Origin of the sequence: Streptomyces sp. SID12501 (genome assembly GCF_010550245.1) — a bacterium.
Classification (GTDB): domain Bacteria; phylum Actinomycetota; class Actinomycetes; order Streptomycetales; family Streptomycetaceae; genus Streptomyces.
The window spans coordinates 284,965-378,918 of record NZ_JAAGLU010000001.1 but is presented as its reverse complement, the minus strand read 5'-3'; the positions used below and the strand labels follow the sequence as shown (position 1 = coordinate 378,918).

The window sequence follows — 93,954 nt, the reverse complement described above, 5'->3', positions numbered from 1 at the left end:
TTGCCACCGACGCACCCGAAACTGGGGACCGACCATCAGTCACGGGTCGGGGTTCATCTGTTCCTCTCTTCTAGTAGAACCACTGCTCGATAGCGACTTCGTGTCGCACTCCTTGCGGGACTTGAAACGGGGCGAACTCATCTTCGGGCCCTTGCGCTCACCCTTGAGGGAGCCGAAGAAGTTGCGGTACGCGGTCTCGGCATCGCACAGGGACTGCTGGAGCACCACCGCGGAGACCTCGCCCAGCCAGGACCGTTCCGCTGTCCGCTTGGCCTCGGTGATCAGGCGCGTGGACAGCTCCCCGGCTCTGGGGAACGGCTCCCCGGCCCGGCGGGCGTCTTCACGGGCGCGGACCGCGTCGTTGAACACGACACGGGCGCACCCGAACGCCTTCGCCAGTGCGGTGCGCTGGCCGGTGTCCGGGTACACGCGGAAGCTGTACCGAAGCTGCATGACCAGCACGGTACATACTTGGGTTATGGGCGAGACACAGAAGATCAGAACTGGCAGGCACTGCACTTTCGTCATGCACGTTCACTTGGTCTTCGTGACCAAGTTCCGGCACAAGGTGTTCACCGATGCCCACTTGAAACGCATGGAGGAGATCATGCGGTCGGTGTGCGCGGACTTCGAATGCGAGCTGGTGGAGTTCAACGGCGAGGACCACCACGTCCACCTGCTGGTGAACTTCCCGCCCAAGGTCGCCGTCACCAAACTCGTCAACTCCCTCAAGGGCGTCTCCTCCCGCCGCCTGCGCCAGGAATTCCCCGACCTGGTACGCCACTACTGGCGCGCCAACAAACTCTGGTCCGGTTCCTACTTCGCCGGAACCGTCGGCGGCGCCCCGCTCTCCATGGTCAAGCAGTACATCGAACAGCAGAACCAGCCGGTGTGAGCACCCCCGGCTCCGCCGGACCTGAATCCGCGACGCTCCGCGTCGCCCCCACCAGATTCGCCTCACCACCGGCCTGAAGGCCGATGCACTGCGAATGAATTCCGGTAGCGGGAGAAGAGCCCGCGTACGGACGCGCGGAGCGACTCGTCGCCCTGTGCGTAGAGGGCGATCAAGTCCCGCAGCGCCGACTCGGCCTCCGCCCGGACACCTGCCTCGTCCAGCGGGGCCGGTCCCTGCCGCATCCTCGTCACCCAGTCGGGATCGGTGACGTCCACCGGGTGCTCCGCGATGGACCGGACGGCCGCGTCGACCAGAGCGACCCGTTGCTCGATCTCCTCGATCCCGGTCGGCTGCTCCATGTCCCGATCCTCCAACAGGCGCTCAGCGTTCGGTCTTCTGCAGCGCGGGCTCGGGTGTCCGGTCCGCGACCGGCGTGACCGTGTCTCCGCTCTGGTGTTTTGCCCGCTGGATCTGTTCGTAGACATGGGCCCGCAGTTCGGCGAAACGGGGGCTGGAGCGGGTGTGCAGCTGGTCGCGTTCGTCGGGGAGGTCGATGGTGAGGTCCTCCTGCACGACGGTCGGCGACTTGGACAGGATGACGGTGCGCTGGCCGAGGTAGACGGCCTCGTCGATGTCGTGGGTGACGAACAGGACGGTGACCCCCAACTCCTGCCACAAGTGCCTGATGAGGTCCTCCAGTTCGGCACGGGTCTGGGCGTCGACGGCCGCGAAGGGTTCGTCCATCAGCAGCACCTTCGGTTCGAAGGCGACGGCGCGGGCGATGGCGACGCGCTGCTGCATACCGCCCGACAACTGCCAGGGATAGGCCTGGTGGGCGTCGGCCAGGCCCACGACTTCAAGTGCGTGGTCCACCAGTTCCCGTGTCCGGGCCTTGCCGAGCTTCTTGCGGCGCAGGGGCAGGGCGACGTTGTCGCGGACGTTCATCCAGGCGAACAGGGAGCGGCCGTACTCCTGGAAGACGACCGCCATCCCGGGCGGGGGCCCGGCGACCGGGCTTCCGTCCAGGAGTACTTCGCCGTCGGTGGGGGCGAGCAGTCCCGCCATGCACTTCAGCAGCGTCGTCTTGCCGCAGCCCGACGGCCCGACCAGGCAGACGAGTTCACCGGCGCCGATATGGAACGTCAGGTTCCGCAGGGCTTCGACGTTGCGGTTCCGTCCGGTGTAGATCTTCTGCAGGTTGCGTACGTCGAGCATCGACGGCTCCGTTTCAGGGGTTGCGCTGGGCGCGGCGCAGGCCGTGGTACCAGGCCAGGACCCGGTTCTCGGCGAACCGGAAGAGCAGGGAGAGGAGGAAGCCGAGGATGCCGAGGAGCAGGACGCCGCTCCACATCTCAGGGATGGCGAACGAGCGCTGGAACTGCACGATCGTGAAGCCGAGGCCGTTGCTGGCGGCGAACATCTCGCTGATGACCATGAGGATGATGCCGATCGACAGGGCCTGGCGCATGCCCGTGACGATCTGCGGGCTCGCCGCGCGCAGCACCAGATGCCGCAGGCGTGCGGTACCGGTGATGCCGTAGGACCGGCAGGTGTCGCTGAGCACCTCGTCCACGGCGCGGACGCCTTCCACGGTGTTGAGCAGGATCGGCCACACGCAGCCGCTCACGATGACGATCACCTTCATGGTGTCGCCGATGCCCGCGAACAGCATGATCACCGGTACGAGCACGGGCGGCGGGATGGCCCGGAAGAGTTCCAGGACCGGCTCCAGGACGTCCCGTACGACCCGCCGCATCCCGACCAGAAGGCCGAGCCCCACTCCGACCACCACGGCGAGGAGATATCCGGTCGCCAGGCGCAGGAGACTCGGGACGACGTCGGACAGCAGCCGGTCCCCCGTCCAGACCTTCCCGAAGGCCTCCAGGATGGCGGACAGCGGCGGGACGTAGAAGTCGGTGCTGTCGGCGGTGGCGTACCACCACACGGCGAAGAGGACGGCGGGCAGGCCCAGGAGGATCAGGGCGCGTCGCAGGACGGTGAGGACGGTCATACGGCCACCTCTGTGCGTACGGACTGGTGCCAGTGCAGTGCCCGTCGCTCGACCGCTCGCGCCACCAGGTTGACGGCGACGCCGAGCAGTCCCGTGACCAGGACCAGGGCGTAGACCTGCGGCACGGCTCCGGACGTCTGGGCGACGGCGATCTCCTGGCCGAGTCCGGGTGCGCCGATGACGAGTTCGGCGGTGACGGCGAGGATGAGCGCGACGGTGGCGGCCAGCCGTATGCCAGTCATCACGTACGGCAGGGCGGTGGGCCACATGACGTGGCGCAGCCGTCCCCAGGTGCCGAGCTGATAGCTGCGGGCGGTGTCGTCCGCGACCGGGTCGACGTCCTGGATGCCGGCCAGGACCTGGACGAGGACCTGCCAGAAGGAGGCGTACACCACGAGCAGGAGCTTCGATCTGAGGTCGGCGCCGTAGAGCAGGACAGCTATGGGGATCAGGGCGACGGACGGGATGGGGCGCAGGAACTCGATGGTGGAGGCGGTGACCGCGCGCAGTACGGGTATCGAGCCGATGACCAGTCCGGCGGCCACGCCCGCCACTACGGAGATGGCCAGGCCCAGGCCCCAGCCGGTGAGGGTGTCGCCGAGCGCGGTCCAGAACGCCTGTTCGGCGAGCAGGTGCCACAGGGCGCGGACGGTCTCCGAGGCCGGGGGCAGATAGTCGGCCGACACCAGGCCGGTGTGCGGCAGTACTTCGAGCACCGCGACGAGCCCGGCGATTCCGGCCAGGCCGCGCAGCGGTGCGACGGCCCGCTCCGGCAGCCGCCGGGCGGGGGCTCCGCCGGGACCGGTGCCGGTCCCGGCGGAGCCCGCCACGTCGGTGGTGGCGGTGCGGGTCATGAGAACAGGGCGTTCAGGTCGGGCTTCTTGCCGTCGAAGAGGCCGTCCTGTTCGCCGAGGGAGGCGAGCTTCTCCAGCGAGGCCATGTCGACCTCCGCCGGCCAGTTGGGCAGCGTGACCTTGTTCAGGACATCGCCGCTGAGCTTGGTGTAGGCGGTGAGGATCTGGCGGGCCTCGTCCGGGTGGTCGGTGGCGTACTGGAGGGACTCGCTCATGGCGGCGGCGAACTTCTTGACCAGGTCCGGCTTCTGTTTCACGAGCTGGGTGGAGGTGAAGTAGGTCGCCACGGTGAGCTTCGGGTCCGTCTCGGCGAACGGCGAGGCAACGACGCGGGCGCCCTGCGCCTTGGCGATCGTCATCGCGGGATCGCCCATCCAGGCGGCGTCCACCCGCCCGCCGTCCAGCGCGGCCGGCATCTGATCGAACGGCATTTCGACGAACTTGACCTTCGACGGATCGCCGCCTGCCAGCCGGACCGACTCGCGCACCGTGGTGGACCCGATGTTCTGCAGGGTGTTGACGGCGACCGTGTGCCCGGCGAGGTCCTTGGCCGACTTGATCGCGCTGTCCTTCTTGACGGCCACACCGGTGACATCGCCACCGACCTTGCCGTTGGAGGCCGCGCCGTTGACCACGGACTTGATCGGTACGCCCTTGACCTGGGCGATCATCAGCGAGGTGGTGTTGCTGAACCCGAACTGGAACTGATCACTCACCACACCGGGGATGATCGCCGCGCCGCCCTGGGCGCTCACCATCTCCAGTTCGATACCCCGGCTGCTGAAGAACCCCTTCTTCTGGCCCAGATAGAGCGGGGCCACATCGATGATGGGGATGATGCCGACCTTGACCTGCGTGGTCTTGTCGCCGCCCGAGGACGACGACCCACTGTCTGCCGGGTCCGACGACCCGCATCCGGCCGCGCCGACGACCGTGAGCACTACTACGGCAAGCCCGAAAATGCGCCTTTGCATGGGCCTCTCCTGACGGAAGCAACGCTGGATGGGTGAACGCCCCGAGATGACGGAGCGAGTCGCGCGGACCTGCGTGACCCCAATGTTGTGCACTTTCTTGACGGCCGCAATGTACACACCTATGTTCGCGATGTCAGTACTCAGGACAAGAGAGGCCCCGACAACTTCGACGAGCACGGCCACCGCCGGCGAGGCCCAGGCAAAAAGGAGTTCCGTTCGTGCAGCCCCGTATGCGAATCCGCGGCCCCGTCGGCCAGATGTCCCCGTGACCTCGCCCATACCCCCTGACGTCGGGGATCCGCAGGGCGGCCGTACCCTTTCCGACGTGCACGACGAGAACACCAAGGCCGCGGAGGAAACCCCCGCCGGACCGCAGCCGCGCCCCCAGTCGCTCATGTTCGCCCTGTTCGGCAGCTACGTCCTGGAGGAGGGACTCGGACACGTGTACTCGGGCAGCATCATCGATGTGCTCGCCCGCGCCGGAGTCGGGGAACACGCCGTCAGGTCCACCCTCACCCGCATGGTGAACCGAGATCTGCTGCAGCGCCAGCGCCAGGGACGCAGGATGTACTTCGGCCTGACCGCCCAGACGGAACAGATCCTCTGGGACGGCAGGAGACGCCTCTGGCAGACCAGTGCCGTCAACGAGGACTGGGACGGCACCTGGACGCTCCTCGGCTTCTCACTGCCCGAGTCCTGGCAGCGCCAGCGGCACGATCTGCGCTCCCGGCTCACCTGGTCGGGCTTCGGCGCCCTGTACAGCGGACTGTGGATCGCGCCCGGCGACATCGACGCCTCCCCGCTCGTCTCCGAGCTCGGCCTCGCCGCCCACGTCAAGATCTTCCATGCCTCGGCCGACGACGCCACCGACATCGGCCTGATGATCCGCGACACCTGGGACCTGGCCGGTATCGGCGCCCGGTACGCCGACTTCGACAGGCGCTGGTCCACCTGGCCCGGCACCGTTTCCGACGACCCGCTCGGTGTCCGGCTGCGCGTGATCAGCGAATGGCTGGACACCATCCGCACGGACCCACGGCTCCCCGCCGGCCATCTGCCCCCCGACTGGCCGGCCCTCTCGGCCCAGGAGACCTTCCACCGCATCGTGGAACAGACCGAGGCCCCCGCCCGCCGGATGGCCACCGAACTCCTGGAGACCACACCGGTGCGGGTGCCCTGAGGCGAGCCCTGACGTGAGCGCCGACGTACCGGTGCCGACCCGGGAGGGGATCAGGTGCCGACGGTCCGGCCGTCAGAGTCGATCCGCGTCCAGGGGCCGTCGTAGGTGCTGCCTTCGACGTTGCGGATCACCACAGTGGTTCCGAGGCCTTCCGGTCACGTCTGCCGCAACGGCTCGTACACCTCCGCGCCGATACCGAACGTCCAGGCCACTCCCTCGCGGGCCGTGCGGGTCGTCGGCGGCACCCTCAGCCAGTAGGTGCGGCTCGTACCGTCCGGCTCCGGTGTGGAGTTGACGACCTCGACCATGACCACGTCCTCGTCGCCGACGAGTTCGACCCGCCACAGCACCCCCGTCTCGTCACGGTGGACGGGTGTCGCGCCGGACTCGTCCAGGTACCGGTCGTAGCCGTAGTACTCCAGCATCACCCGGCGGAGTTCGGCGTTCTCCTCGGCGCGGATCCGCTCCGGGGTCAGCTCGGCCAGCTCGTCCAGGAAGTCCCGTGGCACGGGCATGCCGCGCCAGGCGTACAGCTCGAACCCGTCCGCGTAGCCGAGCGCCGGGCCGTCGCCGCGGTCCAGGCGGCCCGCTTCGTCGCGGTGCAGGGCCAGAGGGCGTTCGCTGACGATCGCCGTCCTCTCGTAGGGCCACCACCAGCCCGCGTCGCGCGCCACCGCGGCGAGGCCCGCCAGGGGGCTGTCGTCGCCGGACTCGAACGCGCACAGCCAGGCCGCGTCGTGCTGTCCCAGCGCGGCGTCCAGAAGCAGCAGCCGGACCTGTGTCTCCTCCTTGCGGTCGGCGGCCAGTTCCTCGACGATTCCCGCCCGCACCCGGTCGACCAGGGTGCGGGTCGACTCCCACAGGCCCGCTCCCGTGGCCCGCCAGTGCCCGCTCCACAGCTCCGGCCCCAACCGCGCGTGCAGCCGCTCACGCTCGGCGGCCCAGGGCGCGCCCAGCACGGCGTTGCGGGCACCTGCGCCGAGGGGGCCGAGCGCCGAACCGTCCGGGTGAGTGGCCGCCATGAGCATCCGCACCGCCTCACGGGGCGAGCGCGCCCACAGAATGCGCTCGGGTTCCGGCAGTCCCGCGCGCCGGTAGGCGAGTCGGACGCCTTCCTCTGCCGCCGCCCGGTCCCCCGGTCCCGTCGCTGCCGCCGCCGCCCGCCAACTGCCCTGATCCTTCAACGCCGTTCCTCTCCCCAGTGCTGTGCCCGGCCGCATCCCCGTGCCGCCCGGTCCTTCGCTTCCCCCGCTTGCCCCGTGCTGTCAGTCGGCGACGACGCGCACCGAACCCGGGATGTACTCCCGCTGCCGGATCACCCTGTACCAGCCCTTCGGGAGCGAGATCGCCGCATGCTCCTCGTGCACGACACGCGCACCCTCGGGCACGTGCAGCAGCATCGGCCCGAACACCCCCGCCTCCCGGATCAGGCGTCCCGGACCCGCCACCGCATGGGCGTGTCCGGTGACTTCACCGAGGGCCAGGACGAGTCTGCCGCGGCCGTCACGCGGTTCGGACGCCGCGTCGACCGCGTACTCCGGCACCGCGCCCTCGGCCAGCGCCACGATCAGAACGTCTCCTTGCCGGTACATGGGTCTCCCTCCCGATGCGGCACGCCGTGTGCCATGGAACGACCGTAGAGGCGGGCACTGACAATCGGTCCTGGCTGCCGGGCCGGGCCGTCGTGGCCCATGTGTGGCGTCCGGTCAGCTGCCGCTCACCCAAGGGCCGTTGGGCCGTGCGGGAGGCCCCAGTTCGCGGCGTTGTCAGTGGGGCTTGGTAGAACTCCACTACCTGGATGCGATCGGCGCGCGCCAGGACCAGCACCACGACAGCCGACCCAGCGGTCTCAGCATCAGGGAGCAGGCACGCATGACCATCGGTAGCCACCTCGGGGAATTCCACGGCCTTCCGGCCTTCACCTTCCCCGACGCCGGTGACGCGTCGACGGACGTGTCCGCCCTTCCGTCGCCCGAGTCCGTCGCCTGGCGCATCGCCGTGGACCCCTACGACTCCAAGGAGCAGTGGGAGCAGGCCTTCGCCCGCTTCCTGGAGACCGTCGACACCCAGCGCGTCCGCGCGCTGATCGTCGGCACGTGGAGCGACGTCAACGAGAGCGGCCCCGACGCCGTGATCGGCGCTCTGGTGGCGGCTCGCGACCAACTGCCCGCCCTGTGCGGCCTGTTCCTGGCCGACATCGTGATGGAGGAGAGCGAGATCTCCTGGATCAACCAGGGCGACGTCACTCCTCTCCTGGAAGCCTTTCCCGACCTGGAGGAGTTCGGAGTCCGCGGGGGCAACGACCTGGTCCTCACCGCCGTCCGTCACGAGCGGCTGCGCAAACTGACGGTGGAGACCGGCGGCATGCCCGTCGAGGTGGTGCGCGGTGTCGCGGGCAGCGATCTGTCCGCCCTGGTCGAACTCGACCTGTGGCTCGGCACGTCCGAGTACGGCGGCGATGCCGACGTGGCCGACCTGGAGCCCTTCTTCGCGGGCACCAGGCTGCCGAACCTCACGCGTCTCGCCCTGCGCAACAGCGAGATCCAGGACGCCATCTGTACGGCGCTCGCGTCCGCCCCGGTGGTGGCGCGTCTGGAGGTGCTCGACGTGTCGATGGGCGTGCTCACCGACGACGGTGCGACGGCGCTGCTGACCGGTCAGCCGTTGACGCATCTGAAGAAGCTCGACCTGCACCACAACTACCTCAGTGAGGCGCTGCGCACCCGGCTGCTGGAGACCCTGGAGCCCGCCGGTGTGGAGGTCGACGCCGATCCCGAGGACGCCGACTCCGACGAGGACGACGACGGCGAGGTCTGGCGCTTCGTCTCGGTGGGCGAGTAGCACACCGGCGTCCGGACGAAGCAGCCAAGGCACACAGGGGGATGGGGAGCGGCATGCGGTACACGGAGACGGGGAGCGCCTCGCCGAGGTGGGTGGTGGTCGCCAACGGGGACAACCGTCGGGTGAGCCTGTTCGCCGCGGCCACCGAGGCCGCCGGGCACGGCACGCCTCGCGTGGTCGAGTGGCGCGACATGCTGCGCGAGGGCGGACACGACTTCGCCGACGACGAACTCGTCCGCCTCGACTCTCCCGGGGAGAACGCCGAGGTGGACGCCCTGTTGCGCGATGTGGACGATCCGACGCGGGTTGAGGGGTCCGCGCGCTGGTACGGGCGGTTCGTGGAGTGCGTGGCCTCGTTGCGGGGCGGGCGACGGCTCGACGACACGGTGGATCTGGCCGTGATGTTCGACAAACGGCTGTGTCACGACCGGCTCGTCCGGGCGGGCGTGCCGGTGCCACCGTCCCCGACTTCCGGGGGAGTGGCGCCGGTGCGGGACTGGGTGGACGTACGGGGCCTCATGGAGGAGGCGGGCCTGCGGCGTGTCTTCGTCAAGCTCGCGCACGGTTCCTCCGCCTCCGGTGTCCTGGCGATCGAGACGACCGCGTCGGGCCGTATCCGCGCGACCACGTCCGTGGAGCGGACCGAGGAGGGCCGGCTCCACAACTCCCTGCGCGTGCGCCGCTACACCGAGGAGCGGGAGATCGCCGCGATCGTCGACACGCTCGCTCCGGACGGGCTGCACATCGAGCGGTGGCTTCCGAAGGCGTCGCTCGGCGGCCGGTCGGCGGATCTGCGCATCGTGGTCGTGGGCGGCCGGGCCACCCACGCCGTGGTCCGCACCAGCCGGTCCCCGCTGACGAATCTGCATCTGGGCGGGACACGCGGCGACCTGGCGGCCGTTCGGGCGCTGGCCGGTGACCGGTGGGCCGCGGCCCTCGAAGCGAGTGAGCAGGCCGCGGCCTGCTTCCCCGGAACCCTGTGTGTCGGTGTCGATCTGCTGCCGGCCGTCGGCTGGCGCCGCTTCGCCGTCGGCGAGGTCAACGCGTTCGGCGACCTGCTCCCCCGCCTCACCGGCCTCCCCGGCAGCGGGGCGGAGGGCCTGGACACGTACGCCGCCCAGGTCGCCGCCGCCGTCGCCTTCTCCCCCGGCCGCCCGTCCGGGACACCAGGGCCGGCCGCGTCACCCGTACCGCCCGCATCACCCGTACGACCGCACGAGCTGCCGAGGAACACACATGCCACCGTCTGAGCCCCATCCCGCCCCGGCCGACGGGCCGGACATGAACCAGGTGGTGGGCCGCGACGACCTGCTGCTGCTCACCCTGGACACCCTCCGCCACGACGTGGCCGTCGAACTCGCCGCCGCCGGGCGGCTGCCCAACCTGACCGCGCACCTGCCGGGCGGCACCTGGGAGAAGCGCCACGCTCCCGGGAGCTTCACCTACGCCTCCCACCAGGCGATGTTCGCGGGCTTCCTGCCCACACCGGCCATGCCCGGACCACATCGGCGCCTGTTCGCGGCCCGGTTCGCGGGCAGCGAGACGACAGCGGAGGGCACGTACGTCTTCGACACCCCGGACCTCGTGTCCGGCCTGGCCGCGCACGGCTACCGCACGGTGTGCGTCGGAGGCGTCGGCTTCTTCAACAAGCAGGGCGCCCTGGGCGACGTACTGCCCGGGTTCTTCCAGGAGAGCCACTGGGAGCCGGAGTTCTCGGTGGCCTCCCCTACCTCCTTCGAGGCGCAGGTGGCACGCGCCGAGAAGACGGTCTCCGAACTGCCGCCGGAGCAGCGGCTGTTCCTCTTCCTGAACGCCTCCGCGCTGCACCAGCCGAACTGGTTCCACCTCCCCGGCGCGACCCGCGAGGCGGGCGACAGCCGGCTCACGCATGCCGCCGCGCTGGAGTACGTCGACCGTCATGTCGGGCGGCTGTTCGCGGCGATGAGTTCGCGCCGACGCTGCTTCGCCATCGTCTGCTCCGACCACGGCACCGCCTACGGGGACGACGGTTACACCGGTCACCGCCTCGCCCACGAATCCGTGTGGACCGTGCCCTACGGCCACTTCTTCCTGGAGCCGTCCGCATGAGCACGACCATCATGTCAGCGGACGACTCGGCGGGCACCGCCGCCCGCCCGCCACGGCCGTACCAGAGCTATACGTACGCGTACCCGCACAAGACCGCCTACCGGCCGCTCACGCCGGGGCCCCGGCTCGCGGACCTGTGGGCCGGCGAGTCTCGCCAAGCGCTGTCCCTGTACCTGCACATCCCGTTCTGCGAGGTCCGCTGCGGCTTCTGCAACCTGTTCACCCGTATCGGCGCGCCGGACGGTCTGACGGGCCGCTACCTGGACGCCCTGCGGCGCCAGGCCGCCGCCGTCCGTGAGGCCCTGGGCGACGCACAGCCCCCGCGGTTCGCCAACGCCGCGTTCGGCGGCGGCACTCCGACCTTCCTGGAGGCCGCCGAGCTGGAGCGCCTGTGCGACATCGCCGAGCTGGAGATGGGCGTGGACCTGCGGGCCGTCCCGCTGTCCGTGGAGGCGTCGCCGTCCACGGCCACGGCCGACCGGCTCGCCGTGCTGGTCGAGCGGGGCGCCACCCGCGTCAGCCTCGGCGTGCAGAGCTTCGTCGAGGAGGAGGCGCGGGCCGCCGTACGCCCGCAGCACAGGTCCGACGTCGAGGCGGCGCTGACCCGGATCCGCGAGGCCGGCGTGCCCGTCCTCAACATCGACCTGATCTACGGAATCGACGGTCAGACGGCGGCCAGTTGGCGCTACTCGCTCGACGCGGCCCTCGCCTGGCGCCCCGAGGAGATCTATCTGTACCCCCTCTACATCCGCCCGCTCACCGGCCTCGGCCGCCACACCGACCCGCCGGCAGCCGACCGGGAGTGGGACGAGCAACGCCTGCGCCGCTACCGGGAGGGCCGCGACCATCTCCTCTCCCAGGGCTACGAGCAGGTGTCGATGCGCATGTTCCGGCGCTCGGACGCGCCGCCGCAGGGCCCGGACGACTACGCCTGCCAGACCGACGGCATGATCGGTCTGGGCTGCGGTGCCCGTTCGTACACCTCGCGGCTGCACTACTCCTTCGACTACGCGGTGTCGATGCGGGAGATACGCGGCATCATCGACGACTACACCGCCACCGAGGACTTCTCCCGCGCGCTGCACGGGCGCCCGGTCGACGAGGACGAGGCACGGCGCAGGCATCTGCTGCAGTCGCTGCTCCAGGCCGAGGGCATGCCCGTCGCGGAATACCGGCTGCGGTTCGGTTCGGACCCGTTCGACGACTTCCCCGCCGAGCTGGACACACTCGCCGCCCGTGGCTGGCTCGACGGCGACCGGGCGGAGCGGCTGCGACTGTCCGCCGAGGGACTGGCCCACTCGGACGCCATCGGCCCCGACTTCTTCTCACCGGACGTGCGCGACGCCATGGCCGCCTACGAGACGAAGTGAGAGGCGTCCGGTGGATCTGACACTGCTGTACCGAGGGCCGCTCTCCTCCTGCGACTACGACTGCCCCTACTGCCCGTTCGCGAAGCGCCGCGACACCACAGCGCAGTTGCGCGCCGACCGTGCGGCACTGGAGCGGTTCACGGCGTGGGCGTGCGAGCAGCGGGAGGACGGCCTGTCGGTGCTCTTCACCCCGTGGGGCGAGGGGCTGGTCCGCTCCTGGTACCGGCGCGCTCTCGTGGAACTCTCGCACCAGCCGCACATACGCCGGGTCGCGATCCAGACCAACCTGAGCTGCCGCACCGACTGGCTGGCGGACGCGGACCGCGACACCGTCGCCCTGTGGTGCACCTACCATCCGGGGCAGACGCCCTACGAACGGTTCCTGGCCAAGACGTACGAGCTGTCCGCCCTCGGGGTCCGCTTCAGCGTCGGCATAGTCGGCGTACCGGACCATCTGGAGCACGCGCGACGGCTGCGCGCCGAGCTGCCGGAGCATGTCTACCTGTGGGTGAACGCGGCCGAAGGGCATACCTACACGGACGAGCAGGCCGACCGGTGGGCAGAACTCGACCCACTCTTCCCGTTCAGCCGCCACCCGCACCGATCGGCGGGCCTGCCGTGCCGCACCGGTGAGTCGGTGCTCTCGGTGGACGGTGAGGGCGCGGTGCGCCGCTGTCATTTCGTCCGCGCGGAGCTGGGAAATCTGTACGACGGCTCCTACCGTGCCGCGCTTCGCCCGCGGGCCTGTCCCTCGGAGATGTGCGACTGCCACATCGGATACGTGCACCTGGAGACGCTGCCGCTGTACGACGTGTTCGCCGGCGGCGTCCTGGAGCGGATTCCGCGGGCCGTCCCGCACCGGCCGCTCCTGCCGCTGGTCCCGTACGCGCGAAGTGGCATCGGCGCGGCTGCCATGACAGGGTCGCCTGAGTCGTGAACGTGCTGTTGGTGAGAGGAAGTTCGTGGACACGCAGACCTGGGACGCACTGGCCGTATCGATGAAGAACGCGTACGTCGCGGGCCCGGGCGAGGGGGCGGTACCCCGCCCGGTCATCATGCCGCTGGTCCGCGGTGAACTCGTCGGCCTGATCTGGCTGCGTCCCGTCGAGACCGGCAAGGACGCGCTCACGGGCATCGCCCAGTTGTCGAACATCGCCGCGGCGGCCGGTGCCGACGAGGTCGTCCTCGCCTGGGAGACGCAGGACGTCGCCGCGTCCTGCGAGTTGCCGGTCGCCGACCCCGCGCCGTGCCTGAACCTGGTGCACGCCACGAAGGACGGCCACACCCTGCACCGCTTCCCCTACGCCGAGCGGGCCGTCGCCGACTCCCCCGTGGGCCGAGCCACGGTCGAACCGCAGTGGCTCCCCGCGCCGGAACCCCAGCGGGACGGCGAACTGATCCCGCCGGTCCGGGCCGCGGTCGACTACTCCTTCATCCCGCTCGAGATCGACCATCCCTCCCCCTTCGGCGTCACCGTCGTCCTCATGGAGGAGGACGGCTACAGCGTGCGCCTGACCGAAGCGTTCGCCCTCTGACGACCGGTCAACGGCCCGATCCGACGATCCGCGCCGAACACGACGGGCTCGCCCCCGAACCGTGACCCGCGCCGGACTGAGCCGCCCTCGGGCGGCGACCTTCGCGACGTGCGCGGGAATCCACAAGAGGAGACCGCGGTCTGTCAGTACTCTGGCGCGGTGATGACCAACACGCTCTTGTCGAGAGCCGTGAGCGGCACCGCCGACCCGCCCCTGCTTCCTCTGCCGGATCGTGTCTCAAACCTTCTGTCGGAGCTGGGAAGTCCGCCCCGGCTGGCGGCTCATCTACGGGCTGTCCACGACGTCGCGCACCAGTTGGTCGACTGGATGGAACAGCACTGCCCCGCTGTGCTGTTCGACCGCGAGGCGGTGCTCTTCGGGGCAGCCACTCATGACGTGGGAAAAACGGTGCACCACGGCGAGCTCTCGGGGCCCGGATCGGCTCACGAGGAGGCCGGGCAGACCCTTCTGCTCGACCACGGCGTCAGCCCGGACCTGGCGCGCTTCGCCGCGACTCACGCGTCATGGGTGGACACGCGTGTCGGCCTGGAGGACTTGCTCGTCAGCCTTGCCGACAAGATCTGGAAGAACAAGCGGGTCCCTGACCTGGAAGATCTTGTCGTGGCCCGGCTGGCCGAAGCCAGTGGCCGAGCGGCATGGGAAGAGTTCATCGCGCTCGACGAGGTCCTCACCCACATCGGCGACGAGGCCGACCAGCGCTTGGCGTTCCAGGCATCCTTTCCGATCTACGGCTGAGGATCGAGGGTCCCCCTCTCTCACCTCCGCGTCAGCGCCCCTTGCGGACCCGGGCCGCCGCCCGGGCGTCCGCGATCTTGCGGGCCTCGGTGGCTTTACGGGACTCCTTGGCAACGGGGCGGCCCGGGCGGGTGCCGATGCCGCGGAAGGGGGCGTTGCCGGTGTTGGTCTTCGTCTCGGTCGGCGGGCGCTTCGCGCCGGTGATGGCGGTCAGCTTCTCCTCGCCGGAGTGCACTTGTGCGACCGTCGGGCGAATCCCGGCGTCGGTCATCATCCGGTTGACGTCGCGCCGCTGGTTGGGGGTGACCAGGGTGACCACCTTCCCCGACTCCCCCGCGCGCGCCGTGCGCCCGCCGCGGTGCAGGTAGTCCTTGGCGTCGGCCGGCGGGTCGACGTTGACGACCAGGTCCAGGTCGTCGATGTGAATTCCCCGCGCGGCGACGTTGGTGGCCACCAGCACGGTGATCGCACCGTCCTTGAACTGGCCGAGCGTGTGCATGCGCTGCGGCTGCGACTTCCCGCTGTGCAGGGCGCCGGCCCGTACCCCGCTGGCCCGCAGATGACGGGTGAACTGGTCCACGCCCGTCTTGGTGTCCAGGAACATCAGTACCCGGCCGTCCCGCGCGGCGATCTCCGTCGCGGTCGCGTACTTGTCGGCGGCGTGGATGTTCAGGACGTGGTGTTCCATCGTGGTGACCGAGCCCGCCACCCGGTCGACAGTGGCGACCACCGGGTCGTGCAGGTGGTCGCGTACCAGCTGGTCCACGTTGCGGTCGAGCGTCGCCGAGAACAGCAGCCGCTGTCCGTCGGAGGGGAGCTGGTCCATGATGTCCGACACCTGGGGCAGGAACCCCAGGTCGCACATCTGGTCCGCCTCGTCCAGCACCGTGATCCGCACGTGGTTCAGGACGCAGTCCCGGCGCGACACCAGGTCGGTCAGCCGTCCGGGGGTCGCGATGAGCACCTCGGCGCCGGTCCGCAGCTCCGCCTGCTGCCGGTTGATCGACAGCCCGCCGACCACCGTCGCCAGTCGTACGTTCAGTGTCCGCGCGTACGGTGCCAGCGCGTCGCCCACCTGCTGCGCGAGTTCCCGGGTCGGCACCAGCACCAGGGCGAGCGGCCGCTTGGACTCCGCACGCCGGCCGGCCGTACGGACGAGCAGCGCGAGCCCGAAGGCGAGTGTCTTGCCGGAGCCGGTTCGCGCGCGGCCCAGGACGTCACGGCCGGCCAGCGCGTTGGGCAGCGTCGCCGCCTGGATCGGGAAGGGCTCCGTGACCCCGAGGCCCGTCATCGTCTCCACGAGCTCCGGCGGCAGCCCGAGCGCGTCGAAGGAGGCGGCCGGCGGCAGACCCGGGGACACCGTCTTCGGGGTGGAGAGCTCGCCCTGCGACAGAGCAGCCTGCTGGGGCTTGCCTGCACGGGAGTGTCCGGGGCCCGACGGTCTGGCGTTCATGAGGAACCTTCCTGGTCTGACGCCTGGAACGCCCCGGGGCCCGTACCCCTTGGTACGGGCCCCGGCGGTGTCGAAGCGTGACCCCATTTTATCAGCGGTGGCCTTCCGGCCCGTGCCGTCGCCAGGACCCGTCGGCGCTCGCGGTCGAGGCGCTGGAGAAGACAGTGCGCAGGGCGCCCCCGGGAGGCGGGCCGTCGGTCTCGGACAGATCGACGAGTGGACGAGCAGCGGCGGCAACCCGATTCAGCTGCGCGGGTGCTGAATGCGTTCGTATTCCTCTATTGGACCTCAGCACAGCGGCGAGCAAGGCTGGAGCGCGCACCCTTACTTCGCGACATCCGGAAGAGGTCACGAGCACATGCACACTCGACGCATCGGTGACGTGGAGGTCAGCGCGATCGGTCTGGGCGGGATGCCCATGTCGATCGAGGGACGGCCGGACCAGGCCCGTTCCCTCGCCACCATCCACGCCGCGCTCGACTCGGGCCTGACACTGATCGACACGGCGGACGCCTATCATCTGGGCGCCGACGAGGTCGGTCACAACGAAAGCCTCATCGCCAAGGCGCTCGCCTCCCACGAGCGCGGCCCGGACGTCCTGGTCGCCACCAAGGGCGGACACCTGCGTCCCGGTGACGGCAGTTGGACCCTGGACGGCTCCCCCGCACACATCAAGGAGGCGTGCGAGGCCTCGCTGCGCCGCCTGGGCGTGGAGGCCATCGGGCTGTACCAGTTCCACCGCCCCGACCCCAAGGTCCCGTACGAGGATTCGATCGGCGCGGTCCGGGACCTGCTGGACGAGGGCAAGATCCGTATGGCCGGAATCTCCAACGCCGACCCGGACCGGATCCGGCAGGCGAACGAGATTCTCGGCGGACGTCTCGTCGCCGTGCAGAACCAGTTCTCCCCGGCCTTCCGCTCCAGCGAGCCGGAACTGCGGCTCTGCGACGAGCTGGGCATCGCGTTCCTGCCCTGGAGTCCGCTCGGCGGCATCTCCCGGGCCGGCGGCCTCGGTTCGGCGTACGCCCCCTTCGCCCGCATCGCCGAGGCCCACGGAGTCAGCCCGCAGCGCGTGTGCCTGGCCTGGATGCTCGCAAAGTCACCGGTGGTCGTGCCGATCCCCGGCGCCAGCCGCCCGGAGACGATCCGCGACTCCGCCGCCGCCGTGGACCTGGTGCTCTCCGCCGAGGAGTCGGCCGAGCTGGACGGCGTGTGACACCTCCTGGGCTCCCCGCCACCTGGGCCGAGCGCCCTCCGCCGTTTCCTGCTCCTTCCTGTCTCTTTCCTGCCGGATCCTCCATCGACGACGGACGCCTTGACGCTGCCTTGAACAACCGGACGCCCGCACATGCCCAACCGCACCCTGGAGTCGCCTCCGGCCTCCATGTGAGCGCCCAGTACTCGGCTCACCACAGCATGGGGGATCGGCGTGAGACGTCGATGGGTGAAGGTTCTGCTGATCACGGTCGTGGTGCTCGCCGCGCTGTTCACGGCCGCCGACCGCACCGCGGTGCACTACGCCGACAAGGAAGCGACACAGCTCGCCGAGGAGAAGTACGGCTACGCCAACACCACCGACGGCCACGTGGACGTGACGATCGAGGGCTTTCCCTTCCTGACCCAGGCGGCCGGTGAGAACTTCGGCCATGTGAAGCTGACCGCGAGCCGGTTCACCATCGACACCACGTCCAACCTCCAGGGCGGCTATCTGCACGTCGACCGTCTCCACCTGGACCTGCGTGGTGTGCGGGTGACATCACTGACCGCGCGCAGCGCCGAAGCGAACCTCGTCACCGGCACCCTGACCCTCTCGTACGAGGAACTGTCCGGCGTGTTGTCGCGGCTCACGCGCGACGGCGGCCCGTTGCAGGTCTCCCGGGCGCCGGGATCGAACGGCCAGGCGGCACGCGTCAAGGTCTCGGGAACGGTCGGCGGGACGGCCCTGAACGCCACGGGAACACTCCTGGCGCAGGGCACAGAACTCTCCCTGACGGTCCCCGGTGTCGAAAGCGCCGGAAACGTCTGGCGGGTAGGCCTGCCGGAGGGCGTCAACTTCGAAGCGGCGCGCGCCACCGCGGACGGCGTCGAGATCAGCCTCGTCGGTCACCAGGTGACGCTCGGCTCGTCGCGCTTCGGAGGTTGAGGCGAACAGCGCGGGAGGGAACCCGCGGAGCGCGGCTCTACGGAAGCAGGCCCGCCCGGCGGGCCGCGGTGACGGCTTCGAGCCGGGTGCCGGTGCCGAGCTTGCGCATCACCGAACGCAGATAGCCCTTCACGGTCTCCAGCCCGATGTCGAGCCGGCTGGAGATCTCCAGGTTGGTGCAGCCCGCGGCGACCGCGGCCAGGACGTCCAGTTCCCGTGGTGACAGACGCGCCGCAGGCCCGTGTGATGCCCGCTCGGAGCAGCAGCCCGATTCCAGCAGGGAACACACCTCGTGGAAGCGCTCCTTGAGGTGGCCCTCGCCGATCGTCGCCGTCAGGTCCTGCAGCTCGGTGTGCACCTCGTGCACCTGTTCCAAGGCCACCGTGTCACGGGGCGAGGCAGGGCTCCGCACGGCCCGGACCTCCGAGAGGAGCCGGTGCGCGTGATCGTGGGTCGCGAGGAACTGCTCCAGGTCGCGTGCCGCCGCCGTCACCGCGGTCAGTACCCGGTCACCCAGCCGTACGGCGTCACGCGACCCCACGAAGAGCACGGCTCGTACCGTGGTACCCACGATCACGGGAGCCGCGGCCATTGCCCGCACCTCCTCCGCCGCGACGAAGGAGTCGTACTCATGGCTGATCTGCTGGGCCGACCGATAGTCGCTCACCGCTGCCAGCCGACGTGTCGTCAACACCTGCCCGATCAGTCCGGCGCCCGCCGGCACAGGGAACCCCCGGCGGCACGGCGACTTCACGCCGCTGGCCTCACCGATCTGCAGCGACTGCGGGCCGACGACCCAGGCCGCACCCGCGACAGGCATCCCGCTGTCCCTGCGCAGCGCCAGAACCGCGGCACGGGCAGCGGCGGCCTCCGCGCTGTCTTCCGCCGGTAACACGACCGGGTCGACTCCTTGTCTCACGGCAGCTCCATGCCCCTCCTTGTACGCCGAGAGGCTGCTCACCCGCCATCAGGAGAACAGTTCTGCAAGCGCCCTTCGACGTCAAGAGTCGCGTGACAAAACACAGTTGACTGATCGTCAGCTTTGACCGAAGTGGCGAGCCCACACGCGGGACCCCCTCATCCGGGGGTAGCTGGGTGACACGGTTTGCCTCATGGTGGTGCCAGTAGAAAGCCGCTTCCCGGTCCACAGAACGGGATGTACAACTGTATGACCCGCCTCCAGGGCCGCGCGCCACCCCCTGCGCACCCGGCGGCCAAGAGCCCGTTCGCAGAGCACCGGCAGCTGATATCGGCGCCGCGGAAAAACCCCCCCACATTCGTCTGGCGGTACATGTGGCACCTACCGAACTGAGCAACTCACCCGAGACGAAAGCCGGTTGGCAGGACGGGGCGCGGGACCGGCAGGATCTGCGCCGGCTCGTCGACACCTACGCGTCCGCCCTGGACCGGCAGAACCCGAAGCTGTTCGCCTCGCTGTTCGACGAGGACGGCGAACTGGTTCTGAACCCCCCGGCAGGCACCAGCTGTCCGCCCCTCGTCCTCGACGGGCGGGACGGCTGGGCGAGCGTGCTGTCCGTGCTGGCGCCGTGCGTCGTCACCACGCACTTCGTCGGCAGCCACACCGTCCGGCTGGCCGGGGACAGCGCCTCGGGAGAGACCGACTGCCTCGCGCACGAGATGTACGCCGCCCATGCCGACGCCGCCAGAATGCGCGTGCGCTCCATCCGCTACCGCGACTCCTACCGGCGTACGACGGGAGCCTGGCGCTTCATCCGCCGGGAACTGACCGTCGACTGGACCGAGGACCGCGTCCTCACGCCCCCAACCGGCCGCTGACCCCACGCAGCACGGCACGTCGGGAGCAGACTGGGCTCCCGCGCAGACCGAGGAAACCGTATGACAGTGAAACCACCCCCCGTTTCGGACGACGACCGTCAACTCAAGCGGGCCATCGACTCGTTACGTCACACCACCGGCGTGGACCTCACCTTCGGCGGCGTCGTGACCAGAGGGCGGCACGCCCAGCTCACCGAGTTCGCCGGGAACTCGACCAGAGCCCTGATGGGGTTGACCCTCGGGTTCGGCATGGGGCTGGGCGGCAAGGCGGTGGCTCTGCACCGCCCCATCGCGGTCAACGACTACGCGAACTCCAGGCGGATCAGCCATCACTACGACCTGATGGTCGCCGCCGAGGGCATTCGTGCCGTCGTGGCGGCCCCCGTCGTGGTGAACCGGACGGTACGGGCGGTGATGTACGGCGCGGTCCGCCAGTCCGTCGGGCTGGGCGACCGGACGGTCGACGCCGTCATGGACACCGCCCGCGCGCTGGAACAGAACCTGGCGGTGCGCGACGAGGTGACCCGCCGCCTCGGCCGTCTCGACGAGCCCGGGGTGGCCGCCGACCGTGCAGCGGAGTCGGCGTCCCCTCGATGGGAGACGATTCGCGAGGCGTACGCCGAGCTGCGGGTTCTCGCCCAGCACCTCACGGACAGCGACCTGCGGGACCGGGTCGCCGCGCTGAGCGACAAACTGGCCGACGCCGGAGCCCCCGTCTCCCGGCGCTCCGCCGGCCCGGTCCTCTCCTCGCGAGAACTCGACGTCCTGTCATGCGTCGCCCTGGGGCGGACCAACACCGACGTGGCGAATGAACTCGGCCTTCGGGCCGAAACCGTGAAGAGCTATCTGCGCAGCGCGATGCGCAGGCTGGGATGCCATTCGCGCCTGGAGGCGGTCATGACCGCCCGCCGACTGGGTCTACTGCCCTGAGAACAGAAAAGGCCCGTGCGAACAAAAAGCCAGGGACGGGAAAGCGCGGTTTCCGAGTCCCGGCGCATTCTGGAGCCGTCCAGCCACCCGGGGGCCGCCCGGCGGCGGCTGGACGGCTTCAGAATGCGCCGGAGCCATTGGCACGCGGCACGCGCGGTTCAAGAGTTGAGAGTTTCCTTGCGGAGCCGCTCCAGGACGGCGAGCCGGTCCTCCCGCTCGATGCGCGCGGTGGTCGAGCGGTCGGGGTAGCAGCGCATGAACATGTTGGTGAAGTGCGTGCCGTAGTGGATGAGGTCGTCCGCCTCGGGCGCGCCCAGGGGGCGGGCGACGGCCTGGAACGACGGCTCGTGGAAGTACGCCATGGCGAATCGCTCACGGTCGGCCAGGCGCACCTTGTGCGGGGTCGAGAGGAGGCTTCCGCCGGTGATGAACTGCATGATGTCGCCGGGGAAGACGGTGAAGACCGAGGGTGTCGGGGGGACGAAGGTCCAGGGATCCTCGTTCTCGTGGCGCCCGGCCATGGACTCCTCGGGCAGCCAGTTGCGCCCCCGGGTCTCGCCGGGGACGGGCGGCCGTATGTGGAGGCCGCCGACCTCGTCCTGGACCGCTATGACGAGGAGACCGTAGTCGGTGTGGGAGCCGATACCGCGCTCGGAGGTGGTGTCGGCCGACGGGAAGCGCAGCACCCTCATGTGGTGCCAGCCGTCGTCGGTGAGCCGCGTGAAGTGGTCCATGTCGTCCAGGCCGAGGCCCAGCGCGGTCAGCTGGAGCAGACGGCGGCCGATATCTCCGACGACGATCATGTAGTCCTTCATGGCCGCGGCGTACTCGACGGACGGCCAGGGGACCGGGCCGTGACACGGCCACCTGTCGAGGACGCGGGGGTCGTCCTCGGGGATGTCAGGACAGACGGTGAAGATCTCCGAACCGTCCTTCTCCCCGGCCGTCTCCTCCTCACCGGATGCGACATATCCGCTGTAGGTGAGGTCGGAGACGTACTGGGCCTTCTCCTTGAGCGGGAGGCCGGCGAAGGCCCTGGACGCGTCCAGGGCCCGTCCGGTGGCCGCATCCTGGTCGGGAGTGGCCTGGATCTGGAAGATACCGTCGACCTGCCAGGCGGCGACGAGCGCCTGACCGAGTAACCGGTCGGCGTCACTGCCTTCGACGGTCGGAGGCAGAGGGAAAGTCCGCAGTTCGGTCATGCCCCCACCATGAACCGGACGTACATAATCCACTACCCCCTTCTGAGGGGGCCGGGACGACAACAGACGCACCGACGACAGGACTTACGACATGATCATTTTTGGCACCAAGGGATACCTCTACCAGCTCGCGATACTCACGCTGGTGTGCGGCCAGTGCGGGAATCCCTCCGCGCACGCGCTCCGGAAGCGCGTCACCAAGTTCACTCTGTTCTTCGTGCCCCTGTTCCCTTTCTCGACGAAGTACACGACCCAGTGCACCTTCTGCGGTGCGGAGCAGAAGGTGACCAAGGAACAGGCGGAGCAGCTGCAGGGTGCCGGCGCCGGTGGCCGGACCGACACGCCGCCGCAGCAGTCCTACCGGCCCTGAGCAGAGGCTCCCGGGGCCGTCATCGTGATTCCTGCCGGATACGGCGCAGCATCAGGAAGCCGGCGATCAGGAGAAGCGCTCCGAGCGCGGCCGGCCACAGCTGGGCTCCCGTGTCGGCGAGATCACCGGTGACGGCCTGTGGTTCGGTCTGTGGGACGGAGACGTCACCGTTGCTGTTGCCGTTTCCTTCGCCTGCGGTCGCCGCGCCACCTGCCTGGCCGTCGGCGTCGTCCGTCGACGACGCGGCCGGCTCGGCTCGCTGGGTGGCCGGCGGCGATGTGTAGGCCCTGGGCTCGGCTTCGACGGGCTTTTTGGTGGGAGTCGCGCTCGCCGGGTCCGGCTCCTGCGTACTCGGGAGGGACGAGGGGGAGTCCGAGGGCTCCGGGGTCTCGTCGTCGCTCGGGGTGACCGTGGGGTCGGCGGTCGGCTCGTCGGTCCCACCGGACGGCGGGTCGGGAGTCGGCGCCGGGCTGTCTCCCGGGTCCTCGCCGTTCGAGGAGCCTGCGCCGCACTGCCGGCCGGTGTTGATGCAGTCGACCATCTCCCGCATCAGGTCCTCGTCGAAGACGTTGATGAAGTCCCCGTGGTCCGTGACCGGCTTGTGCAGCTGCTCGGGGAAGGAGTCGACCGCGAACAGTGGCACCGTACGGCCGCCGTCCTGAAGGCTCGGCGCGTCGACGTCGTAGACGATGCGCTGCACCAGCTGCGGAATCGCCTGGAAGTCGTTGGCGCAGTTTCCGGCGGCGTCGGCGAACGCCACGTGGGTGCGGTGGTTGGCGCTGTCGATGTTCCTGCCGTCCCAGCAGCTCTGGAACCTGAACGTGCGCACCACGTCGCTGCCCTGGGGGCACAGCGGGTACTTGTCCTTGAGCTGCCGGTCCTCGAACCCGGTGCAGCTCCAGGAGGCGTTGACGTTGGCGTTGCCGTTGACGAACGCCTTGGCGTCGCCGGTGATGATGCGCAGCAGCTTGGGCATGGCCACGACCTGGCCGCGCGGGTTGCCCACGAACGTCATCGTGACCTGCGCGGGCGTGACGATCTCACCGGCGTTGCCCTCGATGCCACCGCCGGGAGACTGGGCGTCCTGTTCCTGCGCACCGTTCTGCAGGCGCAGGACGGGCCAGAAGTAGGAGGACCTGTCGCCCTGGTCCACGCAACTGGTCTGCGCCTCGGCCAGGTCGTCGTTGCTCGCGAACGCGTCGTTGGACTGGTTGCCGACGTAGTCGTGGAAGTGGTGTGCGCCGTTGGAGACTCCGGGAGCCACGATGACGTTGTCCGAGTTGAACAGGCCGTTCGCGTTCACACCGCAGCTGGTGGCGAAGGTGCCCCGGGAGGCGTTGTTCTCCGGGGACGGGAACTGCGCGTCGGGCTGGACCGAGGTGATGTCCGCGAAGTCGCCGGCGACCGGCCCGTTCCCGGCCTGGCCACCGTTGCCGCTCTGCTGGTCCTCCTGGCCGCCCTGGTCATCACCCTGGCCGTCGCCCTGACCATCACCCTGGTCCTGACCGTCCTGGTTGCCCTGACCGTCCTGACTGTCGCCGTTCTGGTCCTGCCACTCCCCGGACTGATTGCCGGAGGCACGGAACTCGCAGGCCGCCAGATCCTCGATTCCCTGTGGGCGGTCGCCCACCCGGTCGATGGCGATGGCGATGCGCTCGATGGTCGCGGCCCGCTTCTCCTTCAGCGGGCTCATGATCGCCGAGTCGGCGAAGCCGCTGTCCTGCTGCATCGCCTGCGTCGACTCCTGCAGCCGCTGATAGGCCTCGGCGATCTGCTGGTCCAGGGCGGCGAGTTCGCCGTCGACCTCAGACCGGGCCTCGTCCGGCACGAACGCCAACTGGTCGCCGACATCGGGGCAGTCGATCGTGGCGGCTCCCGAGGACAGCGTCCGGTCGGTTCCGCTCCGCTGGGCCGAGTCGCCGCCCTGACCTCCTTCGGTGGCCGAGGCGTACACGTTCCCCACGACCAGTCCACCTCCGCCGAGCATCAGGGCGACCGCCGCAAAGGTGGCGCGGCGGGGGCCTGTTGGGCGTCTGCGCGTGTTTCGTCCCACGGAAGTACTCCGCTTCCTGGCCGATTCGACATGGAAATGTCCCCAGTCCCATACGCAGACGGACTCACGCGCGTTCAAGCGCCACGCGGATTCATAGGAACCTCTAAGGAAACACGGCGACCAGGAGGGTCTCCCAGACCCATAAGTCCAGTTTATGAGCTCATAACCCCGACCCCCGTACTAGCTTAGGCTTGCCTTAGTTTAGGCTTCCTTCGAAGATCTCTTGTCATCACTCGAAGGGAACCTGATCATGCCTCGCCCTCTGCGGGTGGCCATTGTCGGAGCCGGCCCAGCCGGGATCTACGCCGCCGACGCGTTGCTGAAGTCCGCAGTGGCCGCGGAGCCCGGCGTGTCCATCGACCTCTTCGAGCGGATGCCGGCCCCGTTCGGGCTGATCCGCTACGGCGTCGCCCCCGACCACCCCCGCATCAAGGGCATCATCACGGCCCTGCACCAGGTGCTCGACAAGCCGCAGATCCGTCTCTTCGGCAATGTCGACTACCCGGGCGACATCAATCTGGACGATCTGCGCGCCTTCTACGACGCGGTGATCTTCTCCACCGGGGCCACTGCCGACCGGGCCCTCGACATACCCGGCGTCGAGCTGAACGGCTCGTACGGGGCCGCGGACTTCGTCTCCTGGTACGACGGACACCCGGATGTGCCACGCACGTGGCCCCTCGACGCGGAGAAGGTCGCGGTCCTCGGAGTCGGCAACGTCGCGCTCGACGTGGCGCGGATTCTCGCCAAGACGGCGGACGAACTGCTGCCGACCGAGATCCCGCCGAACGTCCACGAGGGACTCAAGGCCAACAAGGCGCTCGAGGTGCACGTCTTCGGCCGCCGTGGCCCGGCGCAGGCCAAGTTCAGCCCGATGGAGCTGCGCGAGCTGGACCACTCCCCCAACATCGAGGTCATCGTCGACCCCGAGGACATCGACTACGACGACGGCTCGATCGCGGCCCGGCGCGGCAACAAGCAGGCCGACATGGTCGCCAAGACGCTGGAGAACTGGGCCATCCGCGACATCGGCGACCGGCCGCACAAACTGTTCCTGCACTTCTTCGAGTCGCCCACCGAGATCCTCGGCGAGGACGGCCGGGTCGTCGGTCTGCGTACGGAACGGACCGCTCTCGACGGCACCGGCAACGTCAAGGGCACCGGCGCCTTCAAGGACTGGGACGTGAGCGCGGTCTACCGTGCCGTGGGCTACCTGTCCGACAAGCTGCCCAAGCTGCCCTGGGACGTCGGGTCGGGCACCGTCCCCGATCAGGGCGGCCGGGTGATCGAGGAGACCGGCGAGCACCTCGCGTCGATGTACGTCACCGGCTGGATCCGGCGCGGCCCCGTCGGGCTGATCGGGCACACGAAGGGCGACGCCAACGAGACCGTCGCCAACCTGCTGGACGACTACGCGAACGGCCGGCTGCCCGAGCCGGCTTCGCCCGCCCCCGAGGCCGTGGACGCGTTTCTCGGAGAGCGGGACGTCCGCTTCACCACGTGGGAGGGCTGGCACCGGCTGGACGCCGCGGAGAAGGCCCTGGGCGAGCCCCAGGGACGCGAGCGCGTGAAGCTCGTCGAGCGCGAGGACATGCTCCGGGCCAGCGAGGCGTAAGCAGCGCCGCAACAGCAGAAGGGCTCGGCTCGCGGGGTGCCGCGAGCCGAGCCTTCGTCGTTCCTCAGCTGGATTTGTCCAGGCGGCCGACTGGATCCTGGCCGCCGATCGCAACGGATTCGGACTGCCCTCCGATGCCGAACTCCCGCGCCTGGTTGCGCATGCTGCGCAGTGCCAGCAGAAGTACGCCGATGTCGTCGAGGTAGACGGGATCGGGCACGAGGTCGGTCGGGAGCACCAGGTAGGCGACCGCACCCCAGAAGACCCAGCGTGAGCCCGTCGGCAGTCCCGCGCGGCGCAGGTCCCGGCGGGTGCGGACCAGCCGGACCAGCAGGGTGCCCGCCACGGCCAGTGCGGCCGCCGCCAGGACCCCGACGATCAGGATGACTGTCGTGGTGGAATCCATCGCCCCTCCGCTGTTCCGTGTGTGCCTCTGCTCTGACCTTCCTACCCCTCGACTTCCCCTTCACCACGTCTCCACACCGCGGCCTACGCACCTCTCCGGCACGGCGTATTTGAGACAGTCCGGGATGGGGATAGTACGGACCTTATCCAGCCGCGGCGGATTTCCGCAGGTTGTGCCGGACGGCAAAGCGCCCAGGAGAAGCGCGAATGAGCCAGTATTCAATAGTAATTCACAGCGCGTTGATTGTTCCTGAGCGCCGCTGCCATAATCCGCTCCCTAACCCGTCGCCACCCCTGGGTGAGCTGGATGACCGACGGCTCGGAAGAGTTGGATGCGCGACATAATGCAGCGAAGAGGGTGCGTTTATGTCCAATTATTTCACGCGGCCGGGCGAGCCGTCCGCATACAGCACCGAATACACCGAACCCACTCCGGGACGGGTGATACACAGCCATCCTGAATTTCAGTCGTTACGGAACGGGTACCGGCGCTTCGCAGCGAGGTCGACGGCGCTCGCCGTAGGCGGGTTCCTGCTGTACGTCCTGTTGTCGAACTTCGCACCCGGCATCATGAATCAGCCACTCGCCGGTCATTTCACCCTCGGACTGGCGCTCGGGCTGGGGCAGTTCCTGGTGATGGTGGTGACCGTCTGGCGCTACGTAGTGCGCATGCGCACCAGCTTCGATCCGGTCGCCCGGGGGCTGCGAGCCCGGTTGGAGCAGCCCCCGACCGGGCAGCACCGTCCCGCCGAGCGGACCGGTGCCCGTCCGCAGAGCGCGAGGGAGTACCGCAGGTGGTGACCATCGGTGCCGGAGTCGTCGACCCGTTCAGCCGGCAGCTGACCTTCGTACTGTTCCTGTCGGTCGTCGTGGTCACGCTGTTCGCCGCGCTGCTGATCGCCCCGCAGCGCGACGAGGTCGCCGAGTTCTATCTCGGCAACAGGGAGATGTCGCCGCTTCGCAACGGGCTGGCGATGTGCGGGGACTACCTCTCGGCCGCGACCTTGCTCGGCAGTACCGGGCTGGTCGCCCTCACCGGCTACGACGGGCTGTTGTACCTGTGCGGCACCACGGTCGCCTGGATGATGGTGATCCTGGTGATCGCCGAACCGCTGCGCAACTCCGGCCGGTTCACCCTCGGGGACACCCTGGCGCTACGGCTGCCCCAGGGTGGACGGGCGGTCCGGCTCGCGCTGTCCATCTGCACCCTGACCATCTGCTGCCTCTACCTGGTGGCCCAACTCGTGGGCAGCGTCGCCCTGTTGACCCAGTTCACCGGTGTGCCGAGCACCACCACCCGCACCTTGTGCGTCGTCGTCATCGGCACCATCGTGATCGTGTACGCCTCCCTCGGCGGTATGCCCGGCGCGACGTTCATCCAGATCGTCAAGGCCGTGATGCTCATATCCGGCGTCGCCGTCACGGCCGTCATGGTGCTGCACCGCTTCGACTGGAACCTCGACGCGCTGCTGGCGGCCGCCACCGAGAACAGCGGCCTCGGCCAGCGGTTCCTGGAGCCCGGTCTGCGCTACGGCGCGAGCACCACCAGCAAACTCGGCTTCCTCAGCCTCCAGTTGGCCATCGTGCTCGGTCTCGCCGCGCTCCCCCACGTGATGATGCGACTGCTCGCCCCGCGCTCCACCGACGTCCTGCGCTCCTCGGTCGTGTGGGCAGCGGGTCTGGTCGGCTTCGTCTGTCTGGCGGCCTGCGTCCTCGGCCTGGGCGCCACCGCCCTCGTGGGCCGCGATTCCATCATCGACACCGACCCGAAGGGCGACGCGGCCGTGCTGCTGCTCGCGCAGTCCATCGGCGGCGGGATACTCACCGCGCTCCTGTCCTGCCTCGCCTTCGTCACGCTGCTCGCGGTCGCGGCCGGCCTCACCCTCGCGGCGGCCTCGTCCCTCGCCCACGACCTGTACGGCGAGGTCATCCGCAAGGGGCGCGCCACCCAGGCCGAGGAACTGGGCGCGGCCCGGCTGGCTGCGGTGCTCATCGGCATGCTGGGGATGGCACTGGCCCTGCTGTCGTGGGAGACCAACGTCTCGACGCTCGCCTTCCTCGCCTTCGCCATCGCCGCGTCCGCTCTGCTGCCCACCCTCCTCTACAGCCTGTTCTGGCGCCGCTTCAACTCCCGGGGCGCGCTGCTCAGCCTGTGCGGCGGGCTGGCCTGCTCGGTGCTTCTGGTCGTGTTCTCACCGGTGGTCTCGTCGACCTCCTCCTCCATCTATCCGTCGGCGGACTTCGCCTGGTTCCCGCTGCAGAACCCCGGCATCGTCTCCATCCCGGCGGGCTTCTTCCTCGGCTGGCTCGGCACGGTCCTGACGCATCGTCAGGAGGCCTCCTCGTACGAGGAGTTCGAGGTCCGCGCGCTCGTCGGAGCCGGGGCCGACACCGAGTAGGGCGTACGGCTCTCTGGGCGCGGTCAGGCTCCCCTCGGGCCGGCCGCGTCAGCGCCGCGGCAGCGGGCGTCCGCGTGCCCAACCCAGCAGGACCAGGGAGCAGAGCGCGGCGAGGGCGCACCAGGTCGACATGAACTCCAGTCGCCACAGCGCCCAGCACACGGGCGCGCCCACCCCGGCCAGGAATCCGAACAGCACCAGACGGCGGTCACCGGAGAGCAGCAGGGACCCGACCGTGGCGAGCAGATAACCCGCGATCAGCGGTCCGGAGTGGGACAACTGGATGCCGTACCCGACCGTGTGGCCGCGGATGTCCGCCGTCACCCGGTGGGTCGCCAGGTTGTAGGCGAATGCCGTGCTGGTCACGATGCCCACGGCCAGCGGCAGCAGGAGGCGGTGTCCCACTCTCCTGGGTGCCGCGCACAGGACGGCCGCCGGCACCCACAGGGCGAGCAGCGGGAGGGCGATGGTGGCCCAGACCATGGTTCCAGGGCCGGTTCCGCCGTCCGCGCGCCAGACCAGGGACTCGACGACCTGGTGCCGCCCCCAGGAGCAACGGCAGCGCGGCCAGCGGCAGATCGCGGCCTCGGCCCGCCCGGGCCACCGCTGTCACGCTCGCCACGCCCACGGCGGCGATACCCGCGCCCGCCACCAGATCAGCCGTCGCACTCCAGCACATCACGCCGCCACAGGGTCCGTCGTCAGAGGCCTCGGCCTCACAGCGGACCACGACACGACTCCGGCCGCATGCCGGGCGCCGACGACACCCCGGTGCAGGTCAGGCGGGGCGGTGCGCCACCACGGCGAACATCGTCACCGACATGTGCAGCGCGCCCCGCTCCGCGGCCTCGGTCAGCGCCGCGTACAGACGGTCACGCTGTTCCTCGGTCATCAGTCCGCGCCGCACGGTCGACTCGCCCATCATGCGGACCAGGGGCCAGGGCACCGTCGTGTTGTCCTGGAGCAGCGCCTGCGAGCCCTGGTCGTCGATCACGAGCCCCGCGGCGGACAGCTGGTCCGGGAGCCGGCGTCCGGAGTGCGGGTTGGCCGCCGCGGCCAGGGTGCCCGCCATGAGGGCGGCCACCGCGTCGGGATCACCGGGGTGCAGGAGGGCGGTCGCCCAGTCCGAGTCGATGAGCACCACGCGTCCGCCGGGGCGCAGGACCCGCGCGATCTCGCCGACGGCCTTGTCCGGTTCGGACAGGTGCTGCAGGACCCGCTCGCACCAGACCGCGTCCACCGTGGCGTCGGGCAGCGGGAGGGCGAGCGCGTCACCGCCCAGGAATCGGGCCGTACCGCCGGCCGCCGCCGCCCGCTGTTCGGCGACCTCGCGCAGCGCGGGGTTCGCCTCGATGCCCACGGCGTCGCCGGACGGGCCGACAGCCGCCGCCAGAGCCAGGGTCTGCGAGCCCGTGCCACTGCCTACGTCGATCACGTGTTCGCCCGGGAGCGGGTTCAGTGCGCTCTGCGCCCAGGCACGCAACCGTCGCACGCCGTCGGCCCCGTCCTGCGCGTCAAGGCCCGCCACGAGCCGTCCGACGTCCGCCGTGGAGAAGTTGCGCGCGTGGAACTCGGAGGTGGGCCGTGTGTGTGGTGTTTCCCCCATGCGGCCCACTCTATGAGCCGGTTCACGCGGGGACCACCAGAAAGGTCACTTCCGACCGGAGCCGCCGCTGCCGGACGACCAACGCGGGCGGGTCTGGTCCTCGCCGCGTTTCGAGCCGGAGGGATCGAGGTTGTGCGGATCGATCCGCACCCCCTCTTCCGAGGTGTGCGGCACCTCGTTGGGCTCGCGCATCTCCCGCTCCTCGTGCACCGGCCCGGTCTCCGGCAACCGGGGCTGCTCCTCCGGCCTGGGCGGGGGCGACTCCGCCTCCTTGACCTTCACTCCCAGCCGGACGGCCCAGATCAGCAGGGCCACCACGATCAGGCCACCGGCGAAGGCGGCGATCACATTGAGTACGTTGCTCGATGCGGCGAGTACCTGTCCCGCCTCTGCTGCTGCTTCTGCCGTGTTCATGGCCGCCGAGTGCCCCGGAACCGGCCGACTACTCACACGGCCCGTCCCCGGCAGCCACAACCCGGCTGCCGGAAGGACACGGGCACGGGGGTGCGGCCGGAGCCCCGCTGTCCGGGCGCCGGGAAGGGGCTGCGCGGGTTCGGTGACGCGACGGCATAAGCTCGACGGATGGCAAGGTACTTCGACGTCCATCCCGACAACCCACAGCCCCGCACGATCAGTCAGGTCGCCGACAGCATCCGCTCCGGCGCGCTGATCGCGTATCCGACGGACTCCTGCTTCGCGCTGGGGTGCCAGCTCGGCAGCCGTGACGGCATCGACCGTATCCGGTCGATCCGGCAGCTCGACGACCGTCACCACTTCACTCTCGTGTGCCAGAACTTCGCGCAGCTCGGCCAGTTCGTACAGGTCGACAACGACGTGTTCCGGGCCGTGAAGGCGTCCACTCCGGGCAGCTACACGTTCATCCTCCCGGCGACGCGCGAGGTGCCGCGCAAGCTGCTGCACCCGAAGAAGAAGACCGTCGGCGTGCGCATCCCCGACCACGCGGTCGTGCAGGCCCTGCTGGCCGAGCTGGGCGAACCGCTGCTGTCCAGCACGCTGCTGCTCCCCGACGAGAAGGAGCCGCTGACTCAGGGCTGGGAGATCAAGGAACGGCTCGACCATGTCGTGGACGCGGTCGTCGACTCCGGGGACTGCGGCACGGAGCCGACGACCGTCATCGACTTCTCCAGCGGCGAGGCCGAGATCGTCCGCCGGGGCGCGGGAGACACGTCACGGTTCGAGTGACGGGCTCCCGGGCGCGGTGCGGGGTGCGATCAGGGCGCGGGCTGTGCATGGTGGTAGGAGGTCCGGCCGAGCAAGGAGACGTCATGCCGATCCAGCACTCCGATTCGCCCTCTCCCTCCGACGACACCACGACCCCCGACGTCCTGCTGCACACCGGCGCGGAGCATGGGGCGTCCGCCGAGGACCTGGTGCTCGCGACGGGCCGTGACCTCACTCCGCGCAGTCTCGCCTGGGCGGAGCGGAAGCTGGCGGAGGAGGGTACGGCGGCGATGGACAAGTTGTTGCCCTAGCCGTCGGCTCTGCCAGGCGCCCCGCAGATGTGCAGTTCGTCCGCCGCGGGCCGGTGGGGGCTGGTCGCGCACTTCCCCGCGCCCCTAACCGTGCTGCACGGCCGGCGGGTCGAAGGTGATCCTGGTTCGGGCACCGTCCTCGGCCCACCGGACCTCGACCGCCGTGTCGGTCACCTCTACGCCGGAGACGACGCGCTCCGGTACGAGGGGTTCCGGGTCGGCCGTGAGGGTCGCCAGGGCCACGTGCAGCGAGGTGCCGGACGTCTCGCCGGTCAGGCGTGGGACGAGGGCCCAGCGGGTGTAGGCGGTGCCCTGCGGGGCGCGCGCCTCCTCCGCGTCGGGGCTCCAGCCGTACAGGCCGTGCAGTGCCGACGTCACCTCCTCCTCGGGGCCCGTCGCCCAGCCCGTGTGCGTGACGCGTGCGCCGGCCGGAGCGCCGGTCACGCGGTGGACGCGCAGTTCGTGGCGGCCTCGTACCATCGTGACGCTCTCCACCTTCAGCCCCGGCACCATGGGCGGCCCGGCGGTGAAGACCGGGCGGTGCCAGGACGCGGCCCAGCCCCAGCCGTCCCCGTGGCCCGCGCCCAGCGGGTGGATACGGCGGCGCACACTGCCCCGGCCGCCGATCTCCACGGAAAGGTGGTTGTCGGCGATGTTGGCGAGGGCCGTCGGGCCGGAGTGCGTCGAGTAGGCCTGGCGGCCGTAGTGCGGGTCGTCCTCGGCCGCCGTCTCGCCCTCGTGCGGGCGGACGTGGTCGCTGCCGTGGTTGTGCAGCCGTACGATCCCGTCGACGCGGGTCGACTGCACCAGCAGCCCCGGTGCGGGCAGCGCGAGCACCCGGTCGCCCTCCTCGACCGGCGCGGGCTCCTCGCGGGCCGTCCACAGCGGGGAGTCGGCGGGCGCGAGCAGGGAGACGAAGGCCTTCGAGGCCCAGTACGGGGACGCCGGACCCGAGTAGGTCTGGAGGGTGGCCTGGTGCGGGCCGTGCCAGCCGAGGGTCAGCAGGCCGTCATCGGTCAGGGCTCCCCGGTCCAGGAAGTGGCGGAGGCTGCCGCTGATCAGCCGGCGGCTCGTGCCCGGGGTGAGCGGGGTGTGGCCGGTGAGGGCGCCCAGGCCGACGGCGGCTGAGGCGGCGAAGCGGTACGACAGGGAGCGGCCGAAGTGGATCGGGGCGCCGTCACCGCCGAACATCAGCGCGAAGCCGTCGAGGTGTTCGCGCAGGCGGGGGCCGTAGCGGGCGGACAGTTCCCGGTCGTCGCCGAGGTGGGCGTCGAGTACCGGGTACAGGTGCAGGGCCCAGCCGTTGTAGTGGTCGAAGGCCCGGCCGTCGCCGTCCGCGTACCAGCCGTCGCCCCGATACCAGGTCTCCATCAGTTCCAGGGCCCGCTCGCGTGCCCTGGCCGTCTCCGCGTCACCGCGCCCCACGGACTCCAGGAAACCGGCGACCGTGTAGGGAAAGAGGTACCAGTTGTTCGGGGCGGGCGGGTACCGCAGTGAGCCGCGCAGCCAGGCCTCCGCCCGGTCCTGTACGGCGGAGTCGAGCCGTTTCCACAGCCAGGGCGCCGTCAGCCTGAGGCCGAGGGCCACGGAGGCCGACTCCACCATCGGCTGGCCCTGCACGTCGTGGTCGAGGATGAGCGGCCAGGACTCGGTGTCCGCGCGGCCGGGGGTGAGGGTGCCCGCCGTGAGGCCCTGGGCGTACCGGTCGAGCCAGCCGTGCGGGTCGTCGCCACCCGCGCCCGCCACCCGGAAGGCGGCGGCGAGGAAGGTGCGGGCGTAGCCTTCGAGGCCGTCGGAGCGCACTCCCGAGCGCGACGGGACGCCGGGCAGGTCGAGCAGGGCGCCGCCAGGGGTGCTCCAGCGCCACGCGGCAGCCAGCAGCCCGTCCGCCGCGGCCTCCCAGTGGGCGCGGGTGTAGCCGGTGTGCGGGCTCAACTCGCGGTCATCGGTGGGGAATTCGAAGGGGATGCCCCTGCTGCTGATACGGGTCGTGCTGCTCATGCGAGGAAGGCCAGCCTTTCGCGTCGTACGGGATGGCGGAATCCCGCGCCTGATGCCCAGTTCTCCGTCTCGGCGACGGCGAGGTCGGCCAGGCGGCGCCACTCGTTGCCCTGGGAACCGGCGAGGTGGGGGGTGAGGAGTGCGTCGGGGCAGTTCCACAACGGGTGGTCGGGCGGCAGGACTTCGGGGTCGGTGACGTCGAGCACGGCGCGGATGCGGCGCTCCCGGACCGCGTCGGTGAGGGCGTCCTGGTCGACGACGCCTCCCCGGGCGGTGTTGATGAACACGGCGCCGGGGCGCATGGCGTCGAGCAGGGAGCGGCTCACCAGGCCCCTGGTGGCGGTCAGCAGCGGGGTGTGCAGGCTGACGGTGTCGGAGCGGGCGAACAGGGCATCCAACTCGACGCGTTCCACGCCGAGTTCGGACACATCGGCGTCGGTGACGAACGGGTCGTGCAGGAGGATGTCGAAGTCGTGGGGCCGCAGCAGTTCGATGACGCGGCGGCCGATCAGCGAGGCGGAGACGATGCCGACGGTCCGGCGGTAGTTGCCGATCTCGTGGGAAGTGCGCAGCCAGTTGTCGCGGGTGTGCGTGGCGGCGTAGGCGTGAGCCCGTTCCAGGACCTGTTTGCCGGTGAGCAGGATCATCGCGAGGGTGTACTCGGCGACCGGCAGTGCGTTCGCGGCGGCGGCGGACGACACCTCGATGCCGCGCTCCCAGCAGGCGTCGGTGACATGCGGCCGGACGCTGCCCGCCGTGTGCACGACCGCCCGCAGCCGGGGCGCCGCCGCGAGGACGTCGGCGTCCAGTACGGGGCAGCCCCAGCCGGTGACGAGGAGGTCGACGTCGGCGAGGATCTCGCCTGCGCGGTCCGTGCCGAAGTCGTCGAGGACCGGGAGCGGGGCGAGGTCGCAGACGGCGGCGAGAGCGGTCAGCGAGGCGGGATCGAGGACGGCGGTCGCGGCGTCCGGGGACATGGCGAGGGCGGCACGGGGGCGGAAGCCGGGGCCCGGCGAGGACGCGGTCATACGGGAATCCTGTATCGACGCAAGGAAAACGGTCAAGATATCGATCAGAAGAAAATGAAGCGGTTAAACGCTCACTCGGCGTCAGGCGTGGACGCGGTGGAGGTCAGCGCCCACGTCGACCCGCGCACCTTCAGTTCCGGCAGCAGTTCGATCCGCCGCGCCGGTCGCGAACCGCTGCCGCGCGGGTCCCTCAGCCGGTGCAGGAGCAGTTCGGCGGCGGCACGGCCGACCTCGCCCTTCGGCGGGGACACGGCGGTGAGGGGGGTACTGCCGAGGGCGGCCACGACGTCGTCGTACGCGACGACCGAGCAGTCCTCCGGCACCCGGACGCCGTGCGCGGCCAGGTCCTGGACCAGCATCAGCGCGTCCACGTCGCCGTGCAGCACGCACGCCGTGGCGTCCAGCTCGCGCAGGACGCCGGGGAGGTCGACGGCCGGACGGTCCACGCCGGCCGTGCGGTCGGGGCCCGCGTCGGGCGAGCTGAGGGTGAGAGTCCACGCGTCGAGTCCCGGATGGGCTCCGGCGATCTCGGTGAGGGCGGTGCGCAGGGCCCGTGCGGTGGGGCTGTCGTCGCGGGTGGCGAAGACGATCCTGCGGTGACCGAGGGCGATCAGGTGTTCCACCGCGAGATGGGCGCCGTACCAGTGGTCGGAGCAGACGGAGTCCAGGGCGTGCAGCGCGCTGCCGGAGCGCGGTCTGCGCTCCATCAGGACGGTCGGCACGCCGAGCCCGCACAGCCATTTCGCGTCGGCCTCCTCCGCGGCGAGGGTGCGCCAGCGGGGGGCGATCAGCACACCCCGGGCACCGTCCGCCAACGCCCTCTCCACCAGGGGCTGTTCGGCGCCCGCGACCTGCGGGGCGATGTGCAGGGCGATGCGTACGCCGGCCTCCTCCAGGACAGGGCGGGCGCCGTGCAGAGTCTCGTAGAGGTAGGAGTGGCGGGCGGGTACGACCAGGACGACGGTGTCGCCGTCCCCGGATGCGGTGACCGGCCCGGGCCGGGCGTCCGGCACCGGGAGGGTGGAGCGGGCGATGCCGTGGCCGCGCCTGAGCCTGCCCTCGCGGGCGAGTTCCTCCACGTCCCGGCGGACGGTGACCACCGAGACCTCCAGCTCGGCGGCGAGATCGGTCACCCGGGCCGCGCCGCGCGCCTGCACGGCGGCCAGGATCCGCTGCCGCCTCAGTTCGACCGGCTCGCGCATACCGTTCGCTCCCTCATGTCCGGGTGCACCGGCGTACCCACACACCGGAATGTTCGTTTGAACGCTTCGTCGCGCAGCATAGCGATCAGCAGGCCAAACGCCAGCACCGCTAGCGGAACAAGGGATTCCGGCCGAATCTCGTCCCTTATCGACCGATCTTGACCATCGTTCAAACAAAATTCACCGAGTACTTGCGGTAACTGCTTGCTTTGTGCGCACTTGAGGCGAGAATTTCATCCGTCAACATATTGCGCCTCGGGGGGACTTGGCATATGCAAGGAACAATTGACGGATTCAGCTACGGGTTCGTCACCCCGGTGGCCGCCTACATCATGGCCTGCCTGGGAAGCGCCCTGGGGTTGCGCTGCGTGGTCAGAACGCTACTCAACCAGGACTCGTGGAAGCCGGGTTGGCTGGCGCTGGGGGCGGCGGCCATCGGGTGCGGAATCTGGACCATGCACTTCATCGCGATGATCGGGTTCCAGGTCGAGGAGACCGCGGTCCGCTACGACATCGGGCTGACGGTCACCAGCCTCGCCGTCGCGATCGTCGTCGTCGGTATCGGCGTGTTCGTCGTCGGTTACCGCGGCGCCACACCTGCGGCGCTCTCCGCCGCGGGCATCGTGACCGGTCTGGGCGTGGCCGCGATGCACTACCTCGGTATGGCGGCGCTCCATCTGAACGGGACGATCCGCTACGACACGATGACCGTGGGACTCTCCGTGGTGATCGCCATCGTCGCCGCGACCGCCGCACTGTGGGCGGCCGTCTCCATCCGGGGCTTCCTGACCAGCCTCGGGGCGAGTCTGGTGATGGGTGTGGCCGTCAGCGGTATGCACTACACGGGCATGGCCGCCGTCAGCGTGCATCTGCACGAGACGTCCGGCAACACCTGGGCCGGCGACTCACCGACCTCGTTGCTGCTGCCGATGCTGATCGGCCCCATCATCTTCCTGCTGCTCGCCGCGGTCGTGGTGATGTTCGACCCACTGCTGGTGCTGGGCGACGGGGAGTGGGGCGCGAAGAGCCCCCGGCAGCAGCCCGCGCGGCAGACGCACCAGATACCGCAGATACCGCAGCAGCCGGCGGCCCCGCACACGGGACAGCGTCCTGCCAGTTGGCAGCGGCCGCCGGCCCCGACCCGGACAGATCTTCGCCTGTAGGACATTGCTACGGTGCCCCGATGGTTGACTCTTCACGGACTCGCTCCTCCCGCGACACCCCGGAGGGCGCCGGCTGGGGCCCCGAGAACCCGGGCACCTACCGGGAGTTGATGCCGCGTCGGGTCGAGAAGCTGTCGTGGGTCGACCCCCGGACCCTGTGGCCCGCCCGCAACGGCGTGCTGGCCTCCTGGTTCGGTGACCCGACGAGCCGTACCCGAAGCCGCTGGGCCGAACAGCGGACAGCCGCGGGCGCTCCCGCCGACAAGGTGATCCGGCGCAGCGATCCGGACCGCTTCTCCTTCATGGTCATCGGCGACACGGGCGAGGGCGACGCACCCCAGTACGCCGTCGTCCCGGGCTTTCTGACGGTAAGTCAGGACACGGCGTTCACCGTGCTCGCCAGTGACGTGATCTATCCCGTCGGGGCGACCGACGACTACGGCACCAAGTTCTTCCGCCCCTACCAGGACTACCCGGCGCCCATCTACGCGATACCGGGCAACCACGACTGGTACGAGGACCTGAACGGGTTCATGCGCGTCTTCTGCGACGCCCCGCCCCTCCCGGCGGCCCCCGCGCCCCGCCCGCTCACCCGCGCCTGGCTGCGCTCGCTCCTGTGGCACAGGCCGAGCACCGTCGACGAACAACGCCTGGCCGAGGCAGGCAAGCTGCGCTCGACCCCCGCCCAGCAGGCCGCCCAGCCCGGCCCGTACTGGGCGATCGACGCCGGACCGGTACGCGTCATAGGCATCGACACCGGTCTGCTGGGGACGCTCGACGCCGAGCAGGGCCGCTGGCTGAGGGAGGTCTCCTCGGGTCCGGTCCCGAAGATCCTCGTCACCGGGTCGCCCCTCTATGTGGACGGCGAGCACCACCCCTGCCCGATCGAGGGCGGCGGCACGGTGGACGACCTGGTCCGCGATCCGGAGCGGAACTTCGTGGCCGCGATAGGCGGCGACATCCACAACTACCAGCGCTATCCGGTGAGCGTGCACGACCGGACCAGGCGGACCAGCCGGACCATCCAGTACATAGTCTCGGGCGGCGGCGGTGCCTTCATGCACGCCACCCACACCATCGAGCGCGTCTCGGTCGCCGACGTCACCGAGGACGACTTCCGCTGCTATCCGTTGCGCGGCGACTCCCTGGCCTTCTACAGCCGGATCTACGGCCGACGGCTGCACCTGCGCCGCTTCTTCACCCTCACCGAGGCCGAGGCGGCGGCCGTGATCGCCGAGCGCCTGGGTATCCGTCCGACGCGCGCTCCGAGCGAGCCCGTCCGGCTGACCTGGCGCATCCGGCTGGTCGCCGGTCTGCTGGGCACGGCCCGCCGTCCCGGCCGCACCCGGCGTCTGCGGCTCCCGGTCCGCAAGGCGTACACACAGTTGTTCTCGCCCGGTTCTGCGACGTACAGCCCGCCGTTCTTCAAGAGCTTCCTGCGCCTCGACGTGTCCCCCGAGGAGGTCCGGCTGCGCTGCTTCTCCGCGACCGGCAAGCTCAGCCAGGAGCTGGATCCGCCGGTCGAGGACGAGGTGGTCATCCCGCTGACCCGGCCGCCTGGCACAATCGGCGATGCGTGAACGTCCGTACGACGATCGTCGGAGGAGCCCGTGCCGTCCCCCTCGCAGCCGCTGCGCAAACTGGGCTTTCTGACCATCGGGTTGTTCGACGGGGACGATCCACGAGCAGGGCACGAGTCGACGCTGGAGATCATCGAGCTGGGTGAGCGGCTGGGCTTCGACAGCGCGTGGCTGCGCCACCGTCATCTCCAGTACGGGATCTCCTCCCCCGTGGCCGTCCTCGCGGCGGCCTCGCAGCGCACCCGCCGTATCGAACTGGGCACCGCGGTCACCCCGTTGGGCTGGGAGAACCCGCTGCGCCTGGCGGAGGACTGGGCGACCGTCGACATCCTCTCCGGCGGCCGGCTCAACCCGGGTCTGAGTGTGGGCCCGCCGATGAACTACGACCACATCAAGGGCGCCCTGTACCCCGACACGGCGGACGCCGAGGACTTCGGCTACCAGCGGGTCGAGCGGCTGCTGGACCACGTACGCGGTAAGGCGGCCAGCGATTTCAGCGGGGTGCAGGGGTTCGAGGCCACGCGGCGGCAGCCGCAATTCGAGTACAGCTCCGACCGGGTGCAGCCCCATTCCCCGGGGCTCGGAAGCCGACTGTGGTACGGCGGCGGGAGCCTGCGGTCGGCGCAGTGGGCCGGTGAGCACGGGATGAACTTCCTGACCAGCAGCGTCGTGAAGGCCGAGGGTGACGAGGAGTCGCCGGACTTCGCCGAGATCCAGCTCGCGGGCGTCCGGGCGTTCAGGGCCCACCACCCGGACGGTGACCGGGCCCGGGTCTCCCAGGGGCTCGTCGTGATCCCCACCGACAGCGCCTCGCCCGAGCAGCGCGCGAAGTACGAGGAGTACGCGGCGAAGCGGCTGCCGCGGACCGCGGCCCCGCAGGGTCCGGCGCGGCTGATGTTCGCGCCGGACCTCGTCGGCACGTCGGCCGAGATCGCCGAGCGCCTGTACGCGCACGTCGCGTTCCAGGAGATCGACGAGGTGGCCTTCGCGCTGCCGTTCACCTTCGACCACGAGGACTACGTCCAGATCCTCACGGACATCGCGACCCGTCTCGGTCCCGCGCTGGGCTGGCAGTCGGCCACCGGCTGAAGGCCCTGCGGGACCTCACCATCGCCCGGGTTCGGTACCCGTGATCGCCTCCGACAGCATGCCGTCCACGCCGACCGGGATGTCGCCGGTCAGCATCACGCGGTGCATGACCCGGGGGTGGCCGAGGTGGGCGTTGTCGCTGGGAGCGAGATGGATGGTGGCCCGGTTGTCCCAGAAGGCGACGCTGCCGGGCTCCCAGCGGAACCGGACCGTGTACTCGGGCCTGGTCGCCTGTTCGAGGAGCATCTCCAGGAGAAGCCGGCTCTCCGCGCGGGAGACGTCCACGATCTGTTCGAGGTAGTAGCCGTTGACGAACAGCACCCGCTCCCCGGTCTCCGGGTGGACCCGCACCAGTGGGTGCACCGAGGCGGTCTGGTGGTCCAGCAGATGCCGCAGATACGCGTCGTCGCCGGGCCGCGCCTGGTAGCCGACGCCGAGCCGGTGCTCGGCCCTGAGGCCGTCCACGAACTCCCGTACGGGCGCGGAGAGTCCGGCGTACGCTGCGGCCAGGTTGGCCCAGGTGGTGTCACCTCCGTACGGCGGTACGGTCTCGGCGCGCAGGATCGTCGCGGCGGGCGGGTCGACACGGGCGCCGTGGTCGCAGTGCCAGCCGCGCAGCAGCGAGTGGCGGCGCCGCTCCAGCCACTCGGCGTGCTCCATGCCGTAGCGTCCGCCCAGCTCCAGCCGGTCGGCGGTCGTCTCGATCTCGGGGAAGTCCGCCGGTGAGGCGCCGCCGCGCCGTCCTGGGACGACCGGCTCGCCGAACCGGCGCGCGAAGGCGATGTGCCCGGCGTGGTCCAGCCGCTGGCCGCGGAAGAACACCACTTTCCAGCGCAGGACGGCCGCCCTGATCGCGGCGACCACGGCGCTGTCGAGGGGCTCGGTCAGGTCGACTCCCGAGATCTCGGCGCCGATGTGCCCCGCGACGGGCCCCACCTCCATTCCGACGGCGTTCGCCTCCCCCAACTCCTGCGCGCTCGGCGGCACTTCACCGTTCGCGGCCCGGTCCGTCCTCATGCACGCTCCGATCGTGGGTCCGACGTGTCGGTCTCGCTGGTGAGCGTGCCAGTATTCGGCGGGCGTGGCGACCGGGCGTCGCACTTCGCCGGATGCCCGGTACGTCAGCCTGGCAGGTCCGTCGTGGCTGGTCGCGGGGCTCCCGGCGGGGCTTCAGCGCGGCGGGCGCGGATGGCTCGGCTGGAAGACCGCAGCGATGACCACTGACGCATCCGACGTTCCCGAGTCCAGTGCCTTCGTCCGACGGCTGCGCCGGGAGCGGCTGCCGATGCCCGCGGACTCGGTCACCGCATGGGAGCCCTTCCCCTTCGCGCCTTTAGAAGGGGAGCTGCGGATCGCGCCGTTGCTGCCTCCGGTGCTGCCCGAGCCGGATCGCGACGGCGAGGCCGGGCCCGAGGACTGCATGGTCTGCCGCAAACCCGTGACGGACGCGCTCCGGGCGGACGACCACCGGCGGTTGGACGCGGTCGGCGAATCGCGGCTGCCCGCCGTCGTGCTGCCGCAGCCGCGCGGCCACTACGACCTGGGTGACCTGCCCGCCGCCCGGTCGGCCGGGCCGGGCCCGCTGCCGCAGCGCGCCGAGCGGGCCGTCCTGGCTGTGGACGGCGCCGCACGGGTGCACGTCAACCGGTGGGGCGACGGCGGCGCCCGCCTCCCCTTCTGGTTGCCGGCCCGCCCGCCGACCTGACCGAGTTGCGCGGCAGGTCCCTCGCCCTGTGGGAGGAACCCCTGCCCCCGGTACCGGAGTCCGAACGACTGCGGGCCCATCGGCGGATCGCGACGGCGCCGGCGACCGGGCGGGACGGCATACGTGGGGCAGGGCGGGTTACGCGCCCACCCTCGCCATTCGCCACCCTTCCGTCCGGTCCTGCTGGGAGACCGCCTCGGCCGTGGCCATGACCATCGGGGCCAGCCGCGACGCCTGGAGCATGTTCGGCGGACCCACGACACCCACCGACGCCACCACCGTGCCGCGCGCGTTGCGTACCGGGGCCGCGATCGCTCCCCGGCCCTCGCGCAGGGTGCCGCACACCATCGCGTAACCTTCGCGTCTTATCTTGCTCAGATGATTCCTCAGCGTAGTGCCGTTGGTGATGGTGGCAGCGGTGTACGCCCGCAGCGGGCTTGCGCAGATGTCGTCCTGCACCCCGACTTCCGCGTTCGCCAGCAGGACCAGGCCCGTCGCTGTGACATGCAGGGGGAGCCGGCAGCCGGGGTCGCCCCAATGGGCCGCGAGACAGGGTTCGTTGGAGAGGAAGGTCAGGCAGACGCTCTCCGTACCGTCACGCAGGGCGAGGACCGCCGCGCCGCCGGACTGGCCGTGGAGTTCAACGAGGTGGGACTGCGCGGCCTCGGCGAGGCCCGAGTAGCGGGGGGCCAGCGTCGCCGTCTCCCACAGGCGAAGGCCGATGCTGTAACCGCCTTCCTCTCCTCGTTCCAGTGCGCCCCAGCCATGGAGCTTGTTGACGATGCGATGGACCGTGGCGACCGGAAGACCGGATCGCCGGCTGATGTCACTCAGCGTCAGGGTGCGGTTGTCGCGGTCGAAAACGCCGAGGATGCTGAGCGTGCGGTCGACAACCGAGCGCTCGGGGGCGCCGGAGGGGGTGGTCATCCCGTCAACTTCCCTTCACCTGCACATCATGTGGGGACGGTTACTCGTGCATGCGCCAGAAGTGATCTGGCAACGGGCGGCCACGCCTATCATTGATTTTTAAAGAAGCCTGAGAAAGGTCGATTCCGGAACGCTCATGGTCGATTTCGCTTCGTTACCGATCCCCGTGATCCCCTACACCCCCCACTGCAGACCCGGGGTCGGCATGGCCATGACATCGCTCAGCGAGGTGCGCGCGCAGGTTTCCCGGAGCTTCGCCGCCGCTCCCCACCGGCTCGCATACCACCAGATCATGCTGGTCAGGTCGGGAACCGGAGACTTCACGATCGACTCCACGCGCTACCCGTGCCGAGTGGGCTCCCTGCTGTGGATCCGGCCGAACCAGGTGATCCAGTTCGCACCGGCGACGAACATGGAAGCCCACCTCGTCATGTTCACCGAGACCTTCCCACTGCGGCTGCGCGCCCACATGGGAATGCTCGACGACGTCCTGCGCCCCTGCCACTGGCAGCTCCGCGACGACGAGCTGGCCGCCTTCGGACGCGTCCTGGCCCTGATGCAGGAGGAGTTCGAGCGGCCCGACCAGGGCCTCGGCGAGGACATCCTCAAGCATCTGCTGGCGGTCACCCTGATGCACATCGACCAGATGTGCCGCAGCCAGCGCAAGGACCAGCGGGAGGCCGACACCCCCACCGGCGAGAACGGCGAGCTGTTCCTGCGTTTCCGGCGCGAGCTGGAATCCTCCTACCGCACGACCCGGCTGGTCGAGGACTACGCCGCCGCGCTCAACTGCACGCCCCGCACGCTGTCCCGGGCCTGTCGCATCGTCGCCGGCACCTCCACCAAGGACCTGATCGACGCCCGCGTCGCCCTGGAGGCGAAGCGCCTGCTGGTCCACACGGATCTGCCCGTCGGCACCATCGCCCGCCAGCTCGGGTTCACCGAAGTCACGAACTTCGGCAAGTTCTTCGTACGCCGGGTGAATATGACACCTGGCACATTCCGGCGCGGCGACGATTCACAGAATTAGCGTCGACGCCGCGGTTGCCGGCCAGGACTTCACTCGCCGGTAACATATTCCGCCTCGTGTTCTACGCCCGTAAACCACGATTTCTTTCCACTCTCCGGAAGAGTGGTTGTCCAAGATTCAGTCAACTGACAAGACTGTGGCCTGCGAGCTTCGGGCGGCCACTCCCGGACACAGTTCGTTTCATGCCGAGCGGCACGTCTGGACCAGGAGACCGGATTCCTACCACACCCGTCCACTGACGGGTTGTTCTCTGCCGTACGCGCTGAAGTAAGTCATAAAAAAGCTGCCGTCTATCTCGACCCATTTCCGTGCCGGTCCGCCGATCGACACCGGCTCGGAACAGTGCGCTCCCGAATCGGGCCCTGAAGGACCTTTTCGAACGGAAGCGTTCACCATCCACCCGCGCCCCGGGCCCCCAACCGAGCGCGCCACAGGGAAGGACGACACACCATGGCCGTAGTGACCGCTCGTGAGGCCCAGGACTGGCTCATCGAGAAGATCGCCCACCGGATGGGCGTGCCGACGGACGACATCTCGCCCGAGGTGTACTTCGACGAACTCGACCTCGACTCGACCGAGGCGCTGATCCTCGCCGGCGAGATGGAGAGCTGGCTCGGCTTCGAACTGAGCACGACGACCCTCTGGTACCACCCGACGGTCAAGGACCTGGCGGCCTACATAGCCGAGGAGTGCGGCCGTCGTGCGGCCATCGCGTAAGGGTCCGCCGCCGGTCGCCCGCCTCTTCCGTACCGCCGCGTCCGGCGGTCACACGGTGTACGTCGTCCATCCGGGCGCCCTCGCCGTCGAGGTGTACGAGGGGCTCGCGAACGCGCTGCCGGAGGGCACCGGCCTCACCGTGCTCGACCTGGGCGCGGTCCCCGAGTACGCGGACGCGGCGCTCACCGGTGGCCGGGCGGCGACCACCGTCGAGGACCTGGCGGCCCTGCTGCTGGCCGCGCTGGAACGGTCGCGGGAGGAGAACGGCGTTACCGCGGAGGGGAGTTGGTGCCTGGCCGGCTGGTCCTTCGGCGGGGTGCTCGCCCTGGCGATGACCGAGCTGATGTCCACCGGACGACTCCCCGGGCGCCTGGTGCTCCTTGACAGCATCGCCCCCGTCGAGGAGTACAAGCAGCCCGACGACGCCCTGCGGCCGGATCTGCTGCTCAGTTGGTTCGCCATGTACCTGGGCGCGAAGCGGGGCCGTCCGGTACCGCTCGACATGGACCGGCTGGCCGGGTGCGGGACCGACGAGGGGCTGACGGCCGTCCTCGACGCCGCGACCGCCGCCGGGGCTCTGCTGCCCGACACCCCGCTGCCGGGTCTGCGCAAGCTCTACGACACCTACGTGGACGGCCTGTTGCGCAACAACCGGCTGACCGCGCCGCACCGCCCGGGGTCCGCCCCGCTGCCCCTGGCGCTGGTACAGGCGGAACGCAGCCTGGTCCCGGCCGACCCGACACTCGGCTGGCGCCCGCTCGCCCCGCACGGCCTCACCATGTACCGCTGTCCCGGCGACCATTACACGATGCTCGCCCGCCCGGACTCCCTCAGCGTGATCGCACCGCTGCTCCAGGCTTCCTGACCGGTACTCGCCCGTCGTTTTCACCGCTTCCGTTCCCCCCCGTCTCTCCTTTCCTCCCTCCCCTTCCTCTCCCCTTCCTCTCCCTTTCCTTTCCTCCCTCTCTCCTGTCCGTCTTCCGCCCCATTCCTTCTCTCGTGCGTCATGTGCAGTTCCTCCGAACCGCTGCGGGGCGAGCGTCCCCCGCCGTCCGACCAAGAGAGCCTCCCGTGAACGCTTCGCACCCTTCCGAACTCGACCGCCGGCTGGCCCGCGACCCCATCGCGATCGTCGGGCTGTCCGCCCTGTACCCCAAGTCGCGTGATCTGCGCGCCTTCTGGGACAACGTGGTCTCCGCCGCAGACTGCATCGAGGACGTGCCCGAGACCCACTGGAGTGTGGCCGAGCACTACGACGCCGACCCCTCCGCGCCCGACAGGACGTACTCGAAGCGGGGCGGCTTCATCCCCGCTGTCCCCTTCAACCCGCTGGAGTTCGGGCTGCCGCCCAACACCCTCGAAGTCACCGACGTACTGCAGCTGTTGAGCCTGGTGGTGGCCCGCGATCTGCTCCGGGACGCGGGCTCCGACCAGCAGTGGTACGACGCCTCGCGGACCGGGGTCGTGCTCGGGGTGACCGGCGCCAACCAGCTCACCCAGCCGCTGTCGGCCCGGCTCCAGACGCCCGTCATCAAGGAGGTCGTGCGCAGTTGCGGCCTTTCGGAGCGGGACGCCGACGAGATCGCGGAGAAGTTCAAGCTGGCCTTCGCGCCCTGGGAGGAGAACTCCTTCCCCGGCATGCTGGGCAACGTCGTGGCCGGCCGGATCGCCAACCGCCTCGACCTCGGCGGCACCAACATGACCATCGACGCGGCCTGCGCCAGTTCGCTGGGCGCGGTGAAGGCCGCGGTCAGTGAACTGCTGGAGCGGCGCTCGGACATGATGCTGGTGGGCGGCTGCGACGCCGAGAACACCATCTTCATGTACCTGTGCTTCAGCAAGACGCCCGCGTTCTCCAAGGCCGGCCGTATCCGCCCGTTCGACGCGAACGCGGACGGCACCCTCATCGGCGAGGGCATCGGCATGCTGGCGCTGCGCCGGCTCTCGGACGCCGAGCGGGACGGCAACCGGATCTACTCGGTGATCCGCGGCATCGGTTCGTCGAGCGACGGCCGGTTCAAGTCCATCTACGCCCCGCGCAAGGAGGGCCAGATGGCCGCCCTGCGCCGCGCGTACGAGGACGCGGACTGCTCCCCGGCCTCGGTCGAGCTGTTCGAGGCGCACGGCACGGGTACGGCGGTCGGCGAGGCCACCGAACTGTCGGCGCTGTCGGCGGTGGTGTCGGAGCACACCGAGGAGCGGCAGTTCGCGGCGGTCGGCAGTGTGAAGTCGCAGATCGGCCACACCAAGGCGGCGGCCGGCGCGGCCGGCATGATCAAGCTGGCGCTCGCCCTGCACCACAGGCTGCTGCCGCCCACCATCAACGTGGACGCCCCGAATCCGGCCCTCGACTGGCCCGAGAGCCCGTTCTACGTCAGCACCCAGACCCGCCCGTGGATCCGCGACCCGCGCCGGGAACAACGCCGGGCCGGGGTCTCCTCGTTCGGGTTCGGCGGCACCAACTTCCATCTGGTGCTGGAGGAACACGGTGACGGGGACGACCTTCGGGTGATGTTCCCTGTGAGCCAGATATATGCATGGCATGAACCTGACATGAATACTCTGATGCGGGCCCTGGAAGAGGGCGAGCGGCCACGCTCCGGCCCGGCCCCGGCATCCCATCCACGGCTCGCCCTGGTGGCCCGTACCGAGGAGGAACTCGCCGAGCTGCGCGCCCTCGCCGTGGCCGAGCTGCGGGCCAGGGGCGAGGCCGACTCCTGGGCACACCCCAAGGGGATCTACTTCCGCCGGTCCGCCGCCCCCACCGGAAAGGTCGCCGCGCTCTTCGCAGGACAGGGCAGCCAGTACGTCTCCCCCGGCCGGACCGCGGTCCTGGCGCTGCCCCCGCTGCGGGCGGCCTTCGACCGGGCCAACGCGGCCTTCGGGGACCATGAACTCCCCTTGTCCCGGGTCGCGTTCCCGCCGCCCGCCTTCGACGAGGCGACGCGTACGGCCCAGGAAGGCGAGCTGCGCCGCACGGAGTACGCCCAGCCTGCCATCGGTGCGCTGGCCGCCGGCCATTTCCGCTATCTGGCCGAACTGGGCTTCGACGCCGACGGGTTCCTCGGCCACAGCTTCGGTGAACTGGCGGCGCTGTGGGCGGCCGGCGCGATCGACGACGACACGTACTTCACGCTGGCCCGGGCGCGGGGTGCCGCGATGGCGCCGCCCACCGAGCCGGGCTTCGACCCCGGTGCGATGGCCGCCGTGACCGCCTCCGCCGGGCAGCTGGAGCAACTCCTCGCCGCACACCCCGGGTTGGCCGTCTGCAACCGCAACGCGCCGGACCAGGTGGTGGTCGGCGGTGCCACCTCAGCCGTGGAGCTGCTGGTGGAGGGGGCAGGCGCAATCGGCGTACGGGCGACTCGGCTCCCGGTGTCGGCCGCCTTCCACACGCCGTTCGTCGCCCACGCCGTGGACGCCTTCGGCCGCCGCGTCGCCGAGGCGCGCATCGTCGAACCACGGCGCCCGGTCTTCGCCAACTCCCCTGATGCCGCCTACGGTTCGGACCCCGACGCCAACCGGCGAACACTGGTGGACCAGCTCGTCAAACCGGTTCAGTTCGCCGACCGCGTCGAGGAGATGTACGCGGCGGGCTTCCGTACGTTCGTCGAGTTCGGCCCCAAGGGGGTACTGACCCAGTTGGTCCGTCGCATCCTCGGCGAGCGCGAGCACTTCGCGGTCCAGCTCGACCCGGGCAGCGGCGGGGACGCCGACATCGCGTTGAAGCGCGCGGTCGCCCAGCTCTTCGTACTCGGGCTGCCGTTGGCCACGGCCGACCGCTATGTGTCCACGCCGGTGACCGTCGAGCCGACCAAGGGCATGACGGTACCGCTCAACGGCATCAACCATGTGCCGCAGGCCCGCCGCGACGCGTACCGGGAGGCGCTGGAGAACGGCTACCGGGTTGCGGACGTGAGCGAGACCGCCGGGGCGGTGGCCGCGCGTGCCGGTCAGGAAGCCGTGCCCGTGCCGAGTCCTGCCGTCGGGCACGATCCCGAGACGGCGCCGCTTCCCTCGGCCGCGCCTGTGTCCGCGTCGAACACGGTTGCTGTCCGGCCGACCGCCCATCCGTTGGCGCCCGCCGCGCCACCCGTTCCCGCCGCCCACATCATGGAGAGCGAGCCTGTGGAAGAACACGACCGGACACCCGCCCCCGATCGGCTCTCCGGACTGATCGCCGACCATCTGGCCCTTCATGACGAGTATCTCAAGGGCCAGTTGAACAGCGCCCAGCGCCTGATGGGCATCCTGGAACGGGCGGACGAGCAGGGCAGGGTCGATGCGGTGATCCCCGGCGTGGCCACCGTGAAGGAGCACGGGCTGGCCATCGGGCGTACGCATCTGCGGGCCAACGAGATCCTGCGCGACCTGGCGGCGATGGAGCTCGGCACGTTGCCGCCGGCCGTTCCGGTCGCGCCGTCCGCCCCGGCGACTCCGGCCGCGGTCGCTGCGCCTGTTGCGCCGTCCGCGGCTCTTGCCATGGCGCCCCCGGTCACCCCTGCACCTGCCTCTCCGCATTCCCCCACACCTGCCCCTGCGCCCGTCGCGGCCCCGGTCGCCTCCGAGCCGCCGTCGGCCGACGTCACGGCAGACGACGTGGCGGCGGCACTCCTCGACGTGGTGTCGCAGAAGACCGGCTACCCCGCCGAGATGCTCGACCTCGGCATGGACGTGGAGGCTGACTTGGGCATCGACTCCATCAAGCGCGTGGAGATCATGGGCGTCCTCCAGGAACGCTTCCCGAGCCCCACCCCCGTCGGACCCGAACAACTCGCGGAACTGCGCACGTTGAACGAGATCGTCAACTTCGTGCTCAGTCTCGGTGGTGCGCGCGGCGCGGCTCCTCGGGTCCAGCAGGTCGCGGTCGCCAGCGCCCCCGCGTCGCCTCGGGCCGCGATCGGGGCGAAGGACGTGGCGGACGTGCTGCTCGGTGTCGTGTCTGACAAGACCGGTTACCCGGCCGAGATGCTCGACCTCGGCATGGACGTCGAGGCCGACCTCGGAATCGACTCCATCAAACGCGTCGAAATCATGGGCGTCCTCCAAGAACGCTTCCCCAGCCCCACCCCCGTCGGACCCGAACAACTCGCGGAACTGCGCACGTTGAACGAGATCGTCGGCTTCATGCTCAATCTGAGCGGCGGTTCGGGAGCTCCTGCCTCAACTCCGGTAAGCGCTACGGCTTCTGTGGGCGTCGCAGTCCCCGCCGTCGACGGTGACGCCGTGCGCGGTGCCCTTCTCGACGTCGTGGCGGCCAAGACCGGCTACCCGGCCGAGATGCTCGACCTGGACATGGACGTCGAGGCCGACCTCGGAATCGACTCCATCAAACGCGTCGAAATCATGGGCGTCCTCCAAGAACAGTTCCCGAGCCCCACCCCCGTCGGACCCGAACAGCTGGCGGAGCTGCGGACGTTGGGCGACATCGTGAGCTTCGTCGCTGGACTGTCCGGGGAATCGGCCGGGCCGGTCGGTTCCCCGGCCCCTGCCGTGGGCTCCCCGGCCCGGCAGCCGAGCCCCGGGTCTGCGCCGGTCACCGCGCCGGCCGCGCTCGGCCGTGGGCAGGCGTCACCGGCCGGGTTGCCGACCCCGGACCGGCTCGTCGACGCCTATCCGCTGGGCGCCGCCGCCGTGGTCGTCGACGACGGCAGCGAGGTCGCCGAGGCCTCGGCGGCACGGCTCGTCGCGACCGGCTGGCGGGTGCGCGTTCTACGGCTGCCCGGTGTCGCCCAGCGGATCACCGGGGCGACGGACCACCCGCTCGGCGGCTGGGGTGCGAGCGAACTCGCCTCCGGGTTCGCGGAGTCGGGCGGCGAGCGGGTTCATCTCGTGCTCGGTTTCGCTGCCGCCGGTGAACTGCCCTGGGCCGAGGGCGTACGCAGGCTGGCGCACACCCTGCTGATCGCCAAGCACGCGGTCGGCCCGCTCACCGAGGCCGCTGCGAGCGGTCACCGGGCCGCGTTCGTCACCGTCACCCGGCTCGACGGAACCTTCGGGCTCGGTGGGGTGAGTGAGGACGCGGTGCCTGCCGGCGGTGTCGGCGGACTGGTCAAGACGCTGGCCGTGGAAGCACCCGAGCTGTACTGCCGGGCCGTCGACCTCGCCCCCTCCCTGAACTCTGCGGACGCGGCGGAACTGGTCCTGGAGGAGGTGTACGACGCTGCCTCCGGCCCGGTCCAGGTGGGCCGCGACGGGAGCCGCCGGGTCACCCTCACCCTCGAGCCCACCCCCCACCTCACTTCCGGCGAGGGGGCGCGCCCGGCCGGGCCGGCCCCTGCCCTCACCTCCGACGACCTGCTCGTCGTGACCGGCGGTGGACGCGGAATCACCGCCCGCTGCACGGTGGCCCTGGCCGCCGCGCACGCCCCCGGCCTGCTGCTGCTCGGCCGCACCGCGCTCGGCGACGAGCCGCAGTGGGCGCTCGGACTGGCGGACGCGGCTGCGCTCAAGGCGGCGGCCGTGGACCAGTTGAAGCGGGCGGGCGAGAAGCCGACCCCGAAGCGGGTCGAGCAGCTGTACCAGGCCGTGATCGGCGAGCGCGAGGTCCGTACGACGCTCGCGGAGATCCGGGCGGCGGGCAGCGAGGTCGAGTACGTGGCGGTGGACATCGGCGACGCCGCCGCGACCGCCGCCGCCCTGACGCCGTACCGGGAGCGTGTAACGGGAGTCGTGCACGGGGCCGGTGTGCTCGCGGACCAGCTGATCTCCGCGAAGAAGGCTGCCGAGATCGACCGGGTCTTCTCGGTCAAGCTCGGCGGGCTGCGCTCTGTGGTGGCGGCACTGCCCGCAGAGCGGTTGCGGCACGTGGTGCTGTTCTCCTCGGTCGCCGGGTTCTTCGGCAACCGGGGGCAGTCGGACTACGCGATGGCCAACGAGGTGCTCAACACCTGGGCCGGAGCCTTCCGGCGCAGTCACCCGGAGGCGCATGTGACCGCCCTCAACTGGGGCGCCTGGGACAGCGGCATGGTGTCGCCGCAGATCAAGGCGGTGTTCGAGGAGCGGGGCATCCCGCTCATCCCGGTGGGCACCGGGACCCTGATGTTCACCGAGCAGTTCGGCCCCGAGCGGGCCGGTGACGTGGTCACGGTTCTCGGGCCGACCACTCCCCTGTCGGCGCGCGAGCAGATCGCGCCCACGTCACCGGCCGTACTGGAACGGGATCTCGCCGGCCTGGTCACCGATCCGCTCGTCTCGGACCATGTGATCGGTGATGTACCGGTGCTGCCCGCGGCCGCGGCCCTCGGCTGGGCCGCGGGTGCGGTGGAGCGGCTGACCGGCGGCGTCGTCGCGCAGGTCCGGGACTTCGCGGTCCACAAGGGTGTGGTCTTCGACGGCGGAGGCAGCGACGGCGGCAGCGGATCGGGCGGCTTCGGCGGGCCCTTCCAGCTCACGGTCGACCCGACGCCCGACGGCGCCGAGGCCGATGTCGCGATCCGTTCGACCGGCGTCGACGGCACCGTACGGCCGCACTACGCGGCCCGGGTGATCCTGGGCGACGCCGGCGGAGAGGTCCCGCGCCGGGTGGCCGGGGTGCCCGCGCTCGGCGGTGGCAGTGACGCGCAGGTGTTCTACGCCGACGGCACGCTCTTCCACGGGGCGTCGCTGCGCGGGCTGCGGCGGGTGCTGGCCTCGGGCGAGGACCGGTTGGTCCTGGAGTGCGCGTTGGCCGAACACCGGCCGGAGGGAGGGGCGTTCGGGACGGGCCGATACGCGCCGGGCACCGCCGATCTGCTGCTCCAGGCCGCGCTGGTGTGGATGCGGCTGCACCGTGACACGGCGAGTCTGCCGATGGGGGTGGCGCGGGTCGATCTGTACGAGGCGCTGCCGGACGGAGAGCCGTTCGTCGTGGTGGTGGAGCCGGAAACGGCTGCTGTGAACGGGAACGGGAGCAGTAACCGTACGTCCGCTGCGCTCACAGTGACGGCGTGCGCTCCCGACGGACGGGTGTTGACCCGGTTCGCAGGAGTTTCCCTTGTGTCCACCCCGCAGCTGGCCGCCAAGTTCGCGAGCCGCTGAGCCGACGACCGGACCGGTGGTCACCCGGCGGCGGACCCCCTCGGCCCCCGCCGGGCCCCCGGCACCCTGGAGGGAACAGCTTCAATGAGCAGCAAGTTCGCGATCGTCGGGATCTCCTGCCTCTTCCCCGGGGCGGACACTCCCGGCGCGTTCTGGGACAACCTCCGCGCCGGCGTCGACAGCCGCGCGGAGGGCGGCCCCGAGGTATTCGGCCCCGCCGATCCCGGGCCGGCCGACGGCAGGGAGCCGGCCCCGGATCCCGATCACGCCATCACCTGTGTCCGGGGCGGTTTCGTCACCGGCTTCGAATTCGATCCCACCGGATTCCTCCTTCGCCCCGAGGATCTCGCCGGTCTCGACCGGGTCTTCCACTGGTCGCTGCACGTGGCCCGCGAGGCGCTGCGGGACAGCGGTCACAGCGACCGCCCGGAACTGCTGGCCCGCACCGGTCTGGTGGTCGGCGACTACTCCTTCCCCACCCCGGCCTCGGCCCGCATCAGCCTGCCCCTCGTCCACGAAGCCGTACTGGAGGGCCTGCGCAGATCCGGCGACCCGGCGCCCGCCCCGGGCCCACTGCTCGACCCGGCCTCCGTGTCCCCGGCGGACGCCCGGGTGAGCGGCGCCCCCGCCCGGCTCGCGGCCACCGCCCTGGGCCTCGGCGGCCCCCGCTACGCCCTCGACGCCGCCTGCTCCTCGGCCCTGTACGCGCTGAAGCTGGCCTGCGACCATCTCGCCGCCGGGCAGGCCGACCTGGTGCTGGCGGGCGGGGTGTGCGCGCCCGACCCGACCCTCATCCACCTCTCCTTCTCCGACCTGCACGCCTATCCGCAGAACGGCGTCAGCCAGCCCTTCGACGCCCGCTCCACCGGCATCCTCACCGGTCAGGGCGCCGGCATGGTCGCCGTACGCAGGCTCACCGACGCGATCGCGGACGGCGACCGGATCTACGCGGTGATCGACGGCATCGGCCTGTCGAACGACGGCGCCGGCCGGCACCTCCTCGTGCCGAATCCGGCGGGACAGCTCAGCTCGTACGAACACGCCTACGCCCAGGCCGGTTTCGGACCCGAGCAGGTGGACTACCTGGAGTGCCACGCCACCGGGACGCCCATCGGGGACGGCACGGAGGCGGAGTCGGTCGCCGCCTGGTTCGGGACGCGGGGCACGGTCCCGCCGCTCGGCTCGGTCAAGGGCAACCTCGGTCATCTGCTGACCGTGGCCGGGCTGAGCAGTCTCCTCAAGGTGATCCTGTCGATGGCGCACGGGCATCTTCCGCCGACCATCGGCATCGACCGGCCGCTGCGCACACCGAGCGCGGGCGAGGTGCCCGTCGTACGCGCGGGGCGCGACTGGCCCGATCGCGGTACGGGACCGCGCAGGGCGGCGGTCTCCGCGTTCGGGTTCGGCGGCACGAACGCCCATGTCGTCCTCTCCCAGCGGCCGGACACCCTGGAGGCCGGGGTCGCGGAACCCGTCGTACCCCCCGCTCTGGACGTCATCGGTCTCGGCGCGCACTTCGGCACCCTCGCCGACGTGACCGCCTTCGAACGCGCCCTGCACGACGGCACCGACGCCTTCCAGCCGCTGCCCGAGCACCGCTGGCGCGGCCTGGAGGACACGGGCGGCGGCACGCTGGAGCAGGCGGGGCTGCACCGGGCGGCGCTGCCCGAGGGCGGGTTCGTGGACCGCGTCGAACTCGATCCGGCCGACAACCGCATCCCCCCGGCCGACCTGCGCAACTACAACCTGCAGCACGCCCTGATGTCGAAGGTCGCCGACGAGGCGCTGCGCGACGCGGGGTACGACCGGACGGTGCCTGCGGGCCGCAAGGCACCCGAGCCGCGCCGGATCGCGGTGGTCGTGGCCATGGAGATCGAGCCGAGTGCCCATCTGCATCTGGCCCGTTACGGGCTCGGCGACTTCCTCCGCCGCGCGTACGACGATGCCGGGCTCGAACTGACGGAGGAGCAGTTCGCCGCCCTCACCGCCGTCGCCCGGGAGGGCGTCCACGAACCGATCGTCGCCAACGAGGTGCTGAGCTACATCGGCAACATCATGGCCAGCCGGATCTCCTCGCTCTGGAACCTCACCGGACCGTCCTTCACCGTCTCGTCCGACGGCGCGGGCACCGCCGAGGCGCTCCAGATAGCCCAACTCCTGCTGCTGGACGAGAGTGTCGAAGCGGTACTCGTCGGCGCGGTGGATCTCGCGGCCTCGCCGGAGAACCTGCTGCTGCGGGGCGAGAGCCCGGTGTCCGGGGCGGGTCTGAGCTTCGGCGAGGGGCAGCGCGGCCGGCGCATCGGCGAGGGTGCGGGTGCCGTCGTCGTCACGCGTCCCGGCGCGGGCTCGGGCGAGCGGCGGGTGTACGCACGGGTCGACTCCGTGGCCGTACGGCACGCCTCACCCGTCGCCGGTGTGCTGCCGGAGGCGGACGCGGACACGCTCGCCCTGGCCGCCGGGGCCGCGCTGGTCGCCGCCGGCATCGGCCCGGCCGACGTCGGCTATGTCGAGGCCCACGCGGGCGGCACCTCCGGGCAGGACTCGGCCGAACTGGTGGCGCTGGCCCAGGTGTACCCGGCGGGCTCCGGCACGGTCGCGCTGGGCAGCGCCAAGGCACAGCTCGGCGACACCCAGACCGCCGCCGCGATGGCGGGCCTGCTGCGCGCCGTGCTGTGCCTGCACCACGCCTACGTCCCCGGCGCGCCCGGCTGGCGCAGGCCCGCGCCGGAGCTGGCCGAGCACTTCACCGCCTCCGCGTTCCATGTGCCGGACGCGTCCCGGCCCTGGCTGCGCGGCGCGCGGGGTGTACGCCGGTACGCGGCCGTCAGCGCCATCGGCTCGGACGGGGCGCACGCCCATGTCGTCCTGTCCGCCGACCGCACCCGGGGTGACGTCGCCCGCAGCGACTGGCGCACGGCCGGTGGCCCGGTGCTGCTGCCGCTCGGCGCACCGGACCTCGACGGGCTGCTCGCCGAGGTGGACCGGCATCTGACGCTGCTGGCCGAGGGCGCCGATCCGTACCGCCTGGGCCGGGCCGCCGCCGAACGGCTGCCGGGCAGCGCGCTGCGTGTGGTGCTGGTCGGTCGCGACGCCGAACAGCTGCGTACGCAGCTGGAGTCGGCAACGCGTGACCTGCCCGGCGCGGCTGCGAAGGGCGAGGAGTGGACGACCCCGGCGGGGAGTTGCTTCGCGCCGCGGCCGATCGGTCCGGAGGGGAAGGTGGCCCTGGTCTATCCGGGTGCGTTCAACTCGTATCCGGGGCTGGGACAGGACTTCTTCCGTGCCTTCCCGTCCCTGCTCGACACCTTCGAGGCCGAGGCCTTGGACCCCGACCGGCTCTTCCGCGCCGCCCAGCTCTATCCGCGCACCCAAGTCACCCCTGACCGAAGGGACTTGATGGCCCTGGAGGGCCGGCTCGGCGAGGACATCCCGTTCATGCTCGCCACCGGCACCACCTTCGCGATCCTCTACACCGACCTGGTGCGCGGCCTGCTCGGCGTGCGTGCGCACGGCGCGTTCGGCTACAGCCTGGGCGAGAGCAGCATGCTGTTCGCCACCGGCGGCTGGCAGCGCTCGGCGCGCCGGGACGACCGGATCAGCGCCACTCCCCTGTTCCACGACCGGCTGTCCGGGCCGCGCCGTACCGTCCGTGAACTGTGGCGACTGCCGGAGGACACCCCGGACGAGGCCGTGTGGGGCAGCTTCGTGCTGCTGGAGTCCGCGGACCGGATCACAGAGGCGCTCGACCGAGCCGACACCCCCTACGACAAGGTGTTCCTGACCCACGTCAACACCCCGCGCGAGGCGGTGATCGCGGGTGATCCACTTCAATGCCGTTCCCTGATCGCGGAGTTGGGCTGCCCGTCGGCTCGCTCGCCGGTCGGCTCGGTGATGCACTGCCCGGTCGTGGACGGGGAGTTGGCCGGCCTCGCCGAACTCAACGACCATCCGACGGGCTCTCCGGGCGGCCTCGACCTGCTGAGCGCGTACGACTACGGCTCCGTGCCCGAGCTGGAGCGGTCGGAGGTGGCCCGGCGGATCGCGCGGACCCTGCGCGCCGCGATCGACTTCCCGCGCCTGGTGCGCACCGCGTACGACCGGGGATACCGCTACTTCGTCGAGGTCGGTCCGGGCGCCACCTGCACCCGGTGGGTGCACGACACCCTCGGTGACGCCGAGCACGTGGCGATGCCGGTGGACCGGCGAGGTGTCCCCGCCGCGCGTTCCGTGGCCCAACTGGCGGCCCGGCTCGCCGCGCACGGGCTGCCGGTCGACCTGACGGCACTGCTGGGCCCGGACCCGGTGCCTGCCACCCGACCGGCCCTGCTGCGGGTCCCGGTCGGCGGCGGCGCGTCCATCCCCGCGGTCATCGCGGCGCGAGTGGCGGCGGCCTCGCCGGTCCTCGCCACCGCCGCGCGGCCCGAGCCCGCACATATCGGCGCGGTTGCGGTGTACGGCTCGACGGAGCTTGCTGCCAAGACAGTTGACATCAAGAACGCCCGACCCGCCCGTACGGCGGCCGACTTGGAGGTACCCGCCCCGATGCCCGCCGACCCGAGCCTCGACGACGTCGAGGTCATCACCTTCGACGGCGAACCGATCGCCTTCGTGCCCTGGGCGGAACCGGCCGCGCCGACTCCGGCGCCGGCGCACAGGTCCCTCGTACCCGCCGCCCCTGTCACACCGCCACCGGCCCATGCCCATGCCCATGCCCCCGCCTCTGCCCCGTCGTCCGGTCGGTCGTCGGGAAACGCCGCCGCCGATCTCGTAAGGGAGATACGGCAGCAGATGGTGGCCACGCACTCGGTGGTGATGGAGACACAGCGCGTCCTCCAGGAGAACACCCTGGCCCGCACGGAGGCGCTGCTCGAAGCGGCCTTCGTGTCCGCGCCCGCCGCCGCGCCCATCGCACCGCCTCCGCCCGCGCTTCCCAGCGGCCCGCCGCCCCCCGTCGCCATCGAAGCCGCACCCCAGCTCACCCGGCCACCCAAGGACCCGGGTGTCATCTGGGACGAGGAGCAGCTCCTCGCCTTCGCCACCGGCCGGATCACGGACGTGTTCGGCCCCGAGTTCGCGGACATCGACGGCTATGCGAAGCGCGTCCGGCTGCCCGCACCCCCGTACCACTTCGTCACCCGGGTCACCGATCTCCGGGCGGAGACCGGCGTCTACGAACCCTCGTTCATCCGCACCGAGTACGACGTGCCGAAGGACGCCTGGTACGCGGTGGACGGCGGGGTGCCGCCGGCCGTGGCCATCGAGGCGGGCCAGTGCGACCTGCTGCTCATCAGCTATCTCGGCATCGACTTCCGCAACAAGGGCGAGCGGGTCTACCGGCTCCTCGACAGCACCCTCGTCTTCCACGGCGACCTGCCGAGGACCGGCCAGACCCTGCGCTACGACATCTCGATCAACCGTTTCATCCGCCAGGGCGACACCACGCTCTTCTTCTTCAGCTACCTCTGCTACGCCGACGGCGAGCTGATCCTCGAACTCAAGGACGCCAGCGCCGGGTTCTTCACACAGGCCGAACTCGACACACCGCTGGGTGTCGTCGTCACCGAGCGGGACAGGAAGCGGCGCGCGGCACTCACCAAGGCCTCCTTCAAGCCGCTGGCCGACACCGGGAAGAACCGACTCACCGCCGCCGACCTGGAGTTGCTGGCTGCGGGGAAGCCGGGCGAGGTGTTCGGGCCGCACCACGCCCAGGACGCCGGCCTCAACCCGGCGCTGCGGCTGCCCGACGCACGGCTGCGCATGGTCGACGAGATCGTCATCGACCGTACGGGCGGGCCGCGCGGGATCGGCTCGATCACGGCCCACAAGCGGCTGGAGCCGGACGCCTGGTACTTCGAGTGCCACTTCCCCGACGATCCGGTACTGGCCGGGTCGATGGTGGCGGAGGGTGCCGTCCAGACCCTCCAGGCGTATCTGCTGCACCAGGGCATGCATCTGATGCTGCCCGACGCCCGCTTCCAGACGATCGTCGGACTGGAGACGGAGGTGCAGGTCCGCGGTCAGATCACGCCGCAGCACCGGGAGATCCGGTACGAGATCGAGATCATGGAGCTGACGCTGCTGCCGCGTCCCTCGGTCGTCGCCGACATCCTCGTGTACCTGGGTGACAAGGCGGTGATCCGGATGCGCAACTTCGGCATCCAGATCCGCGAGAAGGACGGTACGCCGTACCGGGCCGGCCCCGGCGGCATCCCGGAGTTCCTCGGCCGCCGCAACCGCGCCGGTGAGCCCGCGATGATCAACGAACTCCATCTGGCACACGCCGCGAAGGGCGACCTCGGTACGGCGATGGGCCCCGAGTTCGACGTGTACAAGGACAGCCGGGCCCCGTACATCCCCAACGGGGACTTCCAGTTCGTGGACCGCATCATGCGACTCACCGGCACACGCGGCGAGTTGAAACCGGGTGCGGAGATGGTGACGGAGTACGACTCCCCGGCGGACGCCTGGTACTACCGCGAGAACGCGCATCCCCACCTGCCGAACTGCGTACTGATGGAGACCTCGCTCCAGGCGGCCATCCTCAACGGCTACTACCTGGGCGCCACCCTGAAGCAGCCGGAGACCGAGTACGCGATCCGCAACCTCGACGGCAGAGCGACGTACGTCAAGGACATCGATCTGCGCGGCAGGACGATCCGCCACCACTCCACACTGCTGATGACAAGTGCCGTGTCGGGTGCGGTACTTCAGAACTTCAAGTACGAACTCTCCGCCGACGGCGAGGTCTTCTACACCGGCGAGTCCCTGTTCGGCTACTTCAGCGAGGCCGCGCTCACCAACCAGGTGGGCCTGGACAACGGCACGTACGTCGCGCCCTGGATCGAGCAGGAGAAGCCGGCCGCCTCCCGCATCCGCCGCATCGAACTCCCCGACGACGCAGCCGCGTTCACCGACCCGACCGGGGGCCGGCTGCACCTGCCCGGCGGTCACTACCACCTCGTCGACCACGTCGACCTGGTCACGGACGGCGGCAAACACGGCGCCGGATACCTCCACGGATACCGCCAGGTCCGGCCCGACGAGTGGTACTTCGACTGCCACTTCCACCGCGACCCGGTGATGCCCGGTTCACTCGGCGTGGAGGCGATCCTCCAGGGGCTGCGCCTGTTCGTCCTGGAGCAGGGCCTCGCCGAGGGAATCGACAACCCCAGGTTCGGTCTCGCCGTGGACGTGCCGACGAGCTGGAAGTACCGGGGCCAGATCCTGCGCCACGACCGGGAGTTGAGGTTCGACGTCCACGTCAAGGAGGTCCGCCGGGACGCCGGGCGGCTCGTGGTGGTCGCGGACGCCGAACTGTGGAAGCCGGGCCTGCGCATCTACGAACTCACCGACGTGGCCATCGAGGTCAGCCCCGACACCACCCGCGACCGGGCCTGACCGGCTCTGAGGAGACGACCCCGACCATGCACACCCAGACCACTCCTCTGCGGTGGTACGGAGACAGCAGCCCCGGCACCGACCCTGCCGGCATCTACCAGTCCCTCGCCGACCTCGACCGACCCGCCTTCGTCGTCCGCACGCCCACGGGCATCGGAGCCGTCTCCGGCGGCCGGGCCACACCCGGCGAGGGCTTCCCCCTCCTTGCCGCCGCCGGCCCACTGCCCCCGCGAGCCCTCGGCTCCCCCGCCTTCCTCGCCGCGCACGGCGTCCGGTACGCCTACATGGCGGGCGCGATGGCGGGCGGCATCGCCTCGGCCGACCTGGTGATCGCCCTGGCCAGAGAAGGTTTCCTCGCCTCGTACGGGGCGGCCGGGCTGCTGCCCGGGACCATCGAGAAGGCGCTCACCCGGTTCGCCGCCGAGATCCCGGGACTGCCGTACGCCGTCAATCTGATCCACAGCCCGAGCGAGGAACGACTGGAGCGGGAGGCGGTGGAGCTGTTCCTGCGGTACGGGGTGCGGTGTGTGGAGGCGTCGGCCTTCATGAGCCTCAGCCCGCACGTGGTGCGCTACCGCCTGGCCGGCCTGCGCCGCGGACCTGCCGGGGAGGTCGTCGCCGCACACCGACTGATCGCGAAGATCTCCCGCCCGGAGACGGCGGAGCGCTTCATGCGTCCCGCCCCGGCGGCTCTGGTGAGCGCCCTTCACTCCCAGGGCCTGATCACCGCCGAGCAGGCCGACCTGGCCAAGTACGTGCCGATGGCCGACGACATCACGGTCGAGGGCGACTCGGGCGGTCACACCGACCGCCGCCCGCTCACCGCCCTCCTCCCGACGATCCTCCGGCTGCGGGACTCCGTGCAGCACGACCACCGCTACCCGACCCCGATCCGGGTGGGCGCGGCGGGCGGCCTCGGCTGTCCCTCCTCCGTCGCGGCAGCCTTCACCATGGGCGCCGCCTATGTGGTCACCGGCTCGGTGAACCAGTCGTGCGTGGAGTCGGGCGCGTCGAAGCCGACGAAGGAGCTGCTGGCGGACGCGGGCATCGCGGACTGCGAGATGGCGCCGGCCGCCGACATGTTCGAAATGGGCGTGGAACTCCAGGTGTTGAAGAAGGGCACGCTGTTCCCGATGCGCGCCAAGCGCCTGTACGAGCTGTACAAGACGTACGACGGCCTGGAGGCGCTGCCCGACAGCGAGCGCGCCCGGCTGGAGACCCAGATCATCCGCCGCCCGCTGGAGGACGTCTGGCAGGAATGCGTCGGCTACTTCGGCCGCCGTGATCCCGAGCAGCTGGCCCGCGCCGCCGAGAACCCGAAGCGGCGAATGGCGCTGGTCTTCCGCTGGTACCTGGGGATGGCGTCCCGCTGGTCGACGGTCGGCGACCCGGACCGCGTCCTCGACTACCAGGTGTGGTGCGGCCCGGCGATGGGCGCGTTCAACGACTGGGTCACCGCCAGCTATCTCAAGGCGCCGGGCAATCGCCGGGTCGCCGACGTGGCCCACCACCTCATGCGCGGTGCCGCGTTCCACACCCGTCTGGCCCATCTACGTGTCTCCGGCGTCCGGATCCCGGCGTCGGCGGCCGACTACCGCCCTGCTCCCCTGGAACCGCAGACGGAGTCGGAGGGCACGCGATGAGTGCGCCGACCGCCGGGGAGATCGAGCGCCTGCTGGGCGATCCGTACGACGCGGACAATCCGTACGGATTCGCGGCAGCCGTCCGCCGGGACGAACAGGACGCGTTCCCGGAGGAGTTGTGCGCGGCGCTGCGCGAGGCCGGCTTCCACCTCAACTATCTGCCCGCGGAATGGGGCGGCCGGTTCGAGTCCTTCGAGCACAGCATGGTGGTGGTCCGCACCGCCGCCCGCCGGGACCTGAACATCATGCCGGGCACCATGTTCGGCATCACCGCGGCGACCTGTCTGGCGCTGCACGGCTCGCCGGAGCAGCAGAAACACGTGGCGGAGATCCTCGGCAGGGGCGGCGCGGTGGGCTTCGCCCTGTCGGAGGCCGACCACGGAAGCGACCTGCTGGCCAACACCGTCCGCCTCGAACCGGCGCTGGACGGCTGGGAGTTGACGGGCGAGAAGTGGATGGTGGGCCTCGGCCGCCGCTGCGAGGCGCTGTACCTGGTGGCGCGCACGGGCGGGCGGGGGCCGGGCGCCTTCACGGCGGTGCTGCTCGACCTGTCCGCAGACGTCGAGCGCGGCCCGGCCGTTCCCACCTCGGGCATGCGCGGCATCGACTTCGCCCACCTCCGCTTCGACCGTCTCCCGGTCCCCGGCGAAGCGTTGGTGGGCCGCGAGGGCCAAGCCCTGGAGTCCGTCATGAAGGCCCAGCAGGTGGTCCGGGTGATGAGCATGGCCGGCAGTCTCGGCTGCGCGGACACGGCCCTGCGGCTGACCCTGGACTTCGCGTCGGCACGCCATGTGGGCCGCACGACGGTACGCGAATCGGCTTATCCCAGAAGGGAGTTGGCGGTCGCTTCGGCCGCGCTCCTCTCGGCGGACGTCACGGCGCTGACCGCCGCCCGGGGCATCCATGTCTTCCCGGAGGTGTTCAGCGTCTGGGGCTGCGCCGCCAAGCATGTGGTCGCGGAGCACACCGAGGACCTGATCCGCCGCTGTGCCACGGTGCTGGCAACCCGCTCGGTACTCCGCACGGAGGGCCCGGGCGACGGCCTGTTCCAGAAACTCCAGCGGGACGCCGCGATCGTGAGAGTGGTGGACACCAGCACCCTGGCCAACCTGCGCGCATACGCGGCCCAACTACCCACACTGGGCGTCAGCAGGGGCACGAGGAACCGCGCGGCGAGCCACGACGGCTCAGCACCCGCCCACGAAACGAACCCCCAACGGCGAGAACTCACCTCCCGCATACGCGAGGTCTTCGACCTGAGCGAACCCCTCCCCCCGTACACCCCCGAACACCTGGACCTGACAGCCCGAGGCAACTCCCCCATCACCACAGCCCTGTTCGACATCGCACCCCAGGCAGCAGCCATCCTCACCGCCCAGGGCGACCGAACAACCGCAGCCCTGACAACCCGCCTCACCACCGCCCTCACCCAACTGACCGAAGACGTCGCCACGGCCGACCGGGACACCGGTCTGGTCGACGCGGCGGACCGCTTCGCCCACCTCCACGCCGCCACCTGCTGTCTCCTCCTCTGGTGGGCCAACCCCACCCGCCCCCTGTTCGGCGCGGAGCCCGGCGACACCCGCTGGCTCACCGCCTGCCTCGCCTACCTCCTCGCCCGCGCGGACGGCACCGACCCACGCGGGGAGGCCCCCGCCCTCCTCCCCGCCCTGGACATCACCACGGAACTGCACGCCCGTGACCAACTCTTCTGCGTGCATCCGCAAGACCTCGCACCACATCCCGAACCCGCCGCCGACCACTGACCGCCTGGAGACCCCGTGCCGAAGTCGGACCTCACTGAGCTGGCCGGGCGGCTGGAACGCCACCTGGGCGATCCGCACGACCCCGCAAGCCGCATGCCGTACGCCCGCGTCCTCGAATACGACGAACGCGAGGACTACCCCTACGAGTTCGTGAACCTTCTCCAGCGCTGGGGCGCGCTGGACTACTCACTCCCCCGTGCCCAGGGCGGCAAGGCGGGAGATGTGGAGATCGGCTTCAACCTGATGCGGCTGATCGCCCGCCGGGACCCGACGACCGCGACCGCGTTCATCATCACCAGCCTCAGCTTCATGCCGGCCTGGGTGGCAGGCACCGATGAGCAGAAACGGGCGATGGTGGACTCCATCCGGCGCGGCAACCGCTACGCCTGGGGCCTGTCCGAGCGGCGGCACGGCAGTGATCTGCTCGCCAACGAGATGACCGCCGAGAAGACGGACGGCGGCTATCTCCTCACCGGGGAGAAGTGGCTGATCGGCAACGGCCGGGTCGCCGACGGGCTCAGCGTCCACGCCCGCACCGACCCTCGCGGCGGTCCCGGCGGTTACTCCGTCTTCGTCCTCGACAAACGGCAGACCCCCGCCGGGACGGTGGACGAGCTGCCACGCGAGCGCATGCACGGACTGCGCGGGCTCGACATGAGCGGTTTCCGGCTCGACCGGGTCTTCGTGCCGGACTCCGCGCTCCTCGGCCGTGAGGGGCAGGGCCTGGAGATCGCGCTCAAGACCTCGCAGACGGCCCGCGCCCTCATCAGCGGCATCGCCCTGTCGGCGGTGGACACAGGGTTGCGGGTCACCCTCGACTTCACCGAGGGCCGGACGGTCTTCGGCCGAACGGTCAGTGATGTCCCTTACTCCCGGCGCCAGTTGGTGGAGTGCTTCGCGGATCTGATGGTCGCCGACGCGGTCAGTCTGGGCGCGGTAAGGGCCCTGCAGGTCGTGCCGGAGCAGACCAGCGTGTGGTCGTCGGTCGTCAAGTACTTCGTGCCGACGCTTCTGGAACGCACCTTCGCCCAGCTCAACGTCGTACTCGGGGCACGCTTCTATCTCCGGGACCATCCGCACTACGCGATCCACCAGAAGATGCTGCGTGATCTGCCGGTGGCCAACTTCGCCGACGGCAACACCGTCGTGAACCTCAAGAACATCGCCCTCCAGCTCGACGGGCTCCTCGCCACGGCCGCGACCGCCGACCGGACACTGCGCGAGGAGGCCGGCGAACGCGCGGCCGTTCTCTACGGCATCGACCGCGAGCTGCCGCTGTACCGGCCCTGGGACCAGGAGTTGTACAGCCGGGGCCGGGACGACGCCCTCCTCGCCGCTCCCGCCTCGCTCGTCCGGCTGCGCCGGCTGGCCGGGGAGGCCAAGCGTGACGAGCGCGACCGGCTGACCCGGGCGGCGGACACGGCGGAGCAACTCCTCGCCGGGGCCGACTCGTTGCGTGAGCGCCTCACCTCGCTCAAGGCATCGCTGGGCCGCGAGTGCGGCCAGTCCGCCGAACTCTTCGACCTGGCCAAGGAGTACTGCCTCCTGCACGCTGCCGCCGCCTGCGTGCACACCTACGTCCACTCCGCCGCCGCGCTCGACGACCCGCTGCCCAGCGGCGCGCTGCTCCTGCTCCAACTGGAGCGCATATCCCGGCACTTGCGTCCCCACGAAGCCGTCACCGACGCCGGCGTCGTCGATGACGTGATGCGGGTGCTGCGGCATCTGCACCGGGAGAACCGGCTGTTCTCGTACTGGCAGTTCCCGCTCGCCGACCGCGGCGACCTGCCCGCCGCCGGGCTCTGACCGGAGGGCCGGATGCCGAACCCCGACCGCCATCTGTGGCTGCTGCCGGACTCGGCCGCCGAGGCGTTCATCGCACACACCGGCGGTCCGGCCCTGCTCGACGCGGCCGAGCGTGAGCGGTGCGAGCGCGTCCTCGCACCGCCCGAACGACGCCGCCGGCTGGCCGCCCGGCTGCTGGCCCGGCACGCCCTCAGCTCCCGTACCGGCCTGCCGCTCGACTCCTGGCGCTTCCACGCCGCTTCGGACGGCAGACCGGAACCCGAGCCGTCAGCGGAGCACCGGCTGCGCTTCAACCTCTCCCACACCGACGGCCTGACCGCCTGCGTGGTCACCGACGGCGGCCGGGCCTGCGGAGTGGACGCCGAACGCTCACCGGCGGGCGCCGACGCGGTCGCGCACCTCCCCCGCTTCTTCGCCGACCGGGAGCGCGCGGAACTGGCGGCCGTCCCGGACGCCGTACTCCCCGAGCACGTCGCCGCCTACTGGGTGCTCAAGGAGGCGTACCTCAAGGCGCTCGGCACGGGTCTGCGCCGGGATCTGTCCACGATCGCCTTCACCGGCCTGACCGGCGGCAACATCCGCCTGTACGACACCGGTGAACCCGAACCGGCGCGCGAGCGCTGGCACTTCGACCTGATCCATCCGAGCCCCGGTCATGTGGTGGCCGTTGCCGCTGAAGAGGGCACACCGGGCGGACTGTTCACCACCACGCTCACCAACTGACTCCAAGGAGCACTCGATGTCCGCCAAGCCCAGCATCGCCGTCGTCGGCGGTGGTGTCGCCGGCCTCTCCGCCGCCTACGCCCTTCGCGAGCACGCCGAGATCACCCTGTTCGAACGCGAGGACCACTACGGCGGCCACGCCAACACCGTCGAGGTCGAGGACGCGGGCCGGGTCCTGGGCATCGACACCGCGTTCGTCGTCTTCAACCGCCCCGCCTACCCCAACCTCAGTGGCTTCTTCGACGAACTGGGCGTGGAAGCGAAGCAGTTGCTCAGTGGCTTCAACTTCTTCGACCTGACCGAGGGTGTCCAGTACGGCAGCGACGAGATGGACCTGCCGGAGGAGGAGGTGCGCGCCCGCTATCCCGAGGAGTTCCAGACCATCTGGCGCGAGGCCCGCCGCTTCCACGAGGAGGGCCGCCGGGACTTCTTCCGCAAGCGCACCGACATGCCGATGGGCGAGTACCTCGACCGGGGCGGCTACAGCCAGGAGTTCCGGTACGGCTACTTCATCCTGCTGTGCAGCGCGGTGTGGTCGGTGCCCGCCGAGCTGGTCTGGGAGATGCCGGCCACGACCGTGATCGCGTTCTTCATGGCCCACGACGAGACCGGCCTCGGCGGCCGTCGCGTGGACTGGCGGACCGTGGGCGGCGGTTCGATCTCGTACGTCCGCAAGGTGCTCGCGGCGATCGACCCGAAGGTTCGGCTGTCCGAGCCGGTGACCGGGATCCACCAGGACGGGGACGGGGTCACCGTGCGGACCGCGGCCGGCTCCGAGCGCTTCGACCACGTGGTGCTCGCCACGCACGCCGATGTGACCCGCGACCTGCTGGAGAACCCCACCGAACGCCAGCGCGATCTGCTCGCGCCGCTGCGCTACAACGCCTCCACGGTGATCCTGCACACCGATCCGTCCGTGATGCCGGCCGACCGGTCCCGGTGGGAGGCGTGGAACTACGGGAAGGTGACGGTGGAGGGGCAGCCGCGCACGTACGTGGCCTACTACATGAACAAACTGCACGGCTTCGAGTCGGAGACCGACTACTTCGTCACCCTCGACTGCCCGCTGCCGGTCGCCGAGGACAGTGTCATCCGCACCTTCCACTACGAGCACCCGGTCCTCGACATGGCGATGCGCCGCGCCCAGCAGACCGTCTACGAGGTCAACGAAGGACCCCGGGTCAAGCTGTGCGGTTCGTACTTCCACTCCAAGCAGCAGTACCACGACCAGATCGGCTCGCACGAGGCCGCGTTCTCCTCCGGAAAGGAGGCGGCGGCCCAGTTGCTGCGCGAACTGGGCCGGTAGACCGGGTCAGTTGTCCGCCCGGTCCTCGCCGTCCTCCCCGTCCACCTCATCCGCTCCGACCACCCCGACCACCCCGTCCGCGTGCCGCCGTGCCGACTCGTTCTGCTGGGCCATGCGCCGCAGCGCCATGAGCGCGGGTTCCAGCAGGACGGTGAGCAGAAGCGCTCGTTCGGCGACCTCCAACGGGTCCTCGATTCCGTCCAGTTGGTCGAGGTCGAGGACCGCGGTCTCCTCGGCCAGCCGGGCGTACGGCAGGAGCACCCGCCGGTCGAGCGGTGAGCCGAGGGTGCGCAGCGAGGCGAGGGTGTCGGCCAGCGTGACACGGGCGGGGGCGGACTTGTGCACGTCCCAGCCCAACTCCTCGATCAGCGCGTCGACTTCGGCAGGTTCCGGGGAGTCCGCCTCGTTCTCGTCGGCCAGCCGGATCGCCCCGAGCGTGAGTCCGAGGAGGCGGTGGGTGTCGGCGGTGTGCTCGGCGAGCGCGCCCAGCACCTCCCGGGTGGTACTGACGGACAGGCCGCGTACACCGATCAGCGCGCGGATCAGCCTGAGTCTGCGCAGGTGGTTGTCGTCGTACTCGGCCTGCGTCGCCGACAGCTGGCGGCCGGCCGGGAGGAGACCTTCGCGGAGGTAGTACTTGATCGTCGTGACGGAGGCACCACTGCGGCGGCTCAGCTCGGACATGCGCATTGGTCGGGCTCCGCTCTGGTCATTGGATACCTCTACTGTCTAACATGGATAGTAGAGGTATCCAAGAGAGCCTCTGCTCCGCCCTGCCTCTCAGAAGAAGGCCGCAGCCATGCCCACCCTGCCCTGGACCACCGTCAACGAGCCCGCTCCGGACGCGACGGCGTTCGTCATGGCGTCCCGACTCGAAGTCCGCTCCCTGCGCGATGTCCCCCGCTTCTTCGTGCGGTCCCTCGCCGCGTGGAAGCAGGTGAAGAGCGCGCCCGGCGCGTACGGCGCCTCACTGATCGCCGAGCCGCTGAAGCGCACGTTCTGGACGCTGTCGGCCTGGGAGGACAAGGAGGCCCTCTACACATACGCGCGGACCGAGCCCCACAAGTCGGTCATGACCGGCCTGCGCTCCACGATGAACCGCTCGGTCTTCACCTTCTGGGAGACGCCGGCGGCGGGCCTGCCCATCGACTGGTCGGACGCGCGCGACCGGCTGGCCGCCCAGGAACGCGCGGACGCCGACGGCGGCTCACCGACTGGCTGACCCAGCCTGCCCGCTTCTGCCGCACCACCGCACCGCCGGATCACTGGCTCACTGGCTCACTGGCCCATCCACTCCCCGAGGAGACTCCCCCGCCATGACGCTGTCCGAAGAGAACCCGGTCCTGGAGGACGCGGCCGTCGCGCCGCCGGCCACCGGCCGGCGTGTACCGCTGTGGGTCGCGATCGTCGCGTGCAGTGTGCCCATGTTCATGGTCGCGCTCGACAACCTGGTCGTCTCGACCGCCCTGCACACGCTGGCCGTCGACCTTGAGGCGGACACCCAGCAGCTCCAGTGGTTCGTCAACGCGTACGTCCTCAGTTTCGCCTGCCTGCTGATGACGGGGGCCGCGCTCGGCGACCGGTTCGGCCGGCGCTCCGTCTTCGTGATCGGCATCGTCGTCTTCACGCTGGCCTCGGTCGGCTGCGGTCTCGCCGACACCAGCACGCAGCTGATCACGTTCCGTACCGTGCAGGGCTTCGGCGCCGCGGCCGTGATGCCACTGTCACTGACCCTGCTCTCACAGGCCGTCCCGGACCGGCTGCGCGGGCTGGCGCTCGGCCTGTGGTCGGGTGTGAGCGGCCTGGCCGTCGCGATGGGCCCCGTGGTGGGCGGTGCGGTGGTCGAGGGACTCGACTGGCGGTGGATCTTCTGGATCAACGTGCCGGTGGGCATCGTCGCCGTACCGCTGATCCTGCTGACGCTCCGCGAGAGCAGGCTGTCGGGAGCCGGTCTCGACCTGGTCGGCATGGTGCTGGCCGCCGCCGGCCTGTTCGCGCTGGTGTGGGGCATCGTGAACGGCGAGACCGACGGCTGGACCTCGGTCGAGGTGCTCGGCGCTTTCGCGGCGGGCGCGGTGCTGCTGGCCGTGTTCGTCGCCTGGGAGGCCCGGGCCCCGCAGCCGATGCTGCCGCTGTCCTTCTACAAGGTGCGGGCGTTCACCCTCACCAACTTCGTCTCGGCGGCCATGTACTTCGGTGTCTTCGGATCCCTCTTCCTGCTCGCCCAGTACCTCCAGATCGTGCCGCCGCGCTCACCGCTGGAGGCCGGGGTCCGCACGCTGGCCTGGACGCTGATGCCGATGTTCGTCGCGCCCGTCGCGGGCCTTCTCACCGACAAGGTGGGCGGCGGCCGGCTGATGGCGTTGGGCCTCTTCCTCCAGGGCGTCGGGCTCGGCTGGATCAACCTGGTCGCGGACACCGACACCGCGTACTCGTCCCTGGTCGGGCCGATGATCGTGGCCGGTATCGGCATGGGCTTCGTGTTCGCGCCGACGGCGGCGGTCGTGCTGGGCTCGGTCAGTCGCGAGCACGCGGGCAAGGCGTCCGGCGCCAACACCACCGTCCGTGAGATCGGCGGGGCACTCGGTATCGCCGTACTGAGCACGGTGTTCGTGGCGCACGGCAGCACGGGGTCGCCGCAGCAGTTCGTGGACGGACTGCACCCGGCGGTCTGGGTCGGCGTGGCCGTGGTGTTCGCGGGCGCGGTGTGCGCGCTGGGGATTCCGCGCCGGCCCCGGCCGGAAACGGCCGGCACGGCGGAGACGGAGATCGCGGCCGAGGCAGTGGCCGAGCGAGCCTGAACCCCGCCCCACCCCGAGCCACCCCGACCCGCGCCGGTGACTGCCCGTACGTGACGGACGGGCGGTCACCGGCGCGTCCCGTTCAGCGGGCGCCCGGCCCTCTTTCCGCCGCCCACTGCGCCCCCTAAGATCACGTCGACCTGCTCAGAACGCGCTCACGCTCTCGCCATCGAGGGGACTGCCACCATGCGCAACCTGCTTCGCACCGCCACGGCCGGTGCCGTCACGGTCACCGCGGTCCTGGCCTGCGGCACGGCCCACGCCACGCCGCCCGGGCCGGGAGTGTCGGGCCGAATACTCGCCCAGACCACCATCGGCGACACCGACTACACCCTGCGGGAGATCACCATCCCCGCAGGCCAGGCCACCGGCTGGCACTACCACGACGGCCCGCTCTACGGCCTCGTCAAACAGGGCACCCTCAGCCACTTCGACTCCACCTGCGAGTCCGACGGCGTGTATCCGCAGGGCAGCACCATCAGCGAGCCGGCCGGCCCCGGGAACATCCACATAGGCCGCAATCTCGGCAGCACACCCGTCGTACTCGACGTCCTGTACGTACTGCCGCACGGCTCGCCCTTCTCGGAGGACGCGCCGAACCCCGGGTGCGACTTCCAGTGAACCGGTCACTGAGCCGGAACTGACCGGTCACTGAACCGGACCTGTCGTCCTGATCACTCGGCCGGCAGCGGCTGCTCCGCCCAGATCGTCTTGCCCGTACCCGTCTGGCGGCTGCCCCAGCGCTGGGTGAGCTGGGCGACGAGCAGCAGGCCACGGCCGCCCTCGTCGTAGACGTGTGCCCGGCGCAGGTGCGGTGAGGTGGAGCTGCCGTCGGAGACCTCGACGATGAGGGCGCGGTCGCGGATCAGCCGGAGCTGGATGGGCGGTTCGCCGTACCGGATGGCGTTGGTGACCAGTTCGCTGACGACGAGTTCGGTGACGAAGGCCTCCTCCTCCAGCCCCCAGACAGCCAGTTGTTCCATGGCGGCCTGGCGGGTGACGCCCACGTGTGCGGGGTCCGGCGGGACGTCCCAGGTGGCCACCCGCCCGGCGCCCAGCGCGTGCGTACGGGCGAGCAGCAGGGCCACGTCGTCGCCGGGCTGCTCCGGCAGCACGGCCTTGAGCACCGCGTCGCACACGGCGTCGAGCGAGGCGCCAGGGAGGTTCAGCGCGCGGCAGAGCTCGGCGGTGGCGTGGTCGATGTCCCGGTCGCGGTCCTCGATCAGCCCGTCGGTGTAGAGGGCGAGGAGTGAGCCCTCGGGCAGTTCCAGCTCGGTCGCCTCGAAGGGCAGGCCACCCACGCCGAGCGGCGGTCCCGCCGTCACCTCGATCAGCTCGGCGACACCGCCGGGCGGTACGACGGCCGGCGGCGGATGTCCGGCGGAGGCGAGGGTGAGCCGGCGCGAGACCGGGTCGTAGACGGCGTAGAGGCAGGTGGCGCCCAGCTCGGCGACGTCGGCACCGTCCTCCTCGTCGGCCAGGTGGGTGACCAGGTCGTCGAGGTGGGTGAGGAGTTCGTCCGGCGGCAGATCGACGTCCGCGAGGGTCCGTACGGCCGTACGGAGCCGTCCCATGGTCGCGGAGGACTGGATGCCGTGCCCGACGACGTCGCCGACGCAGAGGGCGACCCGGCTGCCCGACAGCGGGATGACGTCGAACCAGTCGCCGCCGATCCCGGCGACCGATCCGCAGGGCAGGTAGCGGTGGGCGACCTCGACGGCCGCCTGGCCGGGCAGCCCCCGGGGCAGCAGGCTGTGCTGGAGGGCCAGCGCGGTCGTGCGCTCACGGGCGAACCGGCGGGCGTTGTCGACGCAGATGGCGGCGCGGCTGGTCAGTTCCTCGGCGAGGACGACATCGTCCTCGGTGTAGGGGTCGGGGCGGCCGATGCGCAGGAAGACCGCGACACCCAGCGTGGTGCCGCGGGCCCGCAGCGGCACGGTGACCATGGAGTGGACGCCCTTGCGGTACGGGCGGCCGACGGGCTCGCGGGCGTTGCGCTCCGCCACCCACTCGTCGAACGCCCGCTCGCCGACCCGCCCGAGCACCGCCCGGCCCTCCGCGATCGCGCGCACGGGCGGGGTGGACGGCGGGTAGGTGTCCTTGGCCCCCAGCGGAATGACGGCTTCCGGCGTGCCCTCGGTGACGGAACCGTGGGCGACCCGGTGCAGTACGACCTCGTCGGCCTGTGCGGGTGTGGGTTCGTCCGCGCCGAGCACCCAGTCGAGCAGGTCGACGCTGACGAAGTCGGCGAACCGGGGCACGACGAGTTCGACGAGTTCCTCGGCGGTACGGACGACGTCGAGGGTGGTGCCGATGGCCGCGGCCGCCTCGTTGAGCAGGGCGAGCCGCCGCCGCGCCCAGTGCTGTTCGCTGCTGTCGAACGCTGCGATGCCCACCGAGACAACGGCACCCAGGTCGTCGCGCACGGGCCACATCTCGAGGCTCCAGGCGTGCTCCCGGCCGTCGTCCGCGTCCTTGCCGAAGGCCTCGTAGCGGACGGGGACGCCCGTGCGGGTGACCTCGCGCAGGTTGAGCAGGAACCCCTGGTTGATCCGGTCGTCGGGCACGATGTTGGCGTCCCCGTAGAACCGCCCGATCAGGGCCTGTTCCTCGACCCCCATCAGGTCACAGGCGGCGCCGTTGAGCCACGTGTAGCGCTGGTTCGTGTCGAAGGCGGACATCGACACGGAGGCCTGCCGGATGGCCCGCTCCAGCGGGCCGGGCCCCTGTGTGACCGTCTGCGGCTCGGGCGCCGCCGGTTCGGGGAGAGCGGTGACGACGAATGCCCGCGCCTCGCCGTCCTCGCCCAGCACGGCACACGCACTGACGGTGAGTTCGACACGGCGGCCGTCCCGGTGGCGGAGTGCGACCACGCCGGCCAGCTCGGTCATCGCCGTCGTCGGCGGGTCCTCGGCGAGGAGTTCGGCGGCCGGACGTCCTACGACGGCCTCGGCCACGTGCCCCGTCAACCGCCGGGCGCCCTCGCTCCATCCCGTCACCACGCCTCGGACATCGACGATCACCGCGGCGGCGACTTGTTTCATACGCCCCAGGATGGTCCCTGCGCCCCGGGGCATCAACCCCGATGGCGCACCCCGGCACGGCGAACCCCGCCCATCGCCCCGCGAAGAGGCGGAGAACGGCCGGGGAACGGCTGGAAGGGAACGTCAGTTCTTGTGGGCACGGAGTGCGGCGAGGGCACGGTCCGCATGGGTGTTCATCCGCAGCTCGCTCGTCACGACCTCCAGGACCGTCCGGTCCTGGGCTATGACGAAGGTGACCCGCTTGGTGGGCATCATCGAGAAGCCGCGCTTGACACCGAACAGCTCACGGACCGTTCCGTCGGCGTCCGACAGGAGCGGCATGCCGAGCGTGTGGCTCTGCGCGAACTCCTGCTGGCGGTCGACCGAGTCCCCGCTGATCCCGACCGGCCGCGCGCCGACAGCGGCGAACTCGGCGGCCAGGTCCCGGAAGTGGCAGGCCTCGGCCGTGCAGCCGGGGGTCAGGGCCGCGGGATAGAAGAAGAGGACGATCGGCCCGTCGACGAGCAGTTCGGACAGCCGACGCGGTGCTCCGCTCTCGTCGGGCAGCTCGAAGTCCTCGATCTTGTCGCCGACGTTCACCTTTGTCATGACCGGCCCTCTCCGTTCTTCGCGACACTGCGTGCCCACAGGACGAGCGGCACCTGGAGCGGCAGCCGCCCGATGGCCCCGGCCCGGAGGGCGGCGGGCCGGTTGCGCCAGTCGACGGCCATCTTCACGTTGGCCGGGAACACTCCGACGAAGAAGCCCGCCGTGGCCAGCGCGGCGACCCGCCGGGTGCGCGGCAGCGCCACCCCGGCCGCCAGCGCGAGTTCGGCGACGCCGCTGGCGTACGTCCAGGTCCTGGGCGTTCCCGGCAGCGCGCGCGGCACGATCGCGTCGAAAGTGCGGGGCGCGACGAAGTGGGTGACTCCCGCGGCGGCCAACAGACCGGCGAGCAGCAGGGGTGAGCGTTGGGACCGGGGCACGCTTCCTCCTCGGATGGTGTGCCGGGCGATCCTACTGGACGGTAAATCCAGTTCGAGAGGTGGGTGTTCGACTGTCCCGCGATCAGGCCGTGGGCTCACCGGAGTCCGCGAGCGTGCCCAGCCACTGCTGGAGGAGGGCCGCCTCGACCGCGGTGAGCAGCTGCGGGGGTTCGGCGCGCAGCCGGGCCGCGAGGGTGGCCGCCGCCGCCGGTACGGCGCTCCCCCGGTCGGTGTCGCGTGGTTCGCCCCCGCCGGCGCCGGCAGGGCGGGTGACGGAGTCGATCACCGAGTCGCGCAGGCGGGCGGCGAACCGGATGTCGGGGTACTGCTCCGGCCTGGTGAGCATGGACAGGGCAGCGCCGACGTTCGCCGCCATGACGACCCGGGTGGCGGCCTCCGGGGGAACGCTCAGCAGCCCGGCCGCCGCGCACCGCTCCAGCACGCCGTGCAGCAGGGCGTGGGCCTCCTTCGCGGCGGCGGGGGGTGTGGTGAGCTCGGGCGAGTACATCAGGCGGTAGTGGTTCGGGTGATCCAGCGCGAAGCGCATGTGGTTGTCCCAGCCGCGCTTGAGGTCGGCGACCGGATCGGCAGTGGGCCTGGCGGCGCGCTTGGACGCGAGGTACTGCTCGAATCCCCGGTCGACCACGGCGGCGAGCAGCCCCGCCTTGTCGCCGAAGAGCCGGTAGAGCATCGGCGCGCCCACACCGGCGGCCTCGCACACGGCGCGTGTCGACACATCGGCGGCCGACGCCCGGGTCAGCAGCTCCGTGGCGGCGTCCAGGATCTTCTCTCTCGCATCCATGCCTTCACGGTACGACATTCGTAGCGACGTTACGAGCACCTCTTATCATCGCTACGATTCCGTGGTACCGTCGATACGAATTGACCGTAGCGACGCTACGTAGGCGATGACGAAGGGATCCGTCATGACCACCCAGATCAGCACCACTCCGTCCGGCACTCCCAGCACCGGCCCGCGCGTCGCGATCGTCACCGGCGGCTCGCGCGGCATAGGGCGCCAGGTGGCCCAGCAGCTCGCCGCCGACGGATTCGCCGTGGTGGTCGGCTACGCGGGCCACAAGGAAGCCGCCGAGGACGCCGTGCACACCATCGAGGCCGCCGGTGGCACCGCACTCTCCGCCCGCGCCGATGTCGCCGACGAGGCCGACGTGAGCGCCCTGTTCGACCTCGCGGAGAGCACGTACGGCGGTGTCGACGCCGTCGTCCACGCGGCCGGCCGGATAGCGCTGTCCCCGATAGCCGAACTCGACCTGGACGAGCTCGACGCCGTCCACCGCACCAACATCCGGGGCACGTTCGTCGTCGACCGGGAAGCGGCGCGCCGACTGCGGCCGGGCGGAGCACTCGTCAACTTCTCCACGTCGGTCCTCGGACTCTCCTTCCCGGGCTACGGCGCCTACGCGGCGAGCAAGGGCGCCGTCGAGGCCCTCACACTGATCCTCGCCCGGGAGATGCGCGGCCGGGACATCACCGTCAACGCCGTCGCGCCCGGACCGACGGCCACCGACCTGTTCCTCGACGGAAAGGACGAGGAGACCGTCGCCCGCCTGGCCGCCCAGCCCCCGCTGGAGCGCCTGGGCACCCCGCAGGACATCGCGTCGGCCGTGTCCTTCCTGGTCGGCCCCACCGGCCACTGGGTCAACGGCCAGGTACTGCGCGCCAACGGAGGCATCGCCTGATCCGCCACGACGGCCATCCGCGAGCACCTTCCGAGACCGTCCCCTCACCCGCCGCGTCACCGACCGGGCGGTGCCGTCGTTACTCCGGGCTCCGGGAGACACATGGTTCGCGGGGCGTGAAGGGAGCGGTGAGGAATGAGCATGGCGGCTGCGGAGCAGGACACCGGTGACAGGGACGGCAAGGGAGGCCCGGTTCGCCGACGGGGGTTCCTGAAGGCCGCGAGCGGTACGGCGCTCACGGCGGTCGGCGTCGTCCCAGCCCCGGCCACCGCCCCTGCCGTGGCCCCCACGATCGGGTTTTCCATGCCGTCACTCACCTTCGACGACCCGGCCACCCAGCGCCGGCTGGGCACGCTCTACGCGTCCGCGCTGACAGACGTGTCCGACCGCAACACCATCAGGGCGGATCCGGCGGTCTACGACAAGGCCGGGCTGCTCACCGACCCTCCCGGCACCCTCGTACGAGCCGGGGCCGGCTATCCGACGCCGCAGCGGTGGACCCGGGACGCGGCCGTCAACGCCTGGAGCGCGGCCTCCCTGCTGGCACCCGGCCTCGGGCGCAACACCCTCTGGTCGGTGGTGGACCGGGGACCGGGCGGACTGATCGTGCAGCAGGACAACCAGTGGTGGGACCAGGTCGTGTGGATCGTGGCCGCCTGGCACCACTACCTCGTCACCGGCGACCGGGACTTCCTGGCGAGGGCGCACGAGACGTCCGTCAACACGATGGAGGCGCGCGAGGCGCACAGCTTCAACGGGGCGTACGGGCTCTTCCGGGGGCCGGGGTTCATGAACGACGGGATCTCCGGATATCCCGATCCACCCTCGACGGAGGGCGTCCGTTCGTCCTTTGTCCTCGACCATCCGCATGCAGCGGAGCTGCTGTGCCTGTCGACGAACTGCCTTTACTACGGCGCCCGTTCGGCTCTGGCGGCCATGGCCGACGCGCTGGGCAAGCCTACGGAGGCGACGTCGTGGCGTGCGTCGGCCGAGCGGCTGCGGGTGGCGGTCGACCGGTATCTGTGGCGGCCGGACGCGGGCACGTACGCGTATCTCGTGCACGGTGGCGGTCCGTTCGCGGGCCGGGTCGACACCTCACAGGAGGGCGCCGGGCTCGCTCTCGCGCTGCTGCTCGGCGTGGCCGACGGGCAGCGGGCACGGCGGATCCTGGACAGCACCCACTGGCAGCCGCACGGCATCGTCAACGTCTGGCCGCACTTCGCGCGGTTCGGCGCCGGCCGTCCCGGGCGGCACAACGTGATGGTCTGGCCGATGGTCCACGGCCTGTACGGGCTGGCCGCGGCCGTCGCCGGCCGGACCGAACCGTTCGCGCGGGCCGTCGAGACCTTCGCGGACCTCGCCTCCGGCAGCGGGGGCGACTTCTACGAGGTGTACGACTCGGTGAGCGGGAAGGTCGACGGGGGCTGGCAGAGCGGTGCGAGCGGCAGAGCCGAGCACTTCGTCTCGCAGCCGCATCAGACCTGGTCGGCGACCGCGTATCTGCGCCTCGTCCACGAGGGTCTGGTCGGCCTTGAGTCCTCGGCGGACGCGGTGCGGCTGAGACCGTGCCTGCCTCGGCGGTGGGGGCCGGTCCAGCTGCGCGGGCTGCGCTGGCGGGGCCTGACCCTGGACATCGCGCTGACCGGCGCGGGGAACCGGGTGCGCTCCTGCACGGTGGACGGCCGGCCGGGCGCCCCGGTTCTCGCCGCGGCCGAAACCGGTCGGCACACGGTCGAGCTGATGCTCGACGGGGAGTGACCGATCGCACCACGGGCGCGGTACGACACGGCACGAGGTGCTGCGTCAGATGCTGGGGAGGGGCTCGACGACGCCCACCTCGCCGTCATCTTCCAGGGAGTAGGCGAGGAAGTCGTCGACCATGCGGTGGAACAGGCCGGCGAGCTGCTGAAGTTCCTCGGCGGACCAGCCGCCGAGAGCCATCTGCATACCGCGGCGGCTCGCCTCCCGGACGCGCTCGACGGCCACCTCGCCCGTCGTGGTCAGCTCGATGCGCTGGGCGCGACGGTCGTCGGGGTCGGGTACACGGGTGACGTAACCGGCCTTCTGGAGCTGCTGCACCTGGCGGGTGACGTGGGAGGCCTCGACCGCGAGCCGGTTGGCGAGTTCGCCGGGGCGCATCGGTTCGGAGTCGGCGATCTGCCGAAGAAGCGCGGTGGCGGCCCGGTCGAGCGGGACTCCGGCGATCGCCATCAGACGGTCGTGCTGGCGGGCACGGCTGAGCAGATAGGAGATGCGGGTCAGAGCGCGCTCGATCTCTGCCACATCCTTCGGGGCTGGAGGGGGCTTGGGTGGCGGTGTGGACATACCCTCAAGTTTACCATCTCGTTGCGTAACTCAAGTAAATTCCGCCATCGATGCCCGCCGACGCCTTCCCGGCCGACTGGGACCTCGGACGGTCATGCCGACGTTCCTCCGCGCGTTCGCCGCCGAGTGGATCGAGGAGTGGCGCGTGCGTGAGGAGCGGGGAGAGCCGGTCGTGAACCGTCTCCGCTCATGAGGCGGTGGCACCGAGCCAGTAGCCGAACCCCCGGCGGGTGTGGATCAGTGCGGGCGTCTCCTGGTTCACCTTGCGGCGCAGCCGGGAGACGAGTTGCTCGATCGCGTTGCCGCCCCGGTACTCACCCCAGACGTGCCGGGCGATCTGCTCCTTCGACAGCACCTTCCCGGAGTTGACCAGCAGGTGGCGCAGCAGCCGGTACTCCGCCGGGGTCAGATCGAGCGGACGAGGCCCGCGGCGCGCCTCGCAGGTGGCGTCGTCCAGGGCCAGCTCACCGTAGGACAGTGCCCTCGGCTGCCGTGCGGGGTCCCAGTCGCGCAGCAGCACCTGCACGCGGACCAGGACTTCGGCGATACGGAACGGCGTGGTCACGTAGTCCCGCCCGACCGGGCCCATCGCCGACAGCAACGCACCCAGGGAGTCGGGAGCGGCCAGGAAGAGAACCGCCGGGCGTTCACCGGTGACGCGATGCCGCCGCGCCAGCACGTCCAGGTCCGCCAGCGCCAGGTCGAGCACCACCAGGTCGAACCGGAAGCCCCCGAGCCGGGTCAGCGCCTCGGCCCCGGAGCACGCCGTAGAGACCAGATAGCCCGCCGACTCGAGTGTCGTCGACAGCAGTTCGGCGATCACGGGATCACCGACGATGACCAGGACGTGTTGCCCGCAGCCCTGGACCTGCGCCGGTTTCTCGCAGATGCCCGCCTTGGAAAGACCGTTCATATGAGATCCACGCTTCACGTCTCAACGGCTGCGCGAGCCACCGCGGCCGACCGTCCGACGACATCGGACGGCACGCCGAGTGGGGGCACGCTGCGCCGCCCGGTGCGGTCAGGGAGTGTGGTGGGACACGGCGGCATCACGGCCGTCGTCCGCGTCGATGGCGGAGAGCACGTCGTCGACCATCCGGTCCACGAAGGCGGTCAGGCGCCGGAGTTCATGGGGCGACCACCCCTCCAGGGCCCCCCGCATACTGCGGCAACTGACCTCCCGGATACGGACGACCGCCTCGGCGCCCGCCGGGGTGAGCCGGATGCGCTGCGCGCGGCGGTCGTCGGGGTCGGGTACGCGGGTGACGTAACCGGCCTTCTGGAGCTGCTGCACCTGGCGGGTGATGTGCGACGCCTCCACCGCCAGCAGGTTCGCCAGCTCCCCCGGGCGCAGGGGCTCGGAGTCGGCGATCTGCCGCAGGAGCACCACGGCGGAGCGCTCCAGCGGGACGCCGGCCAGTTCCCTCAGCCGCCCGTGCTGCCTGGCGTGGTACGCCAGGTGAGCGATCCGGTTGAGATTCCGGTCGATCTCGGCCACGTCCGTCGCCGCCGAAGCGAGGACTTCCGCTGACGGTGGTGCAGGCATGCCCGCCACCCTAACATTCTGCTTGCGTGACTCAAGCAAAATAACCCACTCCCCTTCCAGGCTCGACACTGTTCGACATTAGCTTGCTTGACTCAAGTAATTCACATGTGCTTGCCTGACTCAAGCAAACCGGAGTCCGTCGCCGTCGGCAATACCCCTGCGACCCGACAGACCCCTCGCGCCACAACCGCAGGAGTTCCCATGACCCGCACCACCTGACCACCATCCCCGGTGACCGCCCAGGTCACCGAAGACCGCGCGGCGAAGAGCCGCGGGCACCCGGACCGGGGCCGCCTCGAGCGGAGGAGGCCCCGCCGCGCCGAACCCGTGGGGACGGGGACCGGCGCGCCCCTCGGGCTCGGCATCGGACAACTCCCCCCGTCCGGCGCCGAGTCCGAGGACATCCCACCCCGGTTCGACGGCGACTCCTCGTGACCACTGGGCAGCCCCCGGCCCACTCCCCGGCGTACGAGGCCGACAGCGCCACCGAGACCGTCCCGCCCACCGCCCACCACCGTCCCCCGGGCCACGTGCCCCCCGAAGCGAGCAGTGCCGGCCCGGCCGGCCTCAGGAGACGGAAGGCAGGACACCCCTATGAGGACCTACGTACGAGCCGGACTGGCCGGGGCGGTCGCGTGCGGCGTGCTGGTCACCGTGATCACCGTCGGACGCGGCGACGACGATTCGGCGCCGCCACAGGGCCCGTACGTGGCGCTGGGCGACTCCTACACCTCCGGCCCGGGGATTCCCACCCAGGCCACCACCCCCGTGGGCTGTGACCGTTCCGACCGGAACTACCCCTCTCTGGTCGCGCGGCAACTGGCCCTGGACACGGCCGACTTCCGCGACATGAGTTGCAGCGGCGCGAAGATCGCCGACCTCTCCTCGACCCAGTCCACGGACAACGGCGTCAACCCGGCCCAGCTGTCCGCGCTCACGGCGAGGACCGGGCTGGTCACGATCGGCGTGGGCGGCAACGACATCGGTTTCGCCGCCACGGTCCAGGAGTGCGTCAATAAGGGCGTCGTCTACCGGCTGACCGGTAGCGGCAGGTTCACCGGGAACGACGCGCCCTGTCACGGGGAGTACGTCTCCGACGGCACCGACAAGGTGGCCCGGCGGATCGACGCGGCCGGCGAGCGGCTGACCGGCGCGCTCGCCGAGGTGAAGCGCCGGGCACCGCGGGCCGAGGTGTACGTCGTCGGCTATCCGGCGATCCTGCCGTCGGAGGGGAAGCGCTGCGACGACGACATGACCCTCGCTCCCGGGGACGTCCGGTTCCTCGACGCCAAGGAGCGGCAGCTCAACAGCACCCTGCGGAAGCGGGCCGAGGCCGCCGGAGCGGTGTACGTCGACACCTACGGGCCGTCCGTCGGGCGTGACGCCTGCGCGGCTCGGGAGATCCGCTGGATCGAGCCCCTGATGCCGGCCGCGGACGCGGCCCCGGTTCACCCCAACGAGCGAGGTGAGCGCGGTATGGCCGACGCCGTGCTGCGCGCCCTGAAGGCTGCGGGATGAGCACTCATGTCTCATGAAGCGGACAAGCAACGCGAGACGCCCAGGTGCCCGGAACCCGGACGTGAGGTCCCGGAACCAGGGCATCCGGGCCGACGCGATCACCCAGGGTAAACGGCGCCCCCGGCATCCGGATCGACGCCGGCCCGGACACCGACCGTGGTCCGGCCACCGGCCACCCACAGAGCCCCCACACGCAAGAACCCCGACTCCGATACTCAGAAGGCGAGTTACTCATGGCCACCACGATGAAGTCCGTACACACCGCGAAGGACAAGGTCGAGGTCGTCGACGTCGAACGCCCCGTACCCGGCCCCAAGGACGCCCTCATGCGTGTCCGTGCCTGCGGCATCTGCGGCACCGACACCTTCTTCCTGCACCTCGGCGGCATGCCGACCGCCGACGGCACCATGCGCGCCATCCCGCTGGGCCACGAGCCAGCCGGTGAGATCATCGAACTCGGCGCGGAGGTAAGGGACTTGAAGGTCGGAGACCGCGTCGTCGTGAACCCGCAGGGCGTGTCGTCGGGCATCATCGGCTGCGGCGGCGCACACGGCGCGATGAGCCAGTACCTGCTCCTCGACGACTGCGAGGTCGGCAGGACGGTCGCCGTCTTCCCCGACACCGTCCCCTTCGAGGTCGCCTCACTGAACGAGCCCATGGCGGTCGCCCGGCACTGCGTCAACCGCTCCGAAGCCACCTCCGAGGACACCGTCGTCGTCTTCGGTGCCGGCCCCATCGGCCTCGGCGCCACCATCTGGCTCAAGCTGCGTGGCGTCAAGCACGTCGTCGTCGCCGACGTGATCCCCGAGCGCCTCGAGACCGCCCTGGCCGTCGGCGCCGACGCCGTCATCAACTCCCGCACCGAGAACGTGACGGAGCGCTTGACGGAACTCCACGGCCAGGCCGCCAACGCTCTCGGCCAGCCCCGCCCCGGCACCGACATCTACATCGACGCCGCCGGCGTCGCCGCCGTCTTCAACACCACCGTCGACTCCGCCAAGTGGGGCGCCAAGCTCGTCATGGTCGCCGTACAGAAGAAGTCGGACCAGATCGACCTCGGCGGCATGCTCCGCAGCGAGCTCACCCTGATCGCCTCCCAGGGCTACCCCACCGAGATCTTCGAGGTCACCCCCGAACTCGTCGAACACCACGAGACCTTCGCCAAGCTCATCAGCCACCGCATCCCCTTCGCCGACGTCGACACCGCCTTCGACCTGGCCCTCACCCCCGGAGCCGCCGAGAAGGTCGTCGTCACCTTCGACGAGTAGGACAGGCAAGCGGGCGGGCCCGGGAGACAGCTCCCCCGGCCCCGCCCGTGGCCTCACGGTCACCACTCGACGGGCAGCTCGTGGACCCCGTACACCGCCCTGCCGTGCAGCCTCAACACGTTGATGCGGTCCATCGGTACGGCGGTGCCCAGCGCGATGGCAGGCGTCGTACCGGCCCGGACGACCACCCGTTCGGCGGGGTGCCGCTGCCCTTCGGGAACGGGTTCCGGGTCGTCGTGGGGGCATCGGTGCCGGGGCCGCGGTACTGACTTCGCCTCCGTGTCCTTCCTGCCCTGCGGGCCGTCAGGTGCCCCGCCGTGGGCCCGGCGGCGGGGCACCTGACGGTCTCCGCGCCGGGTGGGAACTCCCCGGGCGAAGCGACCGGTTCGGACCGAGAGGGCCGCCCGGAGGGTCTATCGTGTCGGCATGTCCGTCCCTGAAATGATCCGTATCGTCTCCCGCGACTCGCCCATGGCACTGGCCCAGGTGGAACGGGTACGCGCCGAACTGGCCGTCGTACATCCGCGGGTGCGCACCGAGGTCGTCCCCGTGAAGACGACCGGCGACAAGTGGATGGGCGATCTGTCCCAGGTCGAGGGCAAGGGGGCGTTCACCAAGGAGGTCGACGCCGCGCTGCTGGCCGGTGAGGCCGATCTGGCGGTGCACTGCGTCAAGGACGTGCCGGCCGACCGGCCGCTCCCCGCGGGCACGATGTTCGCCGCGTTCCTCAGGCGGGACGACATCCGTGACGCCCTGATCCACCCCGGTGGCCGCACCCTCGACGAGCTGCCGGACGGCACCCGGATCGGTACGTCCTCGGTGCGCCGGATCGCCCAACTGGCCGCGTCCCACCCGCATCTGGAGTGCGTGCCGTTCCGCGGCAACGCCAACCGGCGGCTGGAGAAGCTCGCGGCCGGTGAGGCGGACGCGCTGCTCCTCGCCGTGTCCGGACTGGAGCGCATCGGCCGGATGGACATGGTAAGCGAGATCCTCTCCCCCGAGACGATGATGCCGCCGATCGGCGCGGGCATCCTCGCCCTCCAGTGCCGTGAGGGCGACACCGAGTTGATCGACGCGGTCAGCGGCCTCGGCGACCCGGACACGCATCGGGAGGCGACGGCCGAACGCATGTTCCTGCACGTTCTCCAGGGGCACTGCAACAGCCCGATCGCCGGGTACGCGACGGTGTCGCGCAACGGTGAACTCTCCCTGCGCGCCTGCGTGTTCACTCCCGACGGCAAGGTCCAGCTCAACGCCCACGAATGGGCGGGCCGCCTCGACCCGGCCACGCTCGGCACGTCCGTGGCGGTGGCGCTGCTGCGGCAGGGCGCGCGCGAGCTGATCGACAACATCGCGCACTGAGGACCGGGGAACGGAAGCCGAGCCCGTCCGGCGGAAGCGTTGTCAGCACGCCGGTTCGGGTCGGTAGGCCGCTCAGGTGGGTTCCGTCTGGCCCTTCTGGTCCCGCTGCTCCCTCAGGTCCCGCTGCTCCTTGAGGAAGTCGCTCACCTGGTGGGCCACCCCGTCCCGGGCCGTTCCGTGGTGCGCGCCGGCGCCGGTGAAGTCCTCGGGCAGGCCGATCCCGCCCACCCACAGGTGCCGGGCGGCCCACTCCTCCTCGACCCGCAGCTGGATCTGTACGTCCACCTGCGCGAGGGACGCTTCCGGGCCGGCCGCGTACAGGACGGCCGTGGCGCGGCGCAGCGGATGGACGTCGAAGCCCTCGATGAACTGCGAGTTCCGCCAGTCGATGAAGGCGCCCTCGCCGTCGGGGCCGAGCCGGATGTCGATCTGGCCGTCCTCCAGGTGGACGCCGAAACGCCGGTCGCCACGGTTCTCGACCGTCACCCGGAGGCTGAAGTAGGTCAGTCCCTCGGCCGCGTCGTCGCGCCCGCGCGGAGGTTCGGCCGCAACCAGCCGGTGGACGCGGACACGCAGGCCGGCATGCTCGTCGTACTCGTGCCAGTCCCCGACCACGTTCGGCTCGTGCACAGTCCACCTCTCGACCTCGGATGGCTGCTTCCTATCCTTGCGCCCGGCGCACAGTCAAATGAGCGGAATGCGCTGTGGCCAGCGAATTCGTCCCCTTGATCACTGATCAAGCGGTGTGCAGCGGAAATCCGGCGAAGGGCCGCCCCACACCAGGTGGGCGCGTGCCGCACATCACGTTCCGGTACTTGGCCGCGACCCGCGTTCAGCGGGCCGGCCTGCCGAGGAGCGAGGAGGCCGGCGCACCATGCCACCGGAGTACGTCTTCGCGAGCCGGTCGGCCGCGTCGGTGAGGCCGACCGCCGCCAGGGCCTGATCAGCCGCCGCACTCCGAGAAGCGCGTCGGCCGGTTCGTCCGCGAAGGTCACTGGTTCCACACATCGAGATCAGCTCTGTGTCAGAGGCAAAGAACCATGAGGAGGGAATGAAGGAGCCAAGAACATGCATGCAGCATGTTCCATGTGGTGAATTCACGTGGCGACCGACGGGAAACAGCGAGTCACTTCTTATGTCGATTTGTTTCCATGTCACCTGGAGCGGGAATTCGTCAGGTAGTGCTTCGGACTGGAGGCACGCCCGTGGGAGCCGGTTCGCCGGGTCTCGGCGACCTTCGTCCGGTCCGTGAGCGCACCCTCCCCCGGTGTCTGTCCGTCCAGCACCAGTGCGAGGAAGGTGCGCGCGATGCTTGTCGCCACCAGAACGAAGCAACATCCGCACGACGACGCCCCCGACACGACCGCCGCCTTCGAGCGGCTCGCCCGACTGCCCGAAGGACCGGAACGCCAGGCCCTCCGGGACGACGTCGTACGGGCCTGGTTGCCCATGTCGGAGCGGATCGCGGTCCGTTTCCGGGGGCGCGGCGAGGCCCTGGAGGATCTCTACCAGGTCGCGGCCGTCGGACTCGTCAAGGCTGTCGACCACTACGACCCCGAGCGCGGCGCCGCCTTCGAGGCCTACGCCGTGCCGACCGTCACCGGTGAGATCAAGCGCCACTTCCGCGACCATCTGTGGGCGCTGCATGTGCCGCGCCGGGTCCAGGACCTGCGCAATCGGGTCCGTTCCGCCTCCCGGGAACTGTCCGCCACCGTCTCGGGACGGCCACCGACCGTCACCGAGATCGCCGCCTACGCGCAACTGAGCGAGAGCGAGGTGCGTACCGGCATGGAGGCCCTGGACTGCTTCTCCGTGCTGTCGCTGGAGGCGGAGCTGCCGCGCACCGACGGGTACGCGCTCACGGACACCGTCGGAAGAACCGACCCCGGCTTCGACCTCATCGTCGACCGCACTGCCGTCAGCCCCTGTCTGCGGGCTCTGCCCGAACGCGAGCGGACCATCCTCTACCTGCGGTTCTTCGGCGGGATGACCCAGAGCCGGATCGCGTCGCAACTCGGCATTTCGCAGATGCACGTCTCCCGGCTGCTCAGCACCTGCTGCGCACGCATCCGCGAGGAGCTCGACGAGGAATCGTCCATCGAACCGTCCGTCGAACACTCTGGGAGGAGCCGGACACGGCATGAGGAAATGCTCGCGGACGCCTGCTGAGGGCCCGGAGACTCCGTACAAGCCTTGTGAGTTCGGTGCGCCGCCCGGAATCCGAGCGGGTCCGTGACTGCCCGGGACGAATTGCGGTTCGGCACGGATTCCGGCCGGCATTTCCCCCTGACGTCCCTGGTTCGGAATCCTCTCCGCGATACGCCAATGCGGCACTCACCAGGTGCCGAAAGACACGATCGGGGTACTCGACAGGCACCGGGACGGGGTTCGGTCGGAGACTGGTGCCCGACCGGTACCTGCCGGTCGACGAAGTCAGGACACGAGTGCCATGAACCACCCGACACATCCCGGCGGCGCGACGGACGTCGTCTCCTCGACCCGTTCCGTGTTCGGCGCCCCTTGCTGGGTGAGTCTGACCAGCCGTGACACACCTGCCACCGAGGCGTTCTACAGCGCCGTACTGGGCTGGCGATGGCGTTCGGCCCGCCTGGGCGACCACTTCCGGGTCGCCCTGGTGGACGGTACGCCGGTCGCGGGGATCGCCGCGGTGGCCTCCGTATGGCAGATGGTGGTCGCCTGGACCCCTTACTTCGCCGTGCCGAGCGCGGACGACGCGGTCGCCCGGGTCCGTGAGCGCGGAGGTACGGCGGCGGTCGGGCCGCTCTCCCTCCCGCCCGGCCGGGCAGCCCTGCTGGCCGACCGCGACGGGGCCGTCTTCGGGATCTGGGAGGGTGAGCTGCTCACCGGCTGGGAGGCCTGGCGGCGGGCGGCGCCGACGTTCGTACGGCTGCACACCCGCGACGCGTTCGACGCGGCCATCTTCTACGGCGAGATCCTGGAGTGGGCCTCGGACCGGCCCGGCAGCTGCCAGGTCCACTACGAGGGCAACGAGGTCGTGCTGCGCAGCCGGGGCGACGTCGTGGCCCGCATCGTCTCGGGAGCGCTGGAGGCGGCGCCCGACCCCACGATCCGGCCGCACTGGCAGGTCCACTTCGCGGTCGAGGACGTGGCGGCCTGCGTCAAGACCGCGCAGAACAACGGCGGCAGCGTCCTGGGGTACGACTCAGGTTCCGTGCCGTACGAGGCGGTGCTGCGCGACCCGGACGGGGCGCAGTTCACAGTGACTTCACGTCTCCCGCGCTGAGCCGGTCGGCTATCGGACCGACGAGTACAGGTGCTCGTCGCCTTCCGGAAGCCGGGCGCGGGCCCGGCCGGTCCAGAGCAGCAGGCCGTGGCACCGCTCCCAGCGGGCGACCCACCACCCGCGGGCCAGCCATGCCGACGCGAAGAACAGTGGCGAGACTGCCAGGCCGCGCTCCCACAACAGCCCGCCGCCCAGCGCGCATGTCACCAGGACGACGAAGAGGTACACGTTGAGGCAGTTGCGGTACTGCTCGCCCCGCGTCGGCAAGGCAGCGCCGGTCTCCTCCAGCGGTACCGCCTTGTCGAAGTCCCGCCCTTCACCGAACCACTTCAGCCTGGAGACGGTGAGAACCCCGAACCCTGCGACGCACACCAGGGTGAGCAGACCGAAGGCGACCTCATGCGCGACACCTCGCGGCGCCTCGGGGGCACCCTTCACCCCGAAAACCACACCCGCGCTCACCGCCGTCGCGCAGACCGCGAGGATCGCGCACGTCACTTCGTAGTGGACATACCTGAACACGGTGTTCCCCCCGTACCCACCCCGCCCCCGTAGCAGGACACAACTCCACTATGCCCGGACAGAGTCCGGAAGTACCGTCCTTACGCGTTCGCAAGAACGCCCGGCGCCCTGTTCTCCGGACCGGCGAAGGCCGGGCCCCCTCGGGGCAGTTGGCGCACCTCCCGCAGGGTCGGTCCGGGCGGGGCCGGGAACAGCGGGAAGCCTTCGCAGGCGCGGGCCCGGCGCGAGAACCAGATGACCTTGGCACCGGTGCCAATGACACAGCAGCCCCAGCCGTCGCTCACCGCGGCGATCCGCGCCAGGCAGTTGCCGAGTTCCCGGTCGAGGCGCAGGTCACGGTCGTTCTCGGCGATCGCGGTGATGAGGTGCTGGCCGTTCCACCACATCTCGATCACCGCCTGCTTGTCGGTCGCGTGCTCGTCGATGGCGCGCAACAGCGCTTCGATGCCGTGACAGACGGATCCGGCGAGGTGCTCCAGGTCCCACAGCCGGAGGTGGGCTGACAGGATGCGGCCCACCTGCCCGACCCGTTCGGGACAGACCTCCACGTCGAGGTGGTAGTAGCGGGACTCTGCGGTCTTCATCTTCGTTGGCTCCTCACGGCGGACCCACGTTCCTCCGCGCTCTGCGGGGCCGGGCCCCGAACGCGAAGCGTGAGCGCTGTTCGCTTCCGAGTCACTCCAGAGTGGGAGGGCTGGTCCATTCGTGCAACACGAGCACCACCAGCGATGGTTGAAGTTCCAACAGGACGCTGGGTCGTCGCACGTGCACCATGAGTGAAGGTCTCGCCGTAGAAGCGCAGAAGCAGTGAGTCACGAGGAAGGGGACCAGCGCCATGCTGTTGCCCGCCAAAGCCGAGGTCGCCCGGCAGCTGAACAGATACCGGGCGTGGGAGCGCGTCATGCTCGCGGCCCCGTCCGACCGTTCGGCACGGGACAGTTTCGAGGACTCGGGCTACACCCTGTGCGTGCTGATGGGGAAACGGTGCGCGCGTGAGGCCGTGCACGCCGCCGAACGCTATCTCCGCACCAGCCTGGTCGCCTACCTCCGGGAGCAGGCCGGATGGGCGCACGGGGACCATTTCACCGGGCACGCCTCCCCGGCCGTCCAGCGCTCCACAGCGGGGGGATAGCGCCGCCCGCCCCGACCCGGTGCACGGCAGAGATGAGACCCATGTGCCCGACCCCGGCCATCGGCCGCATCCCTGTACGGGATGTACGCCCGGCGATCGAAAGTGGCAGACGCCCGCCGAACTCGGCCTCGGCGCCCTCAGCGGCGCACACCCCGTCGAACTCATCGGCGGAGTCCGCTTCCCCGCCATCGGCGAACTCCCCTTGCCTCCTCGCCCTCGCCGGCCACGGCTACTGGTGCGAGGAGTTCCCTACAGATGGCCTGCGGGTCGGCGCGGTCACCTCGATGCTCTACCTCGACCACTCGCGCGATTGCGGGCAGTGGACGCCGAACGTGCACGGCGGGCGGGAGGACCTGGACGCGGTCGCCTTCCTCCAGGAAGTGAAGTGGAGCGACATAAGGGATGGTTCGCGGAAAACCACTTCCGAAACCTGTGCGGGGAAAACGACTTCGCAGTTCCCGACAACAAAGCCCTTCACCTGAGCTACATTCGTTCACCGTCGATAACTCCAACCGTCGGCGCGGTCACAGTCAGTACGATCCAGGAGCAGCGCATGCGCGATTTCGCCCTCGCTCCCCCCACCGTCACCGCACCGCTGACGGGTGGACTCGCCGACAGCGTCTTCGACACGGCGCTCCATGAACCGAACCTGCCGCAGCTCTCACGCCGCCCCGACCCGGCCAAACAGGTCTGGACGCAGGTGACGGCCGCCGAGCTGCGGGACGAGGTCGTCGATCTGGCCAAAGGGTTCATCGCCTCCGGCATCTCACCGGGCCACCGCGTGGCCATCATGGCCCGTACCCGCTACGAGTGGACAGTGCTCTGCTACGCGCTCTGGGCGGTGGGCGCCGAGGTCGTGCCGATCTATCCGACCTCCTCGCGCGACCAGGTCGCCTGGATCCTCGCGGACTCGCAGTGCAGTGCCGTCGTCGTCGAGGACGAACAGGGCCTCATGACCGTCGGTTCGGTGTGCACCTCGCTCCCCCTGCTGCGCAACGTGTGGCAGCTGGACGACGGAGCCCTGTCCCAACTCGTTGAGCTGGGGCGGCCGGTGGCGACGACAACGGTCAACTCCATGCGCCGGATCGTGCTGCCGGACTCGGCCGCGGTGATCGCCTACACGTCCGGCACGACCGGGCATCCCCGCGGCTGCGCCCTGACCCACCGCAACCTGGCCAGCCCCTGCGACACCCTGCTCGCGGGCTGGAGACACACGGCGGCACCGCCCGGCGTACAGCCCAGGGTCCTCGCCTTCCTGCCCTTCTCGCACGTGTACGGCCTGATGATCCAGGGCCTGTGTCTGCGCGGCGGAATGCTGATGGGGCACGAACCCGACCTGAGCGGGGAGGCGCTGTCGGCGGCGTTGCTCTCCTTCCGGCCGACGTATCTGTACGCGGTGCCGTCGGTGTTCGAGAAGATCTACAAGAACTTCCTGCGCGCCGCCCAGAAGGCGGGCCGGGGCGCCCTGTTCGAGCGGGCCGTCGGTACCGCACGGGACTTCGCGACGGCTGCCGAACGGCAGCGGCTGGGTACGGGCTCCGGACCCGGATTCGACCTGCGGCTCCAACACGCCCTCTACGAACGGACGGTGTACCGCAAGCTGCGTGCGGCCCTGGGCGGACGGGTGTGCGGGGCAGTGTCGGGCGGCTCACCCCTCAACCGTGAACTGGCCCTCTTCTACTCGGGTATCGGCATCCTCGTCCACGACGGCTACGGCCTCACCGAGACCAGCGGCGGTGTCACCGCGCAGCCCGTGGGCCGGGAGAAGTTCGGGACGGTCGGGCAGCCGCTGCCCGGCACGGAGATCAGGGTCGCCGAGGACGGCGAGATCCTGGTGTACGGCACCTCGGTCTTCCAGGGGTACGTCCATGATGACGCCGGAACCCGGGAAGCGCTGCGGGGCGGTTGGCTGGCCACCGGGGACATCGGGCGGCTGGACACGGAGGGGTATCTGACGATCACCGGGCGCAAGAAGGACATCATCATCACCAGCAGCGGCAAGAGCGTCGCCCCTGCCGCCCTGGAGCAGCGGCTGCGTATGCATCCGCTGGTGCACCAGGCGGTGATCGTGGGTGACAACCGGCCGTGCGTGGGCGCCCTGATCACCCTCGACCCGGATTTTCTCGCCCACTGGCGCGCGTCGCTGGCCCTGCAGGAGGACATGCCGCACCGCCAGGCGCGCGAGGAGAACGCCCTGCGGGAGGAGATCGGACGGGCCGTCGCCGCCGCCAACAGCACGGTGTCGCGGTCCGAGTCGATCCGGGTGTTCCGGGTCCTCGCGGAGCCCTTCGCCCTCAGCAACGGCCTGCTGACCCCCTCGATGAAGCTGCGCCGGGACGCGATCGTGCGGCACTACGCCTTCGAGATCGACGCGATGTACCAGGCCAGGACCCGCTCTCCCCGGCCGAACGCGGCGGCGGAGGAACTCGCGCACTGGGACGACTCGGACAACGTGTTCCGCTGAGTACAGGGCGCGTACGCCACGCGGATCCTGGTTGACGGTACGGCGGGCGGGCCCGCAGAGTGATCTCCGTATCGGCCTCCCGTACGGATTGGACCCTGCCGTGACCAGTACCGCCGCACCGTGGTCGCACGCGCCCGTCAGGGTCGGGCTTGTCGGGGCCGGCCCCTGGGCGCGGGGGGTGCACGCGCGCGTGCTGGCCGCCGGGCCCGAGACCGAGCTCGCCGGGGTCTGGGCGCGCCGCCCCGAGGCGGCCCAGGAGACGGCGGCGCCGTACGGGGCCCCGGTCGCCGCCCGGTTCGAGGAACTGCTCGACTCCTGCGAGGCGTTGGCGTTCGCCGTACCGCCCGCCGTTCAGGCCGAGCTGGCCCTGCGCGCCGCGAAGGCGGGCAAGGCGCTGCTGCTGGAGAAGCCGATCGCCGAGGACCTCGGGGCGGCCCGGCGGCTGGTGGATGCGATCGACGAGGCCGGGGTCGTCTCCCAGGTCACCCTGACGAACCGCTACCACCCCGAGACCCGCCGGTTCCTGAAGGCGGCGAGCGAGGCGGACGTGTTCGGCGCGCGGGCGTGCTTTCTGAGCGATGCCTTTCTGGGCGGTGCGTTCGCGACCCCCTGGCGGCTCGAACACGGCGCGCTGCTCGATCTGGGGCCGCATGTCCTCGACCTGCTCGACGCGTCCGTGGGGCGGATCGCACGGGTGCGCGGGACCGGGGATCCGCGCCGCTGGATCGAACTCACCTGTGAGCACGAGAACGGCGCGGTCAGTCAGGCCTCCCTGTCCGGTTCGGTGAACGTGGCGCAAGGTGTCGCCCGTGTCGAACTCTTCGGTTCCGGGCCGGAGTTGGTGTTCGACAGCTCCGAACTCGACAGCGAGGAGAGCTGGCCGGTGCTGCGCCGCGAGTTCGCGACCGCCGTGCGCACCGGTGTCTCCGGCGAGCTCGACGCCCGTCGCGGCCTTCATCTGCAGACGCTGATGGCCCAGGTGTCCGAGGCCTGAGCCACCCCCGAAACCGGGCGTGACGTGGATCACGCCCGGCGTGGGCGTAGACGCGGAACAACCCGGAAGGGTCGGCCGTTCTTCTGTATGTGGCTGCGGAGGGGACAGTGTCCCCGGGCCTCACCTATAGCCCATGGGGAAGATCGTTCGGCTGAAGCCCCATGGAGCCTTTCGCCGCGAGGCGACCGCCCTCCGCGTGCCACCACCTACGGCCCTGGCTGGTCTCCCCCGTCCAGCCAGGGCCTTCTTCTGTCAAAAAGCAGATTCATACCTGCCGCCGAGGTGCCCGGCGCGCCCGCAGCGGCTGAAATGGATGGAGGGGAAGCCGGCGGAGCCGGGCAGTGCACTGCCACGGCGGACGTCTTCCCTCCGGATCGCCGGCGAGGAGCCCTGCTCATGACCAAAGCGACAAAGCTGCTGACCGCCCTTCCCCCGCCCCGCCGTGAGCGTCTGCTCTCACTCGCGACGGAGGTGTCCTTTCCCGAGGACTTCAGGATCTTCGAGGCGGGCGACACCGCCGACCGTTTCTGGGTCGTCCGCTCCGGTGCGGTCTCCCTGGTCCAGCAGGTGACGCCGGTACAGCGGGTGACCGTGGCCAGTCTGGGCGCGGGCGACCTGCTCGGCTGGTCCTGGCTCTTCCCGCCCCACCGGTGGGACTTCGGCGCCGAGGCCTTCAGCCCTGTACGCGCCTACGAGTTCGACGCCGCGTCGGTGCTCGAGCTCTGCGAGGAGGAACCGGCCCTCGGGCTGCAACTGGTGCGGGTCATCGCCGAGATCCTCGCCCACCGGCTGGAGCTGACCAGGGGCAGGCTGATGGAGGACTACTCCCTGTACAAGCGGGGGCCCGGGTAGGGAGTGCCGGTCATCGGACTCGGTAGCGGCGCAGTGCCGGCATCGCGGCCGTCAGGGCCAGGGTGACGGCGACGACCAGCAGTCCGCCGCCGGCGACGGCGGTGCGGGGGCCCAGGGCGGATGCCGTGGTGCCGTGCAGCAGGTCGGCCAGGCGGGGACCGCCCACCACGACGACCGTGAAGACGCCCTGCATCCGGCCGCGCATCTCGTCGGTCGCCGCCGACATCAGGATCGCCACCCGGAAGACACCGGAGACCATGTCGGCGACGCCGGCGGCGACCAGGAACGCCACCGCCGCCCACAGGCTGGTGCTCAGCCCGAAGCCCGTGATCGCCAGCCCCCAGGCGACGACCGCGCCGATCACCATCCAGCCGTGCCGGCGCGCCCGGGAGAACGTGCCGGAGAAGAGGCCGCCGAGCACCGCGCCCACCGGGATCGCCGCGAACAGCAGGCCGAGGGCGCGTTCCTCCCCGTACGGGGAGTACGTCTGGGCGGCGAGCTGCGGGAACAGTGCACGGGGCATACCGAAGACCATGGCGACGATGTCCGCGAGGAAAGAGAGCAGGAGCACCTTGTGCAGGGCGATGTAGCGGAACCCGGCCACGATCTCGCGTGCGCCCGCCTTCCGGGAGGCCGCCGGCCCCGGCGGGAGCGGGGGCAGCCGTACGACGGACCACAGAGTGACGCACAGGGCGAGCGCGTCGATCAGATACAGCTCGGCGAGGCCGATGACGGGTATGAGGGTGCCGGCGAGCAGCGGTCCCGCGACCAGGCCGGTGTACAGGACGGTCATTCCCAGGGCGTTGGCCGCGGCGAGTTCCTCCTCGGGCACCAGCTGGGCGACGACGGCGCTGCGGGCCGGTGAGTTCAGGCCGAAGAACGCCTGCTGGAGGGCGAGCAGGACCATGAGGGTCGCCACCGAGTCGAGGCCGACGAGGGCCTGGATCCAGAACAGCAGCGAGGTGACGGCGATGCCGGTGTTGGTGATCAGCAGGAGCTTGCGGCGGTCCATGCTGTCGGCGATCGCGCCGCCCCACAGGGCGAACACGACCAGGGGCAGGAGTCCGGCCAGGCTCGCGTAGCCGACCCAGGCGGAGGAGCCGGTGATGTCGTAGATCTGCTT

81 protein-coding genes and 2 pseudogenes (1 of these 83 only partly in view) are annotated in these 93,954 nt (G+C 70.5%); 48 read left to right on the top strand and 35 right to left on the bottom strand.

Going from position 1 to position 93,954, the window contains the following annotated elements:
• Window positions 1-108: 108 nt before the first annotated feature.
• Window positions 109-453, bottom strand: a pseudogene (locus tag G3I71_RS01690) (helix-turn-helix domain-containing protein); the annotation flags it as partial.
• Window positions 454-478: 25 nt separating this feature from the next.
• Between G3I71_RS01690 and tnpA the strand changes: the two are divergent.
• The gene (gene tnpA, locus G3I71_RS01685) at window positions 479-895 is read left to right on the top strand and encodes an IS200/IS605 family transposase (RefSeq protein WP_164312033.1); all 417 of its coding nucleotides are present in this window, start codon (window positions 479-481) and stop codon (window positions 893-895) included.
• 62 nt (window positions 896-957) lie between these two features.
• Here tnpA and G3I71_RS01680 read toward each other — a convergent pair whose 3' ends face one another.
• The 5 genes from G3I71_RS01680 to G3I71_RS01660 are packed head-to-tail and all read right to left on the bottom strand — an operon-like array spanning window position 958 to window position 4,734.
• A complete protein-coding gene (locus tag G3I71_RS01680) occupies window positions 958-1,254 on the bottom strand; it encodes a hypothetical protein (protein WP_164312032.1) in 297 nt (98 codons plus the stop codon).
• Window positions 1,255-1,276: 22 nt separating this feature from the next.
• Window positions 1,277-2,110, bottom strand: a complete 834-nt coding sequence (locus G3I71_RS01675) for an ABC transporter ATP-binding protein (protein ID WP_164312031.1) — start codon at window positions 2,108-2,110, stop codon at window positions 1,277-1,279.
• Window positions 2,111-2,123: 13 nt separating this feature from the next.
• Window positions 2,124-2,906, bottom strand: a complete 783-nt coding sequence (locus G3I71_RS01670) for an ABC transporter permease (RefSeq protein WP_164312030.1) — start codon at window positions 2,904-2,906, stop codon at window positions 2,124-2,126.
• A complete protein-coding gene (locus G3I71_RS01665; protein ID WP_239148774.1) occupies window positions 2,903-3,760 on the bottom strand; it encodes an ABC transporter permease in 858 nt (285 codons plus the stop codon). Before G3I71_RS01665 ends, G3I71_RS01670 begins: the two co-directional genes overlap by 4 nt.
• Window positions 3,757-4,734 (bottom strand): ABC transporter substrate-binding protein, encoded by a 978-nt coding sequence (locus G3I71_RS01660; RefSeq protein WP_164312029.1) that lies wholly within the window; start codon window positions 4,732-4,734, stop codon window positions 3,757-3,759. Before G3I71_RS01660 ends, G3I71_RS01665 begins: the two co-directional genes overlap by 4 nt.
• A 121-nt stretch (window positions 4,735-4,855) precedes the next feature.
• On the opposite strand from G3I71_RS01660, the gene G3I71_RS01655 reads away from it, so the two are divergent.
• The gene (locus tag G3I71_RS01655) at window positions 4,856-5,914 is read left to right on the top strand and encodes a PaaX family transcriptional regulator C-terminal domain-containing protein (RefSeq protein WP_275409141.1); all 1,059 of its coding nucleotides are present in this window, start codon (window positions 4,856-4,858) and stop codon (window positions 5,912-5,914) included.
• Between the two features lie 155 nt (window positions 5,915-6,069).
• Here the strand turns inward: G3I71_RS01655 and G3I71_RS01650 are convergent, their stop codons facing one another.
• Together G3I71_RS01650 and G3I71_RS01645 are read right to left on the bottom strand one after the other, a co-directional pair.
• Window positions 6,070-7,098, bottom strand: a complete 1,029-nt coding sequence (locus tag G3I71_RS01650) for a DUF6745 domain-containing protein (RefSeq protein ID WP_164312028.1) — start codon at window positions 7,096-7,098, stop codon at window positions 6,070-6,072.
• 81 nt (window positions 7,099-7,179) lie between these two features.
• Window positions 7,180-7,506 (bottom strand): hypothetical protein, encoded by a 327-nt coding sequence (locus tag G3I71_RS01645; protein WP_164312027.1) that lies wholly within the window; start codon window positions 7,504-7,506, stop codon window positions 7,180-7,182.
• A 280-nt stretch (window positions 7,507-7,786) separates the two neighbouring features.
• Between G3I71_RS01645 and G3I71_RS01640 the strand changes: the two genes are divergently transcribed.
• The 7 genes from G3I71_RS01640 to G3I71_RS01610 all read left to right on the top strand — a co-directional run bounded on the left by G3I71_RS01640 (window position 7,787) and on the right by G3I71_RS01610 (window position 14,504).
• Entirely contained in the window at window positions 7,787-8,755 is a 969-nt protein-coding gene (locus G3I71_RS01640) for an STM4015 family protein (RefSeq protein ID WP_164312026.1), read from the top strand.
• A 53-nt stretch (window positions 8,756-8,808) separates the two neighbouring features.
• Window positions 8,809-10,005, top strand: a complete 1,197-nt coding sequence (locus G3I71_RS01635; protein WP_239148773.1) for an STM4014 family protein — start codon at window positions 8,809-8,811, stop codon at window positions 10,003-10,005.
• A 31-nt stretch (window positions 10,006-10,036) separates the two neighbouring features.
• A complete protein-coding gene (locus G3I71_RS01630) occupies window positions 10,037-10,843 on the top strand; it encodes an STM4013/SEN3800 family hydrolase (RefSeq protein WP_164312070.1) in 807 nt (268 codons plus the stop codon).
• A complete protein-coding gene (locus tag G3I71_RS01625; RefSeq protein WP_239148772.1) occupies window positions 10,840-12,213 on the top strand; it encodes an STM4012 family radical SAM protein in 1,374 nt (457 codons plus the stop codon). Before G3I71_RS01630 ends, G3I71_RS01625 begins: the two co-directional genes overlap by 4 nt.
• 10 nt (window positions 12,214-12,223) lie before the next feature.
• Window positions 12,224-13,150, top strand: coding sequence for an STM4011 family radical SAM protein (locus G3I71_RS01620; protein ID WP_164312025.1), 927 nt, complete (start codon window positions 12,224-12,226; stop codon window positions 13,148-13,150).
• Between the two features lie 25 nt (window positions 13,151-13,175).
• Window positions 13,176-13,748 (top strand): hypothetical protein, encoded by a 573-nt coding sequence (locus G3I71_RS01615; RefSeq protein WP_164312024.1) that lies wholly within the window; start codon window positions 13,176-13,178, stop codon window positions 13,746-13,748.
• A gap of 162 nt (window positions 13,749-13,910) precedes the next feature.
• The gene (locus G3I71_RS01610; RefSeq protein ID WP_164312068.1) at window positions 13,911-14,504 is read left to right on the top strand and encodes an HD domain-containing protein; all 594 of its coding nucleotides are present in this window, start codon (window positions 13,911-13,913) and stop codon (window positions 14,502-14,504) included.
• Window positions 14,505-14,535: 31 nt separating this feature from the next.
• Here the strand turns inward: G3I71_RS01610 and G3I71_RS01605 are convergent, their stop codons facing one another.
• The gene (locus G3I71_RS01605; RefSeq protein ID WP_239148771.1) at window positions 14,536-15,957 is read right to left on the bottom strand and encodes a DEAD/DEAH box helicase; all 1,422 of its coding nucleotides are present in this window, start codon (window positions 15,955-15,957) and stop codon (window positions 14,536-14,538) included.
• Between the two features lie 358 nt (window positions 15,958-16,315).
• Between G3I71_RS01605 and G3I71_RS01600 the strand changes: the two genes are divergently transcribed.
• Complete coding sequence (locus G3I71_RS01600; RefSeq protein WP_164312023.1) at window positions 16,316-17,173, top strand: aldo/keto reductase; 858 nt, start codon at window positions 16,316-16,318, stop codon at window positions 17,171-17,173.
• A gap of 213 nt (window positions 17,174-17,386) precedes the next feature.
• On the top strand, window positions 17,387-18,100 hold the full coding sequence (locus G3I71_RS01595; protein WP_343242806.1) for a DUF2993 domain-containing protein: 714 nt from the start codon (window positions 17,387-17,389) through the stop codon (window positions 18,098-18,100).
• Window positions 18,101-18,137: 37 nt separating this feature from the next.
• Here the strand turns inward: G3I71_RS01595 and G3I71_RS01590 are convergent, their stop codons facing one another.
• Entirely contained in the window at window positions 18,138-18,995 is an 858-nt protein-coding gene (locus G3I71_RS01590; RefSeq protein WP_164312022.1) for a LuxR C-terminal-related transcriptional regulator, read from the bottom strand.
• A 398-nt stretch (window positions 18,996-19,393) separates the two neighbouring features.
• On the opposite strand from G3I71_RS01590, the gene G3I71_RS01585 reads away from it, so the two are divergent.
• Both G3I71_RS01585 and G3I71_RS01580 read left to right on the top strand, forming a co-directional pair.
• Complete coding sequence (locus G3I71_RS01585; RefSeq protein ID WP_164312021.1) at window positions 19,394-19,897, top strand: nuclear transport factor 2 family protein; 504 nt, start codon at window positions 19,394-19,396, stop codon at window positions 19,895-19,897.
• A gap of 60 nt (window positions 19,898-19,957) precedes the next feature.
• Window positions 19,958-20,827: a LuxR C-terminal-related transcriptional regulator gene (locus tag G3I71_RS01580; RefSeq protein ID WP_203728977.1), complete on the top strand. Its 870-nt coding sequence runs from the start codon at window positions 19,958-19,960 to the stop codon at window positions 20,825-20,827.
• A 158-nt stretch (window positions 20,828-20,985) separates the two neighbouring features.
• On the opposite strand, the gene G3I71_RS01575 is transcribed toward G3I71_RS01580, so the two are convergent.
• The gene (locus tag G3I71_RS01575; RefSeq protein WP_164312020.1) at window positions 20,986-22,029 is read right to left on the bottom strand and encodes an isopenicillin N synthase family oxygenase; all 1,044 of its coding nucleotides are present in this window, start codon (window positions 22,027-22,029) and stop codon (window positions 20,986-20,988) included.
• Window positions 22,030-22,120: 91 nt separating this feature from the next.
• On the opposite strand from G3I71_RS01575, the gene G3I71_RS01570 reads away from it, so the two are divergent.
• Window positions 22,121-22,399: a zinc-ribbon domain-containing protein gene (locus G3I71_RS01570; protein WP_164312019.1), complete on the top strand. Its 279-nt coding sequence runs from the start codon at window positions 22,121-22,123 to the stop codon at window positions 22,397-22,399.
• Window positions 22,400-22,418: 19 nt separating this feature from the next.
• On the opposite strand, the gene G3I71_RS01565 is transcribed toward G3I71_RS01570, so the two are convergent.
• Complete coding sequence (locus G3I71_RS01565) at window positions 22,419-24,386, bottom strand: DUF1996 domain-containing protein (RefSeq protein WP_164312064.1); 1,968 nt, start codon at window positions 24,384-24,386, stop codon at window positions 22,419-22,421.
• 316 nt (window positions 24,387-24,702) lie between these two features.
• Here G3I71_RS01565 and G3I71_RS01560 point away from each other — a divergent pair, with 316 nt between their 5' ends.
• Window positions 24,703-26,067 (top strand): FAD-dependent oxidoreductase, encoded by a 1,365-nt coding sequence (locus G3I71_RS01560; RefSeq protein ID WP_164312018.1) that lies wholly within the window; start codon window positions 24,703-24,705, stop codon window positions 26,065-26,067.
• Between the two features lie 64 nt (window positions 26,068-26,131).
• On the opposite strand, the gene G3I71_RS01555 is transcribed toward G3I71_RS01560, so the two are convergent.
• Complete coding sequence (locus tag G3I71_RS01555; protein WP_164312017.1) at window positions 26,132-26,473, bottom strand: YkvA family protein; 342 nt, start codon at window positions 26,471-26,473, stop codon at window positions 26,132-26,134.
• Between the two features lie 365 nt (window positions 26,474-26,838).
• On the opposite strand from G3I71_RS01555, the gene G3I71_RS01550 reads away from it, so the two are divergent.
• Together G3I71_RS01550 and G3I71_RS01545 are read left to right on the top strand one after the other, a co-directional pair.
• Window positions 26,839-27,273, top strand: coding sequence for a DUF485 domain-containing protein (locus G3I71_RS01550; RefSeq protein ID WP_164312016.1), 435 nt, complete (start codon window positions 26,839-26,841; stop codon window positions 27,271-27,273).
• Entirely contained in the window at window positions 27,267-28,871 is a 1,605-nt protein-coding gene (locus G3I71_RS01545) for a cation acetate symporter (RefSeq protein WP_164312015.1), read from the top strand. Before G3I71_RS01550 ends, G3I71_RS01545 begins: the two co-directional genes overlap by 7 nt.
• Before the next feature lie 48 nt (window positions 28,872-28,919).
• On the opposite strand, the pseudogene G3I71_RS01540 reads toward G3I71_RS01545, so the two are convergent.
• The 3 genes and pseudogenes from G3I71_RS01540 to G3I71_RS01530 all read right to left on the bottom strand — a co-directional run bounded on the left by G3I71_RS01540 (window position 28,920) and on the right by G3I71_RS01530 (window position 30,891).
• Window positions 28,920-29,550 (bottom strand): annotated as a pseudogene (locus G3I71_RS01540) (DUF6629 family protein).
• Between the two features lie 99 nt (window positions 29,551-29,649).
• Entirely contained in the window at window positions 29,650-30,477 is an 828-nt protein-coding gene (locus G3I71_RS01535) for a methyltransferase domain-containing protein (protein WP_164312014.1), read from the bottom strand.
• Window positions 30,478-30,522: 45 nt separating this feature from the next.
• The gene (locus tag G3I71_RS01530; RefSeq protein ID WP_164312013.1) at window positions 30,523-30,891 is read right to left on the bottom strand and encodes a DUF6479 family protein; all 369 of its coding nucleotides are present in this window, start codon (window positions 30,889-30,891) and stop codon (window positions 30,523-30,525) included.
• Window positions 30,892-31,059: 168 nt separating this feature from the next.
• On the opposite strand from G3I71_RS01530, the gene G3I71_RS01525 reads away from it, so the two are divergent.
• The gene (locus G3I71_RS01525; protein WP_164312012.1) at window positions 31,060-31,680 is read left to right on the top strand and encodes an L-threonylcarbamoyladenylate synthase; all 621 of its coding nucleotides are present in this window, start codon (window positions 31,060-31,062) and stop codon (window positions 31,678-31,680) included.
• A gap of 83 nt (window positions 31,681-31,763) precedes the next feature.
• Window positions 31,764-31,970 (top strand): hypothetical protein, encoded by a 207-nt coding sequence (locus G3I71_RS01520; protein WP_164312011.1) that lies wholly within the window; start codon window positions 31,764-31,766, stop codon window positions 31,968-31,970.
• An 84-nt stretch (window positions 31,971-32,054) separates the two neighbouring features.
• On the opposite strand, the gene G3I71_RS01515 is transcribed toward G3I71_RS01520, so the two are convergent.
• The 3 genes from G3I71_RS01515 to G3I71_RS01505 all read right to left on the bottom strand — a co-directional run bounded on the left by G3I71_RS01515 (window position 32,055) and on the right by G3I71_RS01505 (window position 36,201).
• Window positions 32,055-33,971 carry a DUF2264 domain-containing protein gene (locus tag G3I71_RS01515; protein WP_164312010.1) on the bottom strand — a complete coding sequence of 639 codons (1,917 nt, stop codon included), beginning with the start codon at window positions 33,969-33,971 and terminating at the stop codon, window positions 32,055-32,057.
• Window positions 33,968-34,999 carry a hydroxyacid dehydrogenase gene (locus G3I71_RS01510; RefSeq protein WP_164312009.1) on the bottom strand — a complete coding sequence of 344 codons (1,032 nt, stop codon included), beginning with the start codon at window positions 34,997-34,999 and terminating at the stop codon, window positions 33,968-33,970. The genes G3I71_RS01515 and G3I71_RS01510 overlap by 4 nt, the downstream gene beginning before the upstream one ends.
• 71 nt (window positions 35,000-35,070) lie before the next feature.
• Window positions 35,071-36,201 (bottom strand): substrate-binding domain-containing protein, encoded by a 1,131-nt coding sequence (locus G3I71_RS01505; RefSeq protein WP_164312008.1) that lies wholly within the window; start codon window positions 36,199-36,201, stop codon window positions 35,071-35,073.
• Between the two features lie 272 nt (window positions 36,202-36,473).
• Here G3I71_RS01505 and G3I71_RS01500 point away from each other — a divergent pair, with 272 nt between their 5' ends.
• Genes G3I71_RS01500 through G3I71_RS01490 form a run of 3 tightly spaced genes read left to right on the top strand, consistent with a single transcriptional unit; the run spans window position 36,474 to window position 40,033 of the window.
• The gene (locus G3I71_RS01500) at window positions 36,474-37,364 is read left to right on the top strand and encodes an MHYT domain-containing protein (protein WP_164312007.1); all 891 of its coding nucleotides are present in this window, start codon (window positions 36,474-36,476) and stop codon (window positions 37,362-37,364) included.
• A gap of 20 nt (window positions 37,365-37,384) precedes the next feature.
• A complete protein-coding gene (locus G3I71_RS01495; protein WP_164312006.1) occupies window positions 37,385-38,944 on the top strand; it encodes a metallophosphoesterase in 1,560 nt (519 codons plus the stop codon).
• A 30-nt stretch (window positions 38,945-38,974) separates the two neighbouring features.
• Window positions 38,975-40,033 (top strand): LLM class flavin-dependent oxidoreductase, encoded by a 1,059-nt coding sequence (locus G3I71_RS01490; RefSeq protein ID WP_164312005.1) that lies wholly within the window; start codon window positions 38,975-38,977, stop codon window positions 40,031-40,033.
• 15 nt (window positions 40,034-40,048) lie between these two features.
• Here the strand turns inward: G3I71_RS01490 and G3I71_RS01485 are convergent, their stop codons facing one another.
• Complete coding sequence (locus tag G3I71_RS01485; RefSeq protein ID WP_164312063.1) at window positions 40,049-40,975, bottom strand: TauD/TfdA family dioxygenase; 927 nt, start codon at window positions 40,973-40,975, stop codon at window positions 40,049-40,051.
• Between the two features lie 271 nt (window positions 40,976-41,246).
• Between G3I71_RS01485 and G3I71_RS01480 the strand changes: the two genes are divergently transcribed.
• Window positions 41,247-41,738 (top strand): hypothetical protein, encoded by a 492-nt coding sequence (locus G3I71_RS01480; RefSeq protein WP_164312004.1) that lies wholly within the window; start codon window positions 41,247-41,249, stop codon window positions 41,736-41,738.
• A gap of 138 nt (window positions 41,739-41,876) precedes the next feature.
• Here G3I71_RS01480 and G3I71_RS01475 read toward each other — a convergent pair whose 3' ends face one another.
• On the bottom strand, window positions 41,877-42,665 hold the full coding sequence (locus G3I71_RS01475; protein WP_164312003.1) for an IclR family transcriptional regulator: 789 nt from the start codon (window positions 42,663-42,665) through the stop codon (window positions 41,877-41,879).
• Window positions 42,666-42,870: 205 nt separating this feature from the next.
• On the opposite strand from G3I71_RS01475, the gene G3I71_RS01470 reads away from it, so the two are divergent.
• The 10 genes from G3I71_RS01470 to G3I71_RS01425 all read left to right on the top strand — a co-directional run bounded on the left by G3I71_RS01470 (window position 42,871) and on the right by G3I71_RS01425 (window position 67,073).
• Entirely contained in the window at window positions 42,871-43,695 is an 825-nt protein-coding gene (locus G3I71_RS01470) for a helix-turn-helix transcriptional regulator (RefSeq protein ID WP_239148770.1), read from the top strand.
• A gap of 450 nt (window positions 43,696-44,145) precedes the next feature.
• A complete protein-coding gene (locus G3I71_RS01465) occupies window positions 44,146-44,412 on the top strand; it encodes an acyl carrier protein (protein ID WP_164312001.1) in 267 nt (88 codons plus the stop codon).
• Entirely contained in the window at window positions 44,396-45,277 is an 882-nt protein-coding gene (locus tag G3I71_RS01460) for a thioesterase domain-containing protein (RefSeq protein ID WP_164312000.1), read from the top strand. The genes G3I71_RS01465 and G3I71_RS01460 overlap by 17 nt, the downstream gene beginning before the upstream one ends.
• A 206-nt stretch (window positions 45,278-45,483) precedes the next feature.
• A complete protein-coding gene (locus G3I71_RS01455) occupies window positions 45,484-52,431 on the top strand; it encodes a type I polyketide synthase (RefSeq protein WP_164311999.1) in 6,948 nt (2,315 codons plus the stop codon).
• 84 nt (window positions 52,432-52,515) lie between these two features.
• A complete protein-coding gene (locus G3I71_RS01450) occupies window positions 52,516-59,829 on the top strand; it encodes a beta-ketoacyl synthase N-terminal-like domain-containing protein (protein WP_164311998.1) in 7,314 nt (2,437 codons plus the stop codon).
• A gap of 26 nt (window positions 59,830-59,855) precedes the next feature.
• Entirely contained in the window at window positions 59,856-61,472 is a 1,617-nt protein-coding gene (locus G3I71_RS01445) for a PfaD family polyunsaturated fatty acid/polyketide biosynthesis protein (RefSeq protein ID WP_164311997.1), read from the top strand.
• Window positions 61,469-63,238, top strand: a complete 1,770-nt coding sequence (locus tag G3I71_RS01440) for an acyl-CoA dehydrogenase family protein (RefSeq protein WP_164311996.1) — start codon at window positions 61,469-61,471, stop codon at window positions 63,236-63,238. Before G3I71_RS01445 ends, G3I71_RS01440 begins: the two co-directional genes overlap by 4 nt.
• Window positions 63,239-63,253: 15 nt before the next feature.
• Window positions 63,254-65,044, top strand: a complete 1,791-nt coding sequence (locus tag G3I71_RS01435) for an acyl-CoA dehydrogenase family protein (protein ID WP_343242805.1) — start codon at window positions 63,254-63,256, stop codon at window positions 65,042-65,044.
• A 12-nt stretch (window positions 65,045-65,056) separates the two neighbouring features.
• Window positions 65,057-65,767 carry a 4'-phosphopantetheinyl transferase superfamily protein gene (locus G3I71_RS01430; protein WP_164311995.1) on the top strand — a complete coding sequence of 237 codons (711 nt, stop codon included), beginning with the start codon at window positions 65,057-65,059 and terminating at the stop codon, window positions 65,765-65,767.
• 16 nt (window positions 65,768-65,783) lie between these two features.
• Window positions 65,784-67,073 carry an NAD(P)/FAD-dependent oxidoreductase gene (locus G3I71_RS01425; protein ID WP_164311994.1) on the top strand — a complete coding sequence of 430 codons (1,290 nt, stop codon included), beginning with the start codon at window positions 65,784-65,786 and terminating at the stop codon, window positions 67,071-67,073.
• Window positions 67,074-67,079: 6 nt separating this feature from the next.
• On the opposite strand, the gene G3I71_RS01420 is transcribed toward G3I71_RS01425, so the two are convergent.
• Window positions 67,080-67,763: a MerR family transcriptional regulator gene (locus G3I71_RS01420; protein WP_239148769.1), complete on the bottom strand. Its 684-nt coding sequence runs from the start codon at window positions 67,761-67,763 to the stop codon at window positions 67,080-67,082.
• A gap of 109 nt (window positions 67,764-67,872) precedes the next feature.
• On the opposite strand from G3I71_RS01420, the gene G3I71_RS01415 reads away from it, so the two are divergent.
• From G3I71_RS01415 to G3I71_RS01405, 3 genes are all read left to right on the top strand, one after another.
• The gene (locus tag G3I71_RS01415; protein ID WP_164311993.1) at window positions 67,873-68,295 is read left to right on the top strand and encodes a DUF3291 domain-containing protein; all 423 of its coding nucleotides are present in this window, start codon (window positions 67,873-67,875) and stop codon (window positions 68,293-68,295) included.
• A gap of 94 nt (window positions 68,296-68,389) precedes the next feature.
• Window positions 68,390-69,874 carry an MFS transporter gene (locus G3I71_RS01410; RefSeq protein ID WP_239148768.1) on the top strand — a complete coding sequence of 495 codons (1,485 nt, stop codon included), beginning with the start codon at window positions 68,390-68,392 and terminating at the stop codon, window positions 69,872-69,874.
• 186 nt (window positions 69,875-70,060) lie between these two features.
• Window positions 70,061-70,495 carry a cupin domain-containing protein gene (locus G3I71_RS01405; RefSeq protein WP_164311992.1) on the top strand — a complete coding sequence of 145 codons (435 nt, stop codon included), beginning with the start codon at window positions 70,061-70,063 and terminating at the stop codon, window positions 70,493-70,495.
• A gap of 53 nt (window positions 70,496-70,548) precedes the next feature.
• Here the strand turns inward: G3I71_RS01405 and G3I71_RS01400 are convergent, their stop codons facing one another.
• From G3I71_RS01400 to G3I71_RS01385, 4 genes are all read right to left on the bottom strand, one after another.
• On the bottom strand, window positions 70,549-72,918 hold the full coding sequence (locus tag G3I71_RS01400) for a SpoIIE family protein phosphatase (protein WP_164311991.1): 2,370 nt from the start codon (window positions 72,916-72,918) through the stop codon (window positions 70,549-70,551).
• A gap of 123 nt (window positions 72,919-73,041) precedes the next feature.
• Window positions 73,042-73,506: a peroxiredoxin gene (locus tag G3I71_RS01395; protein WP_164311990.1), complete on the bottom strand. Its 465-nt coding sequence runs from the start codon at window positions 73,504-73,506 to the stop codon at window positions 73,042-73,044.
• Window positions 73,503-73,883 (bottom strand): hypothetical protein, encoded by a 381-nt coding sequence (locus tag G3I71_RS01390; RefSeq protein WP_164311989.1) that lies wholly within the window; start codon window positions 73,881-73,883, stop codon window positions 73,503-73,505. The genes G3I71_RS01395 and G3I71_RS01390 overlap by 4 nt, the downstream gene beginning before the upstream one ends.
• An 82-nt stretch (window positions 73,884-73,965) precedes the next feature.
• Window positions 73,966-74,685 (bottom strand): TetR/AcrR family transcriptional regulator, encoded by a 720-nt coding sequence (locus G3I71_RS01385; protein WP_164311988.1) that lies wholly within the window; start codon window positions 74,683-74,685, stop codon window positions 73,966-73,968.
• A gap of 124 nt (window positions 74,686-74,809) precedes the next feature.
• Between G3I71_RS01385 and G3I71_RS01380 the strand changes: the two genes are divergently transcribed.
• A complete protein-coding gene (locus G3I71_RS01380) occupies window positions 74,810-75,583 on the top strand; it encodes an SDR family oxidoreductase (RefSeq protein WP_164311987.1) in 774 nt (257 codons plus the stop codon).
• A gap of 141 nt (window positions 75,584-75,724) precedes the next feature.
• Complete coding sequence (locus G3I71_RS01375; protein WP_164311986.1) at window positions 75,725-77,341, top strand: trehalase family glycosidase; 1,617 nt, start codon at window positions 75,725-75,727, stop codon at window positions 77,339-77,341.
• Between the two features lie 45 nt (window positions 77,342-77,386).
• Here the strand turns inward: G3I71_RS01375 and G3I71_RS01370 are convergent, their stop codons facing one another.
• The 3 genes from G3I71_RS01370 to G3I71_RS01360 all read right to left on the bottom strand — a co-directional run bounded on the left by G3I71_RS01370 (window position 77,387) and on the right by G3I71_RS01360 (window position 79,454).
• The gene (locus tag G3I71_RS01370; RefSeq protein WP_164311985.1) at window positions 77,387-77,908 is read right to left on the bottom strand and encodes a MarR family winged helix-turn-helix transcriptional regulator; all 522 of its coding nucleotides are present in this window, start codon (window positions 77,906-77,908) and stop codon (window positions 77,387-77,389) included.
• A 187-nt stretch (window positions 77,909-78,095) separates the two neighbouring features.
• Window positions 78,096-78,821 carry a response regulator transcription factor gene (locus G3I71_RS01365; RefSeq protein WP_164311984.1) on the bottom strand — a complete coding sequence of 242 codons (726 nt, stop codon included), beginning with the start codon at window positions 78,819-78,821 and terminating at the stop codon, window positions 78,096-78,098.
• A 108-nt stretch (window positions 78,822-78,929) separates the two neighbouring features.
• A complete protein-coding gene (locus G3I71_RS01360; RefSeq protein ID WP_203728975.1) occupies window positions 78,930-79,454 on the bottom strand; it encodes a MarR family winged helix-turn-helix transcriptional regulator in 525 nt (174 codons plus the stop codon).
• Between the two features lie 231 nt (window positions 79,455-79,685).
• On the opposite strand from G3I71_RS01360, the gene G3I71_RS01355 reads away from it, so the two are divergent.
• The 3 genes from G3I71_RS01355 to G3I71_RS01345 all read left to right on the top strand — a co-directional run bounded on the left by G3I71_RS01355 (window position 79,686) and on the right by G3I71_RS01345 (window position 82,240).
• Window positions 79,686-79,889, top strand: coding sequence for a hypothetical protein (locus G3I71_RS01355; protein ID WP_164311983.1), 204 nt, complete (start codon window positions 79,686-79,688; stop codon window positions 79,887-79,889).
• A 159-nt stretch (window positions 79,890-80,048) separates the two neighbouring features.
• Window positions 80,049-80,972, top strand: a complete 924-nt coding sequence (locus G3I71_RS01350) for an SGNH/GDSL hydrolase family protein (RefSeq protein WP_164311982.1) — start codon at window positions 80,049-80,051, stop codon at window positions 80,970-80,972.
• Between the two features lie 233 nt (window positions 80,973-81,205).
• Complete coding sequence (locus tag G3I71_RS01345) at window positions 81,206-82,240, top strand: zinc-binding dehydrogenase (RefSeq protein WP_164311981.1); 1,035 nt, start codon at window positions 81,206-81,208, stop codon at window positions 82,238-82,240.
• A 59-nt stretch (window positions 82,241-82,299) separates the two neighbouring features.
• Here the strand turns inward: G3I71_RS01345 and G3I71_RS52555 are convergent, their stop codons facing one another.
• Window positions 82,300-82,578, bottom strand: a complete 279-nt coding sequence (locus G3I71_RS52555; protein WP_164311980.1) for a hypothetical protein — start codon at window positions 82,576-82,578, stop codon at window positions 82,300-82,302.
• A gap of 88 nt (window positions 82,579-82,666) precedes the next feature.
• Here G3I71_RS52555 and hemC point away from each other — a divergent pair, with 88 nt between their 5' ends.
• On the top strand, window positions 82,667-83,602 hold the full coding sequence (hemC, locus tag G3I71_RS01335) for a hydroxymethylbilane synthase (RefSeq protein ID WP_164311979.1): 936 nt from the start codon (window positions 82,667-82,669) through the stop codon (window positions 83,600-83,602).
• A gap of 72 nt (window positions 83,603-83,674) precedes the next feature.
• On the opposite strand, the gene G3I71_RS01330 is transcribed toward hemC, so the two are convergent.
• Window positions 83,675-84,232 (bottom strand): hypothetical protein, encoded by a 558-nt coding sequence (locus G3I71_RS01330; protein ID WP_164311978.1) that lies wholly within the window; start codon window positions 84,230-84,232, stop codon window positions 83,675-83,677.
• A 524-nt stretch (window positions 84,233-84,756) separates the two neighbouring features.
• Window positions 84,757-84,924 carry a hypothetical protein gene (locus tag G3I71_RS01320; protein WP_164311977.1) on the bottom strand — a complete coding sequence of 56 codons (168 nt, stop codon included), beginning with the start codon at window positions 84,922-84,924 and terminating at the stop codon, window positions 84,757-84,759.
• Between G3I71_RS01320 and G3I71_RS01315 the strand changes: the two genes are divergently transcribed.
• Together G3I71_RS01315 and G3I71_RS01310 are read left to right on the top strand one after the other, a co-directional pair.
• Complete coding sequence (locus G3I71_RS01315) at window positions 84,911-85,771, top strand: SigB/SigF/SigG family RNA polymerase sigma factor (protein WP_164311976.1); 861 nt, start codon at window positions 84,911-84,913, stop codon at window positions 85,769-85,771. The genes G3I71_RS01320 and G3I71_RS01315 overlap by 14 nt on opposite strands.
• A 280-nt stretch (window positions 85,772-86,051) precedes the next feature.
• Entirely contained in the window at window positions 86,052-86,867 is an 816-nt protein-coding gene (locus tag G3I71_RS01310) for a VOC family protein (RefSeq protein ID WP_164311975.1), read from the top strand.
• Between the two features lie 9 nt (window positions 86,868-86,876).
• On the opposite strand, the gene G3I71_RS01305 is transcribed toward G3I71_RS01310, so the two are convergent.
• Entirely contained in the window at window positions 86,877-87,389 is a 513-nt protein-coding gene (locus G3I71_RS01305) for a hypothetical protein (RefSeq protein WP_164311974.1), read from the bottom strand.
• 80 nt (window positions 87,390-87,469) lie between these two features.
• Window positions 87,470-87,973, bottom strand: coding sequence for a pep a2 (locus G3I71_RS01300; RefSeq protein ID WP_164311973.1), 504 nt, complete (start codon window positions 87,971-87,973; stop codon window positions 87,470-87,472).
• Between the two features lie 251 nt (window positions 87,974-88,224).
• On the opposite strand from G3I71_RS01300, the gene G3I71_RS01295 reads away from it, so the two are divergent.
• From G3I71_RS01295 to G3I71_RS01280, 4 genes are all read left to right on the top strand, one after another.
• The gene (locus tag G3I71_RS01295) at window positions 88,225-88,521 is read left to right on the top strand and encodes a DUF5133 domain-containing protein (RefSeq protein ID WP_164311972.1); all 297 of its coding nucleotides are present in this window, start codon (window positions 88,225-88,227) and stop codon (window positions 88,519-88,521) included.
• A gap of 553 nt (window positions 88,522-89,074) precedes the next feature.
• Entirely contained in the window at window positions 89,075-90,985 is a 1,911-nt protein-coding gene (locus G3I71_RS01290; protein WP_164311971.1) for a long-chain fatty acid--CoA ligase, read from the top strand.
• Window positions 90,986-91,085: 100 nt separating this feature from the next.
• A complete protein-coding gene (locus G3I71_RS01285; protein WP_164311970.1) occupies window positions 91,086-91,979 on the top strand; it encodes a Gfo/Idh/MocA family protein in 894 nt (297 codons plus the stop codon).
• A gap of 396 nt (window positions 91,980-92,375) precedes the next feature.
• Window positions 92,376-92,831, top strand: coding sequence for a Crp/Fnr family transcriptional regulator (locus tag G3I71_RS01280; protein WP_164311969.1), 456 nt, complete (start codon window positions 92,376-92,378; stop codon window positions 92,829-92,831).
• Between the two features lie 10 nt (window positions 92,832-92,841).
• Here G3I71_RS01280 and G3I71_RS01275 read toward each other — a convergent pair whose 3' ends face one another.
• Window positions 92,842-93,954, bottom strand: partial view of an MFS transporter gene (locus G3I71_RS01275; protein ID WP_164311968.1) — the 3' portion only. The gene runs 192 nt beyond the window's last position; 1,113 of the gene's 1,305 nt are visible here — the last part of the coding sequence; its start codon lies off the right edge, out of view; its stop codon occupies window positions 92,842-92,844.

Excerpts from the sequence above, each read along its gene's own strand:
- G3I71_RS01630 (WP_164312070.1), top strand. The coding sequence starts at position 10,037 with ATGAACCAGGTGGTGGGCCGCGACGACCTGCTGCTGCTCACCCTGGAC.
- G3I71_RS01670 (WP_164312030.1), bottom strand. The coding sequence starts at position 2,906 with ATGACCGTCCTCACCGTCCTGCGACGCGCCCTGATCCTCCTGGGCCTG.
- G3I71_RS01570 (WP_164312019.1), top strand. The coding sequence starts at position 22,121 with ATGATCATTTTTGGCACCAAGGGATACCTCTACCAGCTCGCGATACTC.
- G3I71_RS01580 (WP_203728977.1), top strand. The coding sequence starts at position 19,958 with ATGACAGTGAAACCACCCCCCGTTTCGGACGACGACCGTCAACTCAAG.
- G3I71_RS01360 (WP_203728975.1), bottom strand. The coding sequence starts at position 79,454 with ATGCCTGCACCACCGTCAGCGGAAGTCCTCGCTTCGGCGGCGACGGAC.
- G3I71_RS01465 (WP_164312001.1), top strand. The coding sequence starts at position 44,146 with ATGGCCGTAGTGACCGCTCGTGAGGCCCAGGACTGGCTCATCGAGAAG.
- G3I71_RS01575 (WP_164312020.1), bottom strand. The coding sequence starts at position 22,029 with ATGACCGAACTGCGGACTTTCCCTCTGCCTCCGACCGTCGAAGGCAGT.
- G3I71_RS01610 (WP_164312068.1), top strand. The coding sequence starts at position 13,911 with ATGACCAACACGCTCTTGTCGAGAGCCGTGAGCGGCACCGCCGACCCG.
- G3I71_RS01450 (WP_164311998.1), top strand. The coding sequence starts at position 52,516 with ATGAGCAGCAAGTTCGCGATCGTCGGGATCTCCTGCCTCTTCCCCGGG.
- G3I71_RS01560 (WP_164312018.1), top strand. The coding sequence starts at position 24,703 with ATGCCTCGCCCTCTGCGGGTGGCCATTGTCGGAGCCGGCCCAGCCGGG.
- G3I71_RS01500 (WP_164312007.1), top strand. The coding sequence starts at position 36,474 with ATGCAAGGAACAATTGACGGATTCAGCTACGGGTTCGTCACCCCGGTG.
- G3I71_RS01315 (WP_164311976.1), top strand. The coding sequence starts at position 84,911 with ATGCTTGTCGCCACCAGAACGAAGCAACATCCGCACGACGACGCCCCC.
- G3I71_RS01655 (WP_275409141.1), top strand. The coding sequence starts at position 4,856 with ATGTTCGCGATGTCAGTACTCAGGACAAGAGAGGCCCCGACAACTTCG.
- G3I71_RS01420 (WP_239148769.1), bottom strand. The coding sequence starts at position 67,763 with ATGCGCATGTCCGAGCTGAGCCGCCGCAGTGGTGCCTCCGTCACGACG.
- G3I71_RS01415 (WP_164311993.1), top strand. The coding sequence starts at position 67,873 with ATGCCCACCCTGCCCTGGACCACCGTCAACGAGCCCGCTCCGGACGCG.
- G3I71_RS01400 (WP_164311991.1), bottom strand. The coding sequence starts at position 72,918 with ATGAAACAAGTCGCCGCCGCGGTGATCGTCGATGTCCGAGGCGTGGTG.
- G3I71_RS01385 (WP_164311988.1), bottom strand. The coding sequence starts at position 74,685 with ATGGATGCGAGAGAGAAGATCCTGGACGCCGCCACGGAGCTGCTGACC.
- G3I71_RS01380 (WP_164311987.1), top strand. The coding sequence starts at position 74,810 with ATGACCACCCAGATCAGCACCACTCCGTCCGGCACTCCCAGCACCGGC.
- G3I71_RS01395 (WP_164311990.1), bottom strand. The coding sequence starts at position 73,506 with ATGACAAAGGTGAACGTCGGCGACAAGATCGAGGACTTCGAGCTGCCC.
- G3I71_RS01295 (WP_164311972.1), top strand. The coding sequence starts at position 88,225 with ATGCTGTTGCCCGCCAAAGCCGAGGTCGCCCGGCAGCTGAACAGATAC.
- G3I71_RS01370 (WP_164311985.1), bottom strand. The coding sequence starts at position 77,908 with ATGTCCACACCGCCACCCAAGCCCCCTCCAGCCCCGAAGGATGTGGCA.
- G3I71_RS01555 (WP_164312017.1), bottom strand. The coding sequence starts at position 26,473 with ATGGATTCCACCACGACAGTCATCCTGATCGTCGGGGTCCTGGCGGCG.
- G3I71_RS01530 (WP_164312013.1), bottom strand. The coding sequence starts at position 30,891 with ATGAACACGGCAGAAGCAGCAGCAGAGGCGGGACAGGTACTCGCCGCA.
- G3I71_RS01440 (WP_164311996.1), top strand. The coding sequence starts at position 61,469 with ATGAGTGCGCCGACCGCCGGGGAGATCGAGCGCCTGCTGGGCGATCCG.
- G3I71_RS01410 (WP_239148768.1), top strand. The coding sequence starts at position 68,390 with ATGACGCTGTCCGAAGAGAACCCGGTCCTGGAGGACGCGGCCGTCGCG.
- G3I71_RS01375 (WP_164311986.1), top strand. The coding sequence starts at position 75,725 with ATGGCGGCTGCGGAGCAGGACACCGGTGACAGGGACGGCAAGGGAGGC.
- G3I71_RS01475 (WP_164312003.1), bottom strand. The coding sequence starts at position 42,665 with ATGACCACCCCCTCCGGCGCCCCCGAGCGCTCGGTTGTCGACCGCACG.
- G3I71_RS01480 (WP_164312004.1), top strand. The coding sequence starts at position 41,247 with ATGACCACTGACGCATCCGACGTTCCCGAGTCCAGTGCCTTCGTCCGA.
- G3I71_RS01550 (WP_164312016.1), top strand. The coding sequence starts at position 26,839 with ATGTCCAATTATTTCACGCGGCCGGGCGAGCCGTCCGCATACAGCACC.
- tnpA (WP_164312033.1), top strand. The coding sequence starts at position 479 with ATGGGCGAGACACAGAAGATCAGAACTGGCAGGCACTGCACTTTCGTC.
- hemC (WP_164311979.1), top strand. The coding sequence starts at position 82,667 with ATGTCCGTCCCTGAAATGATCCGTATCGTCTCCCGCGACTCGCCCATG.
- G3I71_RS01640 (WP_164312026.1), top strand. The coding sequence starts at position 7,787 with ATGACCATCGGTAGCCACCTCGGGGAATTCCACGGCCTTCCGGCCTTC.
- G3I71_RS01665 (WP_239148774.1), bottom strand. The coding sequence starts at position 3,760 with ATGACCCGCACCGCCACCACCGACGTGGCGGGCTCCGCCGGGACCGGC.
- G3I71_RS01425 (WP_164311994.1), top strand. The coding sequence starts at position 65,784 with ATGTCCGCCAAGCCCAGCATCGCCGTCGTCGGCGGTGGTGTCGCCGGC.
- G3I71_RS01345 (WP_164311981.1), top strand. The coding sequence starts at position 81,206 with ATGGCCACCACGATGAAGTCCGTACACACCGCGAAGGACAAGGTCGAG.
- G3I71_RS01405 (WP_164311992.1), top strand. The coding sequence starts at position 70,061 with ATGCGCAACCTGCTTCGCACCGCCACGGCCGGTGCCGTCACGGTCACC.
- G3I71_RS01310 (WP_164311975.1), top strand. The coding sequence starts at position 86,052 with ATGAACCACCCGACACATCCCGGCGGCGCGACGGACGTCGTCTCCTCG.
- G3I71_RS01600 (WP_164312023.1), top strand. The coding sequence starts at position 16,316 with ATGCACACTCGACGCATCGGTGACGTGGAGGTCAGCGCGATCGGTCTG.
- G3I71_RS01290 (WP_164311971.1), top strand. The coding sequence starts at position 89,075 with ATGCGCGATTTCGCCCTCGCTCCCCCCACCGTCACCGCACCGCTGACG.
- G3I71_RS01350 (WP_164311982.1), top strand. The coding sequence starts at position 80,049 with ATGAGGACCTACGTACGAGCCGGACTGGCCGGGGCGGTCGCGTGCGGC.
- G3I71_RS01300 (WP_164311973.1), bottom strand. The coding sequence starts at position 87,973 with ATGAAGACCGCAGAGTCCCGCTACTACCACCTCGACGTGGAGGTCTGT.
- G3I71_RS01505 (WP_164312008.1), bottom strand. The coding sequence starts at position 36,201 with ATGCGCGAGCCGGTCGAACTGAGGCGGCAGCGGATCCTGGCCGCCGTG.
- G3I71_RS01675 (WP_164312031.1), bottom strand. The coding sequence starts at position 2,110 with ATGCTCGACGTACGCAACCTGCAGAAGATCTACACCGGACGGAACCGC.
- G3I71_RS01470 (WP_239148770.1), top strand. The coding sequence starts at position 42,871 with ATGGCCATGACATCGCTCAGCGAGGTGCGCGCGCAGGTTTCCCGGAGC.
- G3I71_RS01485 (WP_164312063.1), bottom strand. The coding sequence starts at position 40,975 with ATGGAGGTGGGGCCCGTCGCGGGGCACATCGGCGCCGAGATCTCGGGA.
- G3I71_RS01565 (WP_164312064.1), bottom strand. The coding sequence starts at position 24,386 with ATGCTCGGCGGAGGTGGACTGGTCGTGGGGAACGTGTACGCCTCGGCC.
- G3I71_RS01365 (WP_164311984.1), bottom strand. The coding sequence starts at position 78,821 with ATGAACGGTCTTTCCAAGGCGGGCATCTGCGAGAAACCGGCGCAGGTC.
- G3I71_RS01430 (WP_164311995.1), top strand. The coding sequence starts at position 65,057 with ATGCCGAACCCCGACCGCCATCTGTGGCTGCTGCCGGACTCGGCCGCC.
- G3I71_RS01510 (WP_164312009.1), bottom strand. The coding sequence starts at position 34,999 with ATGACCGCGTCCTCGCCGGGCCCCGGCTTCCGCCCCCGTGCCGCCCTC.
- G3I71_RS01445 (WP_164311997.1), top strand. The coding sequence starts at position 59,856 with ATGCACACCCAGACCACTCCTCTGCGGTGGTACGGAGACAGCAGCCCC.
- G3I71_RS01495 (WP_164312006.1), top strand. The coding sequence starts at position 37,385 with ATGGTTGACTCTTCACGGACTCGCTCCTCCCGCGACACCCCGGAGGGC.
- G3I71_RS01515 (WP_164312010.1), bottom strand. The coding sequence starts at position 33,971 with ATGAGCAGCACGACCCGTATCAGCAGCAGGGGCATCCCCTTCGAATTC.
- G3I71_RS01605 (WP_239148771.1), bottom strand. The coding sequence starts at position 15,957 with ATGAACGCCAGACCGTCGGGCCCCGGACACTCCCGTGCAGGCAAGCCC.
- G3I71_RS01535 (WP_164312014.1), bottom strand. The coding sequence starts at position 30,477 with ATGGGGGAAACACCACACACACGGCCCACCTCCGAGTTCCACGCGCGC.
- G3I71_RS01660 (WP_164312029.1), bottom strand. The coding sequence starts at position 4,734 with ATGCAAAGGCGCATTTTCGGGCTTGCCGTAGTAGTGCTCACGGTCGTC.
- G3I71_RS01525 (WP_164312012.1), top strand. The coding sequence starts at position 31,060 with ATGGCAAGGTACTTCGACGTCCATCCCGACAACCCACAGCCCCGCACG.
- G3I71_RS01645 (WP_164312027.1), bottom strand. The coding sequence starts at position 7,506 with ATGTACCGGCAAGGAGACGTTCTGATCGTGGCGCTGGCCGAGGGCGCG.
- G3I71_RS01635 (WP_239148773.1), top strand. The coding sequence starts at position 8,809 with ATGCGGTACACGGAGACGGGGAGCGCCTCGCCGAGGTGGGTGGTGGTC.
- G3I71_RS01280 (WP_164311969.1), top strand. The coding sequence starts at position 92,376 with ATGACCAAAGCGACAAAGCTGCTGACCGCCCTTCCCCCGCCCCGCCGT.
- G3I71_RS01625 (WP_239148772.1), top strand. The coding sequence starts at position 10,840 with ATGAGCACGACCATCATGTCAGCGGACGACTCGGCGGGCACCGCCGCC.
- G3I71_RS01520 (WP_164312011.1), top strand. The coding sequence starts at position 31,764 with ATGCCGATCCAGCACTCCGATTCGCCCTCTCCCTCCGACGACACCACG.
- G3I71_RS01680 (WP_164312032.1), bottom strand. The coding sequence starts at position 1,254 with ATGGAGCAGCCGACCGGGATCGAGGAGATCGAGCAACGGGTCGCTCTG.